Source organism: Mycobacterium bulgaricum, assembly GCF_041287165.2.
GTDB lineage: Bacteria > Actinomycetota > Actinomycetes > Mycobacteriales > Mycobacteriaceae > Mycobacterium > Mycobacterium bulgaricum.
The window spans coordinates 574,777-688,301 of record NZ_JBGGKV020000002.1; the positions used below are offsets into that span (position 1 = coordinate 574,777).

A 113,525-nucleotide genomic window follows, 5' to 3' on the forward strand; every position below is an offset into this window, starting at 1 on the left:
CGCGCACCGCAACTACACCGACGCCGCACAACTCAACGTGGACATGCTGAGGTGACTGAGCAGGACGTCGATCCCGACACGTTCTACGCGGTCGGGAAAGGCCTGTACGAGAAGGCGGGCAAGCTCTACGACGCCTTCAGCGTCAACGTCACCCTGCTCGGTGAAACCGGATCGATGGCAGGGACGGACGAAGCGGGAACCGCCTGGGCGGCGTCATACGATCTGCGCGCAGCTGAAATCCTGTGCGCTGTCAACGATCTCACCAAGGCAATGGAAAACTACGGCGGGGTCGTCATCCAAGCGGGCCACAACCACGCGATCGCGGAACACAATGCGACACCAGGCAATCGAGGCCCTGCGCCTGCCATACCACCGGAGCCTGCGAGTACGGCGGGTGTGCTGTCCACTCCCCCGTCTGCGGGCGGCCCGGGGTCCGGGCTTCTCGACAACGTCGGATTGATGGCGCAGGTCGGTGTCCCGGTGCCCGATGGTGACACCGACAAGGTGTCCAAGGCTGGGGATGCGTGGGATCGCCTCGCCACGGTGTATCAAACGACAACGGTTGCAGAGGGACTCGGTGTCGATGCTCGTGCGTTCAGTGACACCAAGTCGCCTGAGGTCGAGTACATCGTGCGCGATCTTGAGGAACTGCAGAGTGCGACGTCGTCGGTGTTGGACGCGTGCGCGGAGTTGGCGCAGTCATGCCGGGACTACCGCTCTGCGCTAGATGACCTGCGCACGCAGCTCGAAGGCATTCTCGAAGACTTGGCGGTCGAACTTGCGATCACCGCGGCGGTGGGCGTTGCGGCGTCGTTTGTGTCGTTCGGCGCGGGCGCGGTCGCGGCGACGGCCAAGGCCGCGCATTCGGTGACGCGATTCGCGCGCATCATCGCCGATGCTGTTGCGGCTTGGAAGATTTCGAAGAACATCAGCACGGGTGTCAAGCGCGCTCAAGACATCGTCGGGGTTCGTACCAAGCTCCAGCGGATCAAAAATCTGGGACGGAAGAACAAGCCCGAGGAGAAACCTCCTGTCGGGCCGGGCGTAAAGCTTGTCGACGAGACACCCTTGACGACGCCTCGATCGCAGGTCGAGAAGAAGTTCCACCACGCCAAAGATTTTGGAGTAACAGAATCGCGAGGCAAGGCTGGCTTTGAGAGCTTCGAACGAGCAGTTCGATCTCACGTTGATGACCCCGCGACAGTCCACATCAACGGCACGTATAGAGGCGACTCAGCGATCATTAATTACAATCCAAACTCAGGCTTGGCGGTCATCCAGAAGCCGTCGGGCGAATTCGTCAGCGGCTGGCGCCTGGCACCTGAACAGATAAACAACTTACTTCAGCGAGGATCCCTCCGATGACGCTCAGGAATGATCGACTTCCCGATATCACATCGCACATCGAACTGATCGACCGATTCCTTGACGGTTCGATCGCCGCCCCGGAGTTTCAGTTGTCTTTTCTCGAAGCGATTAAGTCCGAACCCCGAATATTGGGCGACCCGGTCTTCCCAATACTTCAAGAGTTGTTCGAGGACGCTGACGCCTACGTCGAGTACCCCCACCTTCGCGACGCGCCCGATGATCTCGACGATGAACAACTGCACGAGTGCGCCAGTCGTGCTCGGCAGGCACTCAGAGACCTCGGATACGCGTAGCGCCTCCGTGCGTCGTCTGCGGGAACGCCTGGGTTGGCCTACCTAGCGGATCTAGAGGAGGAGTCCGATGAGAAGCAGCTTTCACTTTCTCGACGCCAACGCGTGCGATCTTCTCAATGATGTTCTGAGCCGCCGTGACCCCGCTTTACACGAACGCGTTCGACGATTGGACACCGTGTCGGCGTCAGATGCGGAGCTGATTATGGCGGCACTGAGTGACGAGCTCACGAACAATCTCGACGAAGAGTGGGAACCAAACGAGTACGGACGAACCGTCAGCTCGTTGATGGCCGCGTTCAATCGCGCTCGCATTGCGGAATGGCCGTGACAGGGCGGGCAGTATGGCGGCCGATCTCCGCAGACGAGAAAGCCGTCATCCGAACCATCCTGTCCCGAGCCGCAATTCGCGGCGCCCGCGTTCTCCTAGACCAGCTCGACCGCGCAATGGTGTCGCATTCAGCAGAGTGGGTTCTCCACGTGACGGTCCCAGACACCCGACAGGGTTCTCCGTTACCGAACGGGCCGATTCCCGCACGCTCGTTCGTGTCGAGTAGCGCGACGTATCACGGCTCATCGTCTGGATTACCGATGGCCGCGTGTCGGGGTTGGAATACGCCTGGATCGGCGCGAAACCCCCAACCCGATGGCCGAGGCCCGATGAGATCGACGTCGTGACAGAAACGGGCGGGATCGGAACCTGAGCCCATGATCGACTACACAGCTCTGCCCAGCCTCGCCGGCGTCTATCTGGAAGACAGCTACGTACTGGAGATCATCGAATGCCGGGATCGATTGGTCTTCAACCTTGATGCAGTCTTGACTCCAGAGCACCCCGCCTACCATTCCCCTCTACCGGGCGAGCACTACTGCTACACGGCTGCGAGCCTTGTCTTTCCCGATGTTGGACACGTCGAGTGGGTGAACAGGTCGGCGTGTCGCTTCACCGACGCGACCGGCGCGATGGATTTGGGAAACATCGACTCGCTCACGGTAGAGGGCAACCTCTATGCGGTAGAGGGTGATTGGGGCATGGTACGGATCCAGAGTTCACCACCGCGGATCGACCTTAAGGTGTAGGCGTGGCACCGGTAGATCTCGAACTGAACGGCCGACGGGTGCAATCGGTCCTGATCGAAAACTCCGTCGTCTTCGAGCTTTCTGGGGGCTGCTTCATAGTGATCCAGTCGCGGATGAGGATCGAACGCGCGACTGGTGCAAGGACTCTGTTCGCCGAGGAAGACCCAGACGAGGAACTCCAGCCGATTCGTGAGCTGGTGGGATCAACCATCGACGAAGCGACGGTGGATCCCGCCGGCGCGCTCCGTGTTCGTTTCAGCGACGGAACACGCTTGCAGGTGGAGCCTGACGACGCCTACGAGGCGTGGAACGTGTCAGGCCCGAATGGCGCGCTGACCGTCTGCACACCCGGCGGCGCGTTGGCGACGTGGAGTAAGAACAACCAGCGCATCTGACACGGTGTCGGCAGGCAACTACCCGCGCCTCACCGGAGGTCGTCGAAGCCGACGACCTTGCCGCGATTGATCGAAACCCAGTCCCTGGCCTCAAAATATGAGCGGAACGTCTCGGCGATCGCCTGCTTGTCGGAGGCGGTCTTCGGTCGCTGCAGCTCGTAGAGGTGCGGGAACTCCGTCCACGCGATGACGGCATCCCACAGTCGCAGTCCGCGTCACCGGTCGGCGGGTCGATGAGCACCGGGCCGAACAGGCACTGCCCGTCGGGGAAGAACAGCGTGGGCACGCCGTAACCGCCGGCATCGACGACGCGGTTGTGATCGTCCATGACCTCGTCGCTGGTGGTCGGGTCGGCGATCGCCTGGTCGACCAGCTCCGGATCGAAGCCCAGTTCGTCGAGAAGGTGTCGCGCGACAGCCTTTTCGTGCGGTTTGTGTCCGTCGACGTGCAACGCCCGCGCCGCCCGTTCGTACCACGCGTCGACGGCGGCCATCGACTGCCGGCGCAGCAGCGCGCCGATGCGCATCATCGACCAGCCGTAGGACCACTCCCGCTCCCAAGGGTGCTTCTTGCCCTCCTGGTGGTTGATCTCCTCGAGGCTGAAGAAGCGCCAATTCACCTGAAGGCCGTTATGGTCGCGCACCGTGCGAATCCACCGCGACGTCTGGTAGGCGTACGGGCACATGACGTCGAAGTGAAAATCAACGGCCACAGGGGGATTCGTCACATCGTGAACCTCAGGTTGCGGGCGGCACGGTCGCCGAGTTCGTCGTCGCCGGTCCAGCTGATCTTCCCCGCATCGATTTGTTCCTGCGGATCGATGCGCCCGCAGGCGAGTTGGATGAACGTCGTCGAATCGGTGGTCACCACGACGTCGGGGTCGGCGAGGTGGTCGACCTTGGCGGCTCGCCCGTTGACGGCGACGTGCAGTTGGCGGGTGAGCGGCCCGGTTAAATCAAAGGTGATGCTCTTGCCGTCGGGAACCCCGATCTTCTTCCCAACGATGTAGCCGATCGAGTTTTCGATCTGCGCCAACGACAGCTCCGCGCCGACACCCGAATCGTCCGCCGTCCGCCCGAGAGGCGTGGTGATGTCGCGCTCGTGGACCCAGAAGTCGAAGACGCGGATCGCCAGGAAGCCGCCGTAGGTTCCGGGACCGACGGGCGTCCAGGAGGGCCGGCGGAAGTCGTCATCGGTCAGGGCTGCCAGGTCGCGACGCCGCGCGTCGAACACGCCCCGAACCTTGTCGAGGTAGGGCGAGGAGTCGGCGAGGAACTCTCCTGCGCGTTCGAACGACGGCGGCGTGGTGTCGTCGTCGGGGAGCCAGCCCGTCATGGCGGCCTCGATGCTGGCGACGTGGTCGACGACACCGCGGACCGTCCAGTCCGGGCACAGTGACTGCGTCTGCCATTCGTCATCGCTGAGGTCAGCGCAGAGTGCTTCGTAGGTGTCGAAGCAGTGCTCCAACGCGCCGCGTATCTCCGCGGGGCTGGTGATGTCGGGGCTTCCCATGCGCGATCTCCTTCGGTGTGAGCATGGGCAGTCTGCCACTTTCGGCGCACCGCCTCGGCAGATTGGTGACCACTGTGCGCCGGTGCGTTACACCTCGACGAGTAGTGGGCACAGCGCCTCGCGAAGAGAGATGCCGAACGATTCGGCGATCGGCTCCTCGGGTAACCGGGCACCGGGACGGAACAGCCGGCCGCGATGTGGCGGATCGGCAGGACGCCACAAGCGGGAAAGACCGGTAACAGCCACGGTGAGGATTCGACACATGGCCACTCCCGAAGGACAACCATTGAACCCGTCCGTCGACACTGCTCCGAAACCCTCGGAACCCGCCAAGACCGCGCTGCTCGGCGCGATGTTCTTGATGGCGACCAGTGCGGTCGGCCCGGGCTTCATCACCCAGACCACGGAATTCACGGTCGAACTCGGCGCGGCGTTCGCCTTCGCAATCCTCGCGTCGATCGTCATCGATTTCGCGGTGCAGATGAATGTGTGGCGGGCGATCGGGGTGGCGGGGATCCGCGCCCACGAACTCGGCAACAAGGTCCTCCCCGGCATCGGCTACGCCCTCGCCGCGCTGGTGGTCGTGGGCGGGCTGGTCTTCAACATCGGCAACACCAGCGGCGCGGGATTGGGCACCGACGCGATGTTCGGACTCGACCCCCGCATCGGCGGCGCGGTCTCCGCGCTCATCGCGATTGCGATCTTCCTGAGCAAGCGGGCCGGCATCGCCCTCGACCGGATCGTCGTGGTTCTGGGCGTCGCGATGATCGCGATGACCGCCTACACCGCAATCGTGTCGCGTCCCCCGCTGGGGGAGGCACTGCGTAACACCGTGCTGCCCGAGCAGATCAGCTTTCTGGCGATCACCACGATCGTCGGCGGAACCGTGGGCGGCTACATCACCTACGCCGGCGCCCATCGCCTCCTCGACACCGGCATCACCGGGCCACAGAACGTCGGCCGCATCACGACCGGGTCGATGTACGCCATCATCGTCACCGGCATCATGCGCGCGCTGCTGTTCCTGGCCATCCTCGGCGTGACCGCCGGCGGGGTCAGCCTCGCCAGCGACAACCCCACCGCGTCGGCGTTCGAATACGCCCTCGGCGCCGCCGGCGGAATCATCTTCGGCGTCATCCTATGGGCGGCGTCCATCACGTCGGTGATCGGCGCCGCGTACACGTCGGTGTCGTTCCTGACCAAGTCGACCACCCCGCGCCGCAGGCAGAACATCCTGACGGTCGGATTCATCGCCCTCAGCGCCGTCCTGTTCGTCATCCTCGGCGCCGCACCGGTGACGCTGCTGGTGTTCGCCGGCGCCTTCAACGGCCTCATCCTGCCGATCGGGTTCACCGTGGTGTTGTGGGTGGCCTGGGTGCGCCGCGATCTGCTGGGTGGTTACCGCTATCCGATGTGGCTCAAGGTCGTCGGCCTGGTTGTGTGGTTGCTGACGCTGTACCTGGGCTGGAACTCGTTGAGCGGCCTGTCCGCTCTGTGGAGCTGACCGACCAGCATGGGAAACCGAACACTGCAATGAGTCCCGACGAGAGCATGACCTCTCCTGCGGAGGGGCGACGGCGTTTTCGTGACGGTCTCGTGACCCCGACCGCCGGCTGGTCGGCCGGATATGCGCAGGCGAATCTGATTGCGGTGCCTCGCGACTACGCGTTCGATCTGATGCTCTTCGCGCAGCGCAACCCAAAGCCGTGCCCGGTCCTCGACGTGCTCGAAGCGGGCCAATACGCGGGTCCGCTGTTAGTCGACGGCGACATCCGGACCGACATTCCGGCCTACCGCATCTATGTCGACGGCGAACCCGTCACCGAAACGACCGACGCCACGGAGTACTGGACCGACGATCTGGTCGCGTTCCTGATTGGTTGCAGCTTCAGTTTTGAAGCGGCACTGCTGGATTCGGGCATTTCCCTGCGCCACATCGAAGAGGACGTCAACGTGCCGATGTACCGGACCGACCGGCCGTGCCGCTCGGCGGGGCGGATCAGCGGCCCGCTGGTGGTGTCGATGCGGCCCCTGCCGCCGGAGCAGGTGGCCGACGCCGTGCGCATCACGTCCCGCTACCCGTCGGTGCACGGCGCCCCGGTGCATGTTGGCGATCCCGCGGGGTTGGGCATCGCCGATCTGTCCGCGCCGGACTACGGGGACCCGGTGAGCATCCGCCCCGGGGAGATCCCGGTGTTCTGGGCGTGCGGGGTTACCCCGCAGGCCGCGGTCATGCAGTCCCGCCCACCGCTGGCCATCGGTCACGCGCCGGGCCACATGCTGATCACCGATCTGCGGGACAGTGAGCTCGTGGTGCCGTAGGGCAGGGGAACATGTTTCGCCGCGCCCCGCGTTGTGCGTCCCATGAAGGCAATCACCTACTCCCGCACGGGCGACAGCTCGGTTCTCCGACTGCACGACCATGAGATCCCCGACCCCGACGCCGGGCAGGTACGGGTGCGCATCGTGCTTTCCGGTGTCAACCCCACCGATTGGAAGCACCGGAAGGGCGCCGGACCGGGTCAGCAGCTGGAGTTCCCCGAGGTGGTGCCTCACCATGACGGCGCCGGAGTGGTGGACGCGGTCGGTGACGGTGTCACCGACTTCGCGGTGGGTGACCGAGTCTGGGTGTTCATGGCCCAGCACCAGGGTCCGGACGGTACGGCCCAGGAGTACGTCGTTCTGCCTGTCGCGTCGGTGGTCCCGCTGCCCGATGCCGTCGGATTCGACGTGGGGGCGAGTCTCGGGGTGCCGGCGATCACCGCACACCGCGCGCTCACGGTGGCTGAGGGCTGGCCGTCACGGCTGGCGCCCGGAACGCTCGCCGGCGCGACGGTACTCGTTGCGGGCGGCGCCGGGGCGGTCGGCCACGCCGCCATACAGCTGGCCCGGTGGGCCGGTGCGCGCGTCATCACCACGGTCAGCACTCCGGAGAAAGAGGCGCTGGCGGCCTCGGCGGGCGCCCACCACATCGTGAACTACAAGACCGGTGACACTGCCGCGGCCATCCGCGAGGTCGCGCCAGACGGGGTCGACATCGTGGTCGAGGTCGCCCCAGGGCCGAACGCCGCGCTCGACGCGGCCGTGCTGTCGAACCGGGCGACGATCTCGATCTACGCCAACGACGGTGGCGCCAGTGTGGAACTCGACATCATCGCGAACATGTGGGTGAACGCCCGCTACCAGTTCCTCGTGCTGTACACCGTCGGCGAGGTCGCGCTGGCGAACGGCCGCGACGACGTAGCCGCTGCGGTCCGCGACGGGGCGATGGAGGTCGGCGAAGCCAACGGGCTTCCCGTGCACTACTTTCCGCTCGGGCAGACTGCGGCGGCGCACGACGCAGTCGAGAGCGGAGTGACCGGCAAGGTGCTCATCCGGGTGAGTGAGTAGCGGATCGGCTGGGCCCCGATGCAATCGCCGATAGGAATGACGGACTGGGCACCAGTCGTTCTCGATAACTCCTATGCGGGTCTTGACCCATGCGAAGCTGAACTTCCCATTCACCCTGGAAGCTGGTGGCCGCAATGCGCGACGAGGACCTAACCGCTTCCGCTGGCAGCCCTCATCGCCATTTCAGTCGCGCTCAGTGCCAGAGTTCTCGTCGGTCCGCGCGAAGTTGGCGGGAGGCGATGTAGTCGCACTGATCGAGGTCCTAAGAAAGAAGCTCGGGCAGGTCTCAGAAGCGAAGCTCTTGGCAAGCGCCCGCTCGTTCCAGTTACCGTACGTCGCCTGGCGGGTGTGTCGGGGGCAATAGAGAGCTACGACTCGCAGGCGATGCCGTTCCCGTCACGATCAAGGTCGTATATGTCATCTCCGAGCACCTGCACCGGCCCCTGCACGTAGGACGGGCCGTTGCCGCTACCACCCGCGCAGTCGACGTCACTGTCTACCGGCACGCAGCCCGAGTAATTGGGGTCACACGACGAGGTCTGCTCTTGAACTCTGGGCAGCGCAGGTGCCTGCTTTACCAGGTTGCCGGGAGTGGCATCTGCATTCGCTATAGGTGCTGCGAGGGCTGTTGAAGCGCACGCTATTGCCAAGATTGCTAGTCGATTACCCATGCAGCACACGGTAACCAATATCAAAGAACAAGGCGCGCAAAAGCCAATTTACGAATCTAACTATTTGCGAGTGCGCTTGATGACCTTCGCTCCTCTGCGCCTTTCGCTAGTCACCCGAGCCTCAGTTGCTAACACCCCGTATGGTCTCCCTGGTCGGGCGACGCTGCCCGAACCACGTCCCACCACGTTCTTACGACCGGCGCGCCCGGACGGTCGTGGGCGGTCAAAATCCCGACATCGATTAGGTGTGCCCAGGCAGGTAGGTGTTCGACGAAGTCAAGATCGGCGACGAAATAGATGTCTCCTTGCGGATCCGGATAGCCAGTCGCCTTCAGTTCTGCTGCTGTCGCCGGTCGCCAGCGTGACACCTTCGCCGCATGCGTCACGTGCAATGAATCGCTCTCGTTCTCGTATAGGAGAAGCACTCCGGCACCGAGCTCCCGCCCGCCAATCTCGACCGCCCCACTACGATCTCCCGCGCGAATGTTGTACTGGCGCATCTGTTCTATCCACTGGCGGTGTTCTGGACTTCGGACAAAACCGAGCAGCACATCCGTGTCGGCAGGAGGCCCGTCGAGGAAATCAGTTGTCAGTTCTGACGAGAACGACGGCTCACCAGGCCGATTCACCGTCGCGCTCCAAAATCGAGCCCTCTCGTGACGTGTGACTTGACTCGCGACATGGTCGAGCACATCGCTCAGGAATTGGTCGAGAGCTTGTGATGAAGACGGAAGTCCGCCACTGGTTGGCCTGAGCGGAAATGCGCCCAGGCCGGGCAAGACTTCCTTGAACCCAGGATGCCGGCGAATGTCTTTGATTTCCGAACCGGGGTACAGCACATACGCTCCCGCTGTTCGCACAATCGCATCTCGATACGCGTGCATCTTGAGCAGGTCGTCCCTCTTTGCGCTACCGGAAGACATCAATTCCTCGGGAGACTCAGCCGAACCAGATCGTGCCGTCGGTTGACTGAGCAGATTGTCTACTCGGTACTTGGCATCAAAGTGCAACCAGACCTCGAGTTCCTGCGGGGGAACTCGCGAAGGAATGCTGCCTTCTGGCCGTAATCGCACTGAGCAATCAGGGCGCATCGCTTCACTCCACGACCCTTTCCGCTCGTCGAATCCGGAGAAGGATCGATTGAAGAAGGCCTCGACATGAAGCGGGCGGCCGCCTCGTTGAATTGACCATTGCAGCTCCGACGCGTAGCCCGACGACATCGTCAACGACATACCATCACCGGAGGCGGTGAACGCACGTGCCGTTCGGTCCTCCCCGCACACCCGCCCGAGCGAATCCACCAGCGCCAAGAAACACCACAGCTCGTAGAGTGTTGCGACGTTTCGTTGCGAAGCTGCAAAGACATCGGTGATGCCTGCACGATCTATGTGAACTGTGGGCCCGACTTCCGTCATCGCGAATGTCCGGAACACCTCGCGATAGCCCGCGCGTTTCAGGAGAACTTGATCAGAGGTGGGCATCTGCCGGAGCGAGCTGACTTCCTTGAAAACCGGGTGCGCCAGATATTCGTCAAGCAGCGCACCAACTTCGGAAGCGACTTGCTGTCCACGACGTAGTGGCCCGGATTCAACGCTCTGCGAAGCACGAGCTAGCACGTCCTGCAGTTCCAGCGCGACGGCCCGCCAACGTTCCAACGCAAACTTGATGAAGCGGTTCGCCGCGCTGTCCACACTCGATTCGGCTCGATCCCGGATGAGAGCAGCAGGTAACGATGCGAGCACAGCCGAACTGCCCGCCCAAGGCACTCGTCGACCCGACGCACATACTGCACGACCAAATGCGGCCCCCGCCGGGAACGGCGATCCAAGCGGTCGTACCTCTTGCTCCGAAATCCAAATACGGTGCGGCTGGGATAGAATCCGAGCGATGGCGGCCTCGAACGCCGGATCCTGAAGGTAAGAGGCGATCATCGCGAATCGGAGATAAAGCAGATCAGTAGGAAGCTCACTTGGCGCAAGGGCGACCAAACTGGGGGCAAAGCCCTGCAACACCGCCTCAGCAGCGAAAGCAGAGATATCCGTGAGCATCTGGCGATACTCAGTCTCGTGGTCTAATTTGACTGCTAAGACGTCGACTTCAGTCGTGCCGGTCAGGCCCTTTTCGAGGTCAGCGACTCTAATCCGAAGGCAGCCAACGTTCTGACGTGAAAGCAACCGGCCTCGCTTGCAGCTGTCGTCATCGACATCAAAAAGCTCGCGAGGCTCGACGTCGACACGCAGTGCATCAGCGAAGATTTCGTATCGATATGTCGCTGCCTCACGAAGGGCCGAGCCTCCGCGCGGCGACGGCATGATGTCCTGTCGCCCTGGAAGATTGGCCACCACTAGCTCGCCAACCTCCTTGCCGTCGTGATCACACAGCTTGAGTCGCAACGGTTCCCGATACATGACTACTCGGCGAAACTGACAAATTGATTCGCCCGCACCGACTCGGTCATGCGAACAACCTTGCTGTGCGTCAGGGGCAACCGCGGGATGGTGCCGGCGCCGGCTGCAAGCGTCTCCAATTCATTCAGAATCGGTTCAACCCGTCTGCGTGACCCGTGGACTTTCGGCAGAACCTTCTGCATCATCGCCAAATCGAGTGCTGTATTGGCATCGGTATCTCCCGTCGCCGCATAGAACGCACAGAACCGAAGGATCTCGTACAACGCACGGTGCCCGAATTCCTGGTTGGCGCTCGCCAATATCCGGTGCACCTCGCGAAGTACCGAAACGATCTCATCGCGGGAGGGATGCGGATACTCTCGCTGCCAATCGTCTACTTCCGCTAACGAGGCAAATGCCCGTACCTTGCGATCTTCCCCAGCCTGGGCGGCTACGGGACGTCGAAGCTCCGCGTCGAGTTCTTCAGCAGTTATTCGAAACTCGAAGGTTGAGGCTCTATCTAGAACCTTCGGCGAGAACATGTAAGTCGTCTCATCTACGTTGACCGTTCCGACAACAAACAGGTTCCTAGGCAACGGTAGTCGTTGTGCCTCGACGTCCCGCAGGACCCATTGCCGCGATTCTCTGTCGAAGACCAAGTCGGGCAGCACGGGGCGCCGCGACTCGACGCCTGACAAGAAGTCTGAGAAGTATCGCTCGACGTGAGCCAGGTTCATCTCGTCGAGAATCAGCAAGTAGGGATGCGCAGGATCATTTGCTGCGCGAAGGACGAACTCAAAGGCCTCCGGCACGAACCACACTGGAGCTCCGGATGATGATGTCCGCAGCGCATCTTCGTAACCGAAGATAAATTCCGGCCCCGTCCAGTCAGGCCGAACCGGGACCACGACGTGGCGATGGCGTCCATGTTCATCGGTGCCGAACCACTCGCCGAGTCTCATCGCGAGCTGGGTCTTTCCTGAACCAGCGAGACCGGTAAGGATCGCGAAGGGTTTGGCCAGCAGGCTGCTGACGAAAGATCGAATGAGTTGTGAGCCCGCCGGGAATTGAAGTCCTGAGGCATCAACCGCGTCAGCGAAGTCTCGGAAGAGTTCGGACGGTGTCGCCGCCTCCGTCGGTACTTCGGGTGAAGGTGCGATGGCCGAAATCTCAGGCAAGTGCGTCGCGAGTTCTGGGAATCGTTGGGCAAGCTCACTGACGAAATCATCCCGAAGCCCAACGAGATAGACCTGCTGGACGGATCCGCTGACTGTGAAGGGGGAACCATGCCTGATTCGGGCACTTTCATCGATAGCTCCCAACGCTACAGGCTCATTCAGCTCTCTATACTTTGTCGCCACCAGCCGCCCCTCGACTTCCCACGCTTGGTCATCCAGTGGATTTGGCGCAGGTCTTGCTCTTGCGCTTACATGGCTTGCGGCTCGGAGTGAACCATTGCTGTAATGGAGTACAACATCACCTTCGCGAACTTCATCCATTGAGTCCCAGTGGTACTGCGGGCGGCCGGCCCTGTTGAGCATCGGCGCCCAGAGAAACCCACCGTCGCGCTCTTTCGTATAGGTCGCGCCTTGATTTACCCACCAGACCGCGGGCCTTCGTCCCGAAAACGACGCCCCTGCCTCGGTCAAGTCACCTCTCCTATCAACAAGCCCACTCTCGATGAGCAGTTCTCTGTATCGAGCCCCCTGCGATTCGAAGGTCCGTTCCGCCTGCCACTGGTCTGACCCTGCACGCCCAGCGAGCGTGCGCCCTAGGTCGTCATTCGACCAGTCCGGCGTCAATTCCTCCACAACCTGCAGAGCAATTCGAACTTGGTCGGCCAGGTCAGCACTTCCGCTGGACAGCTGGCGACGAAGAATGCCAGCCTGGGTCTGATTAACAATCCAGGGATTCGCAAGATCGACACACTCGGCGTATTCGTCACCAGCATCAGTAAGTGTCCACCGACGGTCGGATTCCGACACCATGCCGAGCATGCGCGCGTACCGAAGACAGTCGCGTGCCCGCCGCTCAGGATTCTCAAATGGGCCATCGGATTTGAACCGTTGTGCTGGCTCGTCTCCGAGAAGCTCCTCGATGGTCGCCGAGTCAAGCTCGCGGAGCCGAGCGAGGAGCAGATTTCCGTAGCTGAACTTCAGGGTCGGAATAGCCAACACGATCTCAGGCTAGTGGGATGCGCGAGCCTACATCTGTGTGTTGGTCGTCTTCCGTTGCCGAGACCGGTCTTTACCCTCCGGTGGGGGAGGCTGACGCCCCAGCGACCGAAATAACCGCTTCGGATATCAACACAATGAACGGTCTGGTCTGATTTCTCAGGCGAGAGCCCCGGACTACTACCGCCGTTCGGAGCGATTCGCGACGGAAGGGAGAGCGGAGGTCAACCAACGCGCCCCTCACCCCAGCACCAACGCCACACCACCAGCCTGCAGCTCGTCGAACGAGTAGCTGAGCTCGCCTCGCTTCCCCACTGCCACGACGTAGCGGTCCTGGCCTTCGGTGACGTCGAACGTGAATCCGAACGTACACATGTACCGGCCACCCTTTCCCTCTTCCAGGTAGGTCGTCGTGAGAATTTCGCCCGTGCCATTCTTCACCGTCACCGGCGTCCCCGGATTTACATCCGAGTAGCCACTCGCACCGACGCAGGATGTCCCGTCGACCTCGATCGCCGGCGAATACGGATTCGGATCTTCGTCGTTGAGCGTGAAGCTCCCGGAGATCGTCGCCGTCTCTAACACGTGGAAGCCTTCGACGAACTGCGGGCAAAAGTACTGCACCGCAACCTCATCCGCTGGCATGCCCTGCTGCGCTCCCCCGCCTTCCAATTGCCGGCACACCTGCTTGCCGTGCGCGACGGCATTCGCATCAGAGTTGAACTCCGCCGAGAACCCCGACTGCTTCAACGCCGTCAGATACCGGTCGTCGACCGTCGTGCGGTCGCGATTCAGGTACATGTAAGCGCCGATCCCGCCACCGACCAACGCGAGCACCGCCACCGCGGCCGCCACCGCAACCCACACACGACGGCCGCGACGGGCGCTCTCAACCGAAACCGGTTCGACCCCAGCTTGTTCGAGTTGTTGCTTACCCAGTGGGTCGAGTGCCTCCACGCCGCCATCGCGAATCAGATCGGTGGGTTGCCCTCCCACGAAGTAGCGGCCCTCATGCCGGCCCGTTGGATCCGGCATCCAGCCCGCGCCAGCCGCGCTGACAACTCCACCGGGCGCTCCGTACGCCGACTCGTGCCACGTCCCGTTCACATTGACCGCGCCACACCCGGTGCACCGCATCGCATCCGTCAGACCACCACCACAGAACACACAGAAGCTCACCGCTGCCTACTTCCTGTACACCGTGGTGCCTTCGACACCGAAGAGGGAACTGACGAACTTGGCGAAGCAGTCGTCGACGCCCAAGCCCTGAGAGTCGCACCACCCGTTGGCTTCTGCCGGTGCCAGATTCGGCACACCAACGACAGTGATCCACCAATCGGACGCATTGAACGTCGTCCACTGACCCGACGACACCAGACGCACGCCGTCGTACCTGGCACGCAGCGCAAGATGGTCCCGCAGCACGTCAGCGCTCGTCAACGTCTTGCCGTCGACTTCCAGTCCCGCCTTCTTCGAACTGATCTGCGGCACCCAACGATTGGCGATCGACCCCGACACGTACGCGTAGTCCGCATCTCGGATCTCACGCAGCACCGCCTCAGCGACACCGTCGACACTGCCGTGCTCGGGCTTGGCCACCTCGCGTGCCACTAGACGATCCGATCCAGCCGCAGAGGACACGGCCGTCGCTTGCGGCCGCTCGCCGGGGTGGAACACCAGTTGCGGAGCGCCAGAGAACATCGCGGTCGTGCGCCAGTACATCCCCGCAGGGAACACCAATGTCCGACGTGCCGTTTGTCCAGGCTTCATCGTCACCGGCGCGGCGGAGAAGTCGAACAGTCCTGCTGCAATGTCACGCTGGCCCTCAGCAACAGTGATACGTACTCCTGAGCCGGCTTCGGTGTTGCCGCCAGGGCATTGGGACATGAACGCGGCACTCACCGTCAGCCCGTCGGGTGTCATGTCGACCGACTCAGCCTGCACCGCGGGTGCGGTCGTGCACTCGGGCACCATTAATGCCGGGTCCAGCGTTGCGGTGGTGAACGGGTCCGGCCGTGGCACGTCCGCCTCGTCCTGCGAGGTCCCGCCGATGAGCACTCCGACCAGTGCCACAACTCCCACGACTGCTGCACACGCGGCGACCACGCCGCCAATCAACAGGCCGGGTCGCCGCTTAGGCCGGTCGGCCTCGGCAACGTCGGCGTCTTCCGGGAAGGCCACCACACCGATCGGTGCTCCACACTCTCCGCAGAACTTATAGTTCCAGGCGTTGATGTGCCCGTACGGGCAGTACACCGCGGGCGATGCACCATCAAATTGTCCACTCATCGCAGACCTCGCACTTGCGCGGCACTCGCCGATCCGCACCGCGCACATCGGATGCAGGACTTCATTCCAGCAATGATTCGACAGCCCCCGGACAAAGGGAATCGGGGATTCCCCTAGTTGTTTGCGAAGAGAATCACCACTCGCAACTCTGGAACCAACCGTCACACAGACGTCGCTTCGCTTGCCCAAATCGAGGGGAATTCCCGATTCCCTCAACCTGGCCGGCGGCCCCACTATTGATCCACGAACCGGTCGATCCTCTGCGGGCGGCCGCTGACGAACGCAAGGACAACGGCATGAAGTACCTCGGCCTGCTAGGAATTGCCTGCGGGGCGTTCGCGATCGGTGCAGCCGCTCCGGCAGCCGCCGCACCCCAGGATGGTGCGTTCTTAAGCCGGCTTAACCAGGTCGGCATCACGTCGTCGAATCCGTATGCCACGTTCCGTGAGGCGTACGCCGTGTGCCGCCACCTCGATTTCGGTACCCCGCACTCGCGCATTGTCGGCATTGTTCTTAGCAACAACCCGGACCTCGATTACGAGAGCGCGGCCGACTTCGTCGTCCTCGCGTATATGACGTACTGTCCGCCGGCCTGACGTCCGCTAGGACCGGTTCACGCGCTGATGGGCCGAAGTTGGCAACGCGTCACCGCCGGGACAGCTCTGACGGCCGTGATTAATCCCCAACCACACCATCATTGCAATCCGGGCGTCAGCACGTCACCATCGCATGACACGCAAACTCCGCCGCGCCCACAGCCCCGTCCTCTCGCCCCGTCCGGCACGTCCCGATCACCAGCCCCTTCGTCGCCGCCGGCCGCGCATGCTCGTACACCCGCTGTCTCACTGCGGATAACACGACATTCTCCGCGCCCCGAATCCCCGTCGAGATGAACACCGCCGCGGGGTTCAGGATCGTCACCAATCCCGCGATCGCGTACCCCACATCCCTTCCTGCGGAACGCAACAGCGCCGTCGCGGAGGGATCTTCCAATTCGGCCGCCTGCCCGATCGTCTGCATCGACAGCGGCCCCGCCGAACGCAACTCCGCCAACGCCGGCGATGTCCCCGACGACGCCAGCGCCTCCGCCTCGCGCACCAACGCCGGCGCTGACACCGACGCCTCCAGGCATCCCGTGTTCCCGCACGCGCATACCGCGTCACTCGCCGGGTCGATGCACACGTGCCCGATATCTCCCGCGTACCCGTCGCTCCCGCGCACCAAAGAACCGTTCACCACCAGCCCGCAGCCCACCCCGCTCGAGACCTTCACCACGGCGTAGTTCCGCAGCCCCGACGCCGGCCCGCCCCGCGCCCGCTCCGACACCGCCAACACATTCACGTCGTTCTCCACATGCGCTGGCACCCCGAACCGCCCTCTGAAGTGGCCTCCGATCGAGACCCCCGCCCACGCCGGCATTGTCGGCGGCGGCTCCGACACCTGACCCACGTTGTCGATGTCCGCCGCGATCGATACCCCGATCAGTCGCAACACCGACCCCACACGAGCCACCGCGTTCTTCAACGCCACATCGATCGCCTTCAACGTCGATCCCGGATCCGACGGCGCGGCACAATTCACCATCCTTCGCGTCGCCACGGTCCCGTCGAGATGCATCAGCACCAACGACACCCCAGCCACGTCGATGTCCACCCCGGCCACCACGCCGAAGTCGGCATCGCCCAAAACAAGCCGCGTCGCGCGCCGGCCGCCCGTCGACTCCATCGATTCTTTCTCGTGCACAACCTTTTTCGCGATGAGCCCGCCGACCTCCGGCGACAGCCGTGACCGCGATACATCAAGCCGCTCCGTCAGAGCCGCCCGCGCCAGCGGGCCCCGGGTCAGCAGCTCCCCCACAACCCGGCGCTGTAGTGACGTCAACCGCACCAGTTCCGTCATGAATAGACGCAAGTTGTTCTAGACACAGACGGAAGGGTCTCATAGCGTCGAGAACGTCAGCAAGACCCCAACGTTCTAAGGGATGGCAATGAGGCTCGGCTTCTACACCGACTACAGCGGCGACATCGCTAAGTTCGCCCAGGACACCGGGTTCACCTCGATGGAGCTGTCCGCCTGGCCCCAGTCGTCGCTCAACGCCGACGAGGTCACCGACGAGCGGCTCAAGGAGATTCGCACCGACCTCGACAACCGCGGCATCGAGATCTCTGCACTGGGCTACTACCCCAACTACCTCGCCGCCGACGATGCCGAAGCCACCGAATACAAGCGCTACTTCCGCAAGGTCATGCAACTCGCCGCCCGCATGGAGGTCCCCGCCGTCTGCACGTTCGCCGGCATGACCCCGGGCCTCAGCGTCGAAGACTGCATGGAACCCTTCACCGAGCTCTACACCGAATTCACCAAAGAGGCAGAGGATCTCGGTATCAAGATCGGCATCGAGAACTGCCCGATGCTGCACCACAAGAACCGCACCGGCGAGAACCTGGCCTTCTCCCCCGAGATCTGGCAGGCCATGTTCGAGGCCGTCCCCTCCCCCGCCCTCGGTCTGGAGATCGACCCGTCACATCTGGTGTTCCTCGGCATCGACTACCTCCAGGCGATCTACGACTTCGGTGACCGCATCGTGCACTTCCACGCCAAGGACATCGACATCGACGAGCGCAAGCGTGGCCGCCTCGGCTTCTACGGCAACGCCTTCGGCCCGATGCAGGGATTCGGCAACGGCTGGTGGCGATTCCGCGCCCCCGGTTGGGGTGTCATCGACTGGCGCCGCGTGATCACCGCGCTGACCGACGTCGGCTACACCGGCAACCTCGACATCGAGCACGAGGACGAGGTGTTCGCCAAGGCTGCGATGTCCAAGATCGACAGTGAGGCCGACATCGTCGAAATGCTCGGAAAAGAACCCAACGCACTGGTTTTGGGATATCGCTATCTGGCGCCGATGATGCCGCTGGACTCTTCTGAACTGCTACCCCACTAACCCCTCAGGAGCCGGTCATGAGTCGCCTCAAACACATCCTCGCAGTCACCGCCGTCGGAGTCCTTGCCATGGGCGGGGTTTCGGCCTGCGGCAACTCCAGTGAGAGTACTTCGTCGTCCGGTACGTCCAGCGCCGGCGTGACGGAGGAGCCGGCCACCAAACCCGACCGCCTCGTCATCCGCATCTGGAGCGGCGACCAGGAAAAGGTCTATGCGGAGACCGCAGCCGCGAAGTTCACCGAGGAAACCGGCATCCCGATCGTCTGGGACACCACCGACGAAGCCGTCAGCTATACCAAGCTCAACCAGGAGATGCAGTCCAATCAGCGCCCCAGCGCCGACGCCTCCTTCAATGCCCAGCAGCGCGCGTACACCAACGCCGCACGCGGATGGACGATTCCACTCAGCCCCGAGCTCATCCCCAACCTGGAGAAGGTCACCGCCGAGACCGCGGCCCCGCCCGACCACACCGACGGACCGTGGGCCTATCTCAACCCCTATACGCTGACCGTGCCGTTCATCGTCCGCACCGACGAGATCGACCCCGTCACCGTGAAGACATGGGACGACCTGTTCAAACCCGAACTGCGCGAGAGCCTCGCCGTCGACACCATCTACTCGTCGACCGCCTTCGGCTTCGCACAGTCGATGGACGTCGACCCCAACGACAACCCGCCCGCCGGCATGGACCCCGTCTGGTCGAAGATCTCCGAGCTCAAGCCCAACCTTGCCCAGCTCGGCTCCAACTCCGACCTGGTGACCGCGCTGTCCTCGGGTTCGGTGAAGATAGCGGTCAGCAACTCGGGCACGGGTATCCAAGCTCAGAACGCCGGCGCCCCCGTCGCGCTCGTGGCGCCGACCGAGGGCATCTACGTCGTCGGCGACGCTTACTACATCCATAAGGGCATTCCCGACGAGAACGCCTACTATGCACAGATTTTCGCGAATTTCCTGCTTGATCCCGAGGTGCAGTCCGTGGTGGCTGACAAGCTCGGCCTGATCCCCGTCAACCCCGATGCCACCGTGCCCGCCTATATGGCCGACAACAAGGCCGTTTTCCCGCGCAGCGCCGAAGACCTGGAAGCCGTCAAGGCGATCGTGGCGCCCATCCCTCTGATGGCGAAGAATGACGAAGCATGGCAGAAGGCGTACGACGCCGCGATCGGCCGCTAGGACGCACGTGATGACCTCGACCGCCGCCATCCGGGTGGAGCACGTCGTCAAGACATACGGCCACATGACCGTGCTCGACGACGTGTCCGTCGAGATCGGCGACGGCGAGTTCTTCACTCTCCTCGGCCCGTCGGGCTCGGGCAAGTCGACGCTGCTGCGCGTCATCGCCGGGCTGCTCGACGCCGACCGCGGCGACGTCGTCATCGGCGGCTCCTGCATGACCGGCCGTCCAGCGCACACCCGCGAACTCGGTGTCGTCTTCCAGTCGCTGGCGCTGTTCCCGCACCTATCTGTCGGTGATAACGTCGGCTTCCCGCTGCGGATGCGCCGCGTCGGCCGCAAGGAGATCGCCCGCCGCGTCAGCGAGGCACTGGATCTCGTCCAGCTGCCCAATCTGGCGCACCGGGCCGTCAGCGAGCTCTCCGGCGGGCAGAGCCAGCGCGTCGCCCTCGCCCGCGCCCTCGTCTACGAACCGCGCATCCTGCTGCTCGATGAACCGCTGTCCGCGCTCGACCGCCGCCTGCGCGAATCCATGCAGCTCGAACTCACCCGCATCCACCGCGAACTCGGCGTCACCATCGTCAACGTGACCCACGACCAGCGCGAAGCCCTGATGGTCAGCGACCGCATCGCCGTCATGGACGCCGGCCGCATCGTCCAATGCGGCCGCGGCACCGAGCTGTATGCATTCCCCGCAACGACTTTCGTCGCCGGCTTTCTCGGCGACCCACTGCTGCTCGAAGGGTCCATCGACACCGCGGGCACGCTGCGCTGCGACAACGTCGATGTCTCCGTCGGACCGTCCGTCCCCCTCGGACGCGCGACCGCCGTCATGCGGCCCGAACGCCTGCGCCTCGTCCCCGCCGACGACCGGCACTGCTATGACAACGGCCTACCCGGCAAGGTGCTGTTCTCCGCGTTCGACGGCCAGGGCACCTTCTACCAGGTGCGGCTCGAATGCGGCCCGACTGCCGCCGTCCACATCCCGGCCGGCCGCAACGGCGCCACCCACGACGTCGGCGACGCGGTCGTCGTCGCCTGGAACGCCGACGACGTCCCCATCGTCACGCAGGCCTGACCGATGCACTCCCGCAACGTTTCCGAGCAGTGGCGTACCTCCGACACTCCTGCGTTGTTCCGAGTCGTCGACGGCCTCATTGTGGTCCGCACCGCGTTCAGCAAGGCAGTACCCACGCGGCTCGGCCGCGTCGCGGCGCTGATCCCCGGGCTGATCCTCGCCGCGTCGCTCGTCGCCGGGCTCGGCGTGCTGTTGTGGAGCAGCATCCACGATTACGACAGCTTCCTCGCTACCCAAGGCGACCTGTCCCTGACGCAGTACAGCGACCTCGTCACCGACCCGCAGTTCCACACCGTCCTGATCCGGTCGCTTGTGATGGCGGTGCTGGTGCCGATGGTCGCGATCGCCATCGCGATCCCGTACACGTTGACGCTGAGCCGGATTCGGCTGCGCTGGCTGCGCCTCGCTTTGCTCATCGGGGTGTTCATCCCGATGCTCACCGGCGATATCACCCGTACCTTCGGCCTGCTCGTGACGATCGGGCCGGGAGGGCCCATCGAATGGCTCACCGGCGCGCACCTCGTCGGCGGACTGTGGGGCATCGGGATCGGCATCGTGCAGATCCTGCTGCCCGCCGCCGTCGTCGTGCTCCTCCCCGCGGTGTTGCGCATCAACCCCGAACTCGGCGCCGCCGCAGCCACTCTCGGCGCCAAGCCGTTCACCGTGTTCCTGCGGATCACGCTGCCGCAGCTGTGCGTCGGGATCGTCGCCGCCTACGCCGCCTGCTTCGCGCTGACGATGGCCGCTTTCGCCGACCCTGCAATCCTCGGCCGCGGCCTGAACAACTTCGTGTCGAACTTCCTGCAGGACCGCTACCTCGGCCTCGGCAACCCGCCGCAGGGCGCCGCAATCGGCATCCTGCTGCTGCTCATCGTCAGCCTCGGCACCGCGCTGATCCTGCTCATCGGACGCGCCCGGAGACGTCGGTGAAGCGCGCCCGCGTCGCCGCCGTCGTCACCGGTCTGGCTCTGATCCCCCTGCTGGCGCCGACGGTGCTCGTGGTGATGGCGTCGCTGTCGTCCGGCGAAGTGTTGACGTTCCCGCCGCAGGGCTTCACGACGCACTGGTACGCCGACATGTTCAGCAACGCGGCCGTGTGGACCGCGCTGGGTAACAGCCTCTACGTCGCGGGCATCAGCGTGCTCATCAACGTCATCTGCGGCGTGCCTGCCGCGTTGGCGCTGCCCAACGTGGGCCGGTACAGCCGAACACTTTTCACGGTGCTGCTCTCGCTGGGGTTGTCGTCGCCGACGATCGTGACGGCGTTCGCGTACTTCGACCTGTACGGCTGGCTCGGCGTGCGCGGCAGCCTGACCGCCGTTGCGGTGGCCGTCGCGGTGACGTGCTTCCCGTTCATGCTGTGGACGGTGCTCGCCGCCATCGAGGACACCGACCCCAACCTCGTCCCCGCCGCCGCGACGCTGGGCGCCGATCCCGTCGAGCAGTTCCTATTCATTCGTCTGCCGCTACTGGCGCCCGGCATTGTGACCGGCGCGCTGGTGGTGTTCGTGTTGAGCATGACGGACTTCGTCGTCAGCCAGGTGCTGACCAACATCGACAACCAGACGCTTCCGGTGTTCGTGTATTCCGGTCTGCGCGGGGCGATCACGCCCGCACTCGGCGCGGTGTCCGCGTTCTTCATCGCCGTCGTGGCACTGGCATTCGCCATCGTGCTGCGCCTCGGCAAGGTGGAAAGGTTCTTGTTCCGGTCATGAAAGCTGGCATCGTCGGAACGGGCTTCATGGCCCGCACCCACGCCGAAGCGTTGGCCCGCCTCGGGATTGCGGTCGGCGGCGTGGTCGGATCCCGTGCCGTGGACTTCGCGCCGACATACGGCAGCTTCGACGAGATGCTGGCCGACGTCGACGTCGTGCACGTCTGCTCACCGAACAACTTGCATTTCGAGCAGGCACACGCCGCGTTGCAGGCCGGTAAACACGTCGTCTGCGAGAAGCCGTTAGCGCTGTCGTCGTCGCAAGCGCATCAACTCTGCGCGGCCGCTTCGGAATACGGGCTCGTCAACGCGGTCTGCTTCATCTCGCGGTTCTACCCGCTGTGCCAGGAAGCGGCGTCGCGATCAGTGGACGCCCGGTTGATTACCGGGAACTACCTCCAGGACTGGCTGTCGAACGACACCGACTGGAATTGGCGCCTCGAGCCCGCGGTCGGCGGGCCGTTGCGTGCCGTTGGCGACATCGGTTCGCACTGGCTGGATCTCGTGAGCTATGTGACGGGCCAGCGGGTCGAGGCCGTGATGGCCGACCTGACGACGGTCCTTCCGACGCGGCGGCGGCCGACGGGAGAGGTGGAGACGTTCGCCGCGTCTTCCGGTCCGACGGAGCCGGTCGAGATGTCGACGGAAGACGTGGCTGGTGTGCTGCTGCGGTTCGGCGGCGGGGCGCGCGGAGTGCTGACGCTGTCGCAGGTGTCGCCAGGCCGCAAGAACCATCTGAGCTTCGAGATCAGCGGCGCCTCTGAGTCGTTGGCGTGGAACACCGAGAACCCCGAGCAGCTGTGGATCGGGCATCGCGACGAGCCCAACCAGCTTCAGCTGCGGTCAGCCGGTGACTACCCGGCAGGCCATGCGCAGGGCTATCCGGACGCGTTCAAGGCACTGTTCCGTGCGGTGTATGTAGCGGTCGACGGCGGCCCTCGCGACGGCTATCCGACGTTCGAGGACGGGTTCGAGCAGGTGCTCGTCGGCGAGGCGATCGCGGAGAGCGCGCGGCTCGGGCAGTGGGTGCCCGTTCAACGCTAGAGCGGCCCTGGTCTCCCGCGATGTTTCCGTTCAGCTCCACAATCTCCATCCGCCACTACCGCGGCGCTCAGCCTGCGGTTTCAGCGGGGCATTCAGCGCACACGTTGCGATCGCACAGTCTGCAGAGTCGACGCATGGCATCGACATCATCAATCACTGCACCGAAGACGGGCTCAACGAGTTCAGCGATGGCATGGATGTCCTGCTCGCCGATACCGGCCAACAGATCGCGGACGGCCGCCTCGCGTGCCGCCGCGAGCCTGCGCTCGGCCCGTCGTCCCGCAGCGGTGGCCTTGAGACAGACGGCTCGGCCGAAGCCTTGCTCGCGGCGAACCCAGCCATTCTCAACGAGACGGTCCACCAGGCGCACCGCGCCTGGGTGCGTGAGGTTGAGCACTCGGCGCAGTTCGTCAATGCTCATCCCGGGGTCCGCGACGATGGCGACAAGCGCGGCGGGGCCGTTGCCGGTGATCCCCACGGAACGCTCGGCGGCGGCACGCACCACATCGGAGACCGCGTTGGCCCACGCAGCGATTACGTTCAGGTCGCGGCGGGTATCGGCATCGATATGCATGACTCATATCATCGCATTGCCCTCAGGGATGTACCGGACGCATCACCGAGCCGTCAGCCGGACCGGTCAGACTACGGAGGTCTTGTCTGGTGACGATTCTTCTTGCCCTGGCGTCCTCAGCACTGTGGGGTGTGGCGGATTTCTTCGGAGGCAAAGTCTCCCGTGGACGCTCTACGGCGGCAGTTGTCCTGATCTCGCAGGCAGCAGGACTAGTGATAGTGCTTGTGGTCGCAGCGACGTCAGGATCATTTGCGGCTCCGACCGGATACCTACTCTGGGCCGTGGGCGCGGGATTGTCAGGCGCCGCAGCAGTTTTCCTGTTCTACCAAGCGTTGTCCATTGGGACGATGTCCATCATCGCTCCGATTGCCGCGCTCGGAGTCATCGTTCCTGTCGCCATCAGCGTGTCGAGCGGCGTCATCCCCTCGGCACTGTGCCTGATCGGCATTGCGACAGCGATTGCAGGCGTCGTCATCGCAGCGCGAGGCCATGGAACAACGGTACGCGCGAAGCGACATGGCGTCTCGGTCGTTCTGGCGATCGGCTCCGCTGGCGGGTTCGGCCTTCTGCAGTATGCGATCGCGGGCGGATCGTCACACTCGACCGTGATGACCATGGTCGTCATGCGATGCACGTCCGTTCCCCTGCTCGCTGCGGCGACGTGCTTCGCCTTCCGGGCAGGCGGACACCGCCAATCCGGAGAACGCTTTTCGGCCCGCATCATCGCGCTCATAATCGTCATAGGTATCTTCGACGTGAGCGCGAATCTCATGTTCGCCGAGGCAAGCGTGTCAGGAAACCTCGCTGTGGTGGCCACGCTCGGATCCCTCTATCCCGCCGCGACCGTGCTGCTGGCGCGCATCTTCGAGCACGAGAAGCTCTCGCGGTCGCAAAATGCCGGCGTGCTGGGCGCCCTGATCGGAGTCGCCATGATCACCGCCGCCTCCTGAAACTCCCCTAGCCTCAAAACAGTTCCTGATGGCCCGAATCGACGCCGCCGAGATAGGACTGAGGGTCATGGTCCGCGGACCAATCACAGCCCTGAGCGCTATCTCGCGACCATCACATCCGCGAGAACCGCGTCATCGCAAACATGTACAACCCGTACGCCGCGAAGCCGACTGCGGCGACCAGCAAGGTCGTCTGCCCGAACTGCGTCTTCCCCAACGCCTCAACCGCCGCGTCGAGCCCTGTCGCCCTCGTCGGATCGTGCAGCACCACCGCGCCAATGACCAGAATCCCCGCCGCGATCAACACCAGGCCCTCCGCGACGTGACCGCACACACCCAGCACCGTGATCAGTGGCCCACCCGAAACCTTCAGATCGGCGAGGAACTTCCGCCACGCGCCCTTGTAGACGAAGTAGCCGCCGAACGCGACGATGGCGACCCCGATGCCAATCAGGACGACCTTGCCGCCGCCCGTCTGCATCAGCCGCTCGCTCAGGCCTTCCGCCCGTTCCGTGCCCTTCCGGCCTACCCCCAGCGCGAACTGCACCGCCGTGAACGACAGCGCGAGATAGACCAAAGCCAAGCCAAATGCCTTGAGCCGGTTGATCACGAGGACGTCGCGGTGATGAGCGTTGACATGCTCGCCGGGATGCAGACCGATGACGGTCTCCGCTAGTCGCCACAACGCGAGCGTGACCATCCCGAACGCCACGATCCACAACGACAGCGATCCGCCCGGCTGCTCCGCCAACGTCGCGAGCGCACCCGTCTGATCGGCCTCACCGCTCACCCCGAACGCGATCCGCGCGATGATGTACGCGATCAGCATGTGCAGCAGACCGTTGACGGGATAGCCTACGCGCGCGATCCACTCGACGGTGCGGCTCTGGGTGGCCCGGTTGACCGCGCCCTTGAACTTCATGCCGGCGGTACCACGTGATCTCCTCGGTTGTCGTAGGGCAGACCTACCCTCGCCATTGTGATGGACGATCTCGCGGGCGCTGCTGACGCCGCCCTGACCAGCCACCAGTTCGTCACTCCCACCGACGTCCTCGTCGGGCTCGGCTGGCTCGACACGACGAAGGTCGATGCCTGGCGGAAGGGCTTCGTGACATCGCTCGACCGCTGCATCCGCGCGCAGTCCAGTGAGGTCACCGAGGCCATCAAAGCGCTGGGGAGGTGGGCTCTGGACCGAGACTTGAAACCGTGGGCCACCGACTACAGCGACCTCCATTCACCGCCGATGGCAATCCGCAGAGCGAGCGCGCCTCCCGGCTCCGCTGGGCCCTGACCGGAGACCCGGCACCGACGCCGCCCAGGCGGTCCCCGGTGAAAGCGTCACGGCTCGTATGGTTCTGCGCCAACTGCGGTGGCATCCACGATCTAATCCTCGATGACAGCGGCCTCTGCCTCGACTGCGCGGGGCTCGGCCATCTCGTGTTCCTGCCCTCCGGCGCCGCTGCGCTGACGCGACGCACGGAGAAAGCAGCACCCGTGTCGGCCGTCGTCATCCGTGCCAACACCCGCAACACGCGGCACGGCATTATTGCCGATCAGCGCGCCATCGAGCTGGCGGCCGTCGAGTGCCTCCCCGACGGCCAGCTGCTGCCCGGTCGCGATAAAGATCTACGACGCGACATCGCGGACGCGATCCGCGAGGAGTTTCCCGGTTGTCCGCGGGACCGCGCCGACGCCATTGCCTACGACGCTGCCCTGCGCCGGCGCCACGCCCACAGCGGAGCAACAGACCCCGACTACATCCGCGCGATCGTCCAAGATTCTGTCCGCCGCATCGACACCGTACGACGACCTGTCCCTAATGGGGCTTGCTCGCGACGAAGCTGAACGCCGAACCCAGGACCGTGTCGACGACATCCTCAAGATGTGGCACAGCGGCGTCGTCCTCCTGGACGCTTGACCGCCGAGCCTGCACTGAGGGTCGTGACCGGACGCGAAACCACACCCTCAGACCAATCTCGGCGACAGGACCCAACCCCTAAACCCGGAACGCCGAACCCCGCTCCCGATCCAGGAACGTCTCGCTCTTGTTCTTCAAGAAGAAGATGTAGACGAACAGCGACACCGCGATGCACACCGTCACGTACGCGATGAACAGCGGCACGTGCCCCTGCTCCTTCATCGCCTGGTAGATCAGCGGGGCGGTGCCACCGAAGATCGAGTTCGCCAGCGCATAACCGACACCCACGCCCAGCGCCCGCACCCGCGCCGGGAACAGCTCGCTCTTCACCAACGCATTGATCGACGTGTACCCCGTCAGGATCACATACCCGACCGCCACCAACGCGAAAGACGCCAGCGGCGACTGAGTTTCGGGCAGGAATGTGATCAACACATACGTCCAGAACAGCCCGCCGACACCGAAGAACACCAGCAGTGGCTTGCGCCCCACCTTGTCGCTGACCATCCCGCCGACCGGCTGCAGCAGCATCAGGAAGATCAACCCGAACAGGTTCAGCCACGTCGCCGTCATCGGGTCGTCCTTGAACGCCGTCTTCACGATCGCCGGCGCATTCACGCTGTAGGTGTAGAACGCCACCGTGCCGCCCATCGTGATCAGGAAGCACAGCAGCAGCGGCCGCCAGTACGTCGTGAACAGCTCGCGCAGCGACCCTGCGCCCTTGTCCTCGCCGGAGCGCGCCGCCTCGATCACCTCTTCCGACAGCGACTCGTCCATCGTCCGCCGCAGCCAGAACACCACGATTGCCGCCACACCACCGATGGCAAACGCGATGCGCCAACCGAATTCGCGCAGCTGATCGTCGGACAGCACCGACTGCAGGATCAGCAGTGTGGCTTGCGCCAGCACATGCCCGCCCACCAGCGTCACGTACTGGAACGACGAGAAGAACCCGCGCCGCTCCCGTGTGGCCGCCTCCGACATGTACGTCGCCGACGTCCCGTACTCCCCGCCCGTCGCGAACCCCTGCACCAGCCGCGCCAGGATCAGAATGATCGGCGCCGCAATGCCGATCGACGCCTGCGACGGCACCAGCGCGATCACCGCCGAACACAACGCCATCAACGACACGCTGAACGTCAGCGCCGCCCGCCTACCCCGCCGGTCGGCGAACCGGCCGAAGAACCACGACCCGACCGGCCGCATCACGAACGTGATCGCGAAGATCGCATACACGTACACCGTCGAGTTCTTCTCCGACTCCGCGAAGAACTGCCCCTCGAAATACGTGGCGAACACGGTGTAGACGTAGACGTCGTACCACTCGACGAGGTTGCCCGACGACCCGCGCAGCGTGTTCCAGATCGCGCGCCGTGTCTGCGCCGGCGTGGACTTCGGTTGCGGTGCTTCGGTACTGGTCGTCATCGGTCGTCCTCCCCTGTCAGCTCGACGAACCGTACTCCAATGCCGGCTCGGCCGAATCCACACTGCCACCGCTCGAAATCGTCAACTCATCCGGCTGCACGTCATAGCGCGCCCCGTCCGACCCGGTCACGGTGAACCCGTCGCCTGAACGACGCGCGCCGTCGATCTCGCGGTTCGCGCCGTCACGCAGCCGCTCGCCGCGGTAGTAGAAGTCGCCGGAGTCCCGCTCGCAGATGATCGCCAGCGACAGCGACGTCCGGATCAGCGCCGCGGGCGTGTCCCCGACGTCGCAGCGCGCCGTATGTCCTACGAAGCCTTGCGAATCCGTGCCCGACACGCCCTCCACCGCGGACGCTGTTGTCGTAGTGGAAGGCGCCTGAGACGACGTCGACGGCGCCGAGATCCGCGGCTGCGGATCGGGTGAGCCTCCGCCGAACACCAGCACCACCGCGAGAACGATTGCGACAGCAAACAACCCGATAATCGCGGCCACCAACGCCGCCTGACCCCGTCCCGACTTCCGCGCCGGAGCGGCAGGACGAGCGACGGGTGGCGGTGTCTGATACACCGCCGAGTACTGCCGCGTCGACGGCGGCGTTACCGGAGCCACCGGGGCCACCGGTTCGGCCATCACGGGGGCGTCCAGTGCGGCGGCCGCCGCCCGCGCCAGCTCGCCCGCCGTGGCGTAGCGGTCCTGCGGCTGCTTGGCCATCCCGCGCGCAATCACGTCGTCGAACGCACGCGGAATCCCGCGCCGCATGATGCTCGGCCGCGGGGCCGGCGCGAACATGTGCGCGCTCCACACCTGCCGAACGTCGCCCGCCTCGTACGGCGCGCGGCCCGTCAACGTCTCGTACAGCAGGCACGCCAGCGAGTAGATGTCCGACGCCGGACCGCCGCGGTCGCCGTTGAATCGTTCCGGCGCCATGTACGCGCTCGACCCGACGACGAGCCCCGTCGACGTGACCGTGGATTCTCCGCCGCCGTGCGCGATGCCGAAGTCGACCAGGTACGCGAAGTCCGTCGACGTCAGCAGCACGTTCTCGGGCTTGATGTCGCGGTGGATCAACCCGTTGGCGTGCGCGTCATCAAGGGCTGACGCGACCTGCTCGACAATCGACACCGCACGCGCCGGCGGCAGCGCCCCCACCGCGCGCAGCGCGTCCTTGACGCTCTCCCCTTCGACCAGGCGCATGTCGATGTAGAGGACGCCGTCGATCTCACCGAAGTTGTGGACCGGGATGACATGCGGTTCCTGCAGGCGCGCGGCGACCCGCGACTCCCTGCGGAACCGCTCCTGGAAACTGTGGTCGGCCGCCATCTCGGGTCGCAGCAGCTTGATCGCGACCATGCGTTCACGCAGCGTGTCGTAGGCGCGGTACACCTCGCCCATTCCCCCGACCCCGATGACCGACCGCAGCTCGTACGGCCCGAAACGCGTCCCGAGACGAGAGCTGCCATTCCGGGTGCTCACATGCGATCCTTCCGTCGTTGACCGGCGGCGACGAATGAGACTTCCCGGTTCGCGGCACGTGTAAGCGCCGACCTGCGACGGGATTCGCCGGTCTACGACGGTAATGGCTATTCCGGCAGACCGCTAAAGCCCCAGATCACTGCGGAGATTCGCGTATTCACGCTGCGCGTCGGGCAGGAAGCCGAAGATCACCCAGTCGTGGATCTGCTTGTTGCGCAGCCGGAACGTGAAGTCCGCACCGGCTGCCAGGGCTTTCTGCTGCAGCACCAGCACGTCCGGCGTGCGCAGATCCAACGATCCCGCGTAGACGGTCGTCGGCGGCAGGCCGTCCAGCGACCCGTAGATCGGGCTGGCCAGCGGGTGAAACGTGCCGGTCGGGTCGTCGTCACTCTCCAGCCCCTTCGACCACCACAGCCCGTTGCGCTTGCTGCTGCTCACGCTGAGGATCGGGTCGTCGACGAGCGCGATGTTCGGATTGCTCGCACTGGCATCCAGCGCCGGCGACAGCAGCACCATGCGGCCGGGCAGTATGCCGTCGAGACACGCCGCGTCTCCGGCACAGCGCGCGACCAGCTGCTGCGTGGCCGCCAGCGCGATGGAGCCGCCCGCGGAGTCGCCGAGCACCGAGACGTTGTCCCTGCCGTGCAGCGCGACCTGGCCGGCGATGAAGTCGGCCATCACCGGCACGACGGTCTTGGCCGTCCCGCCGGTTCCCTCCTCGTTGGCCAGCTTGTAGAGCGGCACGACGACCGTCGCGCCGGTCCTGCGAGCCAGGCTGGCGTAGGTCGACCAGTGGAACAGGCTGGCCGTCGAGATGAACGATCCGCCGTGCACACCGACGACGACCTCGTCAGTCGCGTTGCGCCGCGGCGCCAGCGTCCACGTCTTCCAACCCTCGTACTCGCCGCTCGTCACGTCGAGGCCGGCCCGGACGAAGAACGGCGGGATGCCGTCGGTGAAGAACGGGATACGGGCGCTGGTGCCGTTGAGCTCGATGCCGAACGCCTGCAGGACGGGTTTGATCAGCTTGAGGCCGGTGGTGAAGACGGAGCCGACGAGCGACGGCGGACCCGTCAAGTCGTCCTCTGACACGGCGCTCGTCGAATCCTTGTTCCCCACAGACGCGAGATTCAGCAGCGGCTGAGCAGTTCTTTGAGCTCGAGTTCGAACCTGTCGGCGAGATCCCACAGGTCGTCGGCCAGTTGCGGGCACGAGATGATGCCGACATTGAGCTTGTCGCCGAGCGAGAACACGGTGATGTTGAGCCCCGACCCGTGGAAGATCGGGCCGAGCGGATACAGCGCCTTCACCTTCGCGCCGGCGCTGTACAGCGTCTCCGACGGTCCGGCGACGTTCGAGATGACGACGTTGTGAATCGCCGTGTTGGCCAACGGGGTTCGCGCGAGCAGGCCGAACAGCGTGCTGAACATGGTACGCGTGATGCTTTGCGCCAGGTCCACCATGACCGTCGGCCCCAGAGAGGTGCTGTGTTCCTTTGCGCGGGTAGTCGATTCGCCGATTGCCTGCAGCCGCTTCCACGGATCCTCGATGTCGGTGTGCAGGTTGCAGAACATTCCCGACAGCTGGTTGCGGCCCGGCCGATCCGACTGGCCGTGCACCGACGCCGGCACCACCGCGATCAGCGGTTTGGACGGAAGTTGGCCGCGGCCTTCCAGGTAGCCACGCAGCGCCCCGGCGCACAGCGCCATCACCACGTCGTTGACCTTCACGTCGCCCTTGTTCTTGACAGTCTTGACATCCTCAAGGTCCAACTGCGCCAACGCAATCGAGCGCTCGGAGGTCAGTCGCGCGTTGAACGGCGTCATCGGCGCCGAGAACGGCGCCGCCATCGCGATGCCCGACACCGCGCGGTTGACGGTCTTGGCGACCAGCGCCGCCGTCGCGGGCACCACCCGGGTGGTCACATGCCAGGGCATCGTGACGACGCGCCACAGCCCGTCCGCCGCGATCTCCAGCGCCGACGCCTGACCGGGTCCGTCCACCGGATCGGGCGGGTCCGCGTCGGGCTCGGTATCGAGCAGCTTGCTCAGCAGCGTGGCCGCCGAGACGCCGTCGACCGCGGCGTGGTGCACCTTCAGCATCAGCGCGAGAGGTCCGCCGTCTTCGGGCCTGGTGCCCCCGACGCCTTCGATGACCCACATCTCCCACAGCGGCTTGGTGCGGTCCAGCGCCACCGACGCGATACGCCCGCACACGGCGGCCAGTTCGTCGCGGCCGCCGGGCGCCGGAAGCGCGATGCGGTTGACGTGGCGGGAGAGGTCGAAGTTCTTGTCTTCCACCCACACCGGATGATCGACGTTCAGGTCGCTGTCGGCGAGCACCATGCGGAACTCCGGGATCGCCGGCACTCTCGTGGCCAGGCTCTCGCGGAAGCGCTCGAAGCTGTACCCGCCCGGGACCGTCGAGGTGTCGAGCTCTGTCACCGAGCAGACCTGGATCGGCACGGTGGCCGACTCGCTGTACAGAAGGCCCGCATCGAGACCACTCAACCGCTCCACCAGCCCGGCGTACCCGTTGTGACCGTCGTCTCAAACGGGCGTTTGCCTCGGCAAGCGGCTACGCCTGACCCGCTCCCGGCTGCCACGTCGACATCGCCGCTTCCATCTCGTCCTCGCTGAGCGGAGCCACCGGCAGCGGTGCCTGCCCCGGCTGGCAGCGCAGCCCCTGCAGCAGCACGGCGACGTAGCGCCGCCACAGATCCGCCGACACCTCTCCGGCGTATTCACTCACCGCGCCCGCCATCAGTCCACACAGCGGCATGTCGGTCGCGGACACCTCGGGTCGCAGATAGCCGTCCCGCTTGGCGCGCTCCACGAGCTGGGCCACCCGCGGATGCAACCGGGTCCGTCCGGCGTCCACCCGACCTCCGCAGTGCGCCCTGCTGAAGGCGATCTCCCGCAGTCCGCGGTCCGTGGCCGTCATCTGGCACATCTGCCACATCCACCAGGACAGCCCCTCCCACGAGTCCTCGTACTCCAACGCGGTGTCGGCGAGGCCGACGAGCTGATCGATGCCGTCTTCGAAGATCGCCTCGAACAGCGCCTCTTTGGTGGGGAAACGCCGGTACACCGTGCCGACACCCAGGTTCGCGTGGTGGGCCACCTCGTTGAGGGTGGCATCCAGCCCACGGGTGGCGCACAGATCGCGGGCGGCTTCGATGATGCGCCGCCGGTTGCGCTCGGCATCCTTGCGCAGGCCACCGCAGGGTTTGTCAATCACGGACGCCAGTTTAGTGACGTCCCTTACCAAAACGCCACAACCGGATTGACTCTATCCACTTGCAGGCTTAGATTTTCCTGAGTCAAGATCGCCGGCCACCTGGCGGCTCGCGGTATCCCTCACCCGAAAGGCATGACCTTGCCTGCAGTACTCGCGCGCCCAAAATCGTTGATCCTCTGGTGATTACCGTTGTGAAGCGGGTCTGGTTACCCGTCCTGATCGTCGTCGCCGTCGCCGTAGGCGGGTTGGCCGTCTCGAACCTCCGCTCAGTTTTCGGTTCCCATGGCGCCGTCGTTACACCGATCGATGCCGACACCGCGGAGAACTTCAACCCTAAGGTCGTCACCTACGAGATCTTCGGTACCGGTTCCGCCGCGACCATCAACTACGCCGACCTGGACGGCAAACCGCAGCGCACGGGCGAAGTGAGTCTGCCCTGGTCGCTGACCCTTGAGACCACGTTGCCGTCCGTGATGCCGAACATCATGGCCCAGGGCGACGGTCAATCCATCACCTGCCGCGTCACCGTCGACGACGAGGTCAAAGACGAAAGGACGGCAACAGGGATGAACGCCGCCACCTACTGCCTGGTGAAGGCCGCATGACGACCGACACCGACGAGGCGCGCACCGACGCGCTCCCCCGGCACGCGGCCGTCAAACGTCCGATGCTGCCCCGCTTCATCCGGATGTTCGCCATTCCGATCGTGCTGGCCTGGATCGCGATCGTCGGCCTGCTCAACACTGTCGTGCCGCAGCTCGAAGAGGTCGGCAAGCTGCGCGCGGTGTCGATGAGCCCCAACGACGCGCCGTCGCTCATCGCGACCAAGCACGTCGGCGAGAAGTTCGAGGAATACGACACCAGTAGCTCGGTCATGATCGTCCTGGAGGGCGAGAACGCGCTGGGGCCGGACGCGCACGCGTACTACGACGAGATCGTCCGCAAGCTCAACGCCGACCCCACGCATGTGCAGCACGTGCAGGATTTCTGGGGCGACACCCTTACTGCCGCCGGCGCGCAAAGCATCGACGGCAAGGCCTCTTACGTGCAGGTCTACATTGCCGGCGACCAGGGTGAGGCGCTGGCCAACGAGTCGGTGCAGGCCGTCCGCGACGTCGTCGACGGAACGCAGGCTCCGCCGGGTGTGAAGGCGTACGTCACCGGGCCCGCCGCGCTGACCACCGACCAGAACATCGTCGGCGACGCCAGCATGAAAACCATTGAGGGCGTGACGATCGCGATCATCATCGTGATGCTGCTGATCGTCTACCGGTCGGTCGTCACGACGATTGTCACGATGGCGATGGTGTTCATCGGGCTGCTGTCGGCCCGCGGCATCGTGTCCTTCCTCGGCTTCTACGAAGTCTTCGGACTGACCACCTTCGCGACGAGCATGGTGGTGACGCTGGCGATCGCCGCGGCCACCGACTACGCGATCTTCCTGATCGGCCGCTATCAGGAAGCCCGCCGCTCCGGCATGGACAAAGAGTCGGCCTACTACGACATGTTCCACGGCACCGCGCATGTGGTGCTCGCATCCGGCATGACGATCGCCGGCGCGACACTGTGCCTGCACTTCACCCGGCTGCCGTACTTCCAGAGCATGGGCATCCCGCTCGCGGTCGGCATGACGATCGTGGTGGCCGCGGCATTGACGCTGGGGCCCGCGCTGATCTCCATCGTGACCCGGTTCGGAAAGGTGCTGGACCCCAAAGGCAAAGGCCGTGCCCGCGGCTGGCGGCGGCTCGGCGCCGCGACAGTCCGCTGGCCGGGCGCCATCCTCGTGATGGCTGTCGTCACGTGCATGGTCGGCCTGCTGGCCCTTCCCGGCTACCACACCACCTACAACGACCGCATCTACCTGCCCAGCGACGTGCCTGCCAATATCGGTTACGCCGCCGCCGATCGGCACTTCTCGGACGCCAAGATGAACCCCGATCTGGTGATGGTCGAAGCCGACCACGACATGCGAAACCCGGCGGACTTCCTGGTGATCGAGAAGATCGCCAAAGCCCTTGTGCGCGTGCATGGTATCGCGTCGGTCACCACGATCACCCGCCCGGACGGCAAGCCGATCAAGCACGCGTCGCTGGCCTACACGGTGAGCCAGAGCGGCAACGGCCAGATCATGAACAACGACTTCCAACAGACGGTGCTGGAGAACACGTTGCAGCAGGCCAACGAGATGCAGGTGACCATCGACTCGATGACCAAGATGCAGAGCATCACGTTGGAGCTCGCGGATGTGACCCGTCGGATGGCCGACAAGATGCAGGACACCTCGGCGAACCTCAACGACGTCCGCGACCATCTCGCCGACTTCGACGACCAGTTCCGGCCGCTGCGCAACTACTTCTACTGGGAGCCGCACTGCTTCAACATCCCGATGTGCTGGGCGCTGCGGTCGATCTTCGACAGTCTCGACGGAATCGGCACGATGGCCGACGATTTCAACGAGCTGGTGCCCGACATCGAGCGGATGGCGCAGCTGACGCCGCAGATGGCCGCGTTGATGCCGGCGATGATCCAGACGATGAAGAACCAGAAGCAGATCATGCTGAACCAGTACCAGGCTCAGAAGATGCAGCAGGATCAGAACATCGCCATGCAGGAGGACAGCACGGCGATGGGCGAGGCGTACGACACCGCCCGCAACGACGACACCTTCTACCTGCCGCCGGAAGCCTTCGAGACCGCCGACTTCCAACGCGGCATGAAGCTGATGATGTCGCCGGACGGAAAGGCGGTGCGCTTCACCGTGTTCCACCAGGGTGATCCGCTGACCGAGGACGGCACGGAGCGCATCGAACCGATGCGCGTCGCCGCCGCCGACGCCATCAAAGGCACCCCGCTGGAAGGCTCGACGATCTACGTCGGCGGCAGCGCGGCCATGTACAAGGACATGCAGCAGGGCGCCGACTACGACCTGCTGATCGCCGCGGTCGCGTCGCTGATCCTGATCTTCCTAATCATGGTGATCCTGACCCGGGCCGTCGCGGCGGCTGCCGTCATCGTCGGCACCGTCGTCCTGAGTCTGGGCACCTCGTTCGGTCTGTCGGTTTTGGTGTGGCAGCACATCATCGGCATCCCGTTGAGCTGGATGGTGCTGCCGATGTCGGTGATCGTCCTACTCGCCGTCGGCGCGGACTACAACCTGCTGTTGGTGTCGCGGATGAAGGAGGAGATCCATGCGGGCGTGAACACCGGCATCATCCGGTCGATGGCCGGCACCGGATCCGTCGTCACCGCAGCAGGATTCGTGTTCGCGTTCACGATGATCGGCATGATCGTCAGCGACATGATCACCATCGGTCAGGTGGGCACCACCATCGGCCTGGGCCTGCTGTTCGACACGCTGATCGTGCGGTCGCTGATGACGCCGTCGATCGCGGCGCTGATGGGCAAGTGGTTCTGGTGGCCGACGCACGTGCGCCCGCGGCCGAAGCCCAAGCCGTGGCCCACAGTTGCGCAAAAGGTGCCGGCATGAAGCGGCTCATGATCGGTCTGGCCGCTGCCTCGATCCTGCTGGCACCCAACGCCTCCGCCGATGTCGACACCGATTTCGCGGCCCAGATGCAGGCCGTCGGGATCTACGGACAGAAGGACTACAACGCATGGCTGGCGAAGATCACGTGCAAGCGGTTGACCACCGGAGTCGATGCCGACGCCCGCGCGTCTGCCGAGTTCCTGTTCGGGAACCTGGACGCAAACACCGAACAGGTGTGGCAGTTCCTCGGCGCGGGGCTTCGCGCGTACTGCCCCGAGCATCTGGCGAAGCTGTCGTGAGCGCCCACAACGTCCGGTGGGCGATGCGGGCACTGCTGCTGATTGTGGCGGCGGCCATGGTGGCGGCGTTGTCTGCGCCGAGGGCTTTCGCTGATTCGACCGAGGACTATCCGATCCCGCGCCGCATCATCCACACCACCTGTGACGTCGAGCAGTACCTGGCCGCGGTGCGTGACACCAACCCCGTGTACTTCGAGCGCTACATGATCGACCGCAGCAACCGGCCCGCCGACGTGCAGCAGATGGCGTTCGACCGCATCCACTGGTTCTTCTCGCTCGACCCGGTGGGTCGCCGGCAGTACTCCGAGAACACCGCCACCAACGTCTACTACGAGCAGGTGGCAACGCGCTGGGGCAACTGGGCCAAGATCTTCTTCAACAACAAGGGCGTGGTCGCCCACGCCACCGACGTCTGCATGAACTACCCGCGCGGCGACATGTCCGTGTGGAACTGGGTCGTCCGCTGACCACCGAAACTGAGGCTATGCAGCGAAAGTGCGAGTAGGGCCGTGCACAGATTCAGTTTCGGCGACTAGGTGAGGTCATACTGGCCCTGCCGAAGGCGTTGCAGGGCACGGTCGTCGACCAACTCGCCCCGGTCCTCGGGATGCCTCCAATAGTGGCGCACCATCCAGTAGAGGGCAGCACCACCCGGAACAAACACATTGGCATTGCCGATGACCGCTTCGTCGCCGTTGCGCAGACGCAGGACCACCGGGCGATGCGCCCTCATCGACTCGGCGTGTCCGCACACCTCGACGACATCGTCCCATTCGAAGAGCATCGTTTTCATCACGTCGGCGTTCTCCACCATGGCGGGTGTGAGCGTGACATGACCGACCCCACCTCGCCGCCACGCCCGGACCAGCCCGGTGATCACAATGACGAGGAGCACCGCGGCACAGATGGGCCAGAACACCCGCAGAGCGCGCGTTGTCGCGAAATCGATGGCGCCCATGGGTGCGAAGACAACAAAAATCAGGGTGCTCGGTATCGTCGCGACCACGCCCGCCAGGATCAGCACGCTGAAAACCCGGTCCGGCCGCAGCGTCAAACCTGTTCTCTCGCTGTCGATCTGCGGAACCAATCGACCCGCCATGACCAGCCCGGCCACAAGAGCCAGGAGTAGCAGAAAGGCCGCCCACCCCACGGACACGGCCGTGGTGAGATAACTGCCGTGCAACGCAGCCGCGGCACCCAGGACGGAGTAGACCCCAGCGACGACGAAGGACAGCAGCACCAGGACCCAGCCGATACCTTTACTGCGTCGCCAGTCCGGTGGATCGGGCAGCTCTAATAGGGACATACGACGTCTCCGAGGAACTGACCTAGCTTCGCCCCGCCGAACGTGCCGATGCCGCCGAGGATGATCGCGCCGGCAGGCACCGTCAAAGGCGCGAGCGGTCCACCCAGAGTGCCTGCTGCCGCACCTAATTCGACGCCGCCCCAGCCACCTCCACCGCTGACGACGCCGGCGACGAGCGCAATGCACCTGTCCTTGCCCGAATCGGTTATCACCATGTCGAACACGGTGGTCGCCGCGGTCAGTGCGGGTCCGCCGAACTTCATCGTCTTGCCGATGTTGTCCACCGACTCCGCGGTGAGCATCGGCAGCGAACCGCCTCGGGCGATGTGCTTCTCCAGTCCGCCCATTACCGTTGTCATCTCGCTCTGTTCCTGCAGGGCCAGCGCCTGCAACTTCGCCATCTCGTCCTGCGAAGCCATCACCGGATCAATCAGCACCACCCACTGGTCGGTCACATTCAACGGCCCGCTGTCCACCGCGTCTGCTTTCGCGAGCAAAGCCGACCTCGCCGCGCCGATTGCCGTAGCGCAAGGTCGAACGAGACGGCAACACAGGACCCATTGTCTCCGATGCCACGCACCCCTGGACGCACCAATTCCACCGCGAGACTGAACCTACGCAGCGAAAGTCCGAGAGAACCGCTGCGTAGCTTCAGTTTCGGCGAGAAATTACGCCGCGACGACCGGCTCCCCGGCAGCGGCACCGTCGGCGGCACGCGTCGGGAGCTCGACGCTCAGCTCCTCGATCTTGATGGCGCCCCACGAGTAGTAGTTGATGAACTTTGCAGTCGACGTCACGATCTGCACCGTGAGCGACTGCCCCGGCTGCAGCGTGTGCGCAATCTGCTCCAGGGAGAACGTGGCCGTGTGGGATTCGCCGTCGAGCGTCACCGGGATCGGTGTCGCATGGTTACCCAGCACCAAACCTGTTTCGTTGTCGACGATTTGGGCGTACACGTGCTTGGCCGTGCCATCTCCGGTGTACTTCATCGTCACCACCGGCGCACCCACGACATGCGTCAACTCCTCGACCGGCGGGACATCCAGGTCCACCGCGTTGTACGCCGCGGCGGCCGACGGCAACCCCAGCAGCGCCGCGATCAAACCGCGCGTGATGATCAACGGATTCGGGCCAGATCCGAACAGCGCCGGGATGATCGGCATCACCCTGCTGCCCTCTTCCCGCGTCGCCACGATCGGCGTCGACTCCGTCGCGGGGTACGTCTCGTCGCTGTGCCAGACGCCCTTCTGGTCGACCCACTCGAATTGCGCTCCGGTGTCGACGTTTTCGTTGCCCTTCACGTACCGGTCCAACCAACTCAAGGTGCGGCCGATGACGAACTCGCCGTCGTTGAAGTCGCTCAGGCACGCACCATGGCCGCCGCAGTACCAGATCACCTTGGTCGTCGTGCCGGCCTCGATCAGGGCCAGCGCGTTCGTGTGCGCCTGGTCGAGCGTGAACAGCGTGTCCACCGTGCCCTGGATCAGCAGCGTCGGCGCGGTGATGTCCTTGATCTGGTCGTCGAAGCCCAAGCTGTTCACCAGCTCGATGTCGGCCGGGTCGGCGATCCCGAACAGCACACCCTGGATGGCGACCGGGAAAATCCGCGGATGTTCACGCGCGAACGTCAGCGCCAACACCGCGGGAAGCAGTGTGCCCCAACTGCTGTTGACCGCATCGCGCGGAAACAGCACGTCCACCAGATTGTTCCAGGCGATCGTCGGAACGATCGCGTCGACGCGGTGATCGATTGCCGCCGTGGCCAACTGGATGCCGCCGCCGTAGGACGCACCGGTCATCCCGATTCGCGGATCATTGATCGCGTCGAGCTGCACCTCCGGCAGCGTCGACAGGAAGCTGATGATGTGCGACATGTCGCGGCCCTCGAGATCGGGCGAGTTCAGGTGCATCACACCCTCGGATCGCCACTCGCCGCGCGGATCCCACGTGACGACGTTGTAGCCGTTCTGGCGCAGCGTGCCGACGCCGACGACATCGTTGGGCAGGAAGCTGTCGACCGGCAGCTCCAGCGCCGTCGACCCCGGCAATCCCAGTCCCGGGCCGTTCAGGATCGTCGGGGCCGTCTCCCCCGCCTGAAGCCCCTTGGCCGGCATGAAGTTCACGAAGATCCGCGTCCCGTCGAAGGACGTCACGCGGTAGTTGCGCGCCCGCGGGGTACCCGGCGGTGCCCAGTGATCGATCGGGAAACCGATGACGGGGTGGATGATGTCGCCGACGAGCGGAATCACGTGCACCACACCGACAATCGGCGTCACCAGCAGCGGTCCGAGAATCGGGATCCGTTGCAGCCACTCCAACGGCGGCGTCCACTCCTCGACCGTGACCCCTTCCGGGATCGGATACTGGGTCGCCTCGGACTCGGCCAGGCTCGACGAGACCTGCGCCCCGACGGTGGTGGGGGACTCGTTCGTCGCCTCGCGTCCCGCCGCCAGAATCGAGCTGAACAACGTCGCCAGTCCCGGCAGCACCGGATCTTCGGGGTCCTGGGCCGGAACTGCGGACAGCCCGCCGGAAAGATCCGTCGTGACGGTCTCGACGGGGACCACCTCTGCGACGGTGGGTGTTTCCTCGACGGGCTCGTCGGTGACGACGACCTCGGGGGCAGCAGGCTTCTCGACGACTTCGGGCGCTTCCTCCGTCGGCGCCTCGTCCGCTACCGGAGCGTCCTCGACGACCTCGGCGTGTTCCTCGTCGTCCGTAACGGCTTGCGGCTCTTCGGTTTCGTCGAGATCGCGCTTGCCGCGGTGGCGGCGGTCGGAGGGCTCGTCCTCGGCGGCGGGCTCCTCGGCCTCCTCGGCGTCGGCCTCGGGCTCTGACACCGAGGTATCGGGAGCGGACATTTCCGTGGATTCGGATGAGGTTTCCGCGGGCTTCGACTCGGATCCGGCGACGTCGTCGGCGTAGGCAACACCTCCACCCGCGAAGAGTGCGGCGCCGATTCCCAGCGCGACCGCCAACCCACCGACCCGACCCACATAAGCTCCCGCACCCATGGACTAAATGTTTACCCTGCGTAAACAGTCCTACGGAAGGGGCAGGGCAAATTTCCTACTATTGAGTCAGTTCGAATCACGCCGGGCGACGAATTCCGCCAGCGAATCCACGATCTGGCTACGGATTCGTGAAGCCACGGCCGCCTCGAACACGCAATCCTGACTCGATGGGCTCAAACATGTTGACGGCCTTCAAGATCAATGGCCGCAAAGCAAGTGGGCTGGTAGGAAATCCCTACCAGCCCACGTATTTGCTTGAGTCTCTTAGATCTTGTTGACCCGCACAGCCTGGGGGCCCTTCTGGCCCTGCTCCACCTCGAACTCGACGCGCTGGTTCTCCTCGAGCGACCGGTATCCGCTCCCTCCGATTTCGGAGTAATGAACGAACACATCCTTGGAGCCGTCATCGGGGGCGATGAAGCCGAAGCCCTTTTCGCCGTTGAACCACTTCACAGTTCCCTGCGCCATACTTTTTCTTCTCTCATTTTCATTTGGATGTCAGACGGACATCCGCAGATAGGCTAGCACGCGCAGATCACCAGGCCAGAGGCCAAATCACGAATCCGTCGACTCGGAATTCGTGCCGCCCAACGACTCCCGAATTCGCGGTCAGGCCGACGGCGAATCCACTGATCCGGGTTTGGATGGACCATCGGAGAAAACGGGCAATTGCACGCCTTCTTCGGCGGCATCGCGGGGCGCGCTGGGCTGTGCGACCGGGCGGTGTGAAAACAGGTCAGACGATTCCATGGGCATGATCCCTTGAGTGGTGGGGGCAGACCCGGACGAAGGTCCGAGTGCCGATGTCGCGTCGCTGCAGAAACCAAGGCTGCGGACTCGACCTGTCGCCGACCTTACACGCGGCCTCGGACAGGACGTTGCACCGGACACGACGGGGCGTCGTCTACGACGAGGTTGTCCGCGGGACGTTTCGCCGTCACGCGGATCTGCGCGCCGCGGTGCGGCACGAAGATGACGTGCTTGAGTCGGCGCCGCTCGCCGCGAGCAGACGTGGTCTGCAGCTCGACGCGGCGCAGGATCTCACGCAGCACGACACGGAACTCGACCATCGCGAACGTCGCACCCAGGCACCGTCGATTGCCTCCGCCGAACGGAAGATATGAGGACGGGCTCAGGGTCGCACCGATCATCCGATCCGGATCGAACCGGTCGGCGTCCGGATACACGCCCGAGTCGGCGTGCACCAGCACCATCCCGGGGATCACCATCACCCCAGCAGGCAGACGATGGCCGGCGATCTCGACAGCCTCCTTCAGCACCCGGCCGACATCGAACACCACGGGCCGGATCCGCAGCGTCTCCTTCGCGACCGCGTCGAGGTAGTCGTCGTCTCCCTCGCGGGCGGCGCGTACGGCCCTGGCCAACTGCGCCGGATGCCGGGTCAGCCGCTCCAACGCCCAGGACAATCCCGTCGCCGTGGTGTCATGCCCGGCAACCAGCAGGGTCATCAGCTGGTCGCGCAGCTCCTTGTCGGTCATATCGCCCGCGCGTACCAGCATCGACAGCGCGTCACTCCGATCAGCGAGGTCGGGGTCGGCGTGACGGTCGGCGATCTCGTCGTACAGGAGCCGATCGGCCTCGGCGATGGCGTCACGCATCGCATGCCACGGCCGCCAGCCGAGCAGCGCCTCGTTCGCCAGCGCAACGGTTTCCCATGGACCCACACTCAGCACGCGCGGCATCACCTCGCGCAACGCGGCGAGCCGCACCGGATCGCTCGCACCGATGACCGTGCGCAGGATGATCTCCAACGTGATCTCGGCCATCTTCGGCGCCGCCGGGAACGTCCGCCCCACCGGCCACCCGTCGATGTTGTCGGCGGCCACCTGCGCCATCACCGCCGCCTGACCCGTGACGGCGTCACGGGCGAACGGCGCCAGCATCGCCCGGCGGCGGTCGCGGTGCAGGTCGTCGTCGACGACGAGCACAGAGGTGTCGCCGAGCAGCCCTTTGAGCATCGAATTCGCTTCTCCGGCATGGAAGATGCGCGGGTCGCCGGCGAAGACGGTCTTGATGTCGGCGGGGTCGGTGACGTAGACAGCCGTGCCCATCCCGGCGACCTGCAGCGTGAACGTCGATCCGTAGCGGCGTTTGCAGGCAGTGATGAAACGCGGACCGCATGTGAGCATCAGCAGCGTCTGCACCCCGGCGGGCAGACGGGGGCCGGGAGGCAATGACGTCGTCGTCATCGCCCCAGGGTACGAGGCGTCGCCCAGATCACATCGGCCTTCAGGCGTAAACCCATCCCGATCGGGCATAGGGGTGCACATGTCGCGATTTCTGTTCACTCTCGGCGCTGCGAGCTTCCGCCGGCGCTGGCTGGTTGTCGGTACGTGGCTGGCCGTCCTTCTCGGTGTCGCGCTCGCGTTCGTCGGCTTCCGCGGCGAGCCCAGCGACAACTTCACGATCCCCGGGACCGAGTCACAGCGTGCGGTCGAGCAACTGCAGCAGAACCTTCCCGACTACAGCGGCGCGCAGACACAGATCACGTTCGCCGCGCCCGAGAACCTCGCCGTGACCGATCCGCGCTTCACCGCGCCGATCGACCAGGCCATGCAGAAACTCAACACCCTCCCCGACATCGCCGCCGCGGCCGGCCCCAACCAGACCAGGCAGGTTTCGCCGGACGGGCGGATCGCGCTGGGCACCGTGCAGTGGAAGGCGCCGATCGGCGAGGTCAGCGACGCGGCACTGAACGAGCTGGAGAACGCGATGAAGCCGGCGCAGGACGCCGGTGTCCAGGTCGAATACTCCGGTGCGGTGTTCCCCGGCTACAAGGTCGCCGTCCCGCACCTGCCGGAGATCATCGGCATCGGCGCCGCGTTCCTGATCCTGCTCATCACCTTCGGCGCGGTCGTCGCGGCCGGTCTACCGATCGTGACTGCGGCCATCGGTGTGGGCATCGGCGCCCTCGGCATCTTCGTGGTCGCCGCATTCGTCGACATGCCCACGGCCTCACTGTCACTGGCGTTGATGCTCGGACTCTCGTGCGGCATCGACTACGCGCTGTTCATCTTGAACCGTTACCGCAACAACCTGCTGCTGCTGATGCCGCGCCAGGAGGCGGCCGGCCTGGCCGTCGGAACCGCCGGTGGCGCTGTCGTTTTCGCGGCTCTGACGGTGATCATCGCGCTGTGTGGCCTCGCGGTCGTCGGCATTCCGTTCCTGACCTACATGGGCGTCGCGGCCGCGGTGTCGGTGCTCATCGCGATGCTGATCGCCCTGACGCTCCTTCCCGCGTTGTTCGGGTTCGCCGGAGGCAAGGTCGCCAAGTTCATCGAGCCCCCGCTGCAGCCCGGCCGTCCCAAGGAAGTTGCCCAGGTCGCGGCCTACACCCCGCAGCGCACCATGGGCGCGGCGTGGGCGCGCTTCGTCGTGCGGTTCCGCAAACCGCTCCTCGTCGGCGGTTCCGCGGTGCTGATCGTCATCGGATTGCCTGCGCTGGGGATGCAGCTGGGCCTGCCGAGCGGTTCGTCGCAGCCCGAGTCCAACACGTCGCGCCAGGCCTACGACCTGACCGCCGAGCACCTCGGACCCGGATTCAACGGCCCTCTGCTCGTCGTCGCCGACCTGACCAACGCCGCACCCAATGCGGCACAGACCATCGCGTCCAACATCGGACGCGAGGACGGCGTTGTCGCCGCGGCACCGGCGGGAGGGGACCAGCGCACCGCCGTCATCCAGGTGATTCCGGAGACCGGGCCCAACGACCCCGCGACGGCCGATCTCGTCCGGCAGATCCGCGCCGACCGCGACGCGATCGAAGCCGACACCGGCGCGACGTTCCTCGTCGGCGGCAACACCGCGTCCAACATCGACACCTCCGACAAGCTGGCGACCGCACTGCCGATCTTCCTGGTCGTGGTCGTCGGCCTGGCGTTCATCCTGCTCACCATTGCCTTCCGCGCGGCGCTGGTGCCGATCACGTCGATCATCGGCTTCCTGCTGTCGGTGTTCGCAGCCATGGGCGTGCAGGTCGCGATCTTCCAATGGGGTTGGGGGGCAGACCTTCTCGGCGTCACGCCGGGTGAGACGATCAGCTTCCTTCCGATCATCGCACTGGCCATCATCTTCGGCCTGTCCAGCGACTACGAGGTGTTCGTGGTGTCGCGGATCAAAGAGGAGCTCTCCACCAGCGGTGGTGATGCGCTGGCCGCCGTCCGCAACGGTGTCGGACTGTCCGCACGCGTGGTGACCGCCGCCGCCCTGATCATGTTCGGCGTGTTCATCGCATTCCTCGCCGCGGGGGATCCGATCATCAAATCGGTGGGCCTCACGCTCGCGGTGGGCGTGTTCCTCGACGCGTTCGTCGTCCGGCTCACGCTCATCCCGGCGATCATGGCCATGCTCGGTGACCGGATGTGGGCGCGCTCGAAGTGGTTCGACAAGTACGTGCCTGATCTTGACATCGAAGGCACCGCACTGGAATCCGCGCATAAGGGTCGTGTCACAACTTCGGTTTGAGGCGTCTAGTGCGCCTCAGAGGTGGGTACGCAGACAGCATGAGCATGACAGCGGTGGTGTCACCCACCTCAGAGCAACTGACAGTGAGGGGGGTGGCGACCGCCGCTAGTGCCGCGCAGCTACGCGATCAATTCGCTACGTGGCTCCGCGAACAAGGCGTCTCCGCCCTTCAGACGAACGAGATCCTGCTCGCCGTGTACGAAGCCTTGGCCAACTGCGTCGACCACGCCTACGCCGACGATCTGACGCCGGGCACCATGGCCCTGCGCGCCGACCTCGAGCCGGCCGGCGGATGCCTCAGCATATGCGTGACCGACCACGGGACCTGGCGCCAGCCGGGACCGTCGCGCCCGCGCGACCGGCGCGGACGCGGCGTAGCTCTGATGCACGCGATGGCAGACCACTGCACGATCAACGGCCGGGAAGACGGAACGACGGTCTGCCTCGACTACCGCTGCCGTAACTAACTGAGCAGCTGCACGACCAGATAGACCGCGACCGATGCGAAGAGCAGCACGAAAAGCGCAACGAGCACGAACGTCACCACCGCTCGCGGCGTGAGATTTCGCCCCGCTGCGGGATCGCGATTCGCCGTGGCGCTCGTCTGGGCCGAATCCGGCGGCGTATCGCCGGGACGCACACCCCCCGCGCGATCCACGCCTGGGTCTTCTTTCGGATCCGGGTCCGGGGGTAAAGCGGTCATGGCGCCTCAGTACCCGTGGCCGACGGATCTACACGGCCCTACCGCGTCGCCCCATTCACCATGGGTTTGTCGATCATCCCGCGTTCGACACCCCACATCGTCGCGATCGCCCGGTACTCGCCGGTCTCCATCAGGTGTTCCAGCGCCAGCCGTAGTGACTCCGACAGTTCCGAATCTTTGGCCACCGGCCAGCCGTAGGGGGCGGAGTCGAACACGTCCCCCGCAGGGACGAGATCGCCCCGGCTGAGCTTGATCGCGAAGCCCGTCACCGGCGAATCGGCCGACATGGCGTCGAGTTCGCCCCGGATCAGCGCGGTCGTGACCTCGTCCTGGCTGTTGAAGACCACGACATTGATCGGCGCCATCCCCGCGGCCGCGCACTGATCACTCTTGGCGGGCAGTTCCTCCGTCTGCTGCAACGTGCCCTCGGCGACACCGACGGTGAGGCCGCACGCCGACCCCGGGCCCAGCGCGGTACCGGGCCTGCGGGCCCACTGCGTGCCGGCCTGGAAGTAGGTGACGAAGTCGACGACCTCCTCACGCTCCTTGGTATCGGTGACCGAGGACATCCCGATGTCGAAACTGCCGTCCACGACCGAGGGCAGGATCGTGTCGAACGACGTGTCGCGGTAGTCGGGCACCAGACCCAGCACCCTCGACACCGCGTTCATCAGCTCGACGTCGAAGCCGACGAGCTGGCCGTCGGTGTTCTTGAACTCCATCGGCGCGTACGGCACGTTGACGCCGATGACGAGGCGACCGGTCTCCCGAACATCGGCGGGCACCGTCGCCGCGATCTCCGGCACAGCACCCGCGGGTAGCGCGGCATCGTCGCCGTCGTCCTTCCAGGGCGCCCACTGCCACAGACCGATACCGCCCGCCGCGACCACGAGAGCGGCGACCCCGGCGACGAGCACCGCCTTGCGAGAACCCGTGCGTCCGGCGCGCGCAGCCGAGTGCCGCGAACTACTGCCGGTCCTGCGCACCGGTGCGTTCAGCGCACGCTTGGCCGCTTCGGCGAGCTCACCCGCCGTCTGATAGCGCTTGGCGGGCTTTTTCGCCATCCCCTTGGCGATCACCTCGTCGAAGGCGGCCAGCCGCGGGTCGACGTCGGACGGGCGGGGGATCTGGCTGACCATATGTCCCGCGATCTGCTGCTCAAGGCTGTCCGCGGGATAAGGCCTTGAGCCGGTGAGACATTCGTAGAGCACGCATGTCAGCGCGTAGATGTCGGAGCGCGCGTCGACCTCGCCGCCCTCGAAACGTTCGGGCGCCATGTACGCCAGGGTGCCGAGCGTGCTGCCCGCCGTCGTGAGGCCTTTCTCCCCTGCCGTGCGGGCCAGACCGAAGTCGATCAGGTACACAAAATCGCGGCCCGTGATCAAGATGTTGGACGGCTTGATGTCACGGTGGATCAGGCCGAGGCTGTGCGCGGCGTCGAGCCCGTTGGCCACCTGCTCGACAACCGTGACGGCGAACGCCGCGCCGAGCGGCTTCTCGGTCTCCTGGAGCATGGTGCCGAGATTGCGGCCCTCGATGAGCCGCATGTCGAGGTAGAGCCGGCCGTCGATCTCGCCGTATCCGTGGATCGGGACGACGTGGGGGTCATTGATGCCGGCGGCGGCCTGCGATTCGCGGCGGAACCTGGTCTGAAACGTCTCGTCCTGCGCCATGTGGTGCGGCAGCACCTTGAGCGCGACGACACGGTCGGTCTTGGTGTCGTAGGCCTGATAGACCTCACCCATCCCGCCCTGGCCGATCAGCTTTTGCAGCTGATAGTGCCCGAATGGTGTCGCATTCACCGGTGCTCTCCTCGGCTGCGGCCAATCGGATGATCGATTGAAGCTACGTGATGTTTGCCGGGGCTGCCCGGACGCATGTCAGCCGCCTTGCCGCCGGTTTGCCCGATTCGGACGTACCGCGCGAGACGACGCCACGGCGTGCTGCTGGGGTGCAGCATTTTTACCACGGGGAGCCGACGCGGGAGTGCTGTCGGAGAGGGCCAGGTGTGTGGTTTCGATGCCCACCCGGGCGTACTTCGGCAGGAAAACAGCCACTGCAGCGGGTTCACCAGCAGCTTTGTTCCCGCCGCCCGGGCGCCGATCAGAGCCGATACATCTCCCTTCGCATCGCCGAATTCTCCAGGAATGCGTCGCGCGCCGGCGCGTACGTACGGCGTTTTCTGCGGTCGGCATGAGCCTCAGCGTCGACGGAGATGGACTCGACCGTCAGGCCTCTCGGAGTTCTTCCCAGAAAAACGAGCCACATCCATCGCGGCCATCCTCGAACACCGCCGACTCCCGTGATCCCAGCCATGACGCCACCCTTCTGTTGCAGTTCAACGGCTTGCACTTCTACTTCCGGAACGTAACATAAGATTTAAAAGTAGAAAACAGATAAGTAAGTGAGGGTCGGTTTATGGAGTGCAGTGAGTAGGCTTGCCGACGTGTCGAGACGGACCTATGGCCAGTACTGCGGGCTCGCGCATGCCCTCGACGTGGTGGGCGAGCGCTGGACGCTGCTGATCGTGCGCGAGCTGGCGTCCGGCCCGAAGCGCTATACCGAGCTCGCCGATTCGCTGGCCGGCATCGGCACGTCGCTGCTGGCCAACCGGGTACGACAGCTGGAGTCCGATGGCGTGGTGACGCGGCGGCTGGCGCTCGATCAGCCCGGCTCTGCGGTCGTCTACGAATTGTCCGACGCGGGAAGGGAACTCGCCGCCGCGGTCGTCCCGCTCGCGATGTGGGGCGCGCGGCACCAGATGAACGATGCCGACGTCGACGAGGAAGCCTTTCGCGCCGAGTGGCTGCTCAGCTTCCTGGCTGCCGACGTCCGGCGCGACGGTCCACACGACCTGGATGCGGTCTACGAGTTCCACATCGACGACAGCGTGGCCTGCCTTCGCCTGCTCGACGGCCGCGTGACGGTGACGCCCGGCGCTCCGGCCATCCCCGGCGACGTGACGGTGCGCGCGTCCGCGTCGACGGTGGCGTCGATCGTCGGCCGCAAGCTCGCCGTCGAGGACGCATTGGCCGACGGCCGCCTCGAGGTGACGGGCGAGCCCGCTGCTGTCGCGGCGCTGGTCGGCGTCATCGAGAGGCGCCTCTCGCGATAGGTGGCCGCCATACAGTTCGGCGAAAGTGTCTATCTGATGCACAGGCCGTGCCTACTGTCGGTTCATGAGCGCAGTCGAGGCCGGCTTACCCACGCTCGAATACAGCGGCGAAGACACCCCGGCCCAGGTGTATCCGAAGCTCCGCGCCGCCCGGGAGATCGCGCCGGTGGCGATGGGACCGTATGGGCCCGAAGTGCTTTCGTATGAACTCGTGCGCGCGGGGCTGCGTGACCCGCGGCTGCTGATTCCGCCGGGGCTCGGGCTCGTCGTGCAGGGCATCACGTCAGGTCCGCTGTGGGATCGCGTGGTCAGCACGCTGCTGTGCCTGGAGGGCGACGAACACCACCGGCTGCGCAGCCTGCTGTCGCGCGCGTTCACCCCACGCTCGGTGGAGCGGCTGCATTCCACGATCGTCGACGTGCTGGCCGACCTCGTCGACGCATGCACCCGGCGCGGACAGTTCGACGTCGTCACCGACATCGCGCGGCCGTATCCGGTGCCGATCGTGTGCGCGCTTCTCGGGGCTCCACGCGAAGACTGGGAGCAGTTCTCGCTGTGGGCCGACGACATCTTCAAAGCCTTCAGCTTCACGCCCGTGCGCGACCTCGAGGCGGTGGCCATGGGCGCCTGGCGAGAACTCGACGCCTACACCGACGACATGATCGACCGGCGTCGCCACACGCTCACCGACGACTTGCTGTCCGACCTGATCCGTGCCGAAGACGACCACGACCGCCTCGACCATGCCGAACTGCGCATGCTCGCGGCCGGGATCCTGCTCGCCGGCACCGACACCACCCGCAACCAGGTGGCCGCATCGATCGACGTCCTCTGTGACCATCCCGAGCAGTGGGAACTCCTGCGCCGGAACCCGTCGCTGGCGATGAACGCCGTGCACGAGACGATGCGGCACGCACCGATTGCGTGCTCCACGTTGCGGGTTGCCGGCGAGGACATGGAGGTGGGTGGCGTGCCCATTGCCGCAGGCACGATGGTGTTCCTCAACCTCATCGCGGCCAATCACGATCCCGCGGTTTTCGAGGACCCCGACCGCTTCGACATCACCCGGTCGGGCTCCGCGCCGGTGATGACCTTCGGCGGCGGGGTGCACTATTGCATCGGCGCCAACCTGGCGAAACTGGAGCTGGCCGAAGCCCTGAAGGCGGTGACCGCCCGATGGGAGGCGCCGCGCCGCGCCGGGCCCGCCCCCTGGAAGCCGATGGTGTCGCTGAGCGGTCCGAGGACGTTGCCGCTGGCAGTCGGCTAGCTCTCCAGCGGTCGTTCATTGATTCTTTTCGCGCATCAGTGATGTGCGAATCGGACTTGGACAGGCATGGATCTGCCTCCTACCGTTTAGGGCATGACTGCGACGATCCCAGGAACTCTCACCGGAGAGATGCTCATCGCCGGCACACCCGTGCGAGGCACCGGCAAGGAAGTTCGCGCCTTCGATCCGACCGCCGGCCAGACGTTGGAACCCGCCTACAGGCACGGCGACTCCACGCACGTCGAGACCGCCTGCGCCGCCGCAGCCGAGGCCTTCGGCGCCTACCGCGCCACCACCTCGGAGCAGCGCGCCCAGTTCCTGGAATCCATCGCCGCCAACATCGAGGCGATCAAGGACGACCTGATCGCGCGCACCGTCGCCGAATCCGGCCTGCCGCAGGCCCGCATCACCGGGGAGGTCGGCCGTACCACGGGTCAGCTGCGTCTGTTCGCGTCCGTGCTGCGCGAGGGCAGCTGGAACGGCGCCCGCATCGACCCCGCGCTTCCCGACCGCACCCCGCTGCCGCGCCCCGACCTGCGCCAGCGCTTCATCCCGCTCGGCCCGGTCGCGGTGTTCAGCGCCTCCAACTTCCCGCTCGCCTTCTCGGTCGCCGGCGGTGACACCGCTTCCGCGCTCGCCGCGGGCTGCCCCGTCGTCGTCAAAGCGCACGACGCCCACCCCGGCACCTCCGAGCTCGTCGCCCGGGCCATCACCGAGGCGGTTGCCTCCGCCGGACTGCCCGCGGGCACCTTCTCGCTGCTGTTCGGCACCGGCCAGGAGCTCGGGATCGCTCTCGTCACCGACCCGCGCATCAAGGCTGTCGGCTTCACCGGATCCCGAACGGGCGGAACCGCTCTCGTCGCTGCCGCGGCCGCGCGGCCCGAACCGATCCCGGTCTACGCCGAGATGAGCTCCATCAACCCGGTGTTCCTGCTCGACGGCGCGCTCAACTCGCGCGGCGCCGAACTCGGCAAGGCGTTCGTCGGCTCGCTCACGATGGGTTCCGGCCAGTTCTGCACCAATCCCGGTCTCGTGATCGCCGTCGACGGCCCCGGGCTGACCAGCTTCGTGGCCGCCGCCGCCGAAGCACTCGGCAAGGCGCCGGCGACCCCGATGCTGACCCCGAGCATCGCCCGCAGCTACAACTCCGGCGTCGAATCGCTCTCCGAAGCAGCCGAACTGATCGGCCGTGGCGAAGCAGCCGGTAGCGAAACCTGCGGCCAGGCCGCGCTGTTCACCACCGACGCCGCCAGCTTCCTCGCTTCGGATGCATTGCAGGCCGAGGTGTTCGGCTCGTCGAGCCTGATCGTTCGCTGCGCCGACGCCGACGAGGTGCGCGCCGTGGCCGACGGCATCGAGGGCCAGCTCACCGTGACCGTGCACGCCGACGACTCCGACCTCGACGCCGCCGCGAAACTCCTCCCGGTGCTGGAACTGAAGGCCGGCCGGATCCTGTTCGGCGGCTGGCCGACCGGTGTCGAGGTGTGCCACGCGATGGTGCACGGCGGGCCGTTCCCGGCCACCTCGGACTCCCGCACCACGTCGGTCGGATCCCGGGCCATCGAGCGCTACCTGCGTCCCGTCTGCTACCAGGACGTTCCGAAGTCGTTGCTGCCCAGCGCAATCGCCGACGGCAACCCCGACGATCTGTGGCGTCGCATCGACGGCCAGCTCTCCCAGGACTGACCCACCCCCAACCCCCGAAAGGCCTGCAATGCGTCCCACCTCGCGCCCGAACTTTCAAGGCGTCCTGTTCTTCCCCGTCACCCCGATGACCGCCTCCGGAGACGTCGACCTCGACGCGCTCGCCCGGCACATCGCCAAGGGCGTGGAGGCCGGCCCGGGGGGCGTGTTCATCGCCTGCGGCACAGGTGAATTCCACGCGCTCGAAGACCGGGAGTTCGGCGACGTGGTGCGCACCGCCGTCGACGTCGTCGCCGGACGCGTACCGGTCTACGCGGGCGCCGGCGGCTCCGTCGCGCAGGCAAAGCGTTTTGCCGTGGCCGCCAAGGCCGCAGGCGCCGACGGCATTCTGCTGCTGCCGCCCTACCTCGTCGAGGTTCCGCAGCCCGGCCTCGTCGACTACACCCGCGCCGTCGCCGAAGCGACCGACCTTCCGGTCATCGTCTACAACCGCAACAACGCGCGCTTCACCGAGGCCTCCGCGGTGGCCGTGGCCAACATCCCCAACGTCGTCGGATTCAAGGACGGCACAGGTAACTTCGACCAGGTCGCCCGTATCGTGCAGGCCGTCACCAGCCAGGTCGACCCCAACTTCCTGTTCTTCAACGGCCTTCCGACCGCTGAGACCACGCAGCTGGCCTACCGCGCGATCGGCGTGCCGCTGTACTCGTCGGCGACGTTCGCGTTCGCCCCCGATCTCGCCCTGGCGTTCTACAACGCTGTCGAGTCCGGCAACACGCAACTGACCAACGCGCTGCTCAACGCCTTCTTCATCCCGCTGGTTCGCCTGCGCGACACGGTGCCCGGCTACGCGGTCTCCCTCGTCAAAGCCGGTGTGACGATGGAAGGTGTGCCTGCCGGACCGGTGCGCCCGCCGCTCGTGATGCCCAGCACGGACGACCTCACCGAGCTCGCCTCGATCGTCGCCGCGGGCCGCGCCGTGCTGGCCGACGCACTGACCCAGGCGGTCTGAGGACATGGGCCAGATCCGCATCACCGGCGCACGCATCACGCCCGTCGCGTTCGCCGATCCGCCGCTGCTGAACACCGTCGGAGTGCACCAGCCCTACGCACTGCGCGCGATCATTCAGCTCGACACCGATGCGGGTCTGGTGGGCCTCGGCGAGACCTACGCCGACACCCGCCACCTGGCCCGACTGCAGGCCGCCGCCCAAGCGATCACGGGCCTGGACGTGTTCTCGCTCAACCACATCCGTGCCGCGATCGACACCCGGCTCACCGGTGACACCGCCGCTGTCGGTACCGCGGGCATGATCACCACCGCGTCAGCCGTCGACCAGGTGCTGTCACCGTTCGAGGTCGCGTGCCTCGACGTGCAGGGCCAATCACTGGGTCGGCCGGTTTCGGACCTGCTGGGGGGTAAGGTCCGGGACGCGGTGCCGTTCAGCGCGTACCTGTTCTACAAGTGGGCGGCCCACCCCGGTCAGGAACCGGACCCCTTCGGGGAGGCGCTGGATCCCGACGGACTGGTCGCCCAGGCTCGTCGCATCGTCGACGAATACGGTTTCACGGCAATTAAAGTCAAGGGCGGTGTGTTCGCGCCCGAAGAGGAAATGGCCGGTATCGAAGCGCTGGCACGCGCCTTCCCCGGCGTGCCGTTGCGACTCGACCCCAACGCCGCCTGGACGTCGCAGACCTCGGTCAAGGTGGCCTCCGGGCTGGCCGGCATCCTCGAGTACCTGGAAGACCCGACCCCGGGCCTGGACGGCATGGCAGAGGTAGCGGCACAGTCCCCGATGCCGCTGGCGACCAACATGTGCGTCGTCGCCTTCGACCAGCTGGCCCCCGCGGTGGCCAAGGGATCGGTCAAAGTCGTTCTCTCCGACCATCACTACTGGGGCGGGCTGCAGCGCTCACGTCTGCTGGCAGGCATCTGCGACACCTTCGGCCTCGGTCTGTCGATGCACTCGAACTCACACCTGGGCATCAGCCTCGCCGCGATGGTGCACCTGGCCGGCGCCACCCCGAATCTGACGTACGCCTGCGACACCCACTGGCCATGGAAGACCGAGGACGTGGTCAAGGACGGCGCACTGACGTTCGTCGACGGCTCCGTTCCGGTGCCGACGGCGCCCGGACTCGGCGTCGAGATCGACGAGGACGCACTCGGCGCGCTGCACGAGCAGTACGTCCGCTGCGGCATCCGGGACCGAGACGACACGGGCTACATGCGTACCGTCGACCCCTCGTTCGAACTGGCCAGTCCGCGCTGGTGAATCCCGCCCCCGGGCCGCGCCGGGGTCCTACGGTTGACCCATGACCGATCAGCCGGCCGTCGACGCCGCACATCCACCTGACGCCATGCTGTCGGTGGTCAACCCCACCTTGAAGGTTCTGCTGAAGACCCCGCTTGGCGGGCTCATCGGCGACTTCATGCTCGTCAGCTTCACCGGCCGCAAGTCCGGCAAGAAGTATTCGACCCCTGTCAGTGCCCACCATCTCGACGGAGCCCTCTACGTCGTCCTCGAAGCGCAGTGGAAGCACAACTTCCGCGGTGGCGCCGACGCGCAGGTGTCATACCGGGGAAAGACGCGCACGATGCGCGGTGAGCTCATCACCGACAAGCCGACCGTCGCCGAGCTCTGCGAACGAATCGCGACGTCCTACGGCGCGAAGAAGGCGCAGCGCCAGATGGGCATGACGTTCCGCGACGACCGGCTGCCCACCGTGGCGGAATGGACCGATGCCGCCGACCGGCTCAAGATCGCGGCGATCAAACTCAGCTGAGCTCGTCGCCCAGCCTCAGCCGGGCCACCTCGGCGGCACCGTTTCCGGTGATCAGCCACAACGCCGTCAGACTGGCGATCAGGTCGTCGACCGACATCGTCGCCCTCCCGTCGACGAATGCCAGGATCGCGTCCGCGGTGCCGCCGATCAGGAATGCCGGCGCCACCTGGGCCAGCGGGTCGCGTTCGAGCTCGACGTCGTGGATGGTGCGGGCATGCGCCATCAGCACGCCCGTCAGTCCGACCATGACCGCACTGCGATGCTGCTGCAGCACAGGTGAACTCGTCACGCCGCCGAGGAGTACGCGGGCCCGCCGGGGGTCGGCCACCAGTGTGCGCACGAGCGCGTCGACCGCCGCGGCCGCCTGCCCTGCGACGTCTGCGCTGCCGGCCTGCGCGAGCGCCGCCGTCGTGGCCGCGCGCACCTCGTCGGCGATGTCGTCGACGACGGCGGCACCGACCTCATCGAGGCCGGCGAAACTCTCGTAGAAGTACCGCTTGTTCAATCCCGCTGCAGCACAGAGCTTCTCGACGGTGACGCTGCGCCATTCGTTGGCAACCATGGCCTCGATCGCGGCGTCGAGCAGCGCTGAGCGTCTGCGCTCGCGGCGGGCCTCGGCGGACTGCCCACCGTAACTGCGTTGCGGCGTGGCGTGCATTGATCGATATTCGCACCCTCACCGACCGATCCGCCAACCCCCTTGACATACCCGCGTGCTTTTGGGACGGTTCTGTACCAGATATGTGGGACAGTTTCGTACCAAACAGGAGGTCATATGAGCGCCAGTGTCGAGTCGAATCCACGATCCGTCATGAAGTCCGCGACGGTTCTCGGTGAGTTGCGTGAGATGGCCGAGACCGCCCCTGCGCTCGCCCGCCGGCTGGCCTGGGATTACCTGCGAGACCTCGGTGACAGGGCCAGACGCGACCAGCTCGCCGAGCTGTTCGCCCGGGGAACCGCCCCCGACGGACCGAACGGAGCGATGGAAGGCCTGATCGTCGGCAACCTGTTCGGGATTCCCGAGGCATACCTCGCCAATCCCCTGATGAAAATCGACCCCACCTGGCGGGGCAAGACGTTCGACATCCGGTCGGGCACGGGCTTCAACCGCCTCAGCCCACTGGGTAAATACACCCTGCGCGCCGTCGCCCCGCACTACCGCGGACTGCGCACGGCGGGCTCGGAAACGATGGGTTTCGGATTCGATCACTGCATCGACACCGCAGCCATCCATCCCTACATCAAGGTGCGGGCCCTGGACTATTCGCCCGAGAAGTACGGCAACCCCAGCGTGCGGACCTTCCCGATCAAGCGCACCCGCGACGAGGTCGTGGAGCTCATCCCGGGCCTGTATCTGGGCCGCGCGCTGCTGACGATGCCCGACGGCGAGGTGCGCCTGATCGCCTACTTCGCACTGCGCGAGTTCAGCGACGAGCGCGGCGCGACAGCGTGATTCGCCTCGACGGTGCGGTCGCGTGTGTCACGGGGGGTGCACGCGGGATCGGCAAGGCGACCGCCGCAGAACTCGTCCGCCGGGGCGCCATCGTATGGATCGGCGATCTCGACCTGGCCGAAGCGGAACGAGCGGCCACCGAGATCGGCGCCCACGCAGCACAACTCGATGTCTGCGATCCCGGGAGCTTCGCCGCCTTCCATGCCGCCGCCAGCGTCCATGGTCCACCGGCGATGCTGGTGAACAACGCCGGGATTCAGGTGATGGGCCCGTTCGCCGAGCAGCGCCTCGACGTGTACCACCGGGAAGTCGCGGTCAATCTGATCGGTCCGATCAACGGGATGCACACGTTCCTGCCCGGAATGCTGGAGCGCGACCACGGCCACATCGTCAACATCTCCTCGATGGCGGCCAAGGTGACCACGCCAGGGATGTCGGTCTACAGCGCGACCAAGTACGCGGTCGCAGCGTTGTCGCGGTCGGTACGTGCCGAAATCGCCGGCAGCGCAGTGACGATCAGCACTGTCATGCCCACCGCGGTGCACACCGAGCTCACTGCGGGCGTGAGCCTCGCGCTGCTGCCCACCCGGGAGCCGGACGAGGTGGCCACGGCGATCGTCGACACCGCCGAGCATCCCCGTCGCGAGATCACCGTGCCGCGGTGGCTCGCGGCGTTCGGAGTGGTGGAGGAGGTGACCCCGGAACCGCTGCTGCAACGCCTCAAACATCTCGCGACACTGCGGCAACCGCCGGGCCACTTCGATGCGGAAAGCAGACGCGGCTACCTGGACCGGATCGGACAGTGATCGCCAAGCACCAGCTGCAGGCGTTCGGCGCAACGCTGAGCGCCCGATACCCCACAGTGGTGCAACCCTTGGCCACCCCGCCGCCGGGATCCGGACTCAAGCCCGTGATGGGCGATTACGGCATCCCGTTCCTCGGGCACATCATGAGCTCGATCGTCGAACCGCTCGACTTCGCACGGCGCCGGTATCGGCGGTACGGGCCGGTGTCGTGGGCGGGCGGCGTCGGCTTCCGCATGGTCACACTGATGGGACCGGAAGCGCTGGAGACGGTCTGGATCAACAAGGACAAGGCGTTCTCCAGCACGCGTGGGTGGGCGCCGGTCATCGGACCGTTCTTCCATCGGGGCATCATGCTGCTCGACTTCGACGAGCATCGCGACCATCGCCGCATCATGCAGCAGGCGTTCACCCGCACCGCGTTGTCCGGTTATCTCGAACTCATGCAACCGAGCATCGACCGCATGCTGACCTCCTGGCCCGCAACACAGACGATCCCGTTCTACGACGCCATCAAGCACCTGCTCCTCGACCAGGCCACCGAGGTGTTCGTCGGCGCACACCTCGGACCCGAATCCGACCAGCTGTCCGCCGATTTCGACGCCACGGTACGAGGGGGCCAGGCCATCGTGCGCGCCGACGTGCCCGGCGGGACGTGGGCCAGAGGGCTGCGGGCGCGCGAACGTCTCGAGGAGTACTTCCGCAGGCAGCTTCCCGACCGCCGCGCCAGCGACGGCGCCGACCTGTTCTCGATGCTGTGCCGCAGCCGCGACGACGACGGGCTGAGGTTCAGCGATCAGGACATCGTCAACCACATGATCTTCCTGCTGATGGCCGCCCACGACACGAGCGCGATCGCGCTCTCGATGCTCGCCTACGAACTGGGCCGAAACATCGACTGGCAGAACGCGTTACGTGATGAGGCGCTCGCACGACCCAACGATGCGCCACAGCTCGCCGATCTCGAGGACTACCCGCTGCTCGACGCGGCCTTCAAGGAGATCCTGCGGATGTACGCGCCTGCCGGCACGCTGTTCCGCCAGACCGTCAAGGACACCGACGTGGCCGGTCACTACATCCCCCGGAAGAGCCAGGTCGCGATCAACGTCTACGCGTCGATGCGGCTCCCCGACTGGTGGAAGGATCCGGATCGGTTCGACCCCGGCCGGTTCACCGACGCACGTGCCTTCGACTCCGTCAGCCGCTACGTGTTCGCGCCGTTCGGCGGAGGCGCGCACAAGTGCATCGGACAGCAGTTCGCGGACATGACGGTCAAGGCGACGATGCATCAGATCCTGCGGCGCTTCGAGTGGTCCGTGCCGGCGGGATACACCCCGCGCATGACCTGGGGCACCGGGCCGACGCCTGCCGACGGGCTGCCGATGAGCGTGCGCCGACGAGCCGCCTGATCCGGATTTCCTCGCACCACACCCGTCGACCGGCCTAAGCTGATGCCGACCCGCAGTGCATCGGGCGGGTTTCGATACGAGGAGTGCATCGTGTTTTCGCTGGCGAGGCTGTCCTGCTTCGTCGCCGTCGCCGAAGAACTGCACTTCGGACGGGCCGCCGAGCGTCTCCACATGACCCAGCCGCCGCTGTCGCGTCAGGTGCAGCAGCTGGAGAACGAACTCGGGGTGCAGCTCATCGACCGCACCACCAGGACCGTCACGCTGACCCCCGCAGGCGCGGCGTTCCTGCCGGACGCACGGCGCATCCTGCAGCTTGCCGAGGGCGCCGCGCAGACCGTCAAACGCATCCCCGCCGGCGACCTCGGCACCGTCGTCGTCGGCTTCACCGCGGCATCGGCGCACGCCGTGCTGCCCCGGCTGCTGGAGCGTATGCGCGAGCGTTTGCCTGACGTGAAGCTCGACCTGCGCGAGATGGTGACCGCCGCGCAGATCGAAGGGCTGATGACCGGCGAGCTGGACCTGGGTATGGCGCGCCCCCCACTGAAACGGCCAGGACTGGTGTCGCGGCCGCTGCTGCACGAGCAGCTGGTCGCCGCGCTGCCCGTCGGGCATCCGCTGGCCGACATGTCCCGGCAGCTGACGCTGACCGACCTCGACGGCCAGGACGTCATCATGTATTCGCCGGTTCAGGCCCGCTACTTCAACGAGCTGCTGATCTCGACGTTCACCATCGCCGGCGCCACACCGCGCTATGTGCAGTACGTGACGCAGGTACACACCATGCTGGTCCTCGTGCGCTCCGGCATCGGGATCGCACTGGTGCCCGCGTCCGCGGCGACCCTGCACCCCGAGGGTGTCACGTTCCGGACGATCGGCGCGTTCCGCGAGCGGCCCGTCGAGCTCGACGCGGTGTGGCGGGGGGATTCGACCAACCCGGCGCTGCTGCGCGTACTCAAAGACGTCCTGCCGCAACAGGAGTGGACGACCGACGACCTGGTGGTCGACTAGGCTGCCTCGCGCGCCGAGACTGAATCCGCGCAGGCCCCTACTCGAACTTTCGCTGCGCAGATTCAGTCTCGGCAGGGCTAGGTGAGCTGGGGGACGCCGTCGGGGATCACGAACGACGTGCCCGTCTGTACGGGCGCGCCGGGGCGGGTGACGTACGGGACGGTCCGGAAGTCGGCCGTCACCTGCTCCGGTGTGATGCGGGTGCGGACATAGCCGCGGCGGTTGCTGAAGTACTTCACGTGCGGGTTCTCGGGCAAGATGGCGTCGGTGTCGGGTCGGCCGTCGGAGCCGTCACCGCCCGACGAGATCGACGTCGTCACCAGTTCGGTGGCAATCGAGGGCCCTCCCGGACGCCGGCTGATCTCAGCGGCCCAATGGGAGTGCACGTCCCCGGTCAGCACCACGGCATTGCGCACCGGCGAGTCGACAAGGCCCGCGACGATCCGGTCCCGGTTGGCGACGTAGCCGTCCCACGCATCGGGATTGATGCCCGTTGCGGGCCCTTCGACCAGCTCGACGCCCGCGAAGAACACCTGCTGGCCGAGGAGGTCCCACTGCGTTCGTGATTCGCGAAAACCGTTGAGCAACCACTGTTCCTGATCGGCGCCGGTAAGGGTGGCCGACGGGTCGAAACGTCCGACGCAGTCGGCACGGAACTTGTCGTCGCAGGGTTGGTCGGTGCGGTACTGCCGGGTGTCGAGCATGTGGAACGTCGCCAGCTGCCCCCAGCCGACACGACGGAAGAGCTGCATGTCGATGCCGCGCGGAAGTGCCGACGACCTCAGCGGCATGTTCTCGTAGTACGCCTGCAGCGCGGCCGCGCGACGCCGGCGAAAGTCGGGCTCAGACTTCTCCGGGATCTCGTCGGCCCAATTGTTGTCCAGCTCATGGTCATCGAAGACCACCAGCCACGGCGCTGCGGCATGCGCCGCCTGCAGATCGGGATCGGTCTTGTACTGCGCGTACCGCTGGCGATAGTTGGCGAGTGTGACGGTCTCGGGCCCCAGGTGCGCCCGGACGCCCCCATCACGCGGACCGTACTCGTACTGGTAGTCGCCGAGGTGGAGGATCAGATCCGGATCCTCCTGTGCCAGATGACGATACGCGGTGAACCAGCCCTGCTCGAAATGCGAGCAGGACGCAAAGCACATCGTCATCGGGGCCATCGACGTCGCACCGGGCGCGGTGCGGGTGCGACCCGCCGGGGAGATGTCGTCCCCGGCGCGGAACCGGTAGAAGTATTCGGCTCCGGGGTTCAGGCCTGAAAGTTCGACGTGCACACTGTGCGCGGCTTCGGGCGTCGCCGTGACAACACCTCGCTGCGCGATGCGGGTGAAGGCCTCGTCGTCAGCGACTTCCCACTCGACGTCGACCGCACGCGACGGCATCCCACCGAGCCCATCGTCGGCCAACGGGTCGGGCGCGAGCCGGGTCCACAGCACCATGCCGTCGGCGGCGGGCTCACCGGAGGCCACGCCCAGGGTGAACGGATCGGGCGGGATCGGGGTACGGATCTGCGGTGAGCACCCGAGAAGCGGCAGGGCCGTGAGCCCGACTGCTCCTTTGAGGACCGTGCGACGGTTGACGTGGGGCACCGCACCATAGTGTCAGCGTCCGGGGTTGCCGCGAGACGGCATTCCGGCGACGCGCGGGTGAAGGCCTGCGGGGCGCAGCCCCCGGCGGCGAGGAGATCAGGGCAGGCGGAGCTCTCTGAGCTGGCGGCGCGATGTGATGCCCAGCTTCCGAAAGATGTTGCGCAAGTGCGCTTCAATCGTGCGGGGGCTCAGAAACAGCTGTTCCCCGACCTCGCGGGAGGTCGCCCCGGTCGCGACGAGTCGCGCGATGGTCTGCTCCTGCGCGGTCAGCGTGTCGCCGGGGTGGGTGGTCCGCTTGCGTGCGTGCTCGCCGGTGGCGCCCAGCTCGCGGGCGGCGCGGATTGCGAACGGCTCCGCGCCCATGTCGGACAGGCGCGTATGGGCGGTTCGGAGTTCCTCGCGTGCGTCACCTCGGCGACCTTCGCGGCGTAGCCACTCCCCGAAGACGAGGTGTGTGCGGGCGAGGAAGACCTCCATCCGGCACTTCCGCAGCCGCTCGATCGCTTCGCGGTAGAGCTCTTCTGCTTTCGCTCCGGTACTGGTCAGCGCTCGCGAGCGCGCAGCGACGCCCAGCGCCCATTCCGTGCCACTGGCCTGAGCTCTGACATCGAGCTCTTCCATTGCGCACGAAGCGGATTCGAGGTCGCCGGCGCGGGTAGCCGCCTCGATGAGCTCGTGAAGCGCCAGCCCCCTGATTCCCGGTTCGTAAGACTCCGCCGCGCGCAGAGCGGCCTCCTGCGCCTTGGGATAGTTGCCGCGGCCGTTGTGCAGCACGGCCATCGCGCACAGGGACACCGTGGCTTCGATGCCCCGCGAGTGTTCTGGCGCTGCGGTGTCCGCGTCGATACCGCGCCAAGCATTCAAGTATGTATGGGCGTAATTCAGAGGCTTCGCGCCGGACACTTGCGAGATCGCAGCAGCCTCGTCCGCAAGCTCGGCGGCGTGCGGAAGTTCGCCGGTGTAGATCCGCGTGAACGCCGAGACGATCAGCGCGGTGGGGAGCGTCGCCAAAGCGCCTGCTTCGCGTGCTTGCTGCACGTTGCGGTCGGCCAGCACGATCGCCAGTTCGTCCTCGAACAGTGCCAGCGAGGTCCGTGCGGCCAGCGACAGCCAGGTGCCCGCATCGGCGGTCCGGACCACGTCGACGGTGAACGCCTGCTCACGGAACGCCTCCAGAGCCCCTCTGAGGATCGGCACACCCGACTCGAATCCTTTGGTGTGCACGGCGACCAACCCGCTGAGCAGAAGATCCGCCGGGCCTGGCGCACCAGTCGGCGCCGGTGCGGCACGCACCGCTTCGGCAATCTCCGACAGGCCGGCTTCGTCACCCGAACCCCCGGTGATGGTCGCCGCGTCGAACGCCTGAAGGTAGGTCTGCCGAGCGAGCGAGGGATCCAGGGGTGCCAACATCTGAGCGGCGCCCAACAGCATCCTCGGCACCTCGCCGCCCTGCGTGAGGTGAAAGGCGATCTGTGCTCGAAGCAGCGCCAGCCGGGCGCGGTGCAGCGCGTCGAGTCGCACCTCGTCCACGCTCTCCAGCAGCGCAAGCGCAACCTCGGGCGCGCCGGCACTGTGCTCGGCATTGGCGGCGTCCAGTGCACGTCTGGCCCGGCGAGCGGGGTCGGGCGTCAGCTCGGTCGCGCGCCGGAGAAAAGCGGCCGCGGCGCAGAACCCACCGCGGGCCAACGCCCGGTCAGCCGAACGCTCCAGGTCCGCGGCGGCGTCTTCGTCGGTACCCAACACCGACTGCGCGCGGTGCCACGCACGCCGATCCGGGTCGGTGCGCGCGTCGGTGGCGGCAGCCAGGGCGCAGTGCACCCGACGGTGCTCCGGTGCCGCGGCGGCACGGTAGACCGCCGAACGCACCAGCGGATGGCGAAACCGGACTCGGGTGTCGATCTCAAGCAGCCCAGCGCTTTCCGCGGGCGCCGCTGCCTCGCGCTCGATCCCCAGGAGGTCGGCTGCGCGCCACAGCAGCGCCGCATCGCCGGTCGGCTCGGACGCGGCCACCAACAACAGCTCACGGGTCTGCGCCGGGAGGCTGTTGGAGCGCCGTTGGAAGTTGTCCTCGATCTGGCGCGGCACGCTCACGGCACCGGGCAGTCCGAAGCCGCCGGCTAACTGCACACTGGTGGGAAGCTCCAACAGTGCCAACGGGTTTCCGCGTGCCTCGGCGATGATGCGATCACGAACCCCCTCGTCGAGCGGTGCACTCACGGCGGTGCTCAGCAACGCGCGAGCATCGGCGTCCCGTAGCCCGTGCAGGTGCAACTCGGGCAACCCCGCCAGCGGTTCTGGGCTGTCTTCATGGGGGTCTCGCACCGCGAAGATCAGTATCAGCCGTTCGGCCTGCACCCGCCGCGCGACGAATGCGAGAACTTGCGCGGACGCCAGATCCAGCCACTGTGCGTCGTCGACGAGACACAGCATGGGCCCCTGCTCCGCGAGCAGGTTGAGAACGGCAAGGCCGACGAGAAATCGATCCGGAGCGGGGCCGGCTTGTCGGCCCAATGCGACGTCGAGTGCGGTGCGCTGAGGGTCGGGTAGCGTCTCGGCAGGATCGAGCATCGGCGCGCACAGCTGGTGCAAGCCGGCGAAGGCGAACTGCGTCTCAGCCTCCACTCCGACCACGGATTCCGCCCGGATCCCCGAGGAAAGTGCGCTGTCGCGGGCATGCTGGAGCAGCGCAGACTTCCCGATGCCCGCTTCGCCGCGCACCACGAGCACCCCGCTACGACCCGCCGACGTTTCGGCCAGAAGCCGATCGATCGCGTCGCGTTCCGCATCCCGGCCCAGCAGTCGCGCTGCTTCCGGCCGTACCGGCGGCTGCTCCACGATCGTCATCCGAGGACCTCTCGGCTTCGGCGTACCGCGTCGGCAACATGACCTTGTTTGGCGGACAGCGCTTTTCGAGTATCGACCAATTCGACGGACACGGGTTGGCTTCCTCCTTCGAGGCGACGCCAATACGCGCTGATCAGTGTGATCCGAGCTGTGGGCCGGCAGCGCCGCGCCGGTCACCGAAACGATACGAGATGGTCCCCTCGACGTCAATACGGACCGGACCGTATTGCATCGATGCGTGGGCATCGTGGCCTACGGTTAGGCCATGCCTGCCAACCGCAACGAGCAATCGCGTCGAGCGATCCTGGACGCGTCAGTCTCGATGATCGGCGAGCTCGGGTACGACCAGATCTCGATCGAAGCAATCGCCAGGCGGGCAGGCGTGAGCAAGCAGACGATCTACCGCTGGTGGCCTTCCAAAGGCGCGGTCATACTCGAAGCTGCGACCGAAAGCCTCAGTACCGTCGTCACTCTCGCCGACACCGGCGACATCGTCGCCGACATCAGGACCCAGCTGACCGCGATTCTCCAACTGATCACGACCACCGGATTCGGGCCGGCGTATCGGTGTCTGATCGCTGCCGGCCAGTCCGACGCAGACCTCCTGCGCGCGCTGTTCCATCAGATCATCGAACCCAACATCGAGGACTTCGGCGCCCGGGTCGCGTTGGCGCAGGAGCGCGGGGAGATGCGCGCCGACGCCGATTGGAAGACGATGCGCGATCTGCTGTACGGGGTCGTCGAGTACCGGCTGATCCATGCGATGCCCCTCGAACCGGAATACGTCGACGGCGTTCTCGAGATCGTGTTCGGGGGCGTGCGGTGACCACACGGGATCCGCGGTAAGGGACTTTCACCGACGCGAAGGTGCAGTCGGCGCTGCGAAACTTCTCGCTGTGGACGAGATTCCGGCAGAACTATCGGCGTTCCTGACGGCTCTACAAGCACGAGATGCCGCGAGCGCAGCAATACGACTCGCCGAGTACGTGATCCTTGAGAGCCCGATCGACGTGGAGCCTGTCATCGGCCGCGAGCAAGTCGCGAAAGTAGTCTCCCGGAACCTCGACGCCTTCGACGAGTTCACCGTCACCCGCATCATCGCCGGTGACGGATGTTTCGCGGTCGCGACGAGTATCAGGATCGGCACCACGGAACTCGACGGCATCGATCTGATCGGCATCAATGCCGAGGGGAAGGTCGCCTCGATGGCAATCCACCTGCGGCCGATGCAGGCAGTGGTCGCGTTGCAGGAGCGCCTCGCCTCTGCAAACGGACAGCCATGATCAGGCCAGACGAAACCGACATCGAGATGGCAGCGCGGTTCGAACGTGACGTGATCCCGCTGCTCGACACGCTTCTCGGTGGGGCCGTCCGGATGACGTTGCAGCGCGCCGATGCCGAAGACCTGGTTCAGGAAACCATGGCGCTGGCCTACGCAAACTTCCACACCTTCCAGGAAGGAACGAACCTCAAGGGATGGCTCTTTCGCATCCAGACCAATGCCCACATCAGCGGTTACCGGAAGCGGATGCGTCGCCCCGCCGAGGTGCCCATCGCCACGAACTCCGACTGGCCGGTGGGCTGTGCCGAGCGCTCACCCCCAGCCCTGCGCTCCGCGGAGGTGGAGGTGTTGGAGTTGTTGCCCCACGAAGACGTCAGGAACGCACTGGACGCGTTGCCCGTCGATTTCCGGATGGCCGTGTACTACGCCGACGTCGAGGGCCTCTCCTACAAGGAGATCAGCGCTATCACCTGCGCGCCAATGGGAACCGTCATGTCACGCATCCACCGCGGTCGGTCCCGGCTGCGCGTCCTACTGGCTGCCCTCGCCACCGACCGCGGGTACGCCGATCACCAATCAACAGGAGGTTCGAATGACCGACGCCCACAGGAGTGAGGGCTGGCCGGCACTGCTCGTCAACGACTGGGAACCGACCCGAAGGTCACTGCACATGTGGAGCCAGATCGTCGGCAAGGTGCGAATGGTGCACGCGCCCCTCCTCAATCACTGGTGGCAGGTTCCGCTCTACGTGTCGCCCCGAGGGCTGACGACGTCGGCGATCCCTGTGGGCACACGCTCGTTCGACATGGAGTTCGACTTCGTCGACCATGCGCTCCAGGTGCGAGTCAGTGACGGAGGCACCGCAGGCGTCGATCTGCGGGACGCGTCGGTGGCGGGCTTCCACGACACGGTGCTGCAAACACTCGACGGCCTCGGCATCGAGGCGCAAATCTCGCCCGGCCCCAACGAAGTACACCCCGCCATCCCGTTCGCCGAGGACACGCACACCGGCTACGACCCCGCCGCGGCCAACGCATTCTGGCGGCAACTGATCCAAGCCGACCGCGTGATCGGCCGTTTCCGTAGCCGATTCATCGGCAAAGTCAGTCCCGTGCACTTCTTCTGGGGTTCTTTCGACCTGGCATGCACGCGGTTCTCGGGTCGCCTCGCTCCCCGGCATCCCGGCGGCGTGCCGAACTGCGGCGACTGGGTGATGGAGGAGGGGTACTCGCACGAACTGAGCAGCTGCGGGTTCTGGCCCGGCGGGGGCGCCGAGGGGGCGTTCTACTCCTACGCCTATCCGGAACCGGCCGGATTTGCCGACGCCGCAGGCCTTCCGGAAGGCGCCTTCTACGACACCGGTCTGCGGCAGTACCTGTTGCCGTACGAGACCGCCCGCCAAGCGGAAGACCCGGACGCGACGGTGATGGACTTCCTTGAGTTCACCTACGGCGCGGCAGCCGAGCTGATGAACTGGGATCGGTCCGCCCTTGAAAGCGATCCCGATCGTTGGACGCACAAAGTCTCGTCGCGATGACCGACGAGGTCCGGGTGGCGTCGTTCGACGACCTGGTCTCCGACCGACCGTATGCCGTCTCGGTCGCCGACGTGGACCTGATCCTCGTTCGCCGCGGTGAGAGCGTGACGGCCTTTCACGGACGGTGCCCGCATCGAGGTGCCCTGCTGGGTGACGGACGAGTCGAGGGCGACCTGATCGTGTGCGGGGTGCACGGCTGGCGGTTCGACTCCGAGACGGGCGTGTCGCCCGTGAACCCGGCGGTGATACTCGGCAAGTTCCCCGCGAGGGTGGCGGACGGGGTTGTCTACCTTGACGGGTCGGCCGTGGCGCAGTTCAGCCGGGATCATCCGTCGGGACACGAGGATGACGGCTATCAGGGCCGCTGGATCACGCCGGCCGACTCCCCCGACGAACCGTTCGTCACGGAGATCCATGAGCTTGCCGCGCACGGCCTGGACAGGGTCGGCCACCACGGACCGATGGCGGCCATGGGCGTGCCCAGAGATCAGCTACCCAAGTGGGAGTCCATTCAATTGGTGACCGGGCAACTGGCACGGCTACCGCTGTTGGAGGACGAGCCGGTTGCCACCGCGACCGTGATCGGGCCGGCAGCCCAACGGCCGCTGGTGCTGGACATTCCACTGTTCGTCAGCGACATGAGCTTCGGCGCGCTTTCGGAGGAGGCCAAGGTCGCCCTGTCCGCGGGGGCGCGGATGGCCGGCACCGGCATATGTTCCGGTGAGGGCGGCATGCTTCCCGACGAACAACAGCACAATTCGCGGTATCTCTACGAGCTCGCCTCGGCCCGCTTCGGGTGGAGCTTCGAGCACCTGCACAAGGTCCAGGCGTTCCACTTCAAGGGCGGCCAGGGCGCCAAGACCGGCACCGGCGGCCATCTACCGGGAAGCAAGGTGACCGGGAAGATCGCCACAGTGCGGGGCCTGCCGGAGGGTTCGGCCGCCATCTCCCCCGCCCGGTTTCCCGATTGGACCTCGCTCGACCAGTTCCGTGACTTCACCGCCGAGGTTCGCGAGGTGTCCGGAGGAATCCCTGTGGGATACAAGATGAGCGCCCAGCGGATCGAACGCGATATCGATGCTGCGCTGGAAATCGGTGTCGACTACATCATCCTCGACGGCCGTGGCGGGGGCACCGGGGCCGCGCCAACGCTGTTCCGCGACAACATCTCTGTGCCCACAATCCCGGCACTGGCAAGAGCGCGGCGGCATCTGACCGCGTCCGCGGCCGACCACGTCACCCTGGCTGTCACGGGCGGGATACGCACCGCGGCAGACATGGTCAAGGCACTCGCGCTGGGCGCAGACGCCATCGGACTCTCGAACTCGGCGTTGCAGGCCATCGGATGCGTCGGCATGCGCGCGTGCAACACCAACGCCTGTCCGGTGGGCATCGCCACTCAACAACCCCACCTACGCGATCGACTGCCCGTGGAGCTTGCCGCGCAACGCCTGCAACGGTTTCTGCACTCCACCGTCGAGCTCATGACAGTCCTTGCCAGGGCGTGCGGACACCGGCGTCTCGCCGACTTCGGCCTCGACGATCTCATCACGTTCGACCGCGACTTCGCCTACCTCAGCGGAGTCCCCTACGCAGGAGTGGTGCCGCTGTGAGTAAAGACCACCTAGAAATGCAGTGGCACAAAGCGACTGGCGCCGACTCGCTCGACGAAGGCGAGGTCACGGTCTGTCCCGTCGGACTCAAGTCCGTCGCGCTCACGAAACTGCGGGGCGAGTACGGCGCGATCGACAACCGCTGCCCCCATCAGGGCGGTCCGCTGGGCCAGGGCACCGTGGAGAACGGCAAGATCCGCTGCCCCTGGCACGGATTCGACTTCGACCCGTTCACCGGCGAAGCGGCGGGCGGGCCCGATTTCGACGTGCCCACCTACCCCGTCGAGGTTCGTGCGGACGGGATCTACGTGGGCACGCCGGCGCCTCGGCCGCACATTCGTACGGTCAGCGACGTGCTGGTCGAGACGATGACCGCCTGGGGTGTCGACACGGTCTTCGGCATGGTCGGGCACTCGAATCTCGGTATGGCCGAGGCGATGCACCGCGCCGAGACCGACGGCACACTGCGCTATTTCGGCATTCGCCATGAGGGGGCGGCAGCGTTCGCGGCCTCGGCCTACGGCAAGCTCACCGGCAGACCCGCAGCGTGCTTCGGCATCGCGGGGCCCGGTTCGACCAACCTGCTGACGGGTCTGTACGACGCGAAGGCCGACCGGGCGCCGGTGCTGGCCCTCTCGGGCAACGTGGATTCTTCCGTTGCCGGCAAGGGCGCTTTCCAGGACATCGACCTTCTCGCCGCGTTCGCGGACGTCTCGGCCTATTCGGCGATGGTGCGATCGGGATCCGAGCACGCCGAACTGATGACGATGGCCATCAAGCATGCCGTCCTCGAGCGCGGGGTCGGACACCTCGTGCTGCCTGACGAAGTGCAGGTGCTCGCGGCGCCGCAGCAACCCGCGTCGGGCCCCGCCGGGAGGATGCCTGACCTCCGCGTGGGACCGCCCGCACAGGCGCTCGCGGACGCTCTCGACCGCATCGCGGAAGCCACCCGCCCGGTGATCGTGGTGGGCGCGGGCGCCAGAGCGGATATGGCACAGGTGGTTACGCTCGCCGAGCGGCTGAACGCCCCGATCCTGACCACCTTCAAAGCCAAAGGACAGATCTCCGACAAGCATCCACTGGCCTGCGGCGTGCTGGGGCGGTCCGGAACACCGGTGGCCTCATGGATGATGAACAAGGCCGACCTGCTGCTGGTGTTCGGCGCATCGTTCTCAAATCACAGCGGCATCTCGCCGTTCACGCCGACGGTGCAGGTGGACACCGATCCCCTGATGCTCGGCCGGTTCCGGCCCGTGACAGTGCCAGTGCTCGGCGATGTGGGTGTGACCGCCAGTGCGATCACGAAGGGGCTGCGCGTGCACCCGGCGATCGTCGACCAACGGCCGGAGGTCGCCGAACGCTGGACGGTGTGGCGCGCGGAGAAGAGTCGACGTGTCGCGGTGACGCCGCCCGGCGGACGGGTGTCAGCCGCCGCTGTCTTCCACGAACTCAACGGACTGGCGCCTGAGAACGCCGTCATGACAGTCGATGTGGGCAACCACGCCTACTCGTTCGGACGATACTTCGAACCGACGGCACAGGCGGTTCTGATGTCGGGCTATCTCGGCTCGATCGGATTCGGCTTCCCGGCCGCCCTGGGCGCCTGGGCGGCGGCCCCGGACCGCCCCATCGTCGCGGTCACCGGCGACGGCGGGTTCGGCCAGTACCTCGCCGAGATCACCACGGCGGTCAAGTACGCCATGAACATCACCCACATCCTGCTCAACAACGGCGAACTCGCCAAGATCAGCGAAGAGCAGCGCGGCGCCGAATACGCGGTCTGGCAGACATCGCTGCTGAATCCTGACTTCTCGGCGCTGGCCCGCGACTGCGGCGCCTACGGCAGGCGTGTCACCGACCGGGCCGACATCGCGTCCGCGATCGCAGAAGCACTCGACCACCCCGGGCCGGCCATGGTCGAGATCATCACCGACCCCGGCTCGCACTAGCTCTGATCCGAAACACCCCCCACGAGGAACGCAGACATGCCTGATTCGATGAACGCCGTTGTGCTCAACCGCTTCGGAGGACCCGATGCCTTCGAGTTGCGCGACGTCGATGTCCCGCACGTCGGACCCCGCCAGATACGGGTGCGCGTCCATGCGACCGCAGTCAACCCACTCGACGTCCAGATCCGGCGCGGTGACTATCCGGATCACGTGCCACTCCCGGCCATCATCGGGCACGACGTCTCCGGCGTGATCGAAGAAGTCGGATTCCACGTGACCGAGTTCCGCGCCGGTGATGCGGTGTACTACACGCCTCAGATCTTCGGGGGTCCCGGCTCCTACGCCGAGCAGCACGTCGCCGACGTCGAACTCGTCGGCCGCAAACCGGAGAACCTCAGCCACCTGGAGGCGGCAAGCCTGACCCTCGTCGGCGGAACAGTCTGGGAGTCGCTGGTGACACGCGCTCAGCTCACCGTGGGAGAGACGATCCTGATCCATGGCGGCGCAGGCGGTGTCGGCACGGTCGCGATCCAGGTCGCGGCGGCGATCGGGGCGCGAGTGATCACCACCGTAAGAGCCGGCGACGACGAGTTCGTTCGCTCACTGGGAGCGGACGCGGTCATCGACTACACGGCAACGGATTACATCGAAGCTGTAGCGGAGCTGACGAGCGGCAAGGGTGTCGATGTCGTCTTCGACACGATCGGTGGCGATGCCCTTACCCAGAGCCCACTGACGCTCGCCGACGCCGGACGCGTCGTCAGCATCGTCGATATCGCCCAACCGCAGAACCTCATCGAGGCGTGGAGCCGCAACGCCGCCTACCACTTCGTCTTCACACGACAGAACCGCGGAAAGCTCGACGCGCTCACCACTCTCGTCGAACGCGGCCTCGTGAAGCCGGTCATCGGCGCGACACTTCCGCTCGCCCGAGTGGGCGACGCTCACGAGCTTCTGGAGAACAGACGGACGTATGCGCTCCGCGGCAAGGTTGCGATCGACGTGGCGGGGCAAACCGTTGAGTTGCCGCCTCGCGTCTAGACCGGGGTGACCAGCGTGCCGGTCTTGAGGAAGCTGTCGAGGTTGCGCAACGTCAGCGCCTCCATCGCGGCGCGGGTCTGCTCGGTGCCGCTGCCCACGTGCGGCAACAGCACGACGTTGGAAAGGTCGAAGAGCTCCTCGGGCACTTTCGGCTCGTCGGTGAAGACATCCAGGCCCGCACCCGCGAGCCTGCCGTCCAGCAGCGCCTCCACCAGCGCGTCCTGGTCGACGACGCTGCCGCGGGCGATGTTGATCAGATAACCGCGGGGTCCGAGCTCGGCGATGACCTCCTTGCTCACCAGGCCCCGGGTGCTCTCGCCGCCGGCCGCGGCGACGATCAGCACGTCGACGTTCGAGGCGAGATCCAGCGGTGACGCCGCATACGTGTAGCGCGCGTCGGCCACCTCGCGGCGGTTGTGATAGCTGATGACGCAACCAAAGGCACTGAGCCGCTCGGCGATTGCTTTACCGATGCGGCCCAGGCCGATGATGCCCACGCGGGTGTTGCTCACCTGCCGGGTCAGGGGGTAGTTGCCGTCGACCGGCCAGCGGCCGGCCCGGACGTACCGGTCGGAGGCCGAGAACTGCCGCAGTGTGTCGATCATCAGACCCACCGCGGTGTCGGCCACGCAGTCTGTCAGGACGTCGGGGGTATTGCTCACCCCGACGCCCCGAGTCTTGGCGGCGTCGACATCGGTCGTGTCGTAGCCGACGCCGAAGTTGATCACTGCGCCCAGGTTCGGCAGCGCGCTCATCAGCGCGGCGTCGACGCCCGTGCGGCCCGACGTCACAGCCGCGGTGAACTCCGCCCCGCGCCGGGTCAGAAAGTCGGCACGCTCGGCGGACGAATCGGGCAGCACCGCGGCGGCATAATCGACGGCGAGGGTGTGCGCCAGCGACGGCTTGAGCGGGCCGACCTGCAAGACGGAGTGATTTCCCACGGTCCTCACGCTACGACGAGCTGCAGATACCCGTCCACGTCCGAAATAGCATGGACTTATACCTAAGCCGCATAGTTGGCGACTTGTCCGGTGGGCTGGGGCATGAGTGGCCATATCCGTAATGCGAAATCGCTGATCAGGGGGCTTTTCGGGCACGCGGACCACGCTGGCGCGACGTCTCAAAGATGCGCAAAATGGCCGTCTCCCCGGGGTTGACGCTGTTTCGAACACGCTCTTACGGTGTGGTTGCCATCACAGCCTGCATCTACATACGTGGACGTCACTACCCCCAGCCCGGGAGGATCGATGAACCCCAGCACTCGGCGCCTGAGCGTCCTGGCCCTGGCCGCGGTCACCGTCGCAGCCAGCGGCTGCAGTGTCGCCAACACCGGCAGCGGCGGCTATGACCCCAACACACTGCGCATCGTGCTTCCCCAGGAGCCGCCCACGCTGGAGCCCTGCGAGGGCTCGCTGACGTCCACCGGCATCGTCACCCGCTCCAACATCACCGAGCCCCTGGCCGAGCGGGACTCCAACACGGGCGATCTGCTGCCGCTGCTGGCCACCGGGTGGGAGCAGACCACGCCCACCGAGTGGACGTTCACGCTGCGCGACGGCGTCACCTTCTCCAACGGGGCGCCGTTCACCTCAGCGGATGCGGCCTTCTCCATCGACCGTGCGGTGAACTCCGATCTGCAGTGCAACGTCGACGGCTACGTCTTCGGCGACGAGGTGCTGACCCTGCAGACGCCCGACGAGAACACCGTGGTCGTCGGCACCACTGAGCCGGATCCGATTCTGCCGCTGCGGATTTCGTTCGTCGAGATGGTCCCGGTCACGACCAGCACGACCGAGAAGGTTCGCGAACCCATCGGAACCGGCCCCTACGCGATCGAGAGGTGGGACTACGGTCAGAAGCTGACGCTCGCGCGCAACCCCACCTACTGGGGCCCGGCGCCCGCCTTTGCGAAGGCCGAATACCAGTGGCGCAGTGAGGGAAGCGTCCGCGCGGCGATGCTCACCAATGACGAGGCCGACATCGCGACCAACCTCGGACCCGAAGACGGGGCAGGCGATCTCGGCGTCCCGTTCCAGAACAACGAGACCACCGCACTGCGTATCACCGGCACCGAGGCGCCGCTCGACGACATGCGCATCCGGCAGGCGATCAACTATTCGGTCAACCGCACCGGAATCGTCAAGGCCATCTTCCGCGGCCTCGGCGAGCCGGCGGCCCAGCTGATCCCCGAAGGCGTCGTCGGCTACAACTCGGATCTGCAGCTGTGGCCACACGACCCGGACAAAGCACGTCAACTCGTCGACGAGGCGCGCGCCGACGGCGTCCCGGTGGATCGGCAGATCCGCTTGATCGGACGCAACAGTCAGTTCCCCGGCGTCACCGAGACGGTCGAGGTGATCCAGAGCGAGCTCGCCAACGCGGGCCTCAATGTCAAGATCGAGATGATGGACACCGCGGCGCAGCTGGAATACCAGCTGCAACCGTTCCCCGCCAATGCCGGGCCGTTCATCGCGCTGATCCAGCACGGCAACCAGGCAGGCGACGCCGCATTCTCCGTCGACCAGTACATGAAGTCCGATGGCGCGCAAAGTGCTTTCGGCACACCGGCTTTCGATGATCAGATCGATGCCGCCGGCGAACTCACCGGTGAGGCGCGCCAGCAGGCGTACGCCCAGATCTTCGCCGACGAACCGCAGAAGATCATGCAGTTCGCCTACATCGCCCATATGCGCGGAATCCTCGGCAAGTCCGCGCGTGTCGACTACGCGCCGAATCCGGCGACAGGCGACGAGATGCTGCTGGCCACCATGACACCGGCCTCCCCCGACCGCACCGATCAGTCCTGACTGCAGACGTTATAGAAGGGCCCGCCCTGATGTTCTCCTTCGTCCGGCGCCGGATGTACTCCAGCGCATTGCCGTTGATCATCGTTCTCCTCGGTGTGTTTCTGCTCGCCAGGCTCACCGGTGACCCGACGAATCTCTACCTGCCCGAGTCGGCGACACCCGAGCAACGCGAATCGTTCGCCGCCGCCAACGGCTTCAACGACCCGCTGATCACCCAGTTGATCGACTACTTCAAGGGCGTCATCCATCTCGACTTCGGCACCTCGCTGCGCACCGGAGAGTCGGCTGCCGACATGGCATTACGCGCCTTCCCGGCCACGCTGCAGCTGGCGATCACCACGATGCTGCTGGCCATCGTCGGCGCCGTCGTCATCGGCTGCTGGGCCGCCTATCGCCCCAACTCGCTGGCCGACCGCTTCTCGTCGCTGCTGTCCATGACCGCGGCGAGCATTCCCGATTTCTGGTTCGCCATCACCGGTGTGTGGCTGTTCGCGGTGCTCCTGGGCTGGCTGCCCACCTCCGGCACCGACGCCGGCATGCTGTCGTGGATCCTGCCGATCGCCACGCTGATGATCAGACCACTGGGCGTCCTCACCCAGGTGGTACGCGGCGCAATGGTTTCCGCGCTCTCGGCGCCCTACGTTCGGTTGGCCCGAAGCAAAGGCGCCAGCGACTTCCGCGTCGTCAGCCACCACGCGCTGCGCAACGCCGCCGCACCCGCACTCACCGTCGCCGGTGACCTCGCGGTCGGTCTCATCAACGGTGCGGTCGTGGTCGAGGCGATCTTCGGTTGGCCCGGCATCGGCAAGCTCATGATCGATGCGATCCTGCAACGCGACTTCGCGGTGCTGCAGGCGGCGGTCCTGCTCACCGCGGTCAGCATCTTCCTGCTCAACATCATCATCGACGCCTGCTACGCGCTGCTCGACGCGCGTGTCCGGGAACCCGCACGAGTTTAAGAACGGCGTAGGGAATACAGACATGACTCAGATCGACCTGGTACCGGTCAAGCCAACCACCGCGATCGTCGGCGAAGACAATGTGAAGACCAAGAAGCGCGGCGCCGCCCAGTGGTACCGGCTGCTGGTCAACGATCGCGTCGCCGCCGCAGCCGCATGCGTCCTCGGATTGGTGTTCCTGACCGCCGCTTTCGGCCCGATGATCGTCGGTGACCTCGCCACCAAGATCGACCTCGACAACTCCAACCAGGCGCCGTTCACGCTGTCTCACGGCTGGGCGAACGTCCTCGGCACCGACCCGCTGGGCCGCAGCATGCTGGCCCGACTGATCGTCGCGTGCCAGACCACGCTGTCGGTCGCGATCCCCGCGGTGGTGATCTCCGCGATCGTCGGCTCCGCGATCGGTATGTGGGCCGGCTACTACCGCGGCTGGCGTGAGACCGTGGCAATGCGCATTGCCGACGTCATCATGAGCTTCCCGTCGCTGCTGCTCGCGGTCGTCGTCCTCTACGTGTTCTCCCCCAGCGCCGCCAATATCGTTCTGGTGCTGGCGATCACCCGCATCCCGGTATATCTGCGCACAGCCCGCGCCGAGTCCGCCGAACTGCAGAGCCGGGTGTTCGTCGACGCGGCACGGACCTTCGGCGCCAGCGCGAACTCGATCATCTTCCGTCACGTGCTGCCGATCGTGCTACCCACACTGCTGACCGTCGCGACGCTGGACTTCTGCTACGTCATGCTCGCCGAGAGCTCACTGAGCTTCCTGGGCATCGGCATCCAACCGCCCGACGTCAGCTGGGGCCTGATGGTCTCCCAGGGTCGCACCTACCTGCACACCGCATGGTGGCTGTCGTTCTTCCCCGGCCTCGCCATCGTCATCACCACGGTGTCGGCCACCATCCTCGCCGCGTGGGCCCGGATCGCGACCGATCCCGCGCAGCGCTGGCGCCTCACTGTTCCTCAGAAGCGGCTGTCCAAGTTCACCAAGACCGGGAAGCGCCGCCTCTCGTGAAAGGATCAAAGATGACTGCACTTGCCGATCATGACGTTCCCACAGACGCGGTGGATGCCACACCGGTGCTCGACGTCGACGGGCTGACCGTCGAGGTCCGCACCATCACCGGAACACTGCGCGCCGTCGACGGTGTCTCGTTCCAGGCTCGCCGCGGTGAAACGTTGGCCCTGCTCGGCGAATCCGGCTGCGGCAAGTCGATGACAGCTACCGCGCTGGTCGGCCTTCTGGAACCGGTCGCCGACATCGTCGGGGGCACCGCCAAGCTCGCAGACGTGGACCTGATCAGCGCCGACCGCAAGAAGCGGCGTGAGATGGCCGGCACCGAGCTCGCCATCGTGTTCCAGGACGCGCTCACCGCACTGAACCCGCTCTACACCGTGGGAACACAATTGGCGGAACCGTTCCGGATCCACCACGGCCTCAGCGCCAAGGACGCCAAGCGCAAGGCCGTCGATTTGATGACCCGCGTCGGCATCCCTCAGCCCGAGACGCGCTTGAACTCCTACCCGCACCAGTTCTCGGGCGGTATGCGGCAGCGGCTGCTCATCGCGATGGCCGTCGCGCTGAACCCGAGCGTGCTGATCGCCGACGAACCCACCACCGCACTGGATGTCACGGTGCAGGCCCAGATCATGGCGCTGCTGCGCGACCTGCGCGCCGAGTACCACATGGCCGTCGTCCTCATCACGCACGACCTCGCGCTGGTCGCCGAAGAAGCCGACCGCGTGGCGATCATGTATGCCGGCAATATTATCGAGACCGGCACGGTCGCCGAGGTTTTCGCCAACCCCAAGCACCCCTACACCAAGGGCTTGCTCAACTCCGTGCCCGTCAACGCTCGCCGCGGCGACGCACTGAAGTCGATCGGCGGCTCCCCGCCGGACCTGCATTCGATTCCCGAAGGCTGTGTGTACCAGGCCCGCTGCCCGCTGGCCGCCGACATCTGCCGCACCACCAGGCCCGCCCTGGCCGCCGTCGACACCGACCCGATCGCCGGCTCCGCCGGCAGTGATCGCAAAGCCGCGTGCCACTTCCCGGAAGAGGTCTCCAATGTTTGATCAAAAGAGCGCGGATGACAGCCCCGACACCTTGCTCGAGGTCCGCGATGTCCGTAAGAGCTTCCGCGTCCCGCACGCCGGCAAGAACAAGCTGTGCGCGCTCGACGGCATCACCCTCGACCTCAAGCGCGGCGAGACGCTGGGCCTGGTGGGTGAATCCGGTTGCGGAAAGTCCACGCTGGCACGCACTTTGATGATGCTGGAACGCCCCGACGAAGGAACCGTCAGCTTCGACGGCGTCGACCCGTTCAGCCTCAAAGGCGCCGACCTCCTCAAATTCCGCCGCCGCGTGCAGATGGTCTTCCAGGACCCCTACGCGTCGCTGAACTCTCGCATGTCGGCGGCCGAGATCATCGCCGAGCCGTGGCGCAGCCACAAAGGCATCGTCAAGAACCGGCAGGACCGCGACATGCGAGTGCGCGGCCTGCTGGATCTGGTGGGTCTGGGCGCCAAGGCCGCCAACAAATATCCGCAGGAGTTCTCGGGCGGGCAGCGTCAGCGCATCGGCATCGCCCGCGCCCTGGCCCTGAACCCCGACGTGATCATCTGCGACGAACCGGTGTCGGCGCTCGACCTGTCCGTGCAGGCCCAGGTGCTCAATCTGCTCAACGATCTGCAGGAGCAGCTCAACATCTCCTACATCTTCATCTCCCACGACCTGTCGGTGGTCCGCCACGTCGCCGACCGCGTCGCGGTGATGTACCTCGGCCGGATCATCGAGAACGGGCCCACCGAGGCGGTTTTCGCGCGGTCCAACCATCCGTACACTGCAGCGCTGATGTCGGCCGCACCGACGCTGGACGGCACGCAGCGCAAGCAACGCATCCTGCTCAAGGGCGAGGTGCCTTCGCCGATCAACCCGCCGTCCGGATGCCGCTTCCGCACCCGGTGCTGGAAGGCGACCGACGTCTGCGCGACGACGACGCCGGCACCGTCCCTGGACCCCGAGTCCGCCGACCACGCGGCGCTGTGCCACCACCCCATGCTGCTCGAGGGGAGTGGGCGTGAAACCGTGGCGGTATGAGCGCAGCGGCGTATTGCATTCTCGCAGTGGCGGTCCTGTTCGCGTCGGCGCTGCAGTCGTCGATCGGATTCGGGATCGGGATGTTCGCGGCGCCGATCGTCGCGCTGGTCGACCCCCAGTTGATCCCGGGCACGCTGATCATGATCGCGACGCTGGTGACGCTGATCGTCGTGGTGCGCGAACGCGAAGCCATCGACCTGCGCGGTACGGGGTGGGCACTGCTGGGCCGGGTGCCGGGCACGATCGCGGGGGCACTGCTGCTGGCCTCACTTCCGGCGCGCGGTGTGGCGATCATGCTGGCCGCGGTCGTACTCGGCGGGGTGGTGCTGACCAGCGTCGGCTGGATCCCGGCGGCGAGGCGACGCAACGTGGTGCTCGCGGGCGCGGCATCGGGAGTGCTGGGTACCGCGACGGCAATCGGCGGACCACCGATGGCGTTGGTGTGGCAGCGCAGCAGCGGCGCACAGCTGCGGGGCACGATGGGCGGGTTCTTCCTGATCGGCTCACTGATGTCGCTGGTGATGCTCGGCCTCACCGGAGCAATCGACCGGCACACGTGGTGGGGATTCGCGGTGTTGGCTCCGGCCGCTGTCGTCGGTTACCTGCTGTCCAACGTGCTCAACAGACATCTCAACCCGAAACGGCTGCGCTGGTTGGCTATCGGCGTCTCGGCTGCGGGAGCGATCGTGCTGATCGCCCGCGAACTGCTGGCTTTCTGAGGAGCGGACTGTGACAGAGCCCGACATCTCGGTACGTAAGGTCAAGTCGGCGGTGCGCACCGTCGAACTGCTGGAGTACCTCTCGGCACGCCACGACGAGCCTGCCCGCCTCCGCGAGATCAGCGATGCGCTCGACATGCCGCGCAGCAGCGCGCACGCCCTCCTGCGCACCCTCGTCGCGCAGGGCTGGGTACGCAGCGATCCCAGCGGAACCCTGTACGGCATCGGCATTCGCGCACTGCTGGTCGGCACCAGCTACCTCGACAGCGACCCCTACCTGCCGCTGATCACACCGTTCCTCGAAGAACTGCGGGCCGATCTCGACGAGACGTTCCACCTCGGGCGCCTCGACGGCACCGACATCGTCTACCTGGCCACCCGCGAATCACAGCAGTATCTGCGGGTGTCGAATCGCGTCGGCCGGCGGCTGCCCGCCTACACGACGTCACTGGGCAAGGTGCTGCTCGCCGAACGATTCGGCGCCCAGCGCGACGAGCACGTGCCGTCGGCGCTGAAAAGCCTGACACAGCACACCATCACCGATCGCGCCCAGCTCGATCACGAACTCGACGAGGCGCGCATTCGCGGGTACGCCTGCGACAACGAAGAAAACACCGTGGGCCTGCGCTGCTTCGCGGTGCCGCTGCGCTACTGCAAGCCGGCACAGGACGCGATCAGCGCCTCGGTGCCGGTCGACCGGCTGACGCCGCAACGTCAACGCGACATCGTCGACGCGCTGCGCATCACGGGAGACAAGGTCTCTCGCGTGGTGCGGCCCCTGGCCAACGGCGACAAGTGGTTCGCCTCATGACAATCGGAGAAACCCCCGTGAAGACGCCCTCGAAGACACCGACAGTCACCGACGTCACCGTCGTCCCCATCGCCGGGCACGACAGCATGCTCCTGAACCTGTCCGGAGCCCACGGCCCGTTCTTCACCCGCAACCTGGTGATCATCTCGGACTCCGCAGGCAACACCGGCGTCGGCGAGGTGCCCGGCGGAGAGCCCATCCGGAGAACACTTGAGGACGCCCGCGGCCTCATCGCCGGTCGCAGCATCGGCGACTACCACGCCGTCCTCAACGACGTGCGCCGCACGTTCTCCGACCGCGACGCCGGCGGCCGCGGCGCGCAGACCTTCGACCTGCGGATCGCCGTACATGCCGTCACCGCAATCGAATCCGCACTTCTCGACCTGCTCGGCCAGCACCTCGAGGTGCCCGTGGCCGCATTGCTCGGCGACGGGCAGCAGCGAAGCAGGGTTCAGGCGTTGGGCTACCTGTTCTTTGTCGGCGACCGCACCAAGACCGACCTCGCGTACCGCTCCCCCGCCGATGAGGCCGAGGACGCCGAGGACTGGTTCAAGATCCGCCACGAGGAAGCCCTGACCCCTGACGCGGTGGTTCGGCTCGCCGAAACGGCGCGCGCCCGATACGGCTTTGTCGACTTCAAGCTCAAGGGCGGCGTGCTGCCGGCCCCCGAGGAGGCCAAGGCCGTCATCGCCCTCGCCGACCGATTCCCCGACGCACGGATCACGCTGGACCCCAACGGAGGTTGGCTGCTCGACGACGCGATCACCACCTGCCGCGAACTCAAAGACGTCCTCGCCTACGCCGAGGACCCGGTCGGACCCGAGGGCGGCTTCTCCGGCCGCGAGGTGATGGCTGAGTTCAAGCGGGCCACCGGTCTTCCGACGGCGACCAACATGATCGCCACCGACTGGCGCGAGATGGGCCACGCCATCCGCACCAACGCCGTTGACATCCCGCTGGCCGATCCGCACTTCTGGACGATGGCCGGCTCCGTGCGCGTCGCGCAACTCTGCGATGTGTGGGGCCTGACGTGGGGATCGCACTCCAACAACCACTTCGACGTGTCGCTGGCGATGTTCACCCATGTCGCCGCTGCCGCACCCGGCGACATCACCGCCATCGACACGCACTGGATCTGGCAGGACGGGCAGGCGATCACGAGAAACCCTTACGAGATCGTCGACGGATACCTCACGGTGCCCGACGCTCCCGGGCTCGGTGTGCAGCTCGACGATGCCGCGGTTGCCGCCGCTCACGAACTGTACAAGCGCGAGGGGCTGGGCAGCCGCGACGATGCGGTCGCCATGCAGTACCTGATCCCTGGCTGGACATTCGACAGCAAGCGCCCTGCTCTGCACCGAGGCTGACGTGAAAATTGTTGTGGTGGACCCGAACCTGGCTCCGCATCGGAAGCGGTTCGAAGCCCTGCTGCCCCCTGGATCTGACATCGGATGGTTCACCGGCGCGGCGCCGGAGGACGAGCTGAGCGACGCGGAGGTGTTCGTCGGAAGCCGGTTCACCGCCGAGATGGCATCCGCCGCGCGTCGGCTGCGGCTCGTCCACCCCGCCGCGGCAGGCACCGACAGGATAGCCTTCGATGCTCTCGCGCCGGGGGTACTGGTGGCCAACACCTTTCACCACGAGCGGTCGATTGCCGAGTACGTGGTCGGGGCTGCGGTGATGCTGCAGCGTGGGTTCCTGACCCAGGACAGCAGACTGCGCGACGGCGTGTGGGCGACGTCGGTCTACGACAGTTCCATCCCCCAGATCCCGACACTGGGCGAGGCTTACATCGGGTTCGTCGGATTCGGGCACATCGGACAGTGCACCTGGAAGCTGTTGCAGCCCTTCGGATGCACCGCGGCGGCAGTGACCGGCTCCGGCAAGGTGGCCGATGACACCGGCCTGCAGTGGGTGGGCGACACCGGCCGGCTCGACCAGTTGATGCGGGAGTCCGACGTGGTCGTGGTCTCGGCGCCGCTGAACAGTCGCACGGAAGGCATGATCGGCGCTCCGCAACTGGAGGCACTCGGGCCCAGCGGGGTGTTGATCAATGTCGGTCGCGGTCCGTTGGTGCAGGAGCGGGCGCTCTTCGACGCGCTGGCGGGCGACGTCATCAAGGGAGCGGCGATCGATGTCTGGTATCGCTACCCGGTAGACGGAATCGGTTGTACACCAAGCGATCTACCGTTCGATAAACTTCCCAACATCCTGATGACGCCGCACTCGTCGGGCGTCACCCGCGACACGTTCGCGGGGCGGGCGGGCGACGTCGCCGACAACATCGGCAGGCTCGTCCGCGGCGAACCGCTGCGCAACCTCGTCCGGGGCTGAGTGCATCTCGTCGGAATTGCGTTCCGGCAGTTCGCGTGCCGGCCGGAGCCGAGTTTCGGCAGAAGCTAGGGCGTGTATCCGTATTGCGGTTCGTGGAACCGGTTGATGATCGGAATACGCTCGATGATGCGATCACGCAGCCGCGGCTGTTGCACCGGTTGCTGCGGGGCCACGGCAGGCACCTGGGCAGGCGGCGCAGCCGGCGGAACGTAGGCAGGTGCGGCAGGCGCAGGCGGCAGATAGTTGGCCGGCGGTGGCGGCGGGACGTACTCCGGCGCGGCCGGAATGTTCGGCGCGGGAGCGAGCGGCTCCTCGTAGACCGGCGGCGGGGCCTCGGGCATCGGGGCCGCCTCCGGGGCCGGCATCTCGACGGCGACCGGCACAGCCTCCTGCGGAGGTGGGGGCGCGGGCGCACGCTCTGTCGGGGCGGCCTTGACCGGGGCCGGCTTCGGCGTCGCCGTCGGCTCCGGCGCAGGCTCGGTGACCGAGCGCGCCATCTCGGGCGCAGGGCTCTCGGGGGTCAGCGACATGCCCAGCGCGACCGATACCGACACCACGAACGTCACGACCGCGGCGGCCAGCACCGAGGCCAGCGTGGCCGTCGGGGTCAGCCCGCGCCGGGCCGGGGTTTCCTGCGCATCGAGGATCGACACCGCCGAGGCCGCCGCCAGCGCAGCTCCGCGTGCCAGGGCCATGTCGCTCTCGTCGGCGGAGAGCACCGGCACCCGCAGCCGCCGCTCCAGCTCGGAGACCGCGCCGGTGACGTCGCCAGAACCCAGGACGAAGACCGCGTCGGGCGTGAAGCCCTCCACGTCGGTGAGCGCCGAGTTGTCGACCCTGTCGGCGGTGACGCCTTCGGTGGTCACCGCGACCACCACCGAGGAGTCGGGCTCGGCGACACAGACCACCAGCCGCTCGCATCCGGCGATGTCGGCGATACCGCAGGCGAGCGCCTCGGCGGCTTCGACGTCGGACACCGCGATGACGTTCTCGACCTCCCGGTCGGTCAGGGCCTGCCACACCGAGCTCGCCGTGTACTCGGCGTCCGTGGTCCAGGTCAGCCCGATGGCGTCGACGCGGCGCGGTGCGGAACGTTCCAGCAGTTCGGCGAGCAGCGCCTCGGCATCGAAGTCGTCGTGACGGGGAACGGATCCGAGGTCGACGGTCTGGGTCTCCCCGCTGGTCGCGGCGTCGACGAGAACCCAGCGCACCGACGACGAGGTCATCGACAACCCGAGCACGACGTCCATGAATTGGCTACCAATCTCCAGCGACTAGCAGTCGACACTACCGCGAGCGCCCGGAACCGCACAGTCGGCAGCTGCCCGGGCACACGGTTGCCCCGCGACGACGCGACCGGTGGTCCGGCGCCACGACATCAGGCGGACCCGCTGGGACGCGACGGCTGGGCTTGCCGTCGCCGCGGTAAGCGCTACGCAGCCTCGCCGGCGCTGTCACCGGTGTCGGTGTTCTCGGCGTTTTCGGTGTCGTTGTCCTCGGTGTCGGTGTTCTCGGTGCTGTCCTCGATGTCCGTTCCGGTGTTGGAGTCGGCGGGTTCGACGTCGTCGGCATCCTTGTCGTCGGCAGCCGGGGTGAGACCGGCGGCCGGGCTCTCCTGGGCGTCGGCGGAATCTTCCTCTTCGGCAGCTGTTTCCGCGATACCTGCTGATTCGTCGTCGTTCCTGGAGTCCTGCTGTTCATCGAAGTCGCCCGGCGCCTCGCCAACGCCGTCCCCGGCACTGCCGGTTCCGGAGATGCCGTTGCCCTCGGATGCGCCGGCCATTCGAGCGTCAGCAGTAGGTGCGGTGGCGGGATCGGCAGTCACCGCCGGCGTAGACGGGGTGAACGGCTTGAAGAAGCTGGCACGCGCGGGGACGCTGTAATCACTTCTGTCGTAGGCCGTCTCGATGAACGCCCGCAACGGTGCATCGAGGGCTGCGATGACGGCGTCGGACAGGAACGGATCCAGCGGCATCAACAGCGGGATCGGATAGGTCTTGATCACGTAGTAGTGGGTGTTGCTGCCCGCGTGGTACTGGTAGTAGTCGGAATCGCCGGATGCCTTCGCCGCTTCCAGCTCCTCCGCGGTGAGTTCGGTCTGCATTTCGCTGTGCACCAACAAAATTCCCATGAAAGCATTGGCGACCGCGATGGGATTCCAGAGATACCGCGGGAAGTCGGCCCAGCCGTCGTACTGGCGGGCGACGTCGTAGGTCACGTCACCGGTGTTCGGCGTCGCGCCGCTGAACGTGACGTCGAGCAACGGGATCGTGAGGCCCTTGAACCGTTGCATCACACCGCCATTGGGCCGGCTCGGATTCGCTACGAGGACGAAGGTGTTACCGGTCTGCGTCCCCTTGTACAGCGATGCGACGACGGCACCCTGGGAGTAGCCGAAGATGACGTCTCCCGCGGGCTGTTGCGCCGCGAGCAATTGCACTCCCTGCGCGACGGATCCGTTGTACGACAGGTCGGCGAAACCGCCGTGGGAGAAGGGCCGGAAACCCGCGTTATAGGGCACCTTCACGTACGGCTCCTCCGGAGAAGGCACTCCGGAACCGTCGATGACCTCATCGATGAAGTCCAGATACTGCTGCTCGGTCGGCACTCCGCCGATGTTGGTACCGCGTAGATAGTGCAGCGAGGCAAGCAACTGCGGGCTGACCGACAACGTCGGTGCGACACCGACCGCCGCGGCGCCCGCCAGTGCGACCCCCGCGACACTGGCGGCGGACACCATCGCCCTCACCCGCGACCCGCGCCGCGGGCGTTCGCTGGCCACTCTCGGCGACTTCTGAGCCCGGTGCTTACCGCGCGCGGTGATCTGACGCTTCCCCATACCACTCCCCTTTGGTTGCCTGCCGACCTTCTACGCGCCGGCCTGGCTACGGCGAGTGTACGCGCACCGTTTGCTGCCAGATGCTGCTTCAGGAGTGGTATCGCCCGAGGGCAAACCGCGGTTTAGGGCGCCGAGGCCGAGACGGGGTGCCGACCGCGACCGGTCGCCGTCGGACGGGACATCGGAGCTGCTCTCGTGGGGGATGGTTCGCCTGCCGAACGCTCACGGCCAGCAGTTCGGATTCACCGCGGCCAGAGCTGTGACGTAATCCTGACCTTCGTGGCGAAAACGCGTTCATCGGTTGACAGCGAGAAATACAGTTTGCCTAGCCACGGACATCAGCGGGCGCGAAAGCATGCGCGCTCCGCGGTGTACCAGTTCGCAAGGAGTCGACATGGGGGAATCACCGGCGAGCGCGCGCAGGGATCGGCCGACGGGTCGCTACGCCCGATACGTCGGACGGGTGGGCGGCTTGGCGTTTGCTCTGGGGGTCGGGGCGGCGGCGGTCTCCGGAGCAGCCCTGGCGTCCGCCGACACGTCCGACGGGGGAACCTCAGGGTCGACGTCGGCGAGCGCGTCGTCCTCGTCGGGCCCGTCCACCGGTGCACACACATCGCAGTCCGACTCCGTGAGCGAGACGGACACGGACGCCGGCACGTCGTCGGAGCGGGGGACGACGAAGGCCACGGCGGGAGTTTCACCGTCGCAGCGGGTTGCCGAATACTCGGAGGATTCCGCGGACGCCGAAGCCGAGGAGGCCGAAGCCGAGGACGCCGACGATGAAGCTGCCGCCGAAGCCGATGACGACGAGGCGGCTGTTGCCGACGAGGAAGCCGAGCCGGCGCAGGCATCGGCCGCCGTGCAGATGGAGGCCGAAGCGGACGAGCGCAGCTGGCTGGAGAAGCTGTTCGACAACGAGACGCCGACCATCAGCCCCAATCCCGCCGAGAACACCGTCATCGACGGCAACGTCGTCGGCAACCTGCATCCCGAGGATCCTGACTCGACCCGGCTGACCTACACGGCGACCCGGCCCGAGCACGGCACCGTCGTCATCGGTTCCGACGGCACCTTCGTCTACACGCCCGGCGCGAGTTACGCCGGGCAGGACACCTTCGAGGTGACGATCAGCGACGCCCGCGACGGCTTCCACGTGCACGGCGCGGCCGGGCTGCTCAACCTCTTCACATTCGGTCTGCTCGGCAACAGCGGACACCGCACCACCAGAACCGTGTTCATCGGACACGAGAGGGCCACGGTCGTCGAAGGCCTGAGTTCCCCGGTGGACTTCAAATTCCTGCCCGACGGCCGGATCCTGATCGCGGAGAAGGGCGGCGCCATCCGCGTCGTCGAGGACGGGGTGCTGCGCACCCAGCCGCTCGTGACGATTCCGGTGCGGACGGAGGTCGAGCGCGGAATCGCCGGCCTGGCCATCGATCCGGCCTTCACCAACAACGGCCGCATCTACGTCGCCTACATCGACGGACCGACCAATCGAAATACGTTGTCGCGCTTCGTGGTCACCGGAAGCACGGCGGCCTTTGACCAGGTACTGCTGCAGTCGACGATAAGCGCGGCGGTCAACCACCACGGCGGCGCACTCGACTTCGGCCCCGACGGCAAGCTGTACTGGGGCGTGGGTGACAACGCCGTCGGGTCGAACGCCCAGGATCTGACGGACAACATCCACGGCAAGATTCTGCGGCTCAACACCGATGGCAGCATTCCGACCGACAACCCGTTGATCGCCGGCTCTCGCAGTGCGATCTATGCCTACGGTCTGCGCAACCCGTTCCGGTTGACGTTCACCCCGACGGGCGAGCTTCTCGTCGCCGATGTGGGCAACGCCGCCTTCGAGGAGGTCAACAAGATCGTCGCCGGTGGCAACTACGGCTGGCCGAGCTCGGAGGGTGTGTGCACGAGCAGTTGCGCCGGCAAGATCGATCCGATCTTCACCTACGCCCGTGACGGCGGTGCGGCGATCACGTCGGTCACCGTCCACCAGGGCAAGGTGTTCATCGCCGATCTGGTGAAGGGCTGGATCAACGTGCTCACCTGCGCCCCGGCCTACACCGCATGCACCGACGTGCAGACCTTCGATCCGGACGCCGGGGCGACCGTCGTCCTTTCCGAGGGCCCCGACGGCGCGCTGTACCAGCTGCTCTACAACCCGGGTTCGCTGGTCCGGATCGACTTGGAGGACATCGACGTCTGAGTCGGATCAGCCTGCTGCTCTGACCAATTCGACGACCGGGATGACCCGTTCCGTCTTGCGCTGATACTCGCCGAACTGCGGCTCGGCCTCGACCTGCTTGGCGTAGATCTCGTCGCGCTCGGCACCCTCGAGGATTCTCGCTGTGGCCGAGTAGGTTTCGGTGCCGATCTCGACCACGACGTCCGGGTTGGCGACGAGGTTGCGGTACCAGTCCGGATGGGAGTCGGCGCCGCCCTTGCTGGCGAAGACGAAGACGCGTCCGGCATCCGGTAGATAGACCAGCGGCGCAATGCGTTCGGTCCCGGATTTGGCACCGATGTGGTGGACGAGCACGAGCGGCTTGCCCTCGAAGATGCCGCCTGCTGTGCCGCCGTTGGCGCGGAACTCGTCGATCACCGTGCGATTCATCTCGTCGAACGCTGCTTTGTCCATGACTGCTCCCTGGTCGGATGGGTCCCTGACTCCTAACTACCTGTCGCGCCGGTGCGTCTATTCCCTGCGGGCCGGACAGCTACCCGACGCGCAGACGGTCCGCCACGCCGCGAACTGTATCGGCACAATCGGCCACCGCAAACGGAAATGTGGCTACACTTCGCCTGCATGGAGGGGAAGAGACGGCTCCTTGTCGCGGCGTTGCTGATGACCACGGTCAGTGCTTGCACCCCGGAACCGCCACCGTATGAATCCCGTTACACGCCACCGGCTCCCGTCGCTCCCCCGCCGCCCCCGATGGCTCCCGGTGCATCGTTCGTGGACGACTTCGACAGGGCCGAGACCCCCGCGGGACTGGACAGGGGCTGGGAGTTGCGCGGCGCCGACCCCGGCAAACCTGCGGTGCCGGTGCGGACGGGGGCCTTCATCCGCGACGGCCACTTCGTGTCGTCCGACGACAGCAACACCTTCGCAGTTCAGACGCTTCGCGATGTCGTGCGCCGGGTCGGCGCGGAGGGGCGCTGGACGAAGATCGGCGAGGGCGGCTTCGAAACCCTCATCATGGGCATCACGTCCGACGACAGCCTCGGGGGGAATCAGCTGCAGCTGGTCATCACCCCGGCCGGGTGGGAGTTGCGCAAGCACCCTGACGGCGATTCCTCCGAAGCGGTGGGCAAGGCGACCTTCGAACCGCCGCTGGCGGTCAACGGCACGTACCGCTTCGAAATGGATGTCGAGGACGATTCGGTGACAGTGCGGGTCGCCGGCGTCGAGAAGCGGGTGCAGGTCGACACCGTCGGCCTGCTCGGCGAGCGCGTGTACTGGCAGCACTACTCGTCGCCGGAAGAGCTCCCGATCGGGTCGAAGTTCTGCGTCGACATGGTGTGGGCCGCCGAGCAGGGCAAGCCACTGTCACCCGTCCCCGCGCAATGACCCGTTCGGACCGCAACGCCTGACCACCCCGGTTTCCGGTTTCGTCAACTTCGCGGACTCCGACGGTTATCGTTCACTTGTCAAATAGATCGACGAACGGGGCGGGGATTTATGAAGAAGACAATGGCGGCATTTGCACTGGCTTGCGCGGGACTGATGGGCGCGGCGGGAACGGCCAGTGCCACCGACTACCTGGAGACCGACTCCAACGGCCAACCGTGGTTCTGGGCCACCGAAGCCGAATGCCAGTCCGACGCGCCGCTTGTGTGGAACGATCCCGGCTTTGATCGGGCCTACCCGTACTGGTTCTGCGGCGCCGGCGACGGCGGCTGGTACCTGTTCAGCACCGACGCCCGCTAGGCAGGGCGGGCGGCGACACCCGGCAACGAAATCAGGCCCCCTCGAAAGGGGGCCTGACCAGGGTGGCAGGTACAGGATTCGAACCTGTGTAGGCGTAAGCCGACGGATTTACAGTCCGTTCTTCCAGCCGTTTGCTGTAATCGAAGAAACATGAAGAGTAACGGCACCACTCCGTTGACAAGGCAGAATGCACGTGGAGCGATTGGTAGTTAATGGGCCCTGTTGGAGCTGCTGCGGTATAACTGCGGTATGTACTCATGGCCTAATTGATGCTGGGGCCTGCGCCCGCTGACCGGCCCCCGGCAGATTGCAGAATGTCGCGCCGCACCTGGTCTCTTAGGTCGTAATGTCACGCAGGTGAGGAGTACGTCAGTCATCGACGCGGAATTACGGCTGCTCGCTGCAGTTCGGCGAGAGGTGCGGCGAGCCGGTGGCCGCCCGCCAAACTACGCACCGGTCGACGAGTTGCTCGACGAGCGCAACTCAGGCCTTCGTCGGGGTCTAGTAGACAGATAAGTTTGCCATTTCACCAAATCGGCTGCTCATTACGCATATGGCAGTTGCTGCATCATTGTCGCATGATTCTGGCCAACTTGGGGCTTATCCCATCTCGCCCGCCTGCAAGGAGTTGCCGTCGAAGGCTCATGGTGCGATGGTTCAGAATGGAATTTCGCCAGGCCCCAACTCGTTGTATTCCCAGCGTGGATAATTTCGCTGGTCAGCGCGTTGCTGCCGGAAATTTTCAGGTTTGAGCTGCATGATGGAGGGCATTATGGTGTCGCGATCGGTATGGAGTCGCAGCCGACCGGTAACGCGGGTCGTGTCATGCTGATACTCCACCCCGAGCGGACTCGAAAGAAGGCGTCCCTTGCCTAGATTGACTTCGGTCCGAATCCCCAAGACCGGGATTGCAGTGTTCCAGGCGATTGCGACGCTCGACGGAGAACGTGCCGACAACCTTGTCGCCCATCTGTCAAACGATGGTGTTCGCACCCTGCCGACCCTCGTTGAGACGGTGCGCACCGCAGTAGGGGATGCGTGGGACGAGGAACTGGCCGATGCATTTGTAACCCATTTGCTCTCGCTCTCAACGCTAGCGATCGGTCACGACTTCAGCGCCGAGGATCTGGCAAATCACCTCGCCAGTCAGGTGGCGGAAGAGCTTGGGGACACCGAGATGGAGGTGCTCCCCGGCAGGCTCGCAAGTCTCTTGAGCGTTCCGAGCATGAGAGCGTTCGGCAAAGCGGTAGATGTCTCTCAGGAGTCAGACCGGTTACTACACACATCGCGCGTCATAACCGATATTCGGCCAGTCTTCGGAAACGACGTTGAGCGAGAACCCATCGGTGCCGTGATCTCGCACACTTTGCGACTTGACTACTTTGAACATGGTGAGGTGCGAACGGTCAGCTTCGCCTTGAATACTCGCGACCTCGCCGAGTTAAAGAAAACTCTTGATCGGGCGCAGGCGAAGGGAAATACGCTTTCAAACCTGCTTGATCGGGTAGAACTGACAGAGTTTGATTTATCTCAGGGGGAAAGCGATGACTAAGCCGGGCGAATTCAAGCCAGGAACGCGGGCGTACAACAAAACCGTATCTGTAGATCCGACGAAGATCGTCGGAAGGTTCGTTGCCAAACAACCGTCGCGGCATATCAATCCGGTAGCACAGTACGTCGAAGACGGATCAGTGCTCCCCGCTTACGCTAAAGCAAAGCTGTCAGCGTACGAGGTCGATTACCGTGACGTGCTACCCGTGACGTGTTCACACGTGGCCGCCGAAAAGATCGAGATAGTAACTGATTTCGTCACGAGCGTCGGAAGTCGAAAGACTTTTGTTATTGCAATGCTGACGAACCTGCTCGACGACCAGTCGTACAGTGTGGTCCACCAATTCGGATCGGGGGTCTACGAGGACCCTCGGCGTGCACACATCCGACGGATAATTCGAGACGAGGCCGACACCCCCGAGCTTCCCTCACCTGACAGTGAGTCATTGCGGCAGAAGTTTGAACACTTGAAGACCGTCTGGCGGCGAAAAAGCGCCAAGATGTCCGTTGTCGCAGACAAAGTGCTCATCCCGGAGTATCAGCAGATTATTGGTCTCGGTCGACCGGCGCTACCGCTCATCATCGATAGTCTCCGCACCGAGGGAGGCCACTGGTTTTGGGCGCTCGTCGCAATTACGGGAGAAGATCACGCATCTGGCGCCGAAACGGTAAAAGAGGCAAAAGAGCGTTGGATCGAGTGGTACGACTCCGCGGTTTCCCCCACTAGCGTGCGGTGACATCTACGGAGCTGGAGGAGATTGTCCCGGTCCTGCGGTACGCCAACTACGAGGTCACATCTCCGGTCGACGATGGCTACAACTGTGCAGCGTGGGCTGTCGGTGACAATGTCCGTTTCTGGGACCCGTCTCCGATCGGTGCCTATCACTGGCCTGATGGCCTTCCACGGGACCGTTCCACTGCCACCTACATCCTTGCTTTCGAGACTGTAGGTTTCTCGGTCGGCGGCGATGCCAGCCTGGAAGCGGGCATAGAGAAAATTGCCATATATGGGCTTAATGGTCAGTTCCAGCACGCGGCGCGTCAACTCGCGGACGGGCGGTGGGCTAGCAAGTGTGGGGAGAAAGAAGACATCATTCATTCTCACCCCTACGAACTGGAAGGTGACGAGCTCGGCTACGGTGCCGTCGTAGCGATCATGCGGCGGTCACTCACCGGAGCAGCGAGATGAGAAGGACCTCTTCCCTCAAGTAGGTGCACCCTATAATCAGGTGCCGGATAGTTGCTAAATCTGAGGGGGTCAAGGTTGCACGGGGAACTCTGGCTGTTGATAGGTACGGTTGCGCCGGTGGTCGCGGTAAGCAACACAGTCACCGTAATTCGGAACATCGAACTATTGAAGGGTGTGCGGCTCGTTCGCAGCCAACAACGAGATATGTGGCCACGAACTGCAAAGTTCACTTGGGCGATGTTCATATCAGCCTTGGTGAGTCTCGTTCTCAGCGTGATAACGCTCTTCGGTGCAGCCCTGTCGCTTGCGTATGAACGCGACGTAGCGCCTGCTGTGGCCTTCGCTTGGCTCGCAGGCGTATCAATGTTGCTTCTTCTCCCGCAGATCGCTGGGGAATGGTGGATCCGGGGAATGACTTACTTCGACGAGGAAGTCCTGAAGGCCAAGACCGCGCGTGCGCGCGAAACTGACCCGACATACATGAACGTAAAGCAGCCATAGCTTTCCGGCCTCGCCGCTTCTGCCCCATCGCGCAAAGTGAACGTAACTGATCCCCGCGTGGAAGCCTATCTCCAGACGGGTGCCGGGCGCAGCTCGGCGTCTTAAAGTCTTTGAGAGGAGGTAGCTTTCGACGATGACGGACTCTCCGAGTGGTGACGATGCCGAACCATTGAAAAGTTTCAACATGACAGAGTTCCCGTCAGGAGAACGTGACTGGTGCCGCTTAATAGATCACGTCACTGCCGTTGGCGACCTCGCAGAACGGCACTATTTGGAGCTGAAGTCCGATATTGATCCCATCTCCAAAGATGGTGCGGCAAAGATTGCGAAATTCATTCTGGGCGCGGCGAATCGAGATCCTCAGCGAGCAAGTCGCTACCTCGGTGGGCACGCCGTCATGATCCTAGGGGTGGGGCACCACAAAGCCGCCGGGTTACCACGCTTCGAGAGTAAAGACCTCGTAGGATCCGTCCAGCTATACGTCGGAAATCCCGGGCCGAGATGGGACTTTCATCGTATTCACGTCGATCGCGATCGGGACATTGTCATAATCTTCGTTGAACCACCCCGTCAGGGCGACCCGATCTGGCCCTGCGCGCGAGAGGGTTTCGGCCTGTTCAACGGACGGATCTATGTTCGCGCAGACGGGGAGACAAGAGAAGCTAACCACGGCGAAGTTCGCGCCCTAGTAGACCGCGCCTGTCAGCCCCCCATGCAGGAAACCAAGATCGATGTTCGGCTGAGCGGATATGTCCACCGCCTCCGCCTCGACAACTCGGTACTCGAAGACTATGTCTCACGGACACGACACAGATTGCAAAAAGCCGCCCCACCAGCCAACAAGCCTACTGTCACGCGCAAACCTTGGGACGAGTTCCTTCTGAATCAGCTGGAACCCGACGAGCGTACCCGCGAGCAGTACCTTGAAGAGATTGATGGTTGGGAGGAGCAAGTTCGTTCTGACTGGTGGAGGTACGTGAGCAACATAGTGGCGGCGATCGCGTCAGACGATGCATCGCTGTTACAGGTGTCGAGCATGGGATGGTTGGAGGAGGTTGAGGTAAAGGTCCAGCTGCCAGCAACCATTCGTCCAATCAACGTGCAGGAAGACCCCTGGGAATTCGACGATTTGCCGCTATCTCCCCGCATGTGGGGTCCGCAGCCGATGACCCCCTTGGCGCTTGCTTCTACAACACAGACCCTTCGCGGGTTCGAGATGCCCGAAAGCTTCAATACTGTAGTGCGTTACAACAGCCTTGACATTCGAGCGAGCGCGGACTACGCATCGCTAACGATTCTGATTAACCAGTTGAGACCCGAAGAGCCATTCGAAAGCAGGCAACGCCTGCTGCTTTGGGATATGTCCGAAGGCGATGGTACGTACGAGGTCTCGTGGAGCTTAACCGCGAAGGATCACCACGCACGGTTTACTGGAAGCTTCGAAATGCCCGTCGCCGACGTCATCGATATTAGTGACGCTGTGCGCGATTTCCTAGTATAAGCGAGCGGCAATACTACAAAATTTGTGTTACTAAAAGCGTCTTGGGAAAAGATTCAGCCACAGGGAGTTGCCCGCGCGGAATCGGGGAACTTCAGACCCCCCCTACGGGTCGATTCTATTGCTTGCCAATGGGTTTGGGTGCCGCACCCCTCGGTCACGTTTTGGCACTTCGTCGACCGAGGGGCGCCCCTGTGAGGGGCATCCCGCGCAGATAGCGGACCTTAAAGGAGATCGAAAGAGGTCCGCTGGGCGCAGCGGGTGCGGCGGGAGGTCGAGACGGGGGCAGAAAGGTAAATCCCCCAGCCCGACAGGCTTATTGCTGGATGTGGACGGCGCCGCTAATGACTAATGATTGCCGGCTGGACGTAAATCAGGCCCATGCCATAGTCGACCGCACGCAGGACACGGTGCTGGACAAGGTCCAGCACCTGCGCCACGCTGAGGCCGAGGCGGTCTGCGCATTCTTCGATCGGCACAAATCCGCCGTCGTCGTCGGGGTCCACGACTACGCAGTGAGGTCAGCTATTGCAAACGAGGCGGGATGCAGGTGACCGAGGCCCACGCGCATTTCGGCACGCATCTTCGCAGCGTTAGTGTCGAACAAGGTGCCTGACACATCCACGTCAATGCGAAGATCCTCGCGCACATACAGCCGAATTGCGTTCCAGTCAGCAACAATCGCCTGACCCGCCGGAACCGACGGGCTAATTACGCGGTTGATCATCGCGCTGTCACCGAGGACGTTGCCCGATGCCGCAGTGCCGTTCTGGAACCCGTCGAGCAGGAACCCGACGCCGCCGGCGCCTTCCTTGAGCAGGTCGAGATCCTCTGCGTCCGAAGGGTTCAGGCAGATGGCGTTGGGACGAACCCCGATATTCTGAAGGGCGGTAATGGACTTGCGCAGTGTCGTCGGGACATCGGTAGCAAAGGCGACCTGTGTGGTGCCAGAGACGTTCAGAACGCCGGTCAGGTTCTCCCCTGTGCCGGAGCCGTTAATTACCTGGGACTCCAATGCCGCAAGCACTCCCTCAGCCATTTCGACCTCGAGGAATTGGATTACGTCGGCGTAGTCCTGCACGTAGCGAACCGGGTAGGACTCCGAAAGGTGAGCGATAACTCGGGCACGATCAGCGACCGGGGTCAAAGTAAACACTGAAGTCGGCTTCGTCGCGAGGTCAGCGACCGGGGCCGCGTTGTTGCCGCGCAAAGTCTGGCGTAGATATTCAAAATTTGAATAATCCAGGGTCATCCGGTTGACCAGCAGGTCGATCAGCCGCTCAGGACGCGACTTGGGGGTGACAGCGGGGCTGACAAGTGCTGGGGCGTTGATCGAGCCGGACACGACGCCACGGTTTTCGCCAACGCCGAGCGCGGCTAGCGATGTCGCAGCACGGGCAGCCCACGATGTGCGGTCCATGCCGCCACCATCGGCAACGTAGGCGGCGCGGGCACTGGCAGCGGCGACGAATTCCGCGAGGGGATCACCGTAGCCGGCGCGACGCATCTCGTCTTTGTGGTCTGCGATCTGTGCGTCGAGATCCTTGACCTTCGCAGTGAGCTTGGCGAACGTCGCCGTCTCTGCGTTGGTCAGCTTCGCGCGGGACTCGCGCTGCACCTTATCGGTGATGGCCTTACGGGCCGTAACTGCGTTGGCGCGCAGTTCCTGTAACTGCTTAAGTCGATCAAGCATTAATAGCTTCTCATTTCACGAAGTGCGGTAATGGATTTCGCCCCGGGGTCCGTGCCGGACCGCGCCAGGGCCGGTGCGTCGTGTCGGTGCCGGACAGGCGACGCAGGGTGTTTTTCCAACCCCTATAACGGGGGCTGTGGACGCGAAACCCGCCCCGGTGGTGTGGTGACACCAGCGGGGCGAGTTCAACGCTCTAGGGGGCTGTCTCCGGTGTCGTGCGCCGTGCCGGCGCTCCGAGAGGGGAAACAGCGGATGCGCGAGACATTGCTCGCGCGTATTCCAGTCGAACGACATAGGTCGTCGACAAGGTTCTGTAGGTCACCTTGCGGCCACGCCAGAAGCGCGGCCAGGAGGTCAGTGTTGCTGTTGTCGTCGTTCATGATGAAGGGCCGTCCCGCCCCCGGGATCGCGTGGGAGAGGGGGTCGCGGGGTGACCGGGACGGGACGGAAGATGTAGGGCGCAAAGATGATTTCGCGCGTTGTCACCTCAGGCGGAACCCACGGCAGGGGTCTGAGGAAGTGTCTGGTGTCTGGGCGGGGCGGAGCCCCTGCCCCTTTGTCCTTCATCCCATTGGGTTGGGGGAGTCAGAGAGGCGCGTGGGTTCCGCCAACCGTCAGAACGGCGGGGCGATGGTGCAGAAGCTCATGTGCCTATCGTCGGGGAGACCGCATTCAGCACAAGGGTGGTCTGCGGACCCCCAGCCCTGTTCTTTCTCTGATGGGGGTGCACCGGTGCCACCCTGTGATCCTGGGGAAACGGGCACGGATGCACTGCTGCGATTCTTCGACAGGGGTGCATCAGTGCCCCGCTGTGGGAACCGCCAGATAGTTGCGCCGGCGTTGTTTCGGCCCTGCTTCACCATGACGATGAGCCCTTGATCCTTGGCCCACATCAGTGCACGTTTGACAGTGTCGGCACTGCAACGGCACGCCGCCGCCAGCCTGTCGTTTCCAGGGTGCGCGTTCGTACCATCGGCGCGGGCGTAATCGAGGAGGGTGACCAGTACCCGGTAGTAGTTGGGCTGCATCTGCACGCCGTGCAGACTCTTGAGATAGGCGAACTTGCTGAACTGATTACGGGCGCTTGGCATTTCCGCCGCCGCCCTGCCCCGAAGGCGTCATTGTCCGCAGCGCGTCGATGAGGGCGCCCACCTCGGTGGGGCGCAGCCTCAGGCGGGCTGTGCCCTGGATGACCGTCACGCCACCGTCGTGCTGGCGGTGTGAAACGAAGATCGGGGTACCGCCTCCGAGGTCGATTTTCATGAGTTGACCTCGCCGAGGGCGGCGCCGTACACCATTAGGTCGCGCCCGATTCGCTCGGCGAATTCGGGCGACAAGGGCACCATGAGCGCGGCGTCCCCACTTTGCGCGCCGTTAAGACGTAGGCCCAGAATGGGTCCGTCGTCACTGTCGCTGACAAAAAGGTCCGCCGATATTGGATTAAATGTTTTCATGAAGCCTTCTTGAGTGTGAACCCGTGGGCACCCGGTGAATAGTCACCCGCGCCCCACGGTGTGCCGGCGGGCATTTCGCGGATTAGGATCGCTAAACGGTCGAATTGGCCCAACGGTAGCCACACCAGGTTGTCGAGCGCGACGTTTAGGGGTCTACCGTCGCGATGTTTTACCCAACGCGGACCATGTGGTTTCGGCGCTTCGTCTGCGACTAGTTCATCGACTGGAAACGCCACACTATCGACAAAGACGTAGGGGTGCCCACCGAGTAGGAAGGGCCGCAAGACGTACGTGCCGTGTCGGATACGACCATCGGCACTGTACTGATAGCCGGAGCATTTCTTATTCAGTCGCGGGCATTTAGTGCAATGCCCGCGCAAGCGGGGAATTTCGCGCCAGACAATTGGTCTCGCCATCGCCTACCCTAACCGTACCATTTCAGCGGGCGGATTTGAGGATTTACGCTGTGCAATTGATTCACGGGGCATTTTGTCGTTGAGAATCGTCACGCGCCAAACTGCGCGTTGATCCACGCTTCAACGTCTGCGCGTCGAAACATCCGCCGTCGGCCAATTTTGGCCGACAGCGGACCGAGTTCGGTGCCGGTGGCAATCCACCAGCGGACCGTCGCCTCGGGCCGCGACACCAGTTGGGCGGTTTCTTTGATGTTGATGAGATCCATGTGCTACTTCCGTCGATTGCTGGTTGCAGCCGGGACGTTAACTCCGGAGGGCTTTTTCACGTAACAAGCAAACGTTCCCACTTTTGACACTGTGACGTTTCCGACAAACCCAACGGATTACTGCGGTACAGTCCGTCGCATGACTGGACGCAACCAACGCTCTGGCATCGACGACCGCTGGATGAAGCGCATCAAGCAGCCCGATGGCAGGACGGCGAACGAGAAGTCCTCCCTCTACGGCAAAGTGACGCGCTACCGGGTCCGGTGGGTAGACGACGCCGGCAAAGAGCACTCAAAGAGTTTCAAGCTGAAACGCGATGCGGAGGCGTTCGAGAAGCGGTTGACCGCCGACGTGGTGCGCGGCGACTACGTCGACCCCAGGAATGCAAAGGTGACGTTCGGCGTCGTCGCCGAACAGTGGTTCGAGTCCAAGTCTCATCGAAAGCCGAAGACGCTGGCCGGATACCGGAGCCTGCTGGACACGCTGATTCTGCCCCGCTGGGGCGACGTGGCGCTCAAAGCAATCGACTACAGCGCGTTCGCGACATGGATTGGCAGTCTCTCGGTGGACGGTTCACAGAAGGGCGGCGCCCTCTCGGCGAGCCGAATTCGTCAAACCCATCAGTGCATGGGCGCTGTCCTCAAGTTCGCGCAGCGGTCCGGTTTTGTGAACAAGAACGTGGCCGCAGAGATGGAGCGCAAGTTTGACCTGCCGACAGAGCACGCACGGGAGCAGCACGCGCTAACGCGTGAGCAGCTTCTCGGCCTCGTCTCGCACATGCGGCGCTATGCCACCGTCACCCTCATTCTGGGATGCGTCGGCATCCGCGCCGGAGAGGCGTTTGCCGTGCGGCGGATGAACGTCAGAGACAAGAAGATGGTTGTGACCGAGGCGTCCACAAACGTCACCGGGAAGGGTCTGGTGACCGACAGGACCAAAACGGGCAAGACGCGTGAGGTGGCCGTACCGGGGTGGGCGTGGGACATCCTGGTAGCGGAGCTACCCGCCGACAACAGGGCGTTGGTGTTCCCGAACCGAAACGGCACCGAAATGACGAACCACCAGTACCGGTATGAGTTCGACAAGGCGGTCGCGGCGATCCAAGCCGAGACGAATGCCCAGCGAGAGAAGGAGATCGCGGAGGCCGGCCAGGCTGTTACGCCCGAGTTCCCCACCATCAGCCCGCACGATCTGAGGCATACCTGTGCATCGCTGCTGATCTCTACCGGCGCGAACATCAAGGTTGTGCAGCGGCAGCTTGGGCACGCTACGGCAGCGATGACCCTGGACCAGTACGGACACCTCTACGACGCCGACCTGACCGCTGCTGCGGACGTTCTGAGCGAGGCCCTGCGATCTACTGCGGTATCACTGCGGTATCTCGATGGCAGAAAAATGGTCAGGGCCGGTTAGAAACCGGCCCTGACCTGCGGTGGCAGGTACAGGATTCGAACCTGTGTAGGCGTAAGCCGACGGATTTACAGTCCGCTCCCATTGGCCGCTCGGGCAACCTGCCTGGGTGCTACACGCGCTTGAGCGCGCACAGCAGGATATAACGAAGCCCTACCCCGACAACAAATCGCCAGGGTGGTTTGGCCCTCACGACGGCCTGCGACCAAGATGGACGCACGCACAACACCACGAGGGAGGGACGGGTCCAATGGCGGATTCATCGTTCGACGTCGTCAGCAAGGTCGATCGCCAGGAAGTCGACAACGCGCTCAACCAGGCCGCCAAGGAACTGTCGACCCGGTTCGACTTCCGCGGCACCGACACCACCATCGAATGGCAAGGCGAGGAAGGCATCATCCTGGTCTCCTCGACCGAGGAGCGCGTCAAGGCCGCCGTCGACGTCTTCAAGGAAAAGCTGATCCGTCGCGACATCTCGATGAAGGCGTTCGACGCAGGCGACCCACAGCCGTCCGGCAAGACCTACAAGGTGATCGGCAGCATCAAGCAGGGCATCAGCAGCGAGGACGCCAAGAAGGTCACCAAGATCATCCGCGACGAGGGCCCCAAGGGCGTCAAGGCGCAGATCCAGGGCGAGGAGATCCGCGTCAGCTCCAAGAAGCGCGACGATCTGCAGGCAGTGCAGGCGCTGTTGCGCGGCGCCGACCTCGACATCGCGCTGCAGTTCGTCAACTACCGCTAGTTCCGTAACGCTGCGGCGATTTTCGGGCGCCATTTCCGCCGTGGCGTTACGCAACTGCCAGCGCAGCTGAGCAAACCCGCCCTAGGGTGATCGGCATGGCACCTGCGCAACGCGAACCCAAAGTCGTTGTCCTCGGTGGCGGGTCGTGGGGAACCACGGTCGCCTCCATCTGCGCCAGGCGAGGTCCCACGCTGCAGTGGGTGCGTTCACAGGACACCGCCGACGACATCAACAAGAACCATCGCAACTCGAAGTACCTCGGCGAGGACGTGGAGCTCGCGCTGACGTTGCAGGCCACCACCGATTTCTCCGAGGCCGCCGAGTGCGCCGACGTGATCGTGATGGGCGTGCCCTCACACGGATTCCGGGCGGTGCTGACGGAGCTGGCCAAGGAGCTACGGCCGTGGGTGCCCGTGGTGTCTCTGGTCAAGGGTCTGGAGCAGGGCACGAACTACCGCATGAGCCAGATCGTCGAAGAGGTGCTGCCCGGGCACCCGGCGGGAATTCTGGCCGGCCCCAACATCGCCCGCGAGGTCGCCGACGGCTACGCCGCCGCCGCGGTACTCGCCATGCCCGATCGGCACCTGGCCGCCAACCTCGCAAGCCTGTTCCGCACCAAGCGTTTTCGTACCTACACCACCGACGATGTGGTCGGCGTGGAGATGGCGGGCGCGCTGAAGAACGTCTACGCGATCGCCGTCGGCATGGGCTTCGCACTGGGCATCGGCGAGAACACCCGCGCGATGGTGATGGCGCGCGCCGTCAACGAGATGTCCAAGCTCGGCGTCGCGATGGGCGGCAACCGCGACACCTTCGCGGGCCTGGCGGGCATGGGCGACCTGATCGTGACATGCACCTCGCAGCGCAGCCGCAACCGTCACGTCGGTGAACAACTCGGGCAGGGCAAGACCGTCGAGGAGATCATCGCGGCGATGAACCAGGTCGCCGAAGGCGTCAAGGCCGCCAGCGTCATCATGGAGTTCGCCGACGCGTACGGGATTTCGATGCCGATCGCGCGCGAGGTGGACGGCGTGGTCAACCACGGGTCGACCGTCGAGCAGGCCTACCGCGGTCTGATCGCCGAGCAGCCCGGGCACGAGGTGCACGGGGCCGGTTTCTAGTTGAAGTAGGGGTTGGTGCCCTCGGGCCGCGCCACGAGCGGGTTGACCTGATTGACGATCCACGTGGCGTCGGGGCTGACGACGAAGCCCGACTGGTTGACCGAGTCGACGCAGGCAGTGGTCGTGCCGTCACCGCCGCAGCTGACCGTGCCGAAGCTGATCCGTGTGTTCGGCGGCAGCTCGTTGACCGGTTCCGCGACAATCGGTCCGCCGACCGAACCAAAGCCCGGGACGACGCCGGATCGGCCGCTGACCAGGTTGGCTCCGTTCGGCGCTCCCGGAAGGACGCCGCTGCAGCCGTACGGGCCGGACCGCTGCACCATGCACGTCAGCCCCGCCGTGGTGAACGCGTACGAGGTGCCACTGTGCACCGCGAAGTTCTGCGGGTTGGCCAGCGCGTAGGCGTTCACGTTCGGGGGTGGCGGCGGCGGGGGCGGAGGCGCCGGCTGGGCCGCGGCCACGCCGGACGCGGTGAGAACACCGGCCGCGGCGACGCACACGGCAGCTACGACAGATCGGCTCGACACCATCACAGCCTAAGTGTCGTCACAGGGGCCGGCAGTGTTTCAGAACGCGTACGAGCCGGTCGGGCTGATGACGAACCCGGACTGGTTGAACGTGTTGATGCATGACGTCGCGAACCCGTCATTGCCGCAGCTCACCGTCTTGAAGCTGAGCCGGGTGTTGGGCGGCAGCGCCGGAGCATTGTCGACGATGCCGTACATCGGCTGCGCGGAGTTGGCGAAGCCGACACCCCCGCCTGCGTGCCCGGACACCATGTTGGCGCCGTTGGGCGCCGCGGGCAGCGGGCCGCTGCAGCCGTAGCTGCCGGATCCGCGATCCAGCACGCACGTGACGCCGTCGAGGGCACTGAACACGTACCAGTTGCCGTCGTTGGCGGAGTAGTCCTTCGGGTTCGCCAGCGCCATCGCGTTGACGTTGGGCGCCGGCTGCGCCGATGCGAGGCCGGACGCGCCGAGAACCGCTGCGCCCGAGGCGGCGACGAAGATCATCAATCTGCTCAGCACGGACCACACCCTAAAGCGACGGGGGGTGCGGCGCAGGTCCCGGCCCGAAAGTCTGACGGCGCCGTCAGCTCACGTGATCTGGCTCAGCGCGTACTGGCGCGCCCACGCCACAGCCATCTGCCCACCTCCGGCGAGGTTCGGCGGGTGCTTCTCCGATGCGTCGAGCTGCAGGGCCAGATGCATCGGGCCCGGCGGAAAATGCGACGTGTTCGTCGTCCGCCATACGGGCACGCTGTCGACGTAGATGGTGATCGCGGTGGGCGTCCAGCTGACCGCGTAGTTGTGCCACTCCGTGGCGTCGACCTTGGTCACGCCCGCTTCGGTGAGGTCGAGCGCCGAGTAGTGCAGGTGATGGGTCACGTGTTGACGCGTCGCGTCGGCGACCACCTCGACGAAGTCGATCTCCCCACCGACCGGCCAGTTCTCGGCGTCCGGCCAGAGCAACGCGACGGCGTGGTAGTCGACGGCGCCTTCGGGGACCCGCATCCGCACCTCCCATGCGCCGTACTTCTGACCACCGCCCCACGTCAGTCCGCCGGTGTTGCCGAAGGCGTCGCCCGTGATGACCATGACGCCGTCGACGAACGAAATCGCCCGCGGTGTGCGCCGCCCCCAGCCGTTGTGGCCAACCGAGTCGTAGACGACCCAGCCGTCCAGTGACGACGGCCCGCTGAACCGGGTCTCCCGCGGGGCGCCCCAGCCGTAGCGCCCCGCCGCCGTCGCGGCGCCCAGCTCGACCGTCGTCGTCGCTGTCGACCCGAATCCCGGGACGAAAAGCCCCATGAGTCCGTGGATACGCCAGCCGTTCACATCGGCGTCGTCGCTGACCGCGACGGAGAACAGGTCGCCGCCGTCGAACACCGAGCCGGCCGCGGGACGGTAGACGAACGAGCCGTCGTCGTCGATCGTGACCGTGGCACCGGCCGCCAGCGCCGTCGCCGAGAACGTCAGGACGTCACCGTCGGCGTCGTCGGCCAGGATCACGCCGGTGACGCTGCCGTCCGATCGGACCTCGACGTCGTCGGGTTCCTGGGAGACGGTCGGGGTCTGGTTGAAGAACGTCCGCTGGATCCAGGTGAAGAACGACGGGCTCTCGGTGTCGGTGGCGGCCCGGGCCAACGCCGCGAAGGTAGCTGGGGGCTCGGCACCGTCGTTACCGACCGTTTCTTCGTCGACGGGGGCGTCGGTGTCCTGCGTCGGCAGGTCCGCGGCGTCCTCGGTCGTCACCTGCGGTTCGGCGTCCTCGCTGCCGGAGGGTCTCGTCGTGTCCCGCTTGCGTGTCCGGCGGTCGTCCTCATCCGGAGCGGTGTCCAGTCCTTCCGCGGATGGAGCGTCCTCGGAGTCCTCATCGTGGTCGGACGTTGCCGGGCTGTCAGACGTTGCTGCGCCGTCGTCGTCATCGCGATCGGCGGCGCCGTCCTCCCCAGCAGACTTGCGCGATGCTCGTTCTGATTCGTCGGCGCTGCCATTAGCGGATGGCCCTGCTGCGTCGCCCGACTCAGATCCGGTGCCGGCGTCGGCGGACGCCTGCGCGGGAGCCCCGGCGAGGAAGAAGCAGGCCGTCGCGCCGCCGGTGAACGCCGCCGCGGCGGCAACCCGGGACAACGAAATGCTCTGAACCTGCGAGGAATTGCTCGGCGTCATGATCAGACACTAAGCGGCCTCTTCGTTTCGCGCGCAACCATCTCGCGCGACTGCACATGCCCGGTGAGCTGGATCTTTAGCCGATCCCGGCAACCGGATTTGCTCAGTCGTGGCCCGGGCCGCGGCCGGCCATGGCTTCCAGCCGCGCGATGCGGTCGGCCATCGGGGGGTGGGTGGCGAACAGCTTGCCGATCTTCTCGCCCGCCCGGAACGGGTTGGCGATCATCAGGTGCGCCTGGTCGGCCAGCTGGGGCTCGGGCGGCAGCGGCGCGCGCTCGACCCCCACGCTGATCTTGCGCAGCGCGCTGGCCAGAGCCAGCGGGTCACCGGTCAGCTCGGCGCCGGATTGGTCGGCCTGGTACTCGCGCGACCGCGACACCGCCAGCCGGATGACGGTCGCGGCGATCGGACCGAGAAGCGAAACCAGAAGAATTGCAAAGGGATTGGTGCCGCCCTCGCGGTTGCCGCCGAACATGCTCGCAAAGAACGCGAGGTTGGCCAGAGCGGTGATCACCGACGCCATCGCACCCGCCACACATGAGATGAGGATGTCCCGGTTGTAGACGTGGGACAACTCGTGGCCCAGCACCGCACGCAGTTCGCGCTCGTCGAGGATGCGCAGGATGCCGGTGGTGCAGCACACCGCCGCGTTGCGCGGGTTGCGTCCGGTCGCGAACGCGTTGGGGGCCGCGGTGTCGCTGATGTAGAGCCGCGGCATGGGCTGGCGTGCGGTCGTCGCGAGTTCGCGCACGATCCGGTACATGACCGGCGCCTGCATCTCGTTGACCGGCTGGGCGTGCATGGCGCGCAGCGCGAGCTTGTCGCTGTTGAAGTACACATAGGCGTTCATGCCGACGGCGAACAGCACCGCCAGGAACATGATGTTGCGCCCGAACAGCGCGCCCACACCGACGATGAGACCTGAGAACAGCACCAGCAACAGGAAGGTCTTCGCCCTGTTCGCGTGCGGATGCCAAGTCATGGTGGGTTCCTCCTCCGGAAACCTGCGTGGGTCGTCGCTAGGGCAACGACCGGGCGCGCCTCGTTGGTTCCGGAGCCGTCAGCCGTCGCGGTTGATCGTGTACTGAACCAGGCTGGCAAGCGCCTGCCGACCGGGCAGGTCGGGAAGCTCGGCGAGTTCGGCCTCGGCTTCTGCGGCGTAGGCGGCCACCGTCTCTTTGGCCTTCTTAATGCCATCCGATGCGCGCAGCAAGGTGAGCGCCTCGGCCAGATCGCCGTCGTCGGTGACGGGACCCTTGAGCAGTTCGCGCAGCCGGTCGGCGCCCGGGCCGGTTTCGCGCAGCGCGTAGAGCACCGGCAGCGTGTGCACGCCCTCGCGGAGGTCGGTACCGGGCACCTTCCCCGACTCGTCGGGGTCGCTGTCGATGTCGATGATGTCGTCGGAGATCTGGAACGCGGTGCCCACGATGCCGCCGAGACGGGCCAGCCGCTCGATCTGCGCGTCGTCGGCGCCCGAGAACGTCGCCCCGAACCGGCCCGATGCCGAGATCAGGCAGGCCGTCTTCTCATAGACGACCTTCAGGTAGTGGTCCACGGAGTCGACCTGATCGGCGGCGCCGCGCGTCTCCCGCATCTGACCGGTGACCAGAAGTGCGAACGTGTCGGCGATGATGCGCACCGCTTCGGGGCCGAGCCTGCTGACGAGGCGCGACGCCGTGGCGAACAGGTAGTCACCTGCCAGGATCGCGATGTTGTTTCCCCAGCGGGCGTTGGCGCTCGGGGCCCCGCGACGCACCTGCGCCTCGTCCATGACGTCGTCGTGGTAGAGCGTCGCCAGGTGCACCAGCTCGATGACCGCGCCGGCGACGGTGACCTGCCAGGCGTCGGGCTCGGGCCCCACCTGCGCGGCCAGCACCGTGAACAGGGGACGGAACCGCTTGCCGCCGGCCTGGAAGAGGTGGTGGACGGCCTCCGACATCAATACGTCGGCCTTGCCCAGCTCTTCGGACATCAACGCCTCGATACGGGCAACCCCATCGCGGACGTCCTGGGCGAATTGCGCATCGCCGAAGTCCACTCCCGCCACCACGTTCGCCGGTGTCCTCACACAGCCAACATACTGGGAAGCATGCACTCACCGGCGGGCGGAGCGATCCGGGGTTCGTCGAGCGCCGAGGTCGTCGTGGTCGGGGCGGGACCTGCGGGCTCGTCGGCCGCGGCATGGGCGGCGCGGGCCGGCCACGACGTATTGGTCATCGACTCGGCGCAGTTTCCCCGTGACAAGGCGTGCGGCGACGGGCTGACGCCGCGGGCGGTGTCGGAGCTGCGCCGCCTTGGGCTGGGTGAGTGGCTGGACGGCCGGGTCGCCCACCGGGGACTGAGGATGTCGGGGTTCGGCTCCGACGTCGAGGTGACGTGGCCGGGCCCGTCCTTCCCGTCGTTCAGCAGCGCCGTCCCCCGCACCGAGCTCGACGAGCGGATCCGGCTGGTCGCCGTCGACGACGGCGCGAAGATGAAGTTGGGTGTGAAAGCCGTTTCGGTGGAGAAGGATTCACGCGACCACGTGTCCGGGGTGGTCCTGGATTCCGGCGAGGTCGTGCGATGTTCGTCGCTGATCGTGGCCGACGGCGCACGCTCGACGCTGGGACGCGCGCTGGGGCGGGAATGGCACAAGGAGACGGTCTACGGTGTGGCGATTCGCGGTTACATCGCGACGCCACGGGCCAGCGAGCCGTGGATCACGTCGCACCTTGAGCTGCGGTCGCCCTCGGGTGAGGTGCTGCCCGGGTACGGCTGGATCTTCCCGCTGGGCAACGGCGAGGTGAACATCGGCGTCGGCGCCCTGGCCACGTCGAAGCGCCCTGCCGATGCGGGGCTGCGGCCGCTGATGAACTACTACACCGACCTGCGGCGCGCCGAATGGGACTTCTCCGGTGACCCGCGGGCGGGGCTGTCGGCGCTGCTGCCGATGGGTGGCGCCGCGTCGGGGGTGGCCGGCCCGAACTGGATGCTGATCGGCGACGCCGCGGCATGCGTGAACCCGCTCAACGGCGAGGGCATCGACTACGGGCTGGAGACGGGCCGGCTGGCGGTGTCGCTGCTGGGGTCCGGGGCGTACACCGATGCGTGGCCTTCGGTCCTGCATTCGCATTACGCGAAGGGGTTCTCGGTGGCTCGCCGCCTGGCGCTGCTGCTGACCTATCCGCGGTTCCTGCCGCTGACGGGACCTGTCGCGATGCGGTCGTCGACGTTGATGAAGATCGCCGTCCGGGTGATGGGGAACTTCGTCACCGACGAAGACGAGGATCTGGTCGCCCGGGTGTGGCGCGGCGCGGGCGCGCTGTCGCGACGGATCGACGAGCGCCGCCCCTTCACATGACGTTGGCGCTGCCCGGGTTCGCACCGCGAGCGCGCGTGTCTGCTCGGCGACACGCCGTCATTGGTGTTCATGTGCGCGCGCTCGCTGCGGAGCGAGCGTGACGTTCGTGTACCGGGCGCCTCTGCGCTCCCGCTGCGACGATGTCGACCAGCAATTGACTCTGCGCCGTGCATTCGCGTTGGGCCTGTGTGGTTTCGGCGATCGCGGCCATGGCTCGCAGTTGGCTCGTCGGGTAGAGCGGTTCGCCGAAGTGCCCGAAGGATCGTTCGTCTGGGCGCGCGATGCAGAGGGGCTGTACCGGTTGGGTCGCATCAGCGGGCCCTATTCTTACGATGCCGACGGCGACAGCGTCGACCTCGTCCACGTCCGCCCGTGCCGATGGCAGCAGCAACCCTTCGTCGAATCCGCCTGCCCTGCAGCGGTTGTCGCGACATTCGGCAGGGGTGGGCGCAACTTTCAGCAGATCCACGACGAGCGTGTGGCCGAGCAGACGTCGCGGCTGTGGGACGGTTGACACGTTGGGCGGCCGTGAGCGCGCACGAAATGCCGGAAAACGCGGCGTGTTGCTGGGCAGACGCGCGCGCTCGCGGTGCCGACTCAGCCGAGCGACGTGGCGAAACCGCTGACGTCGCGCATGCTGGCGGCGAACACGTCCGGTAGAGCGTGGCCGAACAGCAGGTCTCCGCCATGGCACGTCCCCGCGACGATGCGGCCGACCGCGGGCACCCCGGCACGCAGCAGCCTGCGGTAGTACTGCAGCCCCTCGTCACGCAGCGGATCGAGCTCGTTCACTGAAATCACGTGTGGCGGAAGCCCTCTCAATTCTTCATCGGTGGCCATCGATGCCCAGCACGTAGCGTCGTGCGCATGCGTCCCGTCGGGGTCGTACAGCGATCCGAGCAGTGCGAGCTGTTCGCAGCTGACAAAGTATCCGTCGTTCTCCTTCAGCGACGGCAGGTCCTCGCAATCCTCCAGCCATCGGTTCGAGATGTAGGGGCACTGCGCGTAGAAGCCGGCGATCTCGCCGATCCACCCCTCGCGTTTCGCCTTGTGCGCCAACGTCAGAGTGAGGTTTCCGCCACCGGATTCGCCAGAGACGACGATGTGGCTGATGCCGAGTTCGGCTCGATGTGCGCTGACCCAGCGGGCCGCCGCAGCGCAGTCATCGAGACCGGCCGGAAACGGATGCGGGCCCAATTTGCCACCGCTGTTGCGGAATTCGACGCCGACGACGACAACACCGTTCACCGCGAGATGCTCGCGCAATTTGACATACGCGAGATCCCCGGCACTCGCGATCGCCATACCACCGCCGTGCAGGTGCACGACGCCGGGCATCGCAGCCTGCCCGCCGTCGGGTCGGCTGATGTAGACGGTGATGTCGTTGCCGTCCGGGCCGGGGACCATTGACGTGGTGGTGGCGACTCCCTCCGGCGACGGGAGCTCGGCGGCGAGCACGTCGAAGATCGCACCCATTCCCTGCTCGCTCATCGCGGCGTAGGCATACCGCTCGTCGAGGGGCGAGTCGACGGACAGGCCGCTCGGGGGCAGCCGTCCCTCGAGGCCGAAGCGGGCGAACGCCGCGACCATCCGCGGGTCCGACCGGGGATCGGTGCCGAGCGTGGCGTCGGGATCGGCGTGGCGTCCAAGCAGCATGACGTGACGCTAACGCCGTTGCGCGGGCGAGATGGTCGCTTTCGCGAGCCGCGAGCGCGCACCAAATGCCAGAGTTTGCGGCGCGTCGCCGGGCAGACACGCGCGCTCGCGGTGCGGGCTCAGGGTTTGGTCGCGGCGTGCAGCGCCACGATGCCGCCGGACAGGTTGCGCCAACGCACGTTCGACCAGCCGGCCGCCTCGATCCGTCGGGCCAGATCGGCCTGATCGGGCCATGCCCGGATCGACTCCGCCAGATACACGTACGCGTCAGGGTTCGACGACACAGCCGACGCCATCCGTGGCAGCGCCCGCATCAGATACTCCTTGTAGACCGTGGCGAACGGCCCGAACGTCGGCGTCGAGAACTCGCACACCACCAGCCGCCCACCCGGCCGGGTCACCCGCGCCATCTCGCGCAAGCCCGCCGAGTGGTCGACGACGTTACGCAGACCGAAACTGATCGTCACCGCATCGAAGGACTCGTCGGCAAACGGCAGCCGGGTCGCGTCCCCGGCCACCTTGGGCACGTTGCGGGCCGCGCCTGCGGCCAGCATGCCCACGGAGAAGTCAGCCGCCACACACCAGGCCCCCGAGGTCGCCAGCTCCACGGTGGACACCGCCGTGCCGGCCGCGAGGTCGAGCACGTTGTCCGCCGGGCTCAGCCGCAGCGCCTCCCGGGTAGCGCGCCGCCAGAACCGGTCCTGTCCCAGCGACAACACCGTGTTGGTGAGGTCGTATCGGCGGGCGACCCCGTCGAACATGGACGCCACTTCATGGGGATCCTTCTCCAGCGACGCACGGTTCACGCTGCCGAACGTATCAGGCAGGAAGCTGCGAGTCGGCTGTGCGCTCGGTGTGATCGGGAATCAAAAACCGGACAGGAGGCATTAACCGGGCATGACCGAAAAAGTTTGGTTCATCACCGGTACATCACGCGGCTTCGGTCGCGAGTGGACGATCGCGGCGCTGGAGCGCGGCGACAAGGTCGCCGCCACCGCACGTGACGTGGCCACACTCGACGACCTCGTCGGCAAGTTCGGCGACGCACTGTTGCCGCTGCGACTCGACGTCACCGATCGCGACGCCGACTTCGCGGCGGTTCGACAAGCCCACGACCACTTCGGACGCCTCGACATCGTCGTGAACAACGCGGGTTACGGGCAGTTCGGAATGCTCGAAGAGCTCTCCGAGGAGCAAGCGCGCGCCCAGATCGAGACGAACGTCTTCGGCGCGTTGTGGATCACGCAGGCAGCGCTGCCGTACCTGCGCGCCCAGCGCAGCGGGCACATCATCCAGGTGTCGTCGATCGGCGGGATCGTTGCGTTCCCCAACCTGAGCATGTATCACGCATCCAAGTGGGCTCTGGAAGGTTTGTCGCAGTCGCTGGCCCAGGAGGTCGCCGACTTCGGCATCCACGTCACGCTGATCGAGCCGGGCGGGTTCTCCACGGACTGGGCGGGACCGTCGTCCAAGCACACCACACAACTGTCCGCCTACGACGAGCTGCGGGAGAAGAACGAGAAGTGGCGTGCCGAAAGGATGGCGAAGCCGGGTGATCCCCAGGCCTCGGCGCGGGCGATCATGAAGGTGATCGACGCGCCCGAACCTCCGCTACGGGTGTTCTTCGGCGACGGACCGCTGCAGCTGGCCAAGGCCGATTACGATGGCCGACTGGCCAATTGGGAGAAGTGGCAGCCGGTCGCGTCGGAAGCCCAGGGCTGACGGTGGCCCGTGGCGATCACCCCATGCGCACCCCGTTCTACGGGGTGCTGCTGTCGGCCGCCGCGTTTCTGTCCTGCTGGGCGGCCGCCGTCATCACCGTGACGTGGCTCGCCGCAGTTGTCTACGTCGTCGCCGCTATCGCCGCCGGAGTCGGGCTCGTGATGACGCTGCGGGATTACGGCTAGTTTTCAGGCGCCGGCATTCTCGGTGATGCTGTGCCACAGTGCATCCCGCTCCCCTGGAGTCAAAGTCGGCGAGAAGTCGACAACAAGTGACCCGATCTGTTCCAGTGCGTGGTCGGCCGCGAATCGCTGGGCATCTCCGGTGGTCGCGAACGACATGATGCGAAATCTGTCGGTGGTGATCGCCTGATCGCACGGTGCGCTGACGCAGTCGGCGCTCGTGGTGTCGATCGGCTGCAGCAGATCCAGCCCGTCCCGTTCGAGGCGTTCGACGACCGCGGCGGCCGTGCCGGTGACGTACCCCGCGGTCGGGCCGTGTGTTGCCGTCTCGTGCTCCGGCGCCGCTGTCGAGGAACAGCCGCAAGAGAACACCGCGCCGACCGATACGACGCTGACGAATCTCCGAAACCGATTCAAGTCCACCGCGCGCCTCCACCGATGCCCGACGCGACCGAACAGACGACGCCTCGCTCGGGACGGTCGGCCTGCGCCGACGCAACGCTGTGCATTCTCATCGATGCCGTCATACCCACGACAGTTGCGCCCATGCACCGACCGTGAAAGTCGGCCCGCGCGACGGAGTGCCCGGTCAGGCGGCCTTCACGCCTCGGGTTCCGAGCACCTCTTCGTAATGGCCGATCAGCTCGTCGCAGATGACCGGCCACGTCCGGCCGAGCACACTCTTGCGTGCCGCCTGCGAGTAGCGGCGCCGTTCGGCGACCAAGTGGTCGACGGAATCCGGGAGCCTGTCTTCGAACTCCGGAACCGGCAGGAGTAATCCGGTGCGGTAGGGCGCGACCAGATCGCGCGGCCCGCCCGCATCCGGGGCGATGACCGGTAACCCGGACGCCATGGCCTCCTGAACGGCCTGGCAGAAGGTCTCGTGCTCACCGGCATGCACGAACACATCCATGCTGGCGTACGCGGCGGCCAGCGCCTCGCCGTACAGCGCACCGGTGAAAACCGCTCGCGGGAAATCGGATTCGAGCTTGTCGCGGTCGACGCCGTCGCCGACGATGACCAGCTGAAGGTCATCGCGGGCATGCAGTGGGGCGAGACGCTCGACGTGCTTCTCGGGGGCCAGCCTGCCGACGAACCCGACGATCGGCTTGCCGTCAGGTGACCAGGCCCGCCGCAGCCGATCGTCGCGCGCCGACGGCGCGAAGCCCGTCACATCGACCCCGCGGCCCCATTTGTGCACCCGCGGGATGCGATGCGCGACAAGATCTTCCATTGCCGCAGTGGAGGGTGCCAGGGTCCTGTCGGCCTTGCTGTGCAGACGCCGGGTCCAGGCCCACGATGCCCGCGACAGCGCGCCGATGCCGTAGCTCTGCGCGAATCCGGCGACATCGGTCTGGAACACCGCTACCGTCGGGACACCGAGATGACGCGCGGCGTGCACACCGCCCCACCCGAGCAGCGCCGGGGAGGCCAGGTGGATCACATCGGGGTCGAATCCGCGCAGCACACCGACCATCCGCGGGCGCGGAACTCCCAGCGGAAGCGACGTGACCTTCGGAAACATCATCGACGGCACCCGGTGAATCCGGACTCCGTCGTGCAGTTTGTCGGCGGGCGCCTCTCCCCGAGGGGTGTCGGGGGCGATGACGATGACTTCGTGACCCGAACGACCCAGATGCTCGATGACCCGAAGCACCGAGTTGGTGACACCGTTGACATTCGGGAGGAACGATTCTGCGACGATTGCAACGCGCACACCGCGACAGTGACATCACCACCTGTCCCGAAGGTTGCGCACAGGGATATGTCACACGAATTACGGGTGCGCCGCGACCTGCAGGTCACCGCGAAAAGCGTGCCTGGCGCCGGCATCGAAGCAAGGATGGGTCCATGCGTCTGATACGCCCGATGATCGTGATCTCGGCGCTCGTGCTGCTCGTACCCGCCGCCGGATGCTCTCGGCAGGTCACCGGTGTGCCCCTGACATCGTCGGAGACGGCGCCCCTGGCCGTGTCCGAGGACGGGTTCGGCATCGTCGTCGGGTACGACGGCGCACCCGCCAAGATCGAGATCTTCACCGAACCCCAGTGCAGCCACTGCGCGGACCTGCAGAGAGACTTCGGAGACCAGCTGGCCTACAACATCACAGTGGGCACCCTGCAGGTCACCTACCGCCCACTGATCTTCCTCGACGACGAGGACGACGGGTATTCGGCGATCGTCGCCAACGCCCTGTTCGTGGCCACCGAGGCGGTGGACAACTCGGCGGCGACAGGCACACAATTCCAGCGTTTCGTCGAGGAGCTGTGGTTCAACCAGGATCCCGGCGGGGAGCCGTTCTCCGGTGACGAGCTGCGCGACATGGCCAGCAGGGCGGGCCTGCCCGATCTCGTGGCCGACAACGTCGCCGACGACAAACAGGGCGTCGACGTGCTCGACATGGAAGACACCAATTTCGGTCTTCTCTACGACGTCGACCCGATCGACACCGGCACCCCCACCGTGTTCGATATGAACGCCGGAGAGAAGCTCGACATCTTCGACGAGAACTGGCTCAGCGACCTTCTGCAGCCGTGACCGATTCGGCCTTCCGGCGGTCTCCGCGCCGTTCGAGCACTGCGGTGCCCGCCAGCGCGACACCCGCGACCAGCCACCCGACGACCGCGATCGATCCCGCAGGCACGATCGCCAACGCCGCATTACGGTGCTGCACGCGAACCAGATCCGGGTTGTTGGTGTCGTATTCGACGTAGATGCGCATGCCGTCTTCGAGTTCCGACGGGTAGAGCACCCCGAGTTCGGGGCGATAGGTGACCCGGTCGGGGGTGACGAATTCGATGGTGGAGCGTCGCTGGCCGGCGTCGAGCACGGTGGCCTCCGCGACACCGAGGTGGCGTTTGATCTGCTGATCGTT

The 113,525-nt window shown here is 65.6% G+C and carries 112 protein-coding genes, 1 tRNA gene and 1 pseudogene (2 of these 114 only partly in view); 67 read left to right on the plus strand and 47 right to left on the minus strand.

Features of this window, described 5'->3' with window-relative positions; all coding sequences use genetic code 11:
• The 6 genes from ACAG24_RS09320 to ACAG24_RS09345 all read left to right on the plus strand — a co-directional run.
• Positions 1–55 carry the final stretch of a WXG100 family type VII secretion target gene (locus tag ACAG24_RS09320; RefSeq protein ID WP_370472116.1) on the plus strand. The gene continues 230 nt to the left of window position 1, outside the view, so the window shows 55 of its 285 coding nt (coding positions 231–285); its start codon lies off the left edge, out of view; the stop codon is at positions 53–55.
• The gene (locus ACAG24_RS09325) at positions 52–1,365 is read left to right on the plus strand and encodes a colicin D domain-containing protein (RefSeq protein ID WP_370472115.1); all 1,314 of its coding nucleotides are present in this window, start codon (positions 52–54) and stop codon (positions 1,363–1,365) included. Before ACAG24_RS09320 ends, ACAG24_RS09325 begins: the two co-directional genes overlap by 4 nt.
• A complete protein-coding gene (locus ACAG24_RS09330; protein ID WP_370472114.1) occupies positions 1,362–1,661 on the plus strand; it encodes a colicin immunity domain-containing protein in 300 nt (99 codons plus the stop codon). The genes ACAG24_RS09325 and ACAG24_RS09330 overlap by 4 nt, the downstream gene beginning before the upstream one ends.
• Before the next feature lie 67 nt (positions 1,662–1,728).
• The gene (locus tag ACAG24_RS09335) at positions 1,729–1,989 is read left to right on the plus strand and encodes a hypothetical protein (protein WP_370472113.1); all 261 of its coding nucleotides are present in this window, start codon (positions 1,729–1,731) and stop codon (positions 1,987–1,989) included.
• Positions 1,990–2,366: 377 nt separating this feature from the next.
• On the plus strand, positions 2,367–2,738 hold the full coding sequence (locus tag ACAG24_RS09340; RefSeq protein ID WP_370472112.1) for a hypothetical protein: 372 nt from the start codon (positions 2,367–2,369) through the stop codon (positions 2,736–2,738).
• 2 nt (positions 2,739–2,740) lie between these two features.
• A complete protein-coding gene (locus tag ACAG24_RS09345) occupies positions 2,741–3,133 on the plus strand; it encodes a DUF6188 family protein (RefSeq protein ID WP_370472111.1) in 393 nt (130 codons plus the stop codon).
• Positions 3,134–3,162: 29 nt separating this feature from the next.
• Here ACAG24_RS09345 and ACAG24_RS09350 read toward each other — a convergent pair.
• From ACAG24_RS09350 to ACAG24_RS09360, 3 genes and pseudogenes are all read right to left on the minus strand, one after another.
• Positions 3,163–3,818: pseudogene (locus tag ACAG24_RS09350) on the minus strand (mycothiol-dependent nitroreductase Rv2466c family protein).
• A gap of 38 nt (positions 3,819–3,856) precedes the next feature.
• On the minus strand, positions 3,857–4,645 hold the full coding sequence (locus ACAG24_RS09355) for a maleylpyruvate isomerase family mycothiol-dependent enzyme (RefSeq protein WP_370472110.1): 789 nt from the start codon (positions 4,643–4,645) through the stop codon (positions 3,857–3,859).
• Positions 4,646–4,732: 87 nt separating this feature from the next.
• Entirely contained in the window at positions 4,733–4,891 is a 159-nt protein-coding gene (locus tag ACAG24_RS09360; protein ID WP_370472109.1) for a hypothetical protein, read from the minus strand.
• A 16-nt stretch (positions 4,892–4,907) separates the two neighbouring features.
• On the opposite strand from ACAG24_RS09360, the gene ACAG24_RS09365 reads away from it, so the two are divergent.
• The 3 genes from ACAG24_RS09365 to ACAG24_RS09375 are packed head-to-tail and all read left to right on the plus strand — an operon-like array spanning position 4,908 to position 8,035.
• Positions 4,908–6,149 (plus strand): NRAMP family divalent metal transporter, encoded by a 1,242-nt coding sequence (locus tag ACAG24_RS09365; RefSeq protein WP_370472108.1) that lies wholly within the window; start codon positions 4,908–4,910, stop codon positions 6,147–6,149.
• A gap of 29 nt (positions 6,150–6,178) precedes the next feature.
• A complete protein-coding gene (locus ACAG24_RS09370) occupies positions 6,179–6,967 on the plus strand; it encodes a putative hydro-lyase (RefSeq protein WP_370472107.1) in 789 nt (262 codons plus the stop codon).
• 42 nt (positions 6,968–7,009) lie between these two features.
• Positions 7,010–8,035 carry an NADPH:quinone reductase gene (locus ACAG24_RS09375; RefSeq protein ID WP_370472106.1) on the plus strand — a complete coding sequence of 342 codons (1,026 nt, stop codon included), beginning with the start codon at positions 7,010–7,012 and terminating at the stop codon, positions 8,033–8,035.
• Positions 8,036–8,403: 368 nt separating this feature from the next.
• Here the strand turns inward: ACAG24_RS09375 and ACAG24_RS09380 are convergent, their stop codons facing one another.
• From ACAG24_RS09380 to ACAG24_RS09400, 5 genes are all read right to left on the minus strand, one after another.
• Complete coding sequence (locus ACAG24_RS09380) at positions 8,404–8,541, minus strand: hypothetical protein (protein ID WP_370472105.1); 138 nt, start codon at positions 8,539–8,541, stop codon at positions 8,404–8,406.
• A gap of 293 nt (positions 8,542–8,834) precedes the next feature.
• Positions 8,835–11,099, minus strand: coding sequence for a DUF2357 domain-containing protein (locus tag ACAG24_RS09385; RefSeq protein WP_370472104.1), 2,265 nt, complete (start codon positions 11,097–11,099; stop codon positions 8,835–8,837).
• 17 nt (positions 11,100–11,116) lie between these two features.
• The gene (locus ACAG24_RS09390; protein WP_370472103.1) at positions 11,117–13,270 is read right to left on the minus strand and encodes an McrB family protein; all 2,154 of its coding nucleotides are present in this window, start codon (positions 13,268–13,270) and stop codon (positions 11,117–11,119) included.
• A 237-nt stretch (positions 13,271–13,507) separates the two neighbouring features.
• A complete protein-coding gene (locus ACAG24_RS09395; protein ID WP_370472102.1) occupies positions 13,508–14,446 on the minus strand; it encodes a DUF732 domain-containing protein in 939 nt (312 codons plus the stop codon).
• Positions 14,447–14,452: 6 nt separating this feature from the next.
• Positions 14,453–15,556: a hypothetical protein gene (locus tag ACAG24_RS09400; protein WP_370472101.1), complete on the minus strand. Its 1,104-nt coding sequence runs from the start codon at positions 15,554–15,556 to the stop codon at positions 14,453–14,455.
• 296 nt (positions 15,557–15,852) lie between these two features.
• Between ACAG24_RS09400 and ACAG24_RS09405 the strand changes: the two genes are divergently transcribed.
• Positions 15,853–16,152 carry a DUF732 domain-containing protein gene (locus ACAG24_RS09405; protein ID WP_370472100.1) on the plus strand — a complete coding sequence of 100 codons (300 nt, stop codon included), beginning with the start codon at positions 15,853–15,855 and terminating at the stop codon, positions 16,150–16,152.
• Positions 16,153–16,267: 115 nt separating this feature from the next.
• On the opposite strand, the gene ACAG24_RS09410 is transcribed toward ACAG24_RS09405, so the two are convergent.
• Complete coding sequence (locus ACAG24_RS09410; RefSeq protein WP_370472099.1) at positions 16,268–17,455, minus strand: ROK family protein; 1,188 nt, start codon at positions 17,453–17,455, stop codon at positions 16,268–16,270.
• Between the two features lie 82 nt (positions 17,456–17,537).
• Between ACAG24_RS09410 and ACAG24_RS09415 the strand changes: the two genes are divergently transcribed.
• The 6 genes from ACAG24_RS09415 to ACAG24_RS09440 are packed head-to-tail and all read left to right on the plus strand — an operon-like array spanning position 17,538 to position 23,508.
• The gene (locus tag ACAG24_RS09415) at positions 17,538–18,500 is read left to right on the plus strand and encodes a sugar phosphate isomerase/epimerase family protein (protein ID WP_370472098.1); all 963 of its coding nucleotides are present in this window, start codon (positions 17,538–17,540) and stop codon (positions 18,498–18,500) included.
• Between the two features lie 17 nt (positions 18,501–18,517).
• The gene (locus ACAG24_RS09420; protein WP_370472097.1) at positions 18,518–19,672 is read left to right on the plus strand and encodes an ABC transporter substrate-binding protein; all 1,155 of its coding nucleotides are present in this window, start codon (positions 18,518–18,520) and stop codon (positions 19,670–19,672) included.
• A 10-nt stretch (positions 19,673–19,682) separates the two neighbouring features.
• Positions 19,683–20,750 carry an ABC transporter ATP-binding protein gene (locus tag ACAG24_RS09425; RefSeq protein ID WP_370472096.1) on the plus strand — a complete coding sequence of 356 codons (1,068 nt, stop codon included), beginning with the start codon at positions 19,683–19,685 and terminating at the stop codon, positions 20,748–20,750.
• 3 nt (positions 20,751–20,753) lie between these two features.
• Positions 20,754–21,680, plus strand: a complete 927-nt coding sequence (locus ACAG24_RS09430) for an ABC transporter permease (protein ID WP_370472095.1) — start codon at positions 20,754–20,756, stop codon at positions 21,678–21,680.
• On the plus strand, positions 21,677–22,465 hold the full coding sequence (locus ACAG24_RS09435) for an ABC transporter permease (RefSeq protein WP_370472094.1): 789 nt from the start codon (positions 21,677–21,679) through the stop codon (positions 22,463–22,465). The genes ACAG24_RS09430 and ACAG24_RS09435 overlap by 4 nt, the downstream gene beginning before the upstream one ends.
• Positions 22,462–23,508 (plus strand): Gfo/Idh/MocA family protein, encoded by a 1,047-nt coding sequence (locus tag ACAG24_RS09440; RefSeq protein ID WP_370472093.1) that lies wholly within the window; start codon positions 22,462–22,464, stop codon positions 23,506–23,508. The genes ACAG24_RS09435 and ACAG24_RS09440 overlap by 4 nt, the downstream gene beginning before the upstream one ends.
• A 67-nt stretch (positions 23,509–23,575) precedes the next feature.
• On the opposite strand, the gene ACAG24_RS09445 is transcribed toward ACAG24_RS09440, so the two are convergent.
• Positions 23,576–24,082 carry a MarR family transcriptional regulator gene (locus tag ACAG24_RS09445; RefSeq protein ID WP_370472092.1) on the minus strand — a complete coding sequence of 169 codons (507 nt, stop codon included), beginning with the start codon at positions 24,080–24,082 and terminating at the stop codon, positions 23,576–23,578.
• 131 nt (positions 24,083–24,213) lie between these two features.
• Between ACAG24_RS09445 and ACAG24_RS09450 the strand changes: the two genes are divergently transcribed.
• Positions 24,214–25,032: an EamA family transporter gene (locus tag ACAG24_RS09450; protein ID WP_370472091.1), complete on the plus strand. Its 819-nt coding sequence runs from the start codon at positions 24,214–24,216 to the stop codon at positions 25,030–25,032.
• A 112-nt stretch (positions 25,033–25,144) separates the two neighbouring features.
• Here the strand turns inward: ACAG24_RS09450 and ACAG24_RS09455 are convergent, their stop codons facing one another.
• On the minus strand, positions 25,145–25,954 hold the full coding sequence (locus ACAG24_RS09455; RefSeq protein WP_370472090.1) for a DUF1206 domain-containing protein: 810 nt from the start codon (positions 25,952–25,954) through the stop codon (positions 25,145–25,147).
• A gap of 57 nt (positions 25,955–26,011) precedes the next feature.
• On the opposite strand from ACAG24_RS09455, the gene ACAG24_RS09460 reads away from it, so the two are divergent.
• Both ACAG24_RS09460 and ACAG24_RS09465 read left to right on the plus strand, forming a co-directional pair.
• The gene (locus ACAG24_RS09460) at positions 26,012–26,323 is read left to right on the plus strand and encodes a hypothetical protein (RefSeq protein WP_370472089.1); all 312 of its coding nucleotides are present in this window, start codon (positions 26,012–26,014) and stop codon (positions 26,321–26,323) included.
• A gap of 38 nt (positions 26,324–26,361) precedes the next feature.
• A complete protein-coding gene (locus ACAG24_RS09465) occupies positions 26,362–26,877 on the plus strand; it encodes a hypothetical protein (protein WP_370472088.1) in 516 nt (171 codons plus the stop codon).
• A gap of 151 nt (positions 26,878–27,028) precedes the next feature.
• On the opposite strand, the gene ACAG24_RS09470 is transcribed toward ACAG24_RS09465, so the two are convergent.
• The 5 genes from ACAG24_RS09470 to ACAG24_RS09490 form a co-directional block, all read right to left on the minus strand.
• Entirely contained in the window at positions 27,029–28,375 is a 1,347-nt protein-coding gene (locus ACAG24_RS09470) for an MFS transporter (RefSeq protein ID WP_370472087.1), read from the minus strand.
• A 16-nt stretch (positions 28,376–28,391) separates the two neighbouring features.
• Positions 28,392–29,849 (minus strand): serine/threonine-protein kinase, encoded by a 1,458-nt coding sequence (locus ACAG24_RS09475; protein WP_370472086.1) that lies wholly within the window; start codon positions 29,847–29,849, stop codon positions 28,392–28,394.
• Between the two features lie 123 nt (positions 29,850–29,972).
• The gene (locus ACAG24_RS09480) at positions 29,973–30,941 is read right to left on the minus strand and encodes an alpha/beta hydrolase (RefSeq protein ID WP_370472085.1); all 969 of its coding nucleotides are present in this window, start codon (positions 30,939–30,941) and stop codon (positions 29,973–29,975) included.
• Positions 30,942–30,979: 38 nt separating this feature from the next.
• Positions 30,980–32,368, minus strand: coding sequence for a WS/DGAT/MGAT family O-acyltransferase (locus ACAG24_RS09485; protein ID WP_370472084.1), 1,389 nt, complete (start codon positions 32,366–32,368; stop codon positions 30,980–30,982).
• Between the two features lie 58 nt (positions 32,369–32,426).
• Entirely contained in the window at positions 32,427–33,089 is a 663-nt protein-coding gene (locus ACAG24_RS09490; protein ID WP_370472083.1) for a TetR/AcrR family transcriptional regulator, read from the minus strand.
• Positions 33,090–33,268: 179 nt separating this feature from the next.
• Here ACAG24_RS09490 and ACAG24_RS09495 point away from each other — a divergent pair, with 179 nt between their 5' ends.
• Genes ACAG24_RS09495 through ACAG24_RS09510 form a run of 4 tightly spaced genes read left to right on the plus strand, consistent with a single transcriptional unit; the run spans position 33,269 to position 37,342 of the window.
• On the plus strand, positions 33,269–33,694 hold the full coding sequence (locus ACAG24_RS09495; protein WP_370472082.1) for an MmpS family transport accessory protein: 426 nt from the start codon (positions 33,269–33,271) through the stop codon (positions 33,692–33,694).
• Positions 33,691–36,576: an MMPL/RND family transporter gene (locus ACAG24_RS09500; protein ID WP_370472081.1), complete on the plus strand. Its 2,886-nt coding sequence runs from the start codon at positions 33,691–33,693 to the stop codon at positions 36,574–36,576. The genes ACAG24_RS09495 and ACAG24_RS09500 overlap by 4 nt, the downstream gene beginning before the upstream one ends.
• Positions 36,573–36,875 carry a DUF732 domain-containing protein gene (locus ACAG24_RS09505; protein ID WP_370472080.1) on the plus strand — a complete coding sequence of 101 codons (303 nt, stop codon included), beginning with the start codon at positions 36,573–36,575 and terminating at the stop codon, positions 36,873–36,875. The genes ACAG24_RS09500 and ACAG24_RS09505 overlap by 4 nt, the downstream gene beginning before the upstream one ends.
• Positions 36,876–36,898: 23 nt before the next feature.
• Positions 36,899–37,342: a DUF5078 domain-containing protein gene (locus ACAG24_RS09510; protein ID WP_370472624.1), complete on the plus strand. Its 444-nt coding sequence runs from the start codon at positions 36,899–36,901 to the stop codon at positions 37,340–37,342.
• 65 nt (positions 37,343–37,407) lie between these two features.
• Here ACAG24_RS09510 and ACAG24_RS09515 read toward each other — a convergent pair whose 3' ends face one another.
• From ACAG24_RS09515 to ACAG24_RS09535, 5 genes are all read right to left on the minus strand, one after another.
• A complete protein-coding gene (locus tag ACAG24_RS09515; RefSeq protein WP_370472079.1) occupies positions 37,408–38,181 on the minus strand; it encodes a hypothetical protein in 774 nt (257 codons plus the stop codon).
• Positions 38,169–38,657 (minus strand): hypothetical protein, encoded by a 489-nt coding sequence (locus ACAG24_RS09520; protein WP_370472078.1) that lies wholly within the window; start codon positions 38,655–38,657, stop codon positions 38,169–38,171. Before ACAG24_RS09520 ends, ACAG24_RS09515 begins: the two co-directional genes overlap by 13 nt.
• A gap of 192 nt (positions 38,658–38,849) precedes the next feature.
• Positions 38,850–41,195: a CocE/NonD family hydrolase gene (locus ACAG24_RS09525; RefSeq protein WP_370472077.1), complete on the minus strand. Its 2,346-nt coding sequence runs from the start codon at positions 41,193–41,195 to the stop codon at positions 38,850–38,852.
• A gap of 264 nt (positions 41,196–41,459) precedes the next feature.
• Positions 41,460–41,663, minus strand: a complete 204-nt coding sequence (locus ACAG24_RS09530) for a cold-shock protein (RefSeq protein ID WP_270716109.1) — start codon at positions 41,661–41,663, stop codon at positions 41,460–41,462.
• 386 nt (positions 41,664–42,049) lie between these two features.
• Positions 42,050–43,405 (minus strand): cytochrome P450, encoded by a 1,356-nt coding sequence (locus tag ACAG24_RS09535; protein WP_370472076.1) that lies wholly within the window; start codon positions 43,403–43,405, stop codon positions 42,050–42,052.
• A 79-nt stretch (positions 43,406–43,484) separates the two neighbouring features.
• Here ACAG24_RS09535 and ACAG24_RS09540 point away from each other — a divergent pair, with 79 nt between their 5' ends.
• On the plus strand, positions 43,485–45,680 hold the full coding sequence (locus ACAG24_RS09540; protein ID WP_370472075.1) for an MMPL family transporter: 2,196 nt from the start codon (positions 43,485–43,487) through the stop codon (positions 45,678–45,680).
• A 92-nt stretch (positions 45,681–45,772) separates the two neighbouring features.
• Positions 45,773–46,147, plus strand: coding sequence for an ATP-binding protein (locus tag ACAG24_RS09545; protein WP_370472074.1), 375 nt, complete (start codon positions 45,773–45,775; stop codon positions 46,145–46,147).
• Here ACAG24_RS09545 and ACAG24_RS09550 read toward each other — a convergent pair.
• Complete coding sequence (locus ACAG24_RS09550; protein WP_370472073.1) at positions 46,144–46,383, minus strand: DUF6480 family protein; 240 nt, start codon at positions 46,381–46,383, stop codon at positions 46,144–46,146. The two genes, ACAG24_RS09545 and ACAG24_RS09550, sit on opposite strands and share 4 nt — an antisense overlap.
• Positions 46,384–46,421: 38 nt before the next feature.
• Positions 46,422–48,185, minus strand: coding sequence for a serine/threonine protein kinase StpK7 (gene stpK7 / locus ACAG24_RS09555; RefSeq protein WP_370472072.1), 1,764 nt, complete (start codon positions 48,183–48,185; stop codon positions 46,422–46,424).
• A gap of 644 nt (positions 48,186–48,829) precedes the next feature.
• Here stpK7 and ACAG24_RS09560 point away from each other — a divergent pair.
• From ACAG24_RS09560 to ACAG24_RS09585, 6 genes are all read left to right on the plus strand, one after another.
• Positions 48,830–49,498: an HxlR-like winged helix-turn-helix transcriptional regulator gene (locus ACAG24_RS09560; RefSeq protein ID WP_370472071.1), complete on the plus strand. Its 669-nt coding sequence runs from the start codon at positions 48,830–48,832 to the stop codon at positions 49,496–49,498.
• Positions 49,499–49,562: 64 nt separating this feature from the next.
• Positions 49,563–50,765 (plus strand): cytochrome P450, encoded by a 1,203-nt coding sequence (locus ACAG24_RS09565; protein WP_370472070.1) that lies wholly within the window; start codon positions 49,563–49,565, stop codon positions 50,763–50,765.
• Between the two features lie 93 nt (positions 50,766–50,858).
• Positions 50,859–52,451, plus strand: a complete 1,593-nt coding sequence (locus ACAG24_RS09570) for an aldehyde dehydrogenase (NADP(+)) (RefSeq protein ID WP_370472069.1) — start codon at positions 50,859–50,861, stop codon at positions 52,449–52,451.
• 28 nt (positions 52,452–52,479) lie between these two features.
• A complete protein-coding gene (locus ACAG24_RS09575; RefSeq protein ID WP_370472068.1) occupies positions 52,480–53,421 on the plus strand; it encodes a 5-dehydro-4-deoxyglucarate dehydratase in 942 nt (313 codons plus the stop codon).
• A gap of 4 nt (positions 53,422–53,425) precedes the next feature.
• Positions 53,426–54,685 carry a glucarate dehydratase family protein gene (locus ACAG24_RS09580; RefSeq protein ID WP_370472067.1) on the plus strand — a complete coding sequence of 420 codons (1,260 nt, stop codon included), beginning with the start codon at positions 53,426–53,428 and terminating at the stop codon, positions 54,683–54,685.
• A 40-nt stretch (positions 54,686–54,725) separates the two neighbouring features.
• On the plus strand, positions 54,726–55,196 hold the full coding sequence (locus ACAG24_RS09585) for a nitroreductase/quinone reductase family protein (protein ID WP_370472066.1): 471 nt from the start codon (positions 54,726–54,728) through the stop codon (positions 55,194–55,196).
• Here ACAG24_RS09585 and ACAG24_RS09590 read toward each other — a convergent pair.
• Entirely contained in the window at positions 55,189–55,854 is a 666-nt protein-coding gene (locus ACAG24_RS09590; RefSeq protein ID WP_370472065.1) for a TetR/AcrR family transcriptional regulator, read from the minus strand. The genes ACAG24_RS09585 and ACAG24_RS09590 overlap by 8 nt on opposite strands.
• A gap of 117 nt (positions 55,855–55,971) precedes the next feature.
• Here ACAG24_RS09590 and ACAG24_RS09595 point away from each other — a divergent pair, with 117 nt between their 5' ends.
• The 4 genes from ACAG24_RS09595 to ACAG24_RS09610 all read left to right on the plus strand — a co-directional run bounded on the left by ACAG24_RS09595 (position 55,972) and on the right by ACAG24_RS09610 (position 59,869).
• Positions 55,972–56,649 carry a hypothetical protein gene (locus ACAG24_RS09595; protein ID WP_370472064.1) on the plus strand — a complete coding sequence of 226 codons (678 nt, stop codon included), beginning with the start codon at positions 55,972–55,974 and terminating at the stop codon, positions 56,647–56,649.
• On the plus strand, positions 56,646–57,455 hold the full coding sequence (locus tag ACAG24_RS09600; protein WP_370472063.1) for an SDR family NAD(P)-dependent oxidoreductase: 810 nt from the start codon (positions 56,646–56,648) through the stop codon (positions 57,453–57,455). The genes ACAG24_RS09595 and ACAG24_RS09600 overlap by 4 nt, the downstream gene beginning before the upstream one ends.
• Positions 57,452–58,861 (plus strand): cytochrome P450, encoded by a 1,410-nt coding sequence (locus ACAG24_RS09605; RefSeq protein ID WP_370472062.1) that lies wholly within the window; start codon positions 57,452–57,454, stop codon positions 58,859–58,861. Before ACAG24_RS09600 ends, ACAG24_RS09605 begins: the two co-directional genes overlap by 4 nt.
• Before the next feature lie 90 nt (positions 58,862–58,951).
• Positions 58,952–59,869 (plus strand): LysR substrate-binding domain-containing protein, encoded by a 918-nt coding sequence (locus ACAG24_RS09610; protein WP_370472061.1) that lies wholly within the window; start codon positions 58,952–58,954, stop codon positions 59,867–59,869.
• 77 nt (positions 59,870–59,946) lie between these two features.
• On the opposite strand, the gene ACAG24_RS09615 is transcribed toward ACAG24_RS09610, so the two are convergent.
• Both ACAG24_RS09615 and ACAG24_RS09620 read right to left on the minus strand, forming a co-directional pair.
• Complete coding sequence (locus tag ACAG24_RS09615; protein WP_370472060.1) at positions 59,947–61,464, minus strand: alkaline phosphatase D family protein; 1,518 nt, start codon at positions 61,462–61,464, stop codon at positions 59,947–59,949.
• A gap of 96 nt (positions 61,465–61,560) precedes the next feature.
• The gene (locus ACAG24_RS09620; RefSeq protein ID WP_370472059.1) at positions 61,561–64,308 is read right to left on the minus strand and encodes an ATP-binding protein; all 2,748 of its coding nucleotides are present in this window, start codon (positions 64,306–64,308) and stop codon (positions 61,561–61,563) included.
• A 265-nt stretch (positions 64,309–64,573) separates the two neighbouring features.
• On the opposite strand from ACAG24_RS09620, the gene ACAG24_RS09625 reads away from it, so the two are divergent.
• The 7 genes from ACAG24_RS09625 to ACAG24_RS09655 all read left to right on the plus strand — a co-directional run bounded on the left by ACAG24_RS09625 (position 64,574) and on the right by ACAG24_RS09655 (position 71,730).
• Positions 64,574–65,134: a TetR/AcrR family transcriptional regulator gene (locus tag ACAG24_RS09625; RefSeq protein WP_370472058.1), complete on the plus strand. Its 561-nt coding sequence runs from the start codon at positions 64,574–64,576 to the stop codon at positions 65,132–65,134.
• Between the two features lie 70 nt (positions 65,135–65,204).
• Positions 65,205–65,591 carry a hypothetical protein gene (locus ACAG24_RS09630; protein WP_370472057.1) on the plus strand — a complete coding sequence of 129 codons (387 nt, stop codon included), beginning with the start codon at positions 65,205–65,207 and terminating at the stop codon, positions 65,589–65,591.
• Positions 65,588–66,205, plus strand: a complete 618-nt coding sequence (locus ACAG24_RS09635; RefSeq protein ID WP_370472056.1) for a sigma-70 family RNA polymerase sigma factor — start codon at positions 65,588–65,590, stop codon at positions 66,203–66,205. The genes ACAG24_RS09630 and ACAG24_RS09635 overlap by 4 nt, the downstream gene beginning before the upstream one ends.
• On the plus strand, positions 66,183–67,127 hold the full coding sequence (locus ACAG24_RS09640) for a DUF5996 family protein (protein WP_370472055.1): 945 nt from the start codon (positions 66,183–66,185) through the stop codon (positions 67,125–67,127). Before ACAG24_RS09635 ends, ACAG24_RS09640 begins: the two co-directional genes overlap by 23 nt.
• Positions 67,124–68,740: a glutamate synthase-related protein gene (locus tag ACAG24_RS09645; RefSeq protein WP_370472054.1), complete on the plus strand. Its 1,617-nt coding sequence runs from the start codon at positions 67,124–67,126 to the stop codon at positions 68,738–68,740. Before ACAG24_RS09640 ends, ACAG24_RS09645 begins: the two co-directional genes overlap by 4 nt.
• On the plus strand, positions 68,737–70,689 hold the full coding sequence (locus tag ACAG24_RS09650) for a thiamine pyrophosphate-dependent enzyme (RefSeq protein ID WP_370472053.1): 1,953 nt from the start codon (positions 68,737–68,739) through the stop codon (positions 70,687–70,689). The genes ACAG24_RS09645 and ACAG24_RS09650 overlap by 4 nt, the downstream gene beginning before the upstream one ends.
• Positions 70,690–70,725: 36 nt before the next feature.
• Positions 70,726–71,730 (plus strand): zinc-dependent alcohol dehydrogenase family protein, encoded by a 1,005-nt coding sequence (locus tag ACAG24_RS09655; protein WP_370472052.1) that lies wholly within the window; start codon positions 70,726–70,728, stop codon positions 71,728–71,730.
• Here the strand turns inward: ACAG24_RS09655 and ACAG24_RS09660 are convergent.
• A complete protein-coding gene (locus ACAG24_RS09660; protein ID WP_370472051.1) occupies positions 71,727–72,671 on the minus strand; it encodes a 2-hydroxyacid dehydrogenase in 945 nt (314 codons plus the stop codon). The two genes, ACAG24_RS09655 and ACAG24_RS09660, sit on opposite strands and share 4 nt — an antisense overlap.
• 306 nt (positions 72,672–72,977) lie before the next feature.
• On the opposite strand from ACAG24_RS09660, the gene ACAG24_RS09665 reads away from it, so the two are divergent.
• Genes ACAG24_RS09665 through ACAG24_RS09705 form a run of 9 tightly spaced genes read left to right on the plus strand, consistent with a single transcriptional unit; the run spans position 72,978 to position 82,457 of the window.
• Entirely contained in the window at positions 72,978–74,537 is a 1,560-nt protein-coding gene (locus ACAG24_RS09665; RefSeq protein WP_370472050.1) for an ABC transporter substrate-binding protein, read from the plus strand.
• A 29-nt stretch (positions 74,538–74,566) separates the two neighbouring features.
• Complete coding sequence (locus ACAG24_RS09670; protein ID WP_370472049.1) at positions 74,567–75,496, plus strand: ABC transporter permease; 930 nt, start codon at positions 74,567–74,569, stop codon at positions 75,494–75,496.
• 22 nt (positions 75,497–75,518) lie between these two features.
• Positions 75,519–76,508, plus strand: a complete 990-nt coding sequence (locus ACAG24_RS09675; protein WP_370472048.1) for an ABC transporter permease — start codon at positions 75,519–75,521, stop codon at positions 76,506–76,508.
• An 11-nt stretch (positions 76,509–76,519) separates the two neighbouring features.
• A complete protein-coding gene (locus ACAG24_RS09680) occupies positions 76,520–77,569 on the plus strand; it encodes an ABC transporter ATP-binding protein (RefSeq protein WP_370472047.1) in 1,050 nt (349 codons plus the stop codon).
• Positions 77,562–78,593 (plus strand): ABC transporter ATP-binding protein, encoded by a 1,032-nt coding sequence (locus ACAG24_RS09685; protein WP_370472046.1) that lies wholly within the window; start codon positions 77,562–77,564, stop codon positions 78,591–78,593. The genes ACAG24_RS09680 and ACAG24_RS09685 overlap by 8 nt, the downstream gene beginning before the upstream one ends.
• The gene (locus ACAG24_RS09690; RefSeq protein WP_370472045.1) at positions 78,590–79,312 is read left to right on the plus strand and encodes a sulfite exporter TauE/SafE family protein; all 723 of its coding nucleotides are present in this window, start codon (positions 78,590–78,592) and stop codon (positions 79,310–79,312) included. The genes ACAG24_RS09685 and ACAG24_RS09690 overlap by 4 nt, the downstream gene beginning before the upstream one ends.
• A gap of 10 nt (positions 79,313–79,322) precedes the next feature.
• Positions 79,323–80,123 (plus strand): IclR family transcriptional regulator, encoded by an 801-nt coding sequence (locus ACAG24_RS09695; RefSeq protein ID WP_370472044.1) that lies wholly within the window; start codon positions 79,323–79,325, stop codon positions 80,121–80,123.
• Positions 80,120–81,490: a glucarate dehydratase gene (gene gudD, locus ACAG24_RS09700; RefSeq protein WP_370472043.1), complete on the plus strand. Its 1,371-nt coding sequence runs from the start codon at positions 80,120–80,122 to the stop codon at positions 81,488–81,490. Before ACAG24_RS09695 ends, gudD begins: the two co-directional genes overlap by 4 nt.
• 1 nt (position 81,491) lies before the next feature.
• Positions 81,492–82,457, plus strand: a complete 966-nt coding sequence (locus tag ACAG24_RS09705; protein WP_370472042.1) for a 2-hydroxyacid dehydrogenase — start codon at positions 81,492–81,494, stop codon at positions 82,455–82,457.
• Between the two features lie 65 nt (positions 82,458–82,522).
• Here ACAG24_RS09705 and ACAG24_RS09710 read toward each other — a convergent pair whose 3' ends face one another.
• Together ACAG24_RS09710 and ACAG24_RS09715 are read right to left on the minus strand one after the other, a co-directional pair.
• The gene (locus ACAG24_RS09710) at positions 82,523–83,707 is read right to left on the minus strand and encodes a DUF7159 family protein (protein WP_370472041.1); all 1,185 of its coding nucleotides are present in this window, start codon (positions 83,705–83,707) and stop codon (positions 82,523–82,525) included.
• A 182-nt stretch (positions 83,708–83,889) separates the two neighbouring features.
• A complete protein-coding gene (locus ACAG24_RS09715) occupies positions 83,890–85,296 on the minus strand; it encodes a PE-PPE domain-containing protein (protein ID WP_370472040.1) in 1,407 nt (468 codons plus the stop codon).
• A 394-nt stretch (positions 85,297–85,690) separates the two neighbouring features.
• Between ACAG24_RS09715 and ACAG24_RS09720 the strand changes: the two genes are divergently transcribed.
• Entirely contained in the window at positions 85,691–87,511 is a 1,821-nt protein-coding gene (locus ACAG24_RS09720) for a PQQ-dependent sugar dehydrogenase (RefSeq protein WP_370472039.1), read from the plus strand.
• Positions 87,512–87,517: 6 nt separating this feature from the next.
• Here ACAG24_RS09720 and ACAG24_RS09725 read toward each other — a convergent pair whose 3' ends face one another.
• The gene (locus ACAG24_RS09725; protein WP_370472038.1) at positions 87,518–87,943 is read right to left on the minus strand and encodes a nitroreductase family deazaflavin-dependent oxidoreductase; all 426 of its coding nucleotides are present in this window, start codon (positions 87,941–87,943) and stop codon (positions 87,518–87,520) included.
• Between the two features lie 168 nt (positions 87,944–88,111).
• On the opposite strand from ACAG24_RS09725, the gene ACAG24_RS09730 reads away from it, so the two are divergent.
• The 7 genes from ACAG24_RS09730 to ACAG24_RS09760 all read left to right on the plus strand — a co-directional run bounded on the left by ACAG24_RS09730 (position 88,112) and on the right by ACAG24_RS09760 (position 93,978).
• Positions 88,112–88,876 carry a hypothetical protein gene (locus ACAG24_RS09730; RefSeq protein ID WP_370472037.1) on the plus strand — a complete coding sequence of 255 codons (765 nt, stop codon included), beginning with the start codon at positions 88,112–88,114 and terminating at the stop codon, positions 88,874–88,876.
• A gap of 123 nt (positions 88,877–88,999) precedes the next feature.
• Entirely contained in the window at positions 89,000–89,236 is a 237-nt protein-coding gene (locus tag ACAG24_RS09735; RefSeq protein WP_370472036.1) for a hypothetical protein, read from the plus strand.
• A gap of 868 nt (positions 89,237–90,104) precedes the next feature.
• Positions 90,105–90,788 carry a hypothetical protein gene (locus tag ACAG24_RS09740; RefSeq protein ID WP_374150769.1) on the plus strand — a complete coding sequence of 228 codons (684 nt, stop codon included), beginning with the start codon at positions 90,105–90,107 and terminating at the stop codon, positions 90,786–90,788.
• Positions 90,781–91,524, plus strand: a complete 744-nt coding sequence (locus ACAG24_RS09745; RefSeq protein WP_370472034.1) for a hypothetical protein — start codon at positions 90,781–90,783, stop codon at positions 91,522–91,524. Before ACAG24_RS09740 ends, ACAG24_RS09745 begins: the two co-directional genes overlap by 8 nt.
• Complete coding sequence (locus ACAG24_RS09750; RefSeq protein WP_370472033.1) at positions 91,521–91,976, plus strand: DUF7689 domain-containing protein; 456 nt, start codon at positions 91,521–91,523, stop codon at positions 91,974–91,976. The genes ACAG24_RS09745 and ACAG24_RS09750 overlap by 4 nt, the downstream gene beginning before the upstream one ends.
• Before the next feature lie 117 nt (positions 91,977–92,093).
• Positions 92,094–92,477 carry a hypothetical protein gene (locus ACAG24_RS09755; RefSeq protein WP_370472032.1) on the plus strand — a complete coding sequence of 128 codons (384 nt, stop codon included), beginning with the start codon at positions 92,094–92,096 and terminating at the stop codon, positions 92,475–92,477.
• Positions 92,478–92,610: 133 nt separating this feature from the next.
• Positions 92,611–93,978 carry a hypothetical protein gene (locus ACAG24_RS09760; RefSeq protein ID WP_370472031.1) on the plus strand — a complete coding sequence of 456 codons (1,368 nt, stop codon included), beginning with the start codon at positions 92,611–92,613 and terminating at the stop codon, positions 93,976–93,978.
• 338 nt (positions 93,979–94,316) lie between these two features.
• Here ACAG24_RS09760 and ACAG24_RS09765 read toward each other — a convergent pair whose 3' ends face one another.
• From ACAG24_RS09765 to ACAG24_RS09785, 5 genes are all read right to left on the minus strand, one after another.
• Positions 94,317–94,481: a hypothetical protein gene (locus tag ACAG24_RS09765; RefSeq protein WP_370472030.1), complete on the minus strand. Its 165-nt coding sequence runs from the start codon at positions 94,479–94,481 to the stop codon at positions 94,317–94,319.
• A gap of 2 nt (positions 94,482–94,483) precedes the next feature.
• Positions 94,484–95,668, minus strand: coding sequence for a phage major capsid protein (locus ACAG24_RS09770; protein ID WP_370472029.1), 1,185 nt, complete (start codon positions 95,666–95,668; stop codon positions 94,484–94,486).
• Between the two features lie 614 nt (positions 95,669–96,282).
• Complete coding sequence (locus ACAG24_RS09775; RefSeq protein ID WP_374150770.1) at positions 96,283–96,759, minus strand: helix-turn-helix domain-containing protein; 477 nt, start codon at positions 96,757–96,759, stop codon at positions 96,283–96,285.
• Complete coding sequence (locus tag ACAG24_RS09780; protein ID WP_370472028.1) at positions 96,743–96,931, minus strand: hypothetical protein; 189 nt, start codon at positions 96,929–96,931, stop codon at positions 96,743–96,745. Before ACAG24_RS09780 ends, ACAG24_RS09775 begins: the two co-directional genes overlap by 17 nt.
• A gap of 696 nt (positions 96,932–97,627) precedes the next feature.
• Complete coding sequence (locus ACAG24_RS09785) at positions 97,628–97,804, minus strand: helix-turn-helix transcriptional regulator (protein ID WP_370472027.1); 177 nt, start codon at positions 97,802–97,804, stop codon at positions 97,628–97,630.
• 139 nt (positions 97,805–97,943) lie between these two features.
• Here ACAG24_RS09785 and ACAG24_RS09790 point away from each other — a divergent pair, with 139 nt between their 5' ends.
• A complete protein-coding gene (locus tag ACAG24_RS09790; protein WP_370472026.1) occupies positions 97,944–99,218 on the plus strand; it encodes a tyrosine-type recombinase/integrase in 1,275 nt (424 codons plus the stop codon).
• Positions 99,219–99,238: 20 nt separating this feature from the next.
• Here the strand turns inward: ACAG24_RS09790 and ACAG24_RS09795 are convergent.
• Positions 99,239–99,321: transfer RNA gene (locus ACAG24_RS09795), tRNA-Tyr, on the minus strand.
• A gap of 144 nt (positions 99,322–99,465) precedes the next feature.
• Here ACAG24_RS09795 and ACAG24_RS09800 point away from each other — a divergent pair.
• Both ACAG24_RS09800 and ACAG24_RS09805 read left to right on the plus strand, forming a co-directional pair.
• Positions 99,466–99,957: a YajQ family cyclic di-GMP-binding protein gene (locus tag ACAG24_RS09800; protein WP_370472025.1), complete on the plus strand. Its 492-nt coding sequence runs from the start codon at positions 99,466–99,468 to the stop codon at positions 99,955–99,957.
• A gap of 95 nt (positions 99,958–100,052) precedes the next feature.
• The gene (locus ACAG24_RS09805; RefSeq protein WP_370472024.1) at positions 100,053–101,078 is read left to right on the plus strand and encodes an NAD(P)H-dependent glycerol-3-phosphate dehydrogenase; all 1,026 of its coding nucleotides are present in this window, start codon (positions 100,053–100,055) and stop codon (positions 101,076–101,078) included.
• Here ACAG24_RS09805 and ACAG24_RS09810 read toward each other — a convergent pair.
• From ACAG24_RS09810 to grcC1, 5 genes are all read right to left on the minus strand, one after another.
• The gene (locus ACAG24_RS09810) at positions 101,075–101,608 is read right to left on the minus strand and encodes a hypothetical protein (protein ID WP_370472622.1); all 534 of its coding nucleotides are present in this window, start codon (positions 101,606–101,608) and stop codon (positions 101,075–101,077) included. The genes ACAG24_RS09805 and ACAG24_RS09810 overlap by 4 nt on opposite strands.
• Before the next feature lie 36 nt (positions 101,609–101,644).
• A complete protein-coding gene (locus ACAG24_RS09815; RefSeq protein WP_370472023.1) occupies positions 101,645–102,106 on the minus strand; it encodes a hypothetical protein in 462 nt (153 codons plus the stop codon).
• Positions 102,107–102,175: 69 nt separating this feature from the next.
• Positions 102,176–103,750: a family 16 glycosylhydrolase gene (locus tag ACAG24_RS09820; RefSeq protein WP_370472022.1), complete on the minus strand. Its 1,575-nt coding sequence runs from the start codon at positions 103,748–103,750 to the stop codon at positions 102,176–102,178.
• Between the two features lie 103 nt (positions 103,751–103,853).
• Complete coding sequence (gene htpX, locus ACAG24_RS09825; protein WP_370472021.1) at positions 103,854–104,732, minus strand: zinc metalloprotease HtpX; 879 nt, start codon at positions 104,730–104,732, stop codon at positions 103,854–103,856.
• A 78-nt stretch (positions 104,733–104,810) separates the two neighbouring features.
• Positions 104,811–105,818 (minus strand): nonaprenyl/(2E,6E)-farnesyl/geranylgeranyl diphosphat synthase, encoded by a 1,008-nt coding sequence (gene grcC1 / locus ACAG24_RS09830; protein ID WP_370472020.1) that lies wholly within the window; start codon positions 105,816–105,818, stop codon positions 104,811–104,813.
• 21 nt (positions 105,819–105,839) lie between these two features.
• Between grcC1 and menJ the strand changes: the two genes are divergently transcribed.
• Both menJ and ACAG24_RS09840 read left to right on the plus strand, forming a co-directional pair.
• Positions 105,840–107,090, plus strand: a complete 1,251-nt coding sequence (gene menJ / locus ACAG24_RS09835) for a menaquinone reductase MenJ (protein WP_370472019.1) — start codon at positions 105,840–105,842, stop codon at positions 107,088–107,090.
• 97 nt (positions 107,091–107,187) lie between these two features.
• Positions 107,188–107,604: a GAF domain-containing protein gene (locus ACAG24_RS09840; RefSeq protein ID WP_370472018.1), complete on the plus strand. Its 417-nt coding sequence runs from the start codon at positions 107,188–107,190 to the stop codon at positions 107,602–107,604.
• A gap of 83 nt (positions 107,605–107,687) precedes the next feature.
• Here the strand turns inward: ACAG24_RS09840 and ACAG24_RS09845 are convergent, their stop codons facing one another.
• On the minus strand, positions 107,688–108,746 hold the full coding sequence (locus ACAG24_RS09845) for an alpha/beta hydrolase fold domain-containing protein (RefSeq protein WP_370472017.1): 1,059 nt from the start codon (positions 108,744–108,746) through the stop codon (positions 107,688–107,690).
• 119 nt (positions 108,747–108,865) lie between these two features.
• Positions 108,866–109,552: a demethylmenaquinone methyltransferase gene (locus ACAG24_RS09850; protein WP_370472016.1), complete on the minus strand. Its 687-nt coding sequence runs from the start codon at positions 109,550–109,552 to the stop codon at positions 108,866–108,868.
• A 91-nt stretch (positions 109,553–109,643) separates the two neighbouring features.
• On the opposite strand from ACAG24_RS09850, the gene ACAG24_RS09855 reads away from it, so the two are divergent.
• Together ACAG24_RS09855 and ACAG24_RS09860 are read left to right on the plus strand one after the other, a co-directional pair.
• Positions 109,644–110,468: an SDR family oxidoreductase gene (locus ACAG24_RS09855; RefSeq protein ID WP_370472015.1), complete on the plus strand. Its 825-nt coding sequence runs from the start codon at positions 109,644–109,646 to the stop codon at positions 110,466–110,468.
• 23 nt (positions 110,469–110,491) lie between these two features.
• Positions 110,492–110,653, plus strand: coding sequence for a hypothetical protein (locus ACAG24_RS09860; protein ID WP_370472014.1), 162 nt, complete (start codon positions 110,492–110,494; stop codon positions 110,651–110,653).
• A 3-nt stretch (positions 110,654–110,656) separates the two neighbouring features.
• On the opposite strand, the gene ACAG24_RS09865 is transcribed toward ACAG24_RS09860, so the two are convergent.
• From ACAG24_RS09865 to ACAG24_RS09875, 3 genes are read right to left on the minus strand one after another with little or no spacing between them, the layout of a single operon-like run.
• On the minus strand, positions 110,657–111,073 hold the full coding sequence (locus tag ACAG24_RS09865) for a hypothetical protein (RefSeq protein WP_370472013.1): 417 nt from the start codon (positions 111,071–111,073) through the stop codon (positions 110,657–110,659).
• Entirely contained in the window at positions 111,064–111,198 is a 135-nt protein-coding gene (locus tag ACAG24_RS09870; RefSeq protein ID WP_370472012.1) for a hypothetical protein, read from the minus strand. Before ACAG24_RS09870 ends, ACAG24_RS09865 begins: the two co-directional genes overlap by 10 nt.
• A 41-nt stretch (positions 111,199–111,239) precedes the next feature.
• Positions 111,240–112,367: a glycosyltransferase family 4 protein gene (locus ACAG24_RS09875; RefSeq protein WP_370472011.1), complete on the minus strand. Its 1,128-nt coding sequence runs from the start codon at positions 112,365–112,367 to the stop codon at positions 111,240–111,242.
• A 134-nt stretch (positions 112,368–112,501) separates the two neighbouring features.
• Between ACAG24_RS09875 and ACAG24_RS09880 the strand changes: the two genes are divergently transcribed.
• Complete coding sequence (locus ACAG24_RS09880; RefSeq protein ID WP_370472010.1) at positions 112,502–113,188, plus strand: DsbA family protein; 687 nt, start codon at positions 112,502–112,504, stop codon at positions 113,186–113,188.
• On the opposite strand, the gene ACAG24_RS09885 is transcribed toward ACAG24_RS09880, so the two are convergent.
• Positions 113,166–113,525, minus strand: partial view of a DUF3592 domain-containing protein gene (locus tag ACAG24_RS09885; RefSeq protein ID WP_370472009.1) — the 3' portion only. 189 nt of this gene lie beyond the right edge of the window; the window shows 360 of its 549 coding nt (coding positions 190–549); its start codon lies off the right edge, out of view; it ends in the stop codon at positions 113,166–113,168. The genes ACAG24_RS09880 and ACAG24_RS09885 overlap by 23 nt on opposite strands.

Bases quoted from the DNA above. Each gene is read 5' to 3' on its own strand.
- ACAG24_RS09720 (WP_370472039.1), top strand. From the start codon at position 85,691: ATGGGGGAATCACCGGCGAGCGCGCGCAGGGATCGGCCGACGGGTCGC.
- ACAG24_RS09780 (WP_370472028.1), bottom strand. From the start codon at position 96,931: ATGAAAATCGACCTCGGAGGCGGTACCCCGATCTTCGTTTCACACCGC.
- ACAG24_RS09455 (WP_370472090.1), bottom strand. From the start codon at position 25,954: ATGAAGTTCAAGGGCGCGGTCAACCGGGCCACCCAGAGCCGCACCGTC.
- ACAG24_RS09775 (WP_374150770.1), bottom strand. From the start codon at position 96,759: ATGCCAAGCGCCCGTAATCAGTTCAGCAAGTTCGCCTATCTCAAGAGT.
- ACAG24_RS09510 (WP_370472624.1), top strand. From the start codon at position 36,899: ATGCGGGCACTGCTGCTGATTGTGGCGGCGGCCATGGTGGCGGCGTTG.
- ACAG24_RS09785 (WP_370472027.1), bottom strand. From the start codon at position 97,804: ATGGATCTCATCAACATCAAAGAAACCGCCCAACTGGTGTCGCGGCCC.
- ACAG24_RS09770 (WP_370472029.1), bottom strand. From the start codon at position 95,668: ATGCTTGATCGACTTAAGCAGTTACAGGAACTGCGCGCCAACGCAGTT.
- ACAG24_RS09410 (WP_370472099.1), bottom strand. From the start codon at position 17,455: ATGACGGAACTGGTGCGGTTGACGTCACTACAGCGCCGGGTTGTGGGG.
- ACAG24_RS09725 (WP_370472038.1), bottom strand. From the start codon at position 87,943: ATGGACAAAGCAGCGTTCGACGAGATGAATCGCACGGTGATCGACGAG.
- ACAG24_RS09505 (WP_370472080.1), top strand. From the start codon at position 36,573: ATGAAGCGGCTCATGATCGGTCTGGCCGCTGCCTCGATCCTGCTGGCA.
- ACAG24_RS09585 (WP_370472066.1), top strand. From the start codon at position 54,726: ATGACCGATCAGCCGGCCGTCGACGCCGCACATCCACCTGACGCCATG.
- ACAG24_RS09525 (WP_370472077.1), bottom strand. From the start codon at position 41,195: ATGGGTGCGGGAGCTTATGTGGGTCGGGTCGGTGGGTTGGCGGTCGCG.
- ACAG24_RS09400 (WP_370472101.1), bottom strand. From the start codon at position 15,556: ATGAGTGGACAATTTGATGGTGCATCGCCCGCGGTGTACTGCCCGTAC.
- ACAG24_RS09670 (WP_370472049.1), top strand. From the start codon at position 74,567: ATGTTCTCCTTCGTCCGGCGCCGGATGTACTCCAGCGCATTGCCGTTG.
- ACAG24_RS09805 (WP_370472024.1), top strand. From the start codon at position 100,053: ATGGCACCTGCGCAACGCGAACCCAAAGTCGTTGTCCTCGGTGGCGGG.
- ACAG24_RS09575 (WP_370472068.1), top strand. From the start codon at position 52,480: ATGCGTCCCACCTCGCGCCCGAACTTTCAAGGCGTCCTGTTCTTCCCC.
- ACAG24_RS09335 (WP_370472113.1), top strand. From the start codon at position 1,729: ATGAGAAGCAGCTTTCACTTTCTCGACGCCAACGCGTGCGATCTTCTC.
- ACAG24_RS09430 (WP_370472095.1), top strand. From the start codon at position 20,754: ATGCACTCCCGCAACGTTTCCGAGCAGTGGCGTACCTCCGACACTCCT.
- ACAG24_RS09860 (WP_370472014.1), top strand. From the start codon at position 110,492: ATGCGCACCCCGTTCTACGGGGTGCTGCTGTCGGCCGCCGCGTTTCTG.
- ACAG24_RS09715 (WP_370472040.1), bottom strand. From the start codon at position 85,296: ATGGGGAAGCGTCAGATCACCGCGCGCGGTAAGCACCGGGCTCAGAAG.
- ACAG24_RS09635 (WP_370472056.1), top strand. From the start codon at position 65,588: ATGATCAGGCCAGACGAAACCGACATCGAGATGGCAGCGCGGTTCGAA.
- ACAG24_RS09680 (WP_370472047.1), top strand. From the start codon at position 76,520: ATGACTGCACTTGCCGATCATGACGTTCCCACAGACGCGGTGGATGCC.
- ACAG24_RS09625 (WP_370472058.1), top strand. From the start codon at position 64,574: ATGCCTGCCAACCGCAACGAGCAATCGCGTCGAGCGATCCTGGACGCG.
- ACAG24_RS09855 (WP_370472015.1), top strand. From the start codon at position 109,644: ATGACCGAAAAAGTTTGGTTCATCACCGGTACATCACGCGGCTTCGGT.
- ACAG24_RS09440 (WP_370472093.1), top strand. From the start codon at position 22,462: ATGAAAGCTGGCATCGTCGGAACGGGCTTCATGGCCCGCACCCACGCC.
- ACAG24_RS09590 (WP_370472065.1), bottom strand. From the start codon at position 55,854: ATGCACGCCACGCCGCAACGCAGTTACGGTGGGCAGTCCGCCGAGGCC.
- ACAG24_RS09425 (WP_370472096.1), top strand. From the start codon at position 19,683: ATGACCTCGACCGCCGCCATCCGGGTGGAGCACGTCGTCAAGACATAC.
- ACAG24_RS09530 (WP_270716109.1), bottom strand. From the start codon at position 41,663: ATGGCGCAGGGAACTGTGAAGTGGTTCAACGGCGAAAAGGGCTTCGGC.
- menJ (WP_370472019.1), top strand. From the start codon at position 105,840: ATGCACTCACCGGCGGGCGGAGCGATCCGGGGTTCGTCGAGCGCCGAG.
- ACAG24_RS09540 (WP_370472075.1), top strand. From the start codon at position 43,485: ATGTCGCGATTTCTGTTCACTCTCGGCGCTGCGAGCTTCCGCCGGCGC.
- ACAG24_RS09595 (WP_370472064.1), top strand. From the start codon at position 55,972: ATGAGCGCCAGTGTCGAGTCGAATCCACGATCCGTCATGAAGTCCGCG.
- ACAG24_RS09710 (WP_370472041.1), bottom strand. From the start codon at position 83,707: ATGGACGTCGTGCTCGGGTTGTCGATGACCTCGTCGTCGGTGCGCTGG.
- ACAG24_RS09415 (WP_370472098.1), top strand. From the start codon at position 17,538: ATGGCAATGAGGCTCGGCTTCTACACCGACTACAGCGGCGACATCGCT.
- ACAG24_RS09880 (WP_370472010.1), top strand. From the start codon at position 112,502: ATGCGTCTGATACGCCCGATGATCGTGATCTCGGCGCTCGTGCTGCTC.
- ACAG24_RS09690 (WP_370472045.1), top strand. From the start codon at position 78,590: ATGAGCGCAGCGGCGTATTGCATTCTCGCAGTGGCGGTCCTGTTCGCG.
- ACAG24_RS09445 (WP_370472092.1), bottom strand. From the start codon at position 24,082: ATGCATATCGATGCCGATACCCGCCGCGACCTGAACGTAATCGCTGCG.
- ACAG24_RS09365 (WP_370472108.1), top strand. From the start codon at position 4,908: ATGGCCACTCCCGAAGGACAACCATTGAACCCGTCCGTCGACACTGCT.
- ACAG24_RS09405 (WP_370472100.1), top strand. From the start codon at position 15,853: ATGAAGTACCTCGGCCTGCTAGGAATTGCCTGCGGGGCGTTCGCGATC.
- ACAG24_RS09355 (WP_370472110.1), bottom strand. From the start codon at position 4,645: ATGGGAAGCCCCGACATCACCAGCCCCGCGGAGATACGCGGCGCGTTG.
- ACAG24_RS09745 (WP_370472034.1), top strand. From the start codon at position 90,781: ATGACTAAGCCGGGCGAATTCAAGCCAGGAACGCGGGCGTACAACAAA.
- ACAG24_RS09665 (WP_370472050.1), top strand. From the start codon at position 72,978: ATGAACCCCAGCACTCGGCGCCTGAGCGTCCTGGCCCTGGCCGCGGTC.
- ACAG24_RS09340 (WP_370472112.1), top strand. From the start codon at position 2,367: ATGATCGACTACACAGCTCTGCCCAGCCTCGCCGGCGTCTATCTGGAA.
- ACAG24_RS09645 (WP_370472054.1), top strand. From the start codon at position 67,124: ATGACCGACGAGGTCCGGGTGGCGTCGTTCGACGACCTGGTCTCCGAC.
- ACAG24_RS09470 (WP_370472087.1), bottom strand. From the start codon at position 28,375: ATGACGACCAGTACCGAAGCACCGCAACCGAAGTCCACGCCGGCGCAG.
- ACAG24_RS09330 (WP_370472114.1), top strand. From the start codon at position 1,362: ATGACGCTCAGGAATGATCGACTTCCCGATATCACATCGCACATCGAA.
- ACAG24_RS09370 (WP_370472107.1), top strand. From the start codon at position 6,179: ATGAGTCCCGACGAGAGCATGACCTCTCCTGCGGAGGGGCGACGGCGT.
- ACAG24_RS09620 (WP_370472059.1), bottom strand. From the start codon at position 64,308: ATGACGATCGTGGAGCAGCCGCCGGTACGGCCGGAAGCAGCGCGACTG.
- ACAG24_RS09760 (WP_370472031.1), top strand. From the start codon at position 92,611: ATGACGGACTCTCCGAGTGGTGACGATGCCGAACCATTGAAAAGTTTC.
- ACAG24_RS09810 (WP_370472622.1), bottom strand. From the start codon at position 101,608: ATGGTGTCGAGCCGATCTGTCGTAGCTGCCGTGTGCGTCGCCGCGGCC.
- ACAG24_RS09515 (WP_370472079.1), bottom strand. From the start codon at position 38,181: ATGTCCCTATTAGAGCTGCCCGATCCACCGGACTGGCGACGCAGTAAA.
- ACAG24_RS09535 (WP_370472076.1), bottom strand. From the start codon at position 43,405: ATGACGACGACGTCATTGCCTCCCGGCCCCCGTCTGCCCGCCGGGGTG.
- ACAG24_RS09375 (WP_370472106.1), top strand. From the start codon at position 7,010: ATGAAGGCAATCACCTACTCCCGCACGGGCGACAGCTCGGTTCTCCGA.
- ACAG24_RS09675 (WP_370472048.1), top strand. From the start codon at position 75,519: ATGACTCAGATCGACCTGGTACCGGTCAAGCCAACCACCGCGATCGTC.
- ACAG24_RS09420 (WP_370472097.1), top strand. From the start codon at position 18,518: ATGAGTCGCCTCAAACACATCCTCGCAGTCACCGCCGTCGGAGTCCTT.
- ACAG24_RS09820 (WP_370472022.1), bottom strand. From the start codon at position 103,750: ATGACGCCGAGCAATTCCTCGCAGGTTCAGAGCATTTCGTTGTCCCGG.
- ACAG24_RS09790 (WP_370472026.1), top strand. From the start codon at position 97,944: ATGACTGGACGCAACCAACGCTCTGGCATCGACGACCGCTGGATGAAG.
- ACAG24_RS09500 (WP_370472081.1), top strand. From the start codon at position 33,691: ATGACGACCGACACCGACGAGGCGCGCACCGACGCGCTCCCCCGGCAC.
- ACAG24_RS09550 (WP_370472073.1), bottom strand. From the start codon at position 46,383: ATGACCGCTTTACCCCCGGACCCGGATCCGAAAGAAGACCCAGGCGTG.
- ACAG24_RS09565 (WP_370472070.1), top strand. From the start codon at position 49,563: ATGAGCGCAGTCGAGGCCGGCTTACCCACGCTCGAATACAGCGGCGAA.
- ACAG24_RS09730 (WP_370472037.1), top strand. From the start codon at position 88,112: ATGGAGGGGAAGAGACGGCTCCTTGTCGCGGCGTTGCTGATGACCACG.
- ACAG24_RS09685 (WP_370472046.1), top strand. From the start codon at position 77,562: ATGTTTGATCAAAAGAGCGCGGATGACAGCCCCGACACCTTGCTCGAG.
- ACAG24_RS09735 (WP_370472036.1), top strand. From the start codon at position 89,000: ATGGCGGCATTTGCACTGGCTTGCGCGGGACTGATGGGCGCGGCGGGA.
- ACAG24_RS09640 (WP_370472055.1), top strand. From the start codon at position 66,183: ATGACCGACGCCCACAGGAGTGAGGGCTGGCCGGCACTGCTCGTCAAC.
- htpX (WP_370472021.1), bottom strand. From the start codon at position 104,732: ATGACTTGGCATCCGCACGCGAACAGGGCGAAGACCTTCCTGTTGCTG.
- ACAG24_RS09570 (WP_370472069.1), top strand. From the start codon at position 50,859: ATGACTGCGACGATCCCAGGAACTCTCACCGGAGAGATGCTCATCGCC.
- ACAG24_RS09800 (WP_370472025.1), top strand. From the start codon at position 99,466: ATGGCGGATTCATCGTTCGACGTCGTCAGCAAGGTCGATCGCCAGGAA.
- ACAG24_RS09870 (WP_370472012.1), bottom strand. From the start codon at position 111,198: ATGGGCGCAACTGTCGTGGGTATGACGGCATCGATGAGAATGCACAGC.
- gudD (WP_370472043.1), top strand. From the start codon at position 80,120: ATGACAATCGGAGAAACCCCCGTGAAGACGCCCTCGAAGACACCGACA.
- ACAG24_RS09580 (WP_370472067.1), top strand. From the start codon at position 53,426: ATGGGCCAGATCCGCATCACCGGCGCACGCATCACGCCCGTCGCGTTC.
- ACAG24_RS09655 (WP_370472052.1), top strand. From the start codon at position 70,726: ATGCCTGATTCGATGAACGCCGTTGTGCTCAACCGCTTCGGAGGACCC.
- ACAG24_RS09845 (WP_370472017.1), bottom strand. From the start codon at position 108,746: ATGCTGCTTGGACGCCACGCCGATCCCGACGCCACGCTCGGCACCGAT.